This window comes from Sphingopyxis microcysteis, assembly GCF_012274265.1.
GTDB lineage: Bacteria > Pseudomonadota > Alphaproteobacteria > Sphingomonadales > Sphingomonadaceae > Sphingopyxis > Sphingopyxis microcysteis.
The window spans coordinates 282300-391001 of sequence record NZ_JAANYY010000003.1 but is presented as its reverse complement, the minus strand read 5'-3'; the positions used below and the strand labels follow the sequence as shown (position 1 = coordinate 391001).

General features: G+C 65.2%; 125 protein-coding genes (2 of these 125 running past the window's edge). 44 read left to right on the top strand and 81 right to left on the bottom strand.

The genetic code is table 11. From position 1 onward, the window contains the following. Positions 1-2965, bottom strand: partial view of a CHAT domain-containing protein gene (locus tag G9408_RS09695; protein WP_168453807.1) — the 5' portion only. Its footprint begins 578 nt before the window's first position; only the first 2965 of its 3543 coding nucleotides appear in the window; it begins with the start codon at positions 2963-2965; the stop codon falls past the left edge of the window. 397 nt (positions 2966-3362) lie between these two features. Here G9408_RS09695 and G9408_RS09690 point away from each other — a divergent pair, with 397 nt between their 5' ends. The 7 genes from G9408_RS09690 to G9408_RS09660 all read left to right on the top strand — a co-directional run bounded on the left by G9408_RS09690 (position 3363) and on the right by G9408_RS09660 (position 10795). Then, positions 3363-3740 (top strand): BlaI/MecI/CopY family transcriptional regulator, encoded by a 378-nt coding sequence (locus G9408_RS09690; RefSeq protein ID WP_120215267.1) that lies wholly within the window; start codon positions 3363-3365, stop codon positions 3738-3740. Further along, entirely contained in the window at positions 3737-5458 is a 1722-nt protein-coding gene (locus tag G9408_RS09685; RefSeq protein ID WP_168453806.1) for a M56 family metallopeptidase, read from the top strand. The genes G9408_RS09690 and G9408_RS09685 overlap by 4 nt, the downstream gene beginning before the upstream one ends. A 111-nt stretch (positions 5459-5569) precedes the next feature. Next, positions 5570-6301, top strand: a complete 732-nt coding sequence (locus tag G9408_RS09680) for a hypothetical protein (protein WP_168453805.1) — start codon at positions 5570-5572, stop codon at positions 6299-6301. Further along, entirely contained in the window at positions 6301-8394 is a 2094-nt protein-coding gene (locus tag G9408_RS09675; RefSeq protein WP_168453804.1) for a TonB-dependent receptor plug domain-containing protein, read from the top strand. Before G9408_RS09680 ends, G9408_RS09675 begins: the two co-directional genes overlap by 1 nt. Before the next feature lie 189 nt (positions 8395-8583). Then, entirely contained in the window at positions 8584-8958 is a 375-nt protein-coding gene (locus G9408_RS09670; protein ID WP_168453803.1) for a reverse transcriptase-like protein, read from the top strand. Between the two features lie 118 nt (positions 8959-9076). Further along, complete coding sequence (locus tag G9408_RS09665; RefSeq protein ID WP_328804430.1) at positions 9077-9529, top strand: SH3 domain-containing protein; 453 nt, start codon at positions 9077-9079, stop codon at positions 9527-9529. Positions 9530-9754: 225 nt separating this feature from the next. After that, positions 9755-10795 carry a rod shape-determining protein gene (locus G9408_RS09660; protein ID WP_168453801.1) on the top strand — a complete coding sequence of 347 codons (1041 nt, stop codon included), beginning with the start codon at positions 9755-9757 and terminating at the stop codon, positions 10793-10795. A 185-nt stretch (positions 10796-10980) separates the two neighbouring features. On the opposite strand, the gene G9408_RS09655 is transcribed toward G9408_RS09660, so the two are convergent. From G9408_RS09655 to G9408_RS09630, 6 genes are all read right to left on the bottom strand, one after another. Then, the gene (locus G9408_RS09655; RefSeq protein WP_168453800.1) at positions 10981-12006 is read right to left on the bottom strand and encodes an adenosine deaminase; all 1026 of its coding nucleotides are present in this window, start codon (positions 12004-12006) and stop codon (positions 10981-10983) included. After that, positions 11999-12574, bottom strand: coding sequence for a phosphoribosyltransferase (locus tag G9408_RS09650; protein ID WP_168453799.1), 576 nt, complete (start codon positions 12572-12574; stop codon positions 11999-12001). The genes G9408_RS09655 and G9408_RS09650 overlap by 8 nt, the downstream gene beginning before the upstream one ends. Positions 12575-12631: 57 nt before the next feature. Beyond that, complete coding sequence (locus G9408_RS09645; RefSeq protein ID WP_168453798.1) at positions 12632-13627, bottom strand: acyl-CoA thioester hydrolase/BAAT C-terminal domain-containing protein; 996 nt, start codon at positions 13625-13627, stop codon at positions 12632-12634. Positions 13628-13731: 104 nt separating this feature from the next. Continuing rightward, the gene (locus tag G9408_RS09640) at positions 13732-14265 is read right to left on the bottom strand and encodes an SRPBCC family protein (protein ID WP_168453797.1); all 534 of its coding nucleotides are present in this window, start codon (positions 14263-14265) and stop codon (positions 13732-13734) included. 2 nt (positions 14266-14267) lie between these two features. Next, positions 14268-14645, bottom strand: coding sequence for an ArsR/SmtB family transcription factor (locus G9408_RS09635; protein WP_168453796.1), 378 nt, complete (start codon positions 14643-14645; stop codon positions 14268-14270). A 48-nt stretch (positions 14646-14693) separates the two neighbouring features. Next, positions 14694-15368: a hypothetical protein gene (locus G9408_RS09630; RefSeq protein ID WP_168453795.1), complete on the bottom strand. Its 675-nt coding sequence runs from the start codon at positions 15366-15368 to the stop codon at positions 14694-14696. 181 nt (positions 15369-15549) lie between these two features. Between G9408_RS09630 and G9408_RS09625 the strand changes: the two genes are divergently transcribed. From G9408_RS09625 to G9408_RS09575, 11 genes are all read left to right on the top strand, one after another. Continuing rightward, the gene (locus G9408_RS09625) at positions 15550-16266 is read left to right on the top strand and encodes a peptidylprolyl isomerase (RefSeq protein ID WP_168453794.1); all 717 of its coding nucleotides are present in this window, start codon (positions 15550-15552) and stop codon (positions 16264-16266) included. Positions 16267-16328: 62 nt separating this feature from the next. Then, positions 16329-17120: an outer membrane protein assembly factor BamD gene (locus tag G9408_RS09620; RefSeq protein ID WP_168453793.1), complete on the top strand. Its 792-nt coding sequence runs from the start codon at positions 16329-16331 to the stop codon at positions 17118-17120. A 47-nt stretch (positions 17121-17167) separates the two neighbouring features. Beyond that, entirely contained in the window at positions 17168-18835 is a 1668-nt protein-coding gene (gene recN / locus G9408_RS09615) for a DNA repair protein RecN (protein WP_168453792.1), read from the top strand. After that, on the top strand, positions 18832-19491 hold the full coding sequence (locus G9408_RS09610) for a hypothetical protein (protein WP_168453791.1): 660 nt from the start codon (positions 18832-18834) through the stop codon (positions 19489-19491). The genes recN and G9408_RS09610 overlap by 4 nt, the downstream gene beginning before the upstream one ends. Then, positions 19484-20182 (top strand): GNAT family N-acetyltransferase, encoded by a 699-nt coding sequence (locus tag G9408_RS09605; RefSeq protein WP_328804428.1) that lies wholly within the window; start codon positions 19484-19486, stop codon positions 20180-20182. The genes G9408_RS09610 and G9408_RS09605 overlap by 8 nt, the downstream gene beginning before the upstream one ends. After that, entirely contained in the window at positions 20179-20574 is a 396-nt protein-coding gene (locus G9408_RS09600) for a putative quinol monooxygenase (RefSeq protein WP_168453790.1), read from the top strand. Before G9408_RS09605 ends, G9408_RS09600 begins: the two co-directional genes overlap by 4 nt. Beyond that, complete coding sequence (gene ligA / locus G9408_RS09595; protein WP_168453789.1) at positions 20571-22715, top strand: NAD-dependent DNA ligase LigA; 2145 nt, start codon at positions 20571-20573, stop codon at positions 22713-22715. The genes G9408_RS09600 and ligA overlap by 4 nt, the downstream gene beginning before the upstream one ends. A 197-nt stretch (positions 22716-22912) precedes the next feature. Beyond that, positions 22913-24082: a sterol desaturase family protein gene (locus G9408_RS09590; protein ID WP_168453788.1), complete on the top strand. Its 1170-nt coding sequence runs from the start codon at positions 22913-22915 to the stop codon at positions 24080-24082. A gap of 126 nt (positions 24083-24208) precedes the next feature. Further along, positions 24209-24601, top strand: coding sequence for a DUF2946 family protein (locus G9408_RS09585; protein WP_168453787.1), 393 nt, complete (start codon positions 24209-24211; stop codon positions 24599-24601). 145 nt (positions 24602-24746) lie between these two features. After that, positions 24747-26756 (top strand): TonB-dependent receptor family protein, encoded by a 2010-nt coding sequence (locus tag G9408_RS09580; RefSeq protein WP_168453786.1) that lies wholly within the window; start codon positions 24747-24749, stop codon positions 26754-26756. A 15-nt stretch (positions 26757-26771) separates the two neighbouring features. Then, positions 26772-28124 (top strand): PepSY-associated TM helix domain-containing protein, encoded by a 1353-nt coding sequence (locus tag G9408_RS09575; RefSeq protein WP_168453785.1) that lies wholly within the window; start codon positions 26772-26774, stop codon positions 28122-28124. On the opposite strand, the gene G9408_RS09570 is transcribed toward G9408_RS09575, so the two are convergent. After that, positions 28121-28996 carry a sterol desaturase family protein gene (locus G9408_RS09570; RefSeq protein ID WP_168453784.1) on the bottom strand — a complete coding sequence of 292 codons (876 nt, stop codon included), beginning with the start codon at positions 28994-28996 and terminating at the stop codon, positions 28121-28123. The genes G9408_RS09575 and G9408_RS09570 overlap by 4 nt on opposite strands. Before the next feature lie 100 nt (positions 28997-29096). Between G9408_RS09570 and G9408_RS09565 the strand changes: the two genes are divergently transcribed. Both G9408_RS09565 and phhA read left to right on the top strand, forming a co-directional pair. Then, a complete protein-coding gene (locus tag G9408_RS09565; protein WP_168453783.1) occupies positions 29097-29726 on the top strand; it encodes a Crp/Fnr family transcriptional regulator in 630 nt (209 codons plus the stop codon). Between the two features lie 25 nt (positions 29727-29751). Next, on the top strand, positions 29752-30627 hold the full coding sequence (phhA, locus tag G9408_RS09560) for a phenylalanine 4-monooxygenase (RefSeq protein WP_168454095.1): 876 nt from the start codon (positions 29752-29754) through the stop codon (positions 30625-30627). 98 nt (positions 30628-30725) lie between these two features. Here the strand turns inward: phhA and G9408_RS09555 are convergent, their stop codons facing one another. The 4 genes from G9408_RS09555 to G9408_RS09540 all read right to left on the bottom strand — a co-directional run bounded on the left by G9408_RS09555 (position 30726) and on the right by G9408_RS09540 (position 34515). Beyond that, positions 30726-31697: a 50S ribosomal protein L11 methyltransferase gene (locus G9408_RS09555; RefSeq protein WP_168453782.1), complete on the bottom strand. Its 972-nt coding sequence runs from the start codon at positions 31695-31697 to the stop codon at positions 30726-30728. A gap of 3 nt (positions 31698-31700) precedes the next feature. Then, positions 31701-32393, bottom strand: coding sequence for an SDR family NAD(P)-dependent oxidoreductase (locus G9408_RS09550; protein ID WP_168453781.1), 693 nt, complete (start codon positions 32391-32393; stop codon positions 31701-31703). A 169-nt stretch (positions 32394-32562) separates the two neighbouring features. After that, a complete protein-coding gene (locus G9408_RS09545) occupies positions 32563-33915 on the bottom strand; it encodes a methyl-accepting chemotaxis protein (RefSeq protein ID WP_168453780.1) in 1353 nt (450 codons plus the stop codon). Between the two features lie 126 nt (positions 33916-34041). Next, positions 34042-34515, bottom strand: a complete 474-nt coding sequence (locus tag G9408_RS09540) for an Lrp/AsnC family transcriptional regulator (RefSeq protein ID WP_210423305.1) — start codon at positions 34513-34515, stop codon at positions 34042-34044. Between the two features lie 159 nt (positions 34516-34674). Between G9408_RS09540 and ald the strand changes: the two genes are divergently transcribed. Then, positions 34675-35790, top strand: coding sequence for an alanine dehydrogenase (gene ald, locus G9408_RS09535; RefSeq protein WP_168453779.1), 1116 nt, complete (start codon positions 34675-34677; stop codon positions 35788-35790). Positions 35791-35812: 22 nt separating this feature from the next. Beyond that, on the top strand, positions 35813-36040 hold the full coding sequence (locus G9408_RS09530; RefSeq protein ID WP_137870819.1) for a hypothetical protein: 228 nt from the start codon (positions 35813-35815) through the stop codon (positions 36038-36040). 319 nt (positions 36041-36359) lie between these two features. On the opposite strand, the gene G9408_RS09525 is transcribed toward G9408_RS09530, so the two are convergent. Continuing rightward, positions 36360-36743 (bottom strand): hypothetical protein, encoded by a 384-nt coding sequence (locus G9408_RS09525; protein WP_168453778.1) that lies wholly within the window; start codon positions 36741-36743, stop codon positions 36360-36362. A gap of 206 nt (positions 36744-36949) precedes the next feature. Here G9408_RS09525 and sdhC point away from each other — a divergent pair, with 206 nt between their 5' ends. Genes sdhC through G9408_RS09505 form a run of 4 tightly spaced genes read left to right on the top strand, consistent with a single transcriptional unit; the run spans position 36950 to position 40236 of the window. Next, positions 36950-37393: a succinate dehydrogenase, cytochrome b556 subunit gene (gene sdhC / locus G9408_RS09520; protein ID WP_168453777.1), complete on the top strand. Its 444-nt coding sequence runs from the start codon at positions 36950-36952 to the stop codon at positions 37391-37393. Next, on the top strand, positions 37393-37794 hold the full coding sequence (sdhD, locus tag G9408_RS09515; protein WP_168453776.1) for a succinate dehydrogenase, hydrophobic membrane anchor protein: 402 nt from the start codon (positions 37393-37395) through the stop codon (positions 37792-37794). The genes sdhC and sdhD overlap by 1 nt, the downstream gene beginning before the upstream one ends. A 1-nt stretch (position 37795) precedes the next feature. Further along, positions 37796-39610, top strand: coding sequence for a succinate dehydrogenase flavoprotein subunit (gene sdhA, locus G9408_RS09510; protein ID WP_168453775.1), 1815 nt, complete (start codon positions 37796-37798; stop codon positions 39608-39610). Beyond that, a complete protein-coding gene (locus G9408_RS09505; RefSeq protein WP_168453774.1) occupies positions 39607-40236 on the top strand; it encodes a hypothetical protein in 630 nt (209 codons plus the stop codon). The genes sdhA and G9408_RS09505 overlap by 4 nt, the downstream gene beginning before the upstream one ends. Before the next feature lie 30 nt (positions 40237-40266). Here G9408_RS09505 and G9408_RS09500 read toward each other — a convergent pair whose 3' ends face one another. The 8 genes from G9408_RS09500 to leuC all read right to left on the bottom strand — a co-directional run bounded on the left by G9408_RS09500 (position 40267) and on the right by leuC (position 45389). After that, a complete protein-coding gene (locus G9408_RS09500) occupies positions 40267-40566 on the bottom strand; it encodes a type II toxin-antitoxin system RelE/ParE family toxin (RefSeq protein ID WP_168453773.1) in 300 nt (99 codons plus the stop codon). Then, positions 40559-40810 (bottom strand): type II toxin-antitoxin system ParD family antitoxin, encoded by a 252-nt coding sequence (locus G9408_RS09495; RefSeq protein WP_168453772.1) that lies wholly within the window; start codon positions 40808-40810, stop codon positions 40559-40561. The genes G9408_RS09500 and G9408_RS09495 overlap by 8 nt, the downstream gene beginning before the upstream one ends. A 32-nt stretch (positions 40811-40842) precedes the next feature. Further along, a complete protein-coding gene (locus G9408_RS09490; RefSeq protein ID WP_168453771.1) occupies positions 40843-41130 on the bottom strand; it encodes a hypothetical protein in 288 nt (95 codons plus the stop codon). A gap of 75 nt (positions 41131-41205) precedes the next feature. Continuing rightward, a complete protein-coding gene (locus G9408_RS09485) occupies positions 41206-41415 on the bottom strand; it encodes a DUF167 domain-containing protein (protein ID WP_328804426.1) in 210 nt (69 codons plus the stop codon). Between the two features lie 68 nt (positions 41416-41483). Beyond that, positions 41484-42479, bottom strand: coding sequence for an NADPH:quinone oxidoreductase family protein (locus G9408_RS09480; RefSeq protein ID WP_168453769.1), 996 nt, complete (start codon positions 42477-42479; stop codon positions 41484-41486). Positions 42480-42489: 10 nt separating this feature from the next. Continuing rightward, on the bottom strand, positions 42490-43083 hold the full coding sequence (gene leuD / locus G9408_RS09475; RefSeq protein ID WP_168453768.1) for a 3-isopropylmalate dehydratase small subunit: 594 nt from the start codon (positions 43081-43083) through the stop codon (positions 42490-42492). 1 nt (position 43084) lies between these two features. Beyond that, on the bottom strand, positions 43085-43933 hold the full coding sequence (locus tag G9408_RS09470) for an N-acyl homoserine lactonase family protein (protein WP_168453767.1): 849 nt from the start codon (positions 43931-43933) through the stop codon (positions 43085-43087). A gap of 25 nt (positions 43934-43958) precedes the next feature. Continuing rightward, positions 43959-45389, bottom strand: a complete 1431-nt coding sequence (gene leuC, locus G9408_RS09465; protein ID WP_168453766.1) for a 3-isopropylmalate dehydratase large subunit — start codon at positions 45387-45389, stop codon at positions 43959-43961. A 239-nt stretch (positions 45390-45628) separates the two neighbouring features. On the opposite strand from leuC, the gene G9408_RS09460 reads away from it, so the two are divergent. Further along, on the top strand, positions 45629-46147 hold the full coding sequence (locus tag G9408_RS09460) for a sterol desaturase family protein (RefSeq protein WP_168453765.1): 519 nt from the start codon (positions 45629-45631) through the stop codon (positions 46145-46147). A 99-nt stretch (positions 46148-46246) separates the two neighbouring features. Here the strand turns inward: G9408_RS09460 and G9408_RS09455 are convergent, their stop codons facing one another. The 10 genes from G9408_RS09455 to G9408_RS09410 all read right to left on the bottom strand — a co-directional run bounded on the left by G9408_RS09455 (position 46247) and on the right by G9408_RS09410 (position 53100). Further along, positions 46247-46927, bottom strand: coding sequence for a glutathione S-transferase family protein (locus G9408_RS09455; protein ID WP_168453764.1), 681 nt, complete (start codon positions 46925-46927; stop codon positions 46247-46249). Further along, on the bottom strand, positions 46915-47892 hold the full coding sequence (locus G9408_RS09450; RefSeq protein WP_168453763.1) for an NAD-dependent epimerase/dehydratase family protein: 978 nt from the start codon (positions 47890-47892) through the stop codon (positions 46915-46917). The genes G9408_RS09455 and G9408_RS09450 overlap by 13 nt, the downstream gene beginning before the upstream one ends. Before the next feature lie 74 nt (positions 47893-47966). Then, the gene (locus tag G9408_RS09445; RefSeq protein ID WP_168453762.1) at positions 47967-49247 is read right to left on the bottom strand and encodes a serine hydrolase domain-containing protein; all 1281 of its coding nucleotides are present in this window, start codon (positions 49245-49247) and stop codon (positions 47967-47969) included. Positions 49248-49325: 78 nt separating this feature from the next. Continuing rightward, positions 49326-49775, bottom strand: a complete 450-nt coding sequence (locus G9408_RS09440) for a hypothetical protein (protein ID WP_168453761.1) — start codon at positions 49773-49775, stop codon at positions 49326-49328. A 27-nt stretch (positions 49776-49802) separates the two neighbouring features. Then, on the bottom strand, positions 49803-50144 hold the full coding sequence (locus tag G9408_RS09435; protein WP_168453760.1) for a nucleotidyltransferase domain-containing protein: 342 nt from the start codon (positions 50142-50144) through the stop codon (positions 49803-49805). Beyond that, positions 50128-50547: an HI0074 family nucleotidyltransferase substrate-binding subunit gene (locus G9408_RS09430; RefSeq protein ID WP_168453759.1), complete on the bottom strand. Its 420-nt coding sequence runs from the start codon at positions 50545-50547 to the stop codon at positions 50128-50130. The genes G9408_RS09435 and G9408_RS09430 overlap by 17 nt, the downstream gene beginning before the upstream one ends. Then, complete coding sequence (locus G9408_RS09425) at positions 50548-51183, bottom strand: CoA transferase subunit B (protein WP_168453758.1); 636 nt, start codon at positions 51181-51183, stop codon at positions 50548-50550. Further along, on the bottom strand, positions 51183-52064 hold the full coding sequence (locus G9408_RS09420; RefSeq protein WP_168453757.1) for an HAD family acid phosphatase: 882 nt from the start codon (positions 52062-52064) through the stop codon (positions 51183-51185). Before G9408_RS09420 ends, G9408_RS09425 begins: the two co-directional genes overlap by 1 nt. Continuing rightward, on the bottom strand, positions 52064-52393 hold the full coding sequence (locus G9408_RS09415; RefSeq protein ID WP_287407920.1) for a DUF5076 domain-containing protein: 330 nt from the start codon (positions 52391-52393) through the stop codon (positions 52064-52066). The genes G9408_RS09420 and G9408_RS09415 overlap by 1 nt, the downstream gene beginning before the upstream one ends. Then, entirely contained in the window at positions 52390-53100 is a 711-nt protein-coding gene (locus G9408_RS09410; protein WP_137871629.1) for a CoA transferase subunit A, read from the bottom strand. Before G9408_RS09410 ends, G9408_RS09415 begins: the two co-directional genes overlap by 4 nt. An 89-nt stretch (positions 53101-53189) precedes the next feature. On the opposite strand from G9408_RS09410, the gene G9408_RS09405 reads away from it, so the two are divergent. Continuing rightward, positions 53190-54083, top strand: coding sequence for a LysR family transcriptional regulator (locus tag G9408_RS09405; protein ID WP_168453756.1), 894 nt, complete (start codon positions 53190-53192; stop codon positions 54081-54083). A gap of 188 nt (positions 54084-54271) precedes the next feature. On the opposite strand, the gene G9408_RS09400 is transcribed toward G9408_RS09405, so the two are convergent. Genes G9408_RS09400 through G9408_RS09390 form a run of 3 tightly spaced genes read right to left on the bottom strand, consistent with a single transcriptional unit; the run spans position 54272 to position 56502 of the window. Then, a complete protein-coding gene (locus G9408_RS09400; RefSeq protein WP_168453755.1) occupies positions 54272-54931 on the bottom strand; it encodes an HAD-IA family hydrolase in 660 nt (219 codons plus the stop codon). Positions 54932-54947: 16 nt separating this feature from the next. Further along, the gene (locus G9408_RS09395; protein ID WP_137871601.1) at positions 54948-55352 is read right to left on the bottom strand and encodes a hypothetical protein; all 405 of its coding nucleotides are present in this window, start codon (positions 55350-55352) and stop codon (positions 54948-54950) included. Between the two features lie 46 nt (positions 55353-55398). Continuing rightward, positions 55399-56502, bottom strand: a complete 1104-nt coding sequence (locus tag G9408_RS09390; RefSeq protein WP_168453754.1) for a DUF2855 family protein — start codon at positions 56500-56502, stop codon at positions 55399-55401. A gap of 57 nt (positions 56503-56559) precedes the next feature. Between G9408_RS09390 and G9408_RS09385 the strand changes: the two genes are divergently transcribed. Then, positions 56560-56943, top strand: coding sequence for a DUF488 domain-containing protein (locus tag G9408_RS09385; protein ID WP_168453753.1), 384 nt, complete (start codon positions 56560-56562; stop codon positions 56941-56943). Here the strand turns inward: G9408_RS09385 and G9408_RS09380 are convergent. From G9408_RS09380 to G9408_RS09365, 4 genes are read right to left on the bottom strand one after another with little or no spacing between them, the layout of a single operon-like run. Beyond that, entirely contained in the window at positions 56940-57629 is a 690-nt protein-coding gene (locus tag G9408_RS09380; RefSeq protein ID WP_168453752.1) for a VIT1/CCC1 transporter family protein, read from the bottom strand. The genes G9408_RS09385 and G9408_RS09380 overlap by 4 nt on opposite strands. Positions 57630-57640: 11 nt before the next feature. Beyond that, positions 57641-58027 carry a type II toxin-antitoxin system VapC family toxin gene (locus G9408_RS09375; RefSeq protein ID WP_168453751.1) on the bottom strand — a complete coding sequence of 129 codons (387 nt, stop codon included), beginning with the start codon at positions 58025-58027 and terminating at the stop codon, positions 57641-57643. Beyond that, entirely contained in the window at positions 58024-58281 is a 258-nt protein-coding gene (locus G9408_RS09370; protein ID WP_168453750.1) for a type II toxin-antitoxin system Phd/YefM family antitoxin, read from the bottom strand. The genes G9408_RS09375 and G9408_RS09370 overlap by 4 nt, the downstream gene beginning before the upstream one ends. A 32-nt stretch (positions 58282-58313) precedes the next feature. Continuing rightward, a complete protein-coding gene (locus G9408_RS09365; RefSeq protein ID WP_168453749.1) occupies positions 58314-59234 on the bottom strand; it encodes an SMP-30/gluconolactonase/LRE family protein in 921 nt (306 codons plus the stop codon). Between the two features lie 46 nt (positions 59235-59280). Between G9408_RS09365 and G9408_RS09360 the strand changes: the two genes are divergently transcribed. Both G9408_RS09360 and G9408_RS09355 read left to right on the top strand, forming a co-directional pair. Further along, positions 59281-59880 carry a TIGR02466 family protein gene (locus G9408_RS09360; protein WP_168453748.1) on the top strand — a complete coding sequence of 200 codons (600 nt, stop codon included), beginning with the start codon at positions 59281-59283 and terminating at the stop codon, positions 59878-59880. Between the two features lie 130 nt (positions 59881-60010). Next, positions 60011-61450, top strand: coding sequence for an NAD-dependent succinate-semialdehyde dehydrogenase (locus G9408_RS09355; RefSeq protein WP_168453747.1), 1440 nt, complete (start codon positions 60011-60013; stop codon positions 61448-61450). A 165-nt stretch (positions 61451-61615) separates the two neighbouring features. On the opposite strand, the gene G9408_RS09350 is transcribed toward G9408_RS09355, so the two are convergent. Together G9408_RS09350 and G9408_RS09345 are read right to left on the bottom strand one after the other, a co-directional pair. Continuing rightward, a complete protein-coding gene (locus G9408_RS09350) occupies positions 61616-62377 on the bottom strand; it encodes an SDR family oxidoreductase (protein WP_168453746.1) in 762 nt (253 codons plus the stop codon). Beyond that, positions 62374-62745 carry a dihydroneopterin aldolase gene (locus G9408_RS09345; protein ID WP_408021868.1) on the bottom strand — a complete coding sequence of 124 codons (372 nt, stop codon included), beginning with the start codon at positions 62743-62745 and terminating at the stop codon, positions 62374-62376. Before G9408_RS09345 ends, G9408_RS09350 begins: the two co-directional genes overlap by 4 nt. Positions 62746-62834: 89 nt before the next feature. Between G9408_RS09345 and G9408_RS09340 the strand changes: the two genes are divergently transcribed. The 4 genes from G9408_RS09340 to G9408_RS09325 all read left to right on the top strand — a co-directional run bounded on the left by G9408_RS09340 (position 62835) and on the right by G9408_RS09325 (position 65856). Beyond that, positions 62835-63338: a GNAT family N-acetyltransferase gene (locus G9408_RS09340; RefSeq protein ID WP_168453744.1), complete on the top strand. Its 504-nt coding sequence runs from the start codon at positions 62835-62837 to the stop codon at positions 63336-63338. A gap of 144 nt (positions 63339-63482) precedes the next feature. Next, a complete protein-coding gene (locus G9408_RS09335) occupies positions 63483-64067 on the top strand; it encodes a DUF1285 domain-containing protein (protein WP_168453743.1) in 585 nt (194 codons plus the stop codon). Continuing rightward, entirely contained in the window at positions 64067-64651 is a 585-nt protein-coding gene (locus G9408_RS09330) for a CoA pyrophosphatase (protein WP_137871613.1), read from the top strand. The genes G9408_RS09335 and G9408_RS09330 overlap by 1 nt, the downstream gene beginning before the upstream one ends. Beyond that, positions 64648-65856 carry a CCA tRNA nucleotidyltransferase gene (locus G9408_RS09325; protein ID WP_168453742.1) on the top strand — a complete coding sequence of 403 codons (1209 nt, stop codon included), beginning with the start codon at positions 64648-64650 and terminating at the stop codon, positions 65854-65856. Before G9408_RS09330 ends, G9408_RS09325 begins: the two co-directional genes overlap by 4 nt. On the opposite strand, the gene G9408_RS09320 is transcribed toward G9408_RS09325, so the two are convergent. From G9408_RS09320 to G9408_RS09300, 5 genes are all read right to left on the bottom strand, one after another. Continuing rightward, complete coding sequence (locus G9408_RS09320) at positions 65829-67511, bottom strand: putative bifunctional diguanylate cyclase/phosphodiesterase (protein WP_235957666.1); 1683 nt, start codon at positions 67509-67511, stop codon at positions 65829-65831. The two genes, G9408_RS09325 and G9408_RS09320, sit on opposite strands and share 28 nt — an antisense overlap. 89 nt (positions 67512-67600) lie before the next feature. After that, positions 67601-69904, bottom strand: a complete 2304-nt coding sequence (gene parC, locus G9408_RS09315; protein ID WP_210423304.1) for a DNA topoisomerase IV subunit A — start codon at positions 69902-69904, stop codon at positions 67601-67603. Between the two features lie 123 nt (positions 69905-70027). Beyond that, a complete protein-coding gene (locus G9408_RS09310; protein ID WP_168453740.1) occupies positions 70028-70339 on the bottom strand; it encodes a type II toxin-antitoxin system RelE/ParE family toxin in 312 nt (103 codons plus the stop codon). After that, complete coding sequence (locus G9408_RS09305; RefSeq protein WP_235957664.1) at positions 70336-70674, bottom strand: antitoxin; 339 nt, start codon at positions 70672-70674, stop codon at positions 70336-70338. The genes G9408_RS09310 and G9408_RS09305 overlap by 4 nt, the downstream gene beginning before the upstream one ends. After that, positions 70671-72077 (bottom strand): M20/M25/M40 family metallo-hydrolase, encoded by a 1407-nt coding sequence (locus tag G9408_RS09300; protein WP_168453739.1) that lies wholly within the window; start codon positions 72075-72077, stop codon positions 70671-70673. The genes G9408_RS09305 and G9408_RS09300 overlap by 4 nt, the downstream gene beginning before the upstream one ends. Before the next feature lie 126 nt (positions 72078-72203). Here G9408_RS09300 and G9408_RS09295 point away from each other — a divergent pair, with 126 nt between their 5' ends. From G9408_RS09295 to G9408_RS09285, 3 genes are read left to right on the top strand one after another with little or no spacing between them, the layout of a single operon-like run. Next, complete coding sequence (locus tag G9408_RS09295) at positions 72204-72839, top strand: lysophospholipid acyltransferase family protein (RefSeq protein WP_168453738.1); 636 nt, start codon at positions 72204-72206, stop codon at positions 72837-72839. Then, on the top strand, positions 72836-73654 hold the full coding sequence (locus G9408_RS09290) for a DUF1295 domain-containing protein (RefSeq protein ID WP_168453737.1): 819 nt from the start codon (positions 72836-72838) through the stop codon (positions 73652-73654). The genes G9408_RS09295 and G9408_RS09290 overlap by 4 nt, the downstream gene beginning before the upstream one ends. Then, positions 73630-74034: a ribose-phosphate pyrophosphokinase gene (locus tag G9408_RS09285; RefSeq protein WP_168453736.1), complete on the top strand. Its 405-nt coding sequence runs from the start codon at positions 73630-73632 to the stop codon at positions 74032-74034. The genes G9408_RS09290 and G9408_RS09285 overlap by 25 nt, the downstream gene beginning before the upstream one ends. Before the next feature lie 42 nt (positions 74035-74076). On the opposite strand, the gene G9408_RS09280 is transcribed toward G9408_RS09285, so the two are convergent. Further along, complete coding sequence (locus G9408_RS09280) at positions 74077-74343, bottom strand: hypothetical protein (RefSeq protein WP_168453735.1); 267 nt, start codon at positions 74341-74343, stop codon at positions 74077-74079. 233 nt (positions 74344-74576) lie between these two features. Next, positions 74577-75506 carry an isopenicillin N synthase family dioxygenase gene (locus G9408_RS09275; RefSeq protein WP_168453734.1) on the bottom strand — a complete coding sequence of 310 codons (930 nt, stop codon included), beginning with the start codon at positions 75504-75506 and terminating at the stop codon, positions 74577-74579. A gap of 153 nt (positions 75507-75659) precedes the next feature. Between G9408_RS09275 and G9408_RS09270 the strand changes: the two genes are divergently transcribed. After that, positions 75660-76085 (top strand): EVE domain-containing protein, encoded by a 426-nt coding sequence (locus G9408_RS09270; RefSeq protein ID WP_168453733.1) that lies wholly within the window; start codon positions 75660-75662, stop codon positions 76083-76085. A 162-nt stretch (positions 76086-76247) separates the two neighbouring features. On the opposite strand, the gene G9408_RS09265 is transcribed toward G9408_RS09270, so the two are convergent. The 7 genes from G9408_RS09265 to G9408_RS09235 all read right to left on the bottom strand — a co-directional run bounded on the left by G9408_RS09265 (position 76248) and on the right by G9408_RS09235 (position 80588). Next, positions 76248-76571: a PilZ domain-containing protein gene (locus tag G9408_RS09265; RefSeq protein ID WP_168453732.1), complete on the bottom strand. Its 324-nt coding sequence runs from the start codon at positions 76569-76571 to the stop codon at positions 76248-76250. Positions 76572-76659: 88 nt separating this feature from the next. Next, a complete protein-coding gene (locus tag G9408_RS09260; protein WP_168453731.1) occupies positions 76660-77250 on the bottom strand; it encodes an SOS response-associated peptidase family protein in 591 nt (196 codons plus the stop codon). Between the two features lie 50 nt (positions 77251-77300). Beyond that, a complete protein-coding gene (locus G9408_RS09255; RefSeq protein ID WP_168453730.1) occupies positions 77301-77474 on the bottom strand; it encodes a hypothetical protein in 174 nt (57 codons plus the stop codon). A 57-nt stretch (positions 77475-77531) separates the two neighbouring features. Continuing rightward, positions 77532-77933 (bottom strand): alternative ribosome rescue aminoacyl-tRNA hydrolase ArfB, encoded by a 402-nt coding sequence (gene arfB / locus G9408_RS09250; protein ID WP_168453729.1) that lies wholly within the window; start codon positions 77931-77933, stop codon positions 77532-77534. Continuing rightward, positions 77926-78609 (bottom strand): RluA family pseudouridine synthase, encoded by a 684-nt coding sequence (locus G9408_RS09245; protein ID WP_168453728.1) that lies wholly within the window; start codon positions 78607-78609, stop codon positions 77926-77928. Before G9408_RS09245 ends, arfB begins: the two co-directional genes overlap by 8 nt. Positions 78610-79161: 552 nt before the next feature. Then, complete coding sequence (locus tag G9408_RS09240; protein ID WP_168453727.1) at positions 79162-79758, bottom strand: FMN-dependent NADH-azoreductase; 597 nt, start codon at positions 79756-79758, stop codon at positions 79162-79164. Positions 79759-79889: 131 nt separating this feature from the next. Continuing rightward, positions 79890-80588, bottom strand: coding sequence for a pirin family protein (locus G9408_RS09235; protein ID WP_168453726.1), 699 nt, complete (start codon positions 80586-80588; stop codon positions 79890-79892). 235 nt (positions 80589-80823) lie between these two features. On the opposite strand from G9408_RS09235, the gene G9408_RS09230 reads away from it, so the two are divergent. Both G9408_RS09230 and ctrA read left to right on the top strand, forming a co-directional pair. Then, a complete protein-coding gene (locus G9408_RS09230) occupies positions 80824-81759 on the top strand; it encodes a LysR family transcriptional regulator (RefSeq protein ID WP_168453725.1) in 936 nt (311 codons plus the stop codon). Between the two features lie 197 nt (positions 81760-81956). Continuing rightward, complete coding sequence (ctrA, locus tag G9408_RS09225) at positions 81957-82664, top strand: response regulator transcription factor CtrA (protein ID WP_088443381.1); 708 nt, start codon at positions 81957-81959, stop codon at positions 82662-82664. Positions 82665-82882: 218 nt separating this feature from the next. Here the strand turns inward: ctrA and G9408_RS09220 are convergent, their stop codons facing one another. From G9408_RS09220 to G9408_RS09150, 15 genes are all read right to left on the bottom strand, one after another. Next, positions 82883-83335: a PilZ domain-containing protein gene (locus G9408_RS09220; RefSeq protein ID WP_168453724.1), complete on the bottom strand. Its 453-nt coding sequence runs from the start codon at positions 83333-83335 to the stop codon at positions 82883-82885. A gap of 104 nt (positions 83336-83439) precedes the next feature. Beyond that, positions 83440-84765: a M28 family peptidase gene (locus G9408_RS09215; protein WP_168453723.1), complete on the bottom strand. Its 1326-nt coding sequence runs from the start codon at positions 84763-84765 to the stop codon at positions 83440-83442. A 68-nt stretch (positions 84766-84833) separates the two neighbouring features. Continuing rightward, positions 84834-85358, bottom strand: coding sequence for a hypothetical protein (locus tag G9408_RS09210; protein ID WP_168453722.1), 525 nt, complete (start codon positions 85356-85358; stop codon positions 84834-84836). A 283-nt stretch (positions 85359-85641) separates the two neighbouring features. Beyond that, the gene (locus G9408_RS09205) at positions 85642-86187 is read right to left on the bottom strand and encodes a hypothetical protein (protein WP_168453721.1); all 546 of its coding nucleotides are present in this window, start codon (positions 86185-86187) and stop codon (positions 85642-85644) included. Between the two features lie 187 nt (positions 86188-86374). Beyond that, positions 86375-87217 (bottom strand): glycine zipper 2TM domain-containing protein, encoded by an 843-nt coding sequence (locus tag G9408_RS09200; protein ID WP_168453720.1) that lies wholly within the window; start codon positions 87215-87217, stop codon positions 86375-86377. A gap of 314 nt (positions 87218-87531) precedes the next feature. After that, entirely contained in the window at positions 87532-88020 is a 489-nt protein-coding gene (locus tag G9408_RS09195; protein ID WP_235957662.1) for a GAF domain-containing protein, read from the bottom strand. Continuing rightward, on the bottom strand, positions 88020-90182 hold the full coding sequence (locus tag G9408_RS09190) for a prolyl oligopeptidase family serine peptidase (protein WP_210423302.1): 2163 nt from the start codon (positions 90180-90182) through the stop codon (positions 88020-88022). Before G9408_RS09190 ends, G9408_RS09195 begins: the two co-directional genes overlap by 1 nt. Positions 90183-90300: 118 nt before the next feature. Beyond that, entirely contained in the window at positions 90301-90678 is a 378-nt protein-coding gene (locus G9408_RS09185) for a helix-turn-helix domain-containing protein (RefSeq protein WP_168453719.1), read from the bottom strand. A 154-nt stretch (positions 90679-90832) separates the two neighbouring features. Then, on the bottom strand, positions 90833-91255 hold the full coding sequence (gene rplQ / locus G9408_RS09180; RefSeq protein WP_120215358.1) for a 50S ribosomal protein L17: 423 nt from the start codon (positions 91253-91255) through the stop codon (positions 90833-90835). A 213-nt stretch (positions 91256-91468) separates the two neighbouring features. After that, the gene (locus tag G9408_RS09175) at positions 91469-92527 is read right to left on the bottom strand and encodes a DNA-directed RNA polymerase subunit alpha (RefSeq protein ID WP_120215359.1); all 1059 of its coding nucleotides are present in this window, start codon (positions 92525-92527) and stop codon (positions 91469-91471) included. A gap of 106 nt (positions 92528-92633) precedes the next feature. Further along, positions 92634-93023, bottom strand: coding sequence for a 30S ribosomal protein S11 (gene rpsK / locus G9408_RS09170; RefSeq protein ID WP_003040416.1), 390 nt, complete (start codon positions 93021-93023; stop codon positions 92634-92636). A 101-nt stretch (positions 93024-93124) separates the two neighbouring features. After that, positions 93125-93493, bottom strand: a complete 369-nt coding sequence (rpsM, locus tag G9408_RS09165; protein WP_120215360.1) for a 30S ribosomal protein S13 — start codon at positions 93491-93493, stop codon at positions 93125-93127. Positions 93494-93713: 220 nt separating this feature from the next. Then, positions 93714-94505 carry an inositol monophosphatase family protein gene (locus G9408_RS09160; protein WP_168453718.1) on the bottom strand — a complete coding sequence of 264 codons (792 nt, stop codon included), beginning with the start codon at positions 94503-94505 and terminating at the stop codon, positions 93714-93716. 13 nt (positions 94506-94518) lie between these two features. Next, positions 94519-95862, bottom strand: a complete 1344-nt coding sequence (locus G9408_RS09155) for a TldD/PmbA family protein (protein WP_168453717.1) — start codon at positions 95860-95862, stop codon at positions 94519-94521. A gap of 51 nt (positions 95863-95913) precedes the next feature. Further along, positions 95914-96234: a hypothetical protein gene (locus tag G9408_RS09150; protein WP_232014792.1), complete on the bottom strand. Its 321-nt coding sequence runs from the start codon at positions 96232-96234 to the stop codon at positions 95914-95916. 396 nt (positions 96235-96630) lie between these two features. Between G9408_RS09150 and G9408_RS09145 the strand changes: the two genes are divergently transcribed. Beyond that, complete coding sequence (locus tag G9408_RS09145) at positions 96631-98568, top strand: S9 family peptidase (protein WP_168453716.1); 1938 nt, start codon at positions 96631-96633, stop codon at positions 98566-98568. Between the two features lie 102 nt (positions 98569-98670). Here the strand turns inward: G9408_RS09145 and G9408_RS09140 are convergent, their stop codons facing one another. The 12 genes from G9408_RS09140 to G9408_RS09085 form a co-directional block, all read right to left on the bottom strand. After that, positions 98671-99273, bottom strand: a complete 603-nt coding sequence (locus G9408_RS09140; protein WP_120218042.1) for a hypothetical protein — start codon at positions 99271-99273, stop codon at positions 98671-98673. An 82-nt stretch (positions 99274-99355) separates the two neighbouring features. Further along, positions 99356-99871, bottom strand: a complete 516-nt coding sequence (locus G9408_RS09135) for a demethoxyubiquinone hydroxylase family protein (RefSeq protein ID WP_168453715.1) — start codon at positions 99869-99871, stop codon at positions 99356-99358. Further along, on the bottom strand, positions 99868-100350 hold the full coding sequence (locus tag G9408_RS09130) for a disulfide bond formation protein B (protein ID WP_168453714.1): 483 nt from the start codon (positions 100348-100350) through the stop codon (positions 99868-99870). Before G9408_RS09130 ends, G9408_RS09135 begins: the two co-directional genes overlap by 4 nt. A 118-nt stretch (positions 100351-100468) precedes the next feature. Further along, positions 100469-101866 (bottom strand): S41 family peptidase, encoded by a 1398-nt coding sequence (locus tag G9408_RS09125; protein ID WP_168453713.1) that lies wholly within the window; start codon positions 101864-101866, stop codon positions 100469-100471. Positions 101867-102014: 148 nt separating this feature from the next. Beyond that, the gene (locus G9408_RS09120; protein ID WP_168453712.1) at positions 102015-103229 is read right to left on the bottom strand and encodes a murein hydrolase activator EnvC family protein; all 1215 of its coding nucleotides are present in this window, start codon (positions 103227-103229) and stop codon (positions 102015-102017) included. Further along, complete coding sequence (locus G9408_RS09115; RefSeq protein ID WP_120215371.1) at positions 103226-103654, bottom strand: 23S rRNA (pseudouridine(1915)-N(3))-methyltransferase RlmH; 429 nt, start codon at positions 103652-103654, stop codon at positions 103226-103228. The genes G9408_RS09120 and G9408_RS09115 overlap by 4 nt, the downstream gene beginning before the upstream one ends. Positions 103655-103729: 75 nt before the next feature. Next, the gene (gene rsfS / locus G9408_RS09110; RefSeq protein WP_408021867.1) at positions 103730-104161 is read right to left on the bottom strand and encodes a ribosome silencing factor; all 432 of its coding nucleotides are present in this window, start codon (positions 104159-104161) and stop codon (positions 103730-103732) included. Continuing rightward, positions 104125-104778 (bottom strand): nicotinate-nucleotide adenylyltransferase, encoded by a 654-nt coding sequence (locus G9408_RS09105; RefSeq protein WP_168453710.1) that lies wholly within the window; start codon positions 104776-104778, stop codon positions 104125-104127. The genes rsfS and G9408_RS09105 overlap by 37 nt, the downstream gene beginning before the upstream one ends. Continuing rightward, positions 104775-105062: a type II toxin-antitoxin system RelE/ParE family toxin gene (locus G9408_RS09100; RefSeq protein WP_168453709.1), complete on the bottom strand. Its 288-nt coding sequence runs from the start codon at positions 105060-105062 to the stop codon at positions 104775-104777. The genes G9408_RS09105 and G9408_RS09100 overlap by 4 nt, the downstream gene beginning before the upstream one ends. Next, a complete protein-coding gene (locus tag G9408_RS09095) occupies positions 105059-105331 on the bottom strand; it encodes a CopG family ribbon-helix-helix protein (protein ID WP_168453708.1) in 273 nt (90 codons plus the stop codon). The genes G9408_RS09100 and G9408_RS09095 overlap by 4 nt, the downstream gene beginning before the upstream one ends. A gap of 30 nt (positions 105332-105361) precedes the next feature. Next, positions 105362-106042 carry a hypothetical protein gene (locus tag G9408_RS09090; RefSeq protein WP_168453707.1) on the bottom strand — a complete coding sequence of 227 codons (681 nt, stop codon included), beginning with the start codon at positions 106040-106042 and terminating at the stop codon, positions 105362-105364. Then, positions 106039-107325: a glutamate-5-semialdehyde dehydrogenase gene (locus G9408_RS09085; RefSeq protein WP_168453706.1), complete on the bottom strand. Its 1287-nt coding sequence runs from the start codon at positions 107323-107325 to the stop codon at positions 106039-106041. Before G9408_RS09085 ends, G9408_RS09090 begins: the two co-directional genes overlap by 4 nt. A gap of 79 nt (positions 107326-107404) precedes the next feature. On the opposite strand from G9408_RS09085, the gene G9408_RS09080 reads away from it, so the two are divergent. Both G9408_RS09080 and G9408_RS09075 read left to right on the top strand, forming a co-directional pair. Next, complete coding sequence (locus tag G9408_RS09080; RefSeq protein ID WP_168453705.1) at positions 107405-108556, top strand: DUF3667 domain-containing protein; 1152 nt, start codon at positions 107405-107407, stop codon at positions 108554-108556. Between the two features lie 72 nt (positions 108557-108628). Continuing rightward, on the top strand, positions 108629-108702 hold the start of the coding sequence (locus tag G9408_RS09075; RefSeq protein WP_168453704.1) for an alkaline phosphatase D family protein. 1558 nt of this gene lie beyond the right edge of the window; only the first 74 of its 1632 coding nucleotides appear in the window; it begins with the start codon at positions 108629-108631; its stop codon lies off the right edge, out of view.

The following is a 108702-nucleotide window of genomic DNA, read 5'->3' as shown; positions in this document are numbered from 1 at the left end:
CGAACAAACGTGCCATCGCCGCAAGTTCGACCTTGGTCCCGGGCAACGGCGCGAGGCGGCGTAGGACGTCGGGGTCGGCGAGCGGCGCGCCCGATAGCGACACGGCGTCGAATACCGCGATGCCGCGCGCGGCGCGCGATCCGGTGTCGCCCCCGGCCAATACCGGGGCGCCATAGCCGCGGAAACTGTTGCGGCGGCGATCGCGCGGCGGGTCGCGGTTCAGGGTCAGCGCCGCGACCGCGGGCAGGCTGGTAAAGGCATAGCGGTCGGACAGCCAGGCGGCGCGCGCCAGCGTGTCGGGATCGGCGATGTCGGCGCCCTCGGGCCGCGCGGTCGCCGACAGCATCGCCAGCGGCAGGTCGCCGAGCTTGCCCGAACTCGCGACATAGATGCGCTTGCTGTCCTTCAGCAGCGGTTCGACCGGTTCGATCAACAATTTGTAGAGCACGTTGGCGGTGTCGAGATCGAAGCGTCGATGGCCTTCGAGTTCGAGCGCCGACATCGGCAGCGCGTCGAGCTCGGCCTTGCGCGCCGCCGAACAGGTGGCGAAATCGACGTCGCAGCGCAGGTCCGAAATCTGTTTCAGGACGACCGCGACCTCTTTGCCCGGACGGCTCCACCCGACCGATGTCGGGGTGACGACGAACAGGTGCAGCGCGTTTGCCGCTTCGGTCATGAGCAGCAGCGCTTCGCCCGGCTTCAGCGCCTGCCGCGCTTCGGCCAGGCTGATTGGGCGCGGCGCGACGAGCTGGCGATAGGATGGATATTTGCTGTCGATCAGCGCGCTCACCTTGGCCAGCTCAGCCTGTACCGTGTCGAGTTCGCCGCGCAGCCGTGCCGCCTCGACCGGCTTGCGGTCGCCGAGCGCCCGCAGCAAATTCTTGTCGATGAGGTTCGACTTGGCGGCGAGATCCTGTTCCTGGCGTACCGTTTCGGCCATTTGCGGCGTCCTGGCGGCGCTGCGCGCGGCGGTTTGCAGCACCGCGCGGCCCGAAGCGGACGCGATCGCATCCTGGGCGGCGCGAAAGGCACGGTCCTGAATCTCCGCCTGCTGCGCGGCGTCGGGGGTGACCTCCATCAGGCCGAACGCGGTGTTCAGATAGGTGGTGAAAATGCCGCGGTCGGGGGCGGCCTGCTGCCGGTCGAGCGCCGCGAGCCCGACCGCGCCGCTGCCCGCCGCGCTTTGTTCGTTCAGTCGGCGCAGGATCGCGACCGCCTTGGCGGCCAGCGGTTCGGCCTCGGCGGCCTTGCCCTGGCGCAGCAGGGTCAGCGCCAGATTTTCATAGGCGCGCGCGGTGTCGATATGCGTCTCGCCAAGGTTGCGGCGCAGGATGGCGAGCGATTGGCGATAATAGGGTTCGGCGGCGCGGTCGCCGGGGCCGCTGCGGTCGCCGCGGACCAGCGCCGCGCCAACATTGTTGTAGGCGACAGCGGTCAGCGGGTGATCTTCGCCCAGCAGGCGGCGACGGATGGCGAGCGCCTTGCCACTCATCTCGGCCTCCTCGGCATGGCGTCCGAGCCCGCCGAGCGTCGTCCCGAGACTGAGATAGGCCCAGGCGGTTTCGGGATTATCCTCACCGAATTTGGCGCGATAGACGGCGAGCGCCTCGCGTATCAGCGGTTCGGCGCGCGCCGCGTCGCCACCGTCGCGCAAATTATAGGCAAGATTGATCTGGGTCGCGGCGTAAGAGGGATGGTCGCGGCCCGCGATGCCGCCCTGAATGTCCAGCGCGCGCCGATACATGGGCTCGGCCTCGGCATAGCGGCCCTGGCGGTTCAGATTATGCCCAACATTGGCGTACATCGTCGCGGTCCGCTCGCTGCTGTCGCCATAGGCGCGGCGCGTGCTGTCGAGTGCCTGGCGCAGCAGGGGTTCGATGGCGGTGGGCGGCATGCCGCGATTTTCCATGTTGAGCGCCAGATTGTTCGTCGCCTCCGCGGTCAGCGGATGCGCCGCGCCCAGCGATTTTGTCCGGATGTCGAGCGCCTTGCGATAGGCGGTTTCGGCCTCGCCAAAGCGTCCGGTCAGCCCGTAGCTATAGCCGAGCACGGTATAGCCGAGCGCCGCCTGAACGCTGTCGTCGCCCTTGGTCGCGCGCCAGATCGCGAGCGCGCGGTTCGCCGCGGTTTCGGCGTCGGCATAGCGCCCGAGTTCGGTAAAGTTCACCGCGCGGTTATAGTGATGCAGCGCGACGTCGGGGCCGTTCGGGCCGGTCATCGCCTCGTCGATCGCCAGCGCTTTGTCGAGCATCGTCGCGGCGTCTTCGAACTGGCCCAGACTGCGCAACGTGACCGCCAGATTGGCATATTGCGAAGCAGTTTCGCGGTGCTGTTCGCCGTGCAGCGCGATGTTGGCGGCGAGCGCCTGCCGGAACAGCTTTTCGGCGCCCTGCATGTCGCCGAGTTCGACCATAAGCCCGGCGAGATTGCCGGTCGCTGCAATCGTCTTGGCATGCTGCTGGCCAAATTGCGCGGTGCGCACAGCGAGCAGGTCGCGGCGCAGCGGCAAGGCTTCGGCCGGGCGGCCCTGTTTGGCAAGGTTGGTGGCCAGGAAGCCGGTGGCGGTGAGCGTCTGATCGTCCTGCGCCCCAAGGTATCGGCTATTGATCGCGAGGAGGCGGCGCCAATTGGCTTCGGCGTCCTTCAGCTGGTTTTGTTCCTCGAGGTTGAATGCCAGCGCGCGATAACCAAGGCTGGTGATCAGATTGTCGGCGCCATAGCGCTTCGTCGCTTCGTCGATCCAGCGCCGATAGACCTCGCCCGCCTCGCCAAGCTTGCCCGCCCGTTCAAGTTCCATGCCGCGGTTGATCAGGTCGAGCATCTTTTGCTGGTCGGCGTCGAGCGGCTTGGCCTCGGGGGCGGCGGCGCTGGCGGGGGCCGTGTCCTGCGCAAAGGCGGCGGGCGCGGCGGTCCACAAGGGGGCGGCGAGGAGCAGCGCGAGCAAGCGATGGCGTCGGTCGGTCATGGGACGGCGTATTCCCTGTCTTGTGTCAAGATAATGATAAATCTGGATATTGGCAGTGGTGGCCTTGCGCGATCGCGCGGCGGTCGGAAATCGTGGGTTATGGTCAGGCCTTAAAAGGCGCCGATTTGCGGGGGTGTGACGGGGATCACTGGCGCGCGGCGAGGTGATGACCCGGTACATTTGGATTTGAGCCAGCGCCATTTGGTTCGTCATCCCGGCGAAGGCCGGGATCTCGCCGCTGCGTAATCCCGCGAGGGTGAGATCCCGGCCTTCGCCGGGATGACGAAAATATGCTTAGTCGGCGCCTGCCCCCACCTGTGTTACCCAAATAAAACCCCTTGCCAAATGGGCGCTACAAATGTAGCACGCTACAAATGTAGCGCATGAGGTGAGTCGCATGTTGTCCAGTTTGCCGCCGCGGGAACGCGAAATTGTCGATATTCTGTACGAGCGCGGCGCGTCGACGGTGACCGAGATCGGCGAGGCGCTGAGCGACGAATTGTCGGGCTCGGCGATCCGCGCGATGCTGAAGCGGCTGGAGGCGAAGGGGTTCGTGGCGCGCGAAGCGTCGGACAACGGCTTTGTCTATGCGCCGAGCGTATCGGACAAGACCGCGCGCAAATCGGCGCTGAGCCAGGTGGTGCGGGTGTTTTTCAACGGATCGGCGACCAGTGCCGCTGCGGCCTTGCTGGGGATGCAGGAGGAAATGAGCGCGGATGAGCTCGACGAGCTGGAAAAGCTGATCGGGCAGGCGCGCGAAGGGAGAGCGAAATGATGATCACCGCTTCGATGTTGATCGGGCTCGCCTGGAAGTCGGTGCTGATCGCCGGGCTGACGCTGGCGTTGCTGCGGCTGGCGCGGACGCGTTCGGCGGGCGAGCGATCGCTGGTCGCGCATGTCGGCCTGCTGGCGCTGCTGGTGCTGCCGGTCGCCTCGCTGGCGCTGCCGATATGGCAGCCGCTGCCCGCGAGCTGGGTCGCCGAGGCGGCGCCGAGAGCCGTTTCGAGCGACGCGACGGGGGGATCGGCGGTCGATCCGGTGGCCGCGACGACATCCGTCCCGGTCGTGGCGGACACCGCCGGATGGCCGCCGATCAGCTGGTCGGTGGGGGCCGACCTCGCGCCCTTTCTCTACCTTGTCCCGCTCGCGCTGCTGTTTGGAGTGATGCTGCTGGCGGTGGTGCGGCTGTTCGCGATGCGCGGCCGCGCCGAGGTGCTGGTCGACGGGTCGTGGCTGTCGGCGCTCGCAGAGGCGCAGCGGCGGATGGGCTTCAAACATGGTACGGCCTTGCTGGTCAGCGACGAACTGCGCTCGCCGATCAGCTGGGGACTGCTGCGGTCGACGATCGTCTTGAGCCCGAAGGCGGCGCAGGCGGTCGGCGAGGCAGAGGCGATCATCGCGCACGAGCTGGCGCATATCGCGCGGCTCGATTGGGCCAAGCTGCTTGCCTCGCGCATCGCCTGCGCGATTTTCTGGTTCAATCCCCTGGTGTGGATGCTGGCGCGCGAAAGCCATCAGCTGCGCGAAGAGGCGGCCGATGACGCGGTGCTGATGGCCGACATCGACGGTCCCGACTATGCGACCTTGCTGGTCGGTGCGGCGCGGCATGACAATAGGGCGGCGCTGATGGCGGCGCATGGCGTCGCGCCGTCGAAGAGCAGCCTGAAACGCCGGATCACCCGCGTGCTCGACGCCAGTCTGAAGCGCGGGCCCGCAAGCGCGAGCTGGGTGTTGATGAGCCTGGTCGTGCTGGCCGGCGTCACCGCACCGCTGGCCGCCTTTTCGGCGACCGCAGCCGAAGAAAAGATCGCCGCAAAGGATAACCGGACCGCGGCGCTGGCCGAGCGGAAATCGGCGATCGCGTCGGCGCGCGTTGCCGGAGCGGCGCAAGGCGATGCCGAGGATCAGGCCGCCGCGGCGGCATCGACCGAGAAGCTGAGCGCCGAGCAGCTGATCAACCTGCGCGCCGTCGGGGTAACCGCCGACTATGCCGCCGAGATGCGCGCCGCAGGGGCGTCGATGGATGTTGATGAGCTGATCTCGGCCCGCGCGAGCGGGGTCGATCCCGCCTATATCCGGCAGATGCGCCACATCTTTCCGAACGTGGACGTCGACGAATTGGTCGGCGCGTCGGCGTTGCACATCGAGCCTGCCTTTGCCCGCGACATGAAATCGCATTTCCCCGACATCGGCATCGACGATGTGATCGCGCTGCGCGCGATGGGGGTCGATTGCGACTTCGTCACCGACATGCGGAAGGCCGGGGTGCGGATGCGCAGCGCCGACGACGCGATCGAATTGCGTGCGACGTCGAAAGTCCGAGCGACCGCCAGGTCAAAGTCGGCGACGGCGCGGTCGGCGAGCGGCCCCACGGTCCGCATGAGCGCGTACGGGATGACGATGGAAGCGCACAGCAGCGATGGCCGGGTCGCGCGGATCGAAATGGCCGAACCGTCGGCACCCCCCGAACCTCCGGTGCCGCCAACCAGCTGACGCCCGGACATTCGTCCAAGCCTGAATATCGTTGATCGAAGCCTTGTTTTGAAACGCCGCTGCGGGGGCGAGCGATGACGCTCGTCCAGCGTCGGCAACAGGAGTGCTGCCATGAAAACCCCCATGATCGCCGCAACCGCCGCGCTGATGACCGTCATCGCCTGCGCCGCGCCAAGCAACGCCGCCGACCCGCTGGTGATGACCGACATCGAATGGAAAGCGCAGCCCGGCAAAGGCCAGCCGCAGTTGCGCGTAAGCCACGGGCGGTCGAGCAGCGATCTGTCGCTGGGCAGCGCGCGCGCCGCCTTGGCGCCTGCCCGCGATGCGCTGCAGGGCGCGGCGGGGCCGGTGACCTTTACGGTGCAGCATGAGGCGGGAACGCTCGCCTGTACCGGCACGCTGACGCGCGCGTTCGAAGGGGCGGGCCGTTGCCGCTTTACGTCTGACCCCGCGTTCGAGGCGGCGCTGGCGTCGCGCGCGCTGGTCCCCGAGCGGCGCAGCGACATGCTGTCGATGCTGATGGTCGACGCGACGATCGCGCTGGCCGACGGGCTGACCGATGCCGGGGCGCGGCCGAAAGACGCCGACGAGCTGATCGCCGCGGCGGCGCTGGAGGTGACCCCCGCCTATCTTCAAGACCTGAAATCCGAAGCATTGGTGCTGACCGACGTCGACGATGCGATCGCGTGCAAGGCGCTGGGGGTCGACGGCGCCTATGTGCGCGGGCTGGCGGCGGCGGGGTATCGCAAGCTGAGCGCCCATGATGTCGTGGGGATGAAGGCGATGGGGGTCACCGGCGAATATGCCATGGCGATGAACCGCGCGACGCAGGGGATCAAGTGATGCGGCTCATCAGCCTTTGCGCATTGTCCGCCGCAATCGCATCGCCGGTGATGGCGCAGGAAACTGCAGCGACCGGTGAAGCACCGCCGCCCGCTGCCACAGCGACGGCGGCGACTGGCGTGGACGGCAGCGCGCGGCAGGTCTTCACCGCCGCCGATTTCGCCCGTTACGCACCGACGAACGCCTATGACATGCTCAACCAGGTTCCCGGTTTTTCGATCCGCGACAATGAAAATCTGCGCGGGCTGGGGCAGGCGACCGGCAATGTGCTGTTCAACGGCGAGCGACCGTCGAACAAGGGTGACGATATGTACACCCAGCTGTCGCGCATCCCGGCGGGCAATGTCGAACGGATCGAGATCGTCGACGGCGCGACGCTGGATATTCCGGGCTTGTCGGGCCAGGTCGCCAATATCGTGTATCGCGCCGACAGTTTTTCGGGCCAGTTTTCCTGGAAACCCGAATTTCGGGCGCATCATACCGACCCGTTGCTGACACGCGCCGACGTGTCGGTTCGCGGGCGGAGCGGTACGGTCGAATATGAGGTTGCGCTGAGCAACGACAGCGCCCGGCGCAGCGGCGCCGGTGGGCCGACGATCATCACCGACGGGGCGGGGCAGATCACCGAACGGCGCCATGACGTCTGGAACACGCATTTCGATGCACCGAAGCTGTCGGGGCGGCTGACCTGGGACCCGGCGGGCGACACGGTGGTGAACATCGGCGGACATTATCAGCGCGAATATGACCGCTATGACGAGGATGGCGTACGCGCGTCGCCGGGCCAACCCGACCGGGAGCGTATCGTCCGCCAGACCGACGATGCCTGGAATTACGAGGTCAACGGCGATTATCAGTTCGGGGTGGGGCCGGGCAGGCTGAAGCTGATCGGGCTGCGCCGCTTCAGTCACGAACCTTATGTGCAGGAGATCGTCACCACCCCCATCGGCGGCGCCGCGACGGGCGACCGCTTTGCGCAGACCGGCGACATCGGCGAAACCATCGGGCGCGGCGAATATCAGTGGAAGATGCTGGGCGGCGACTGGCAATTGTCGGGCGAGGCGGCGTTCAACAAACTCGACAATGTCGCATCGATCGCGGTGCTCGACGCGAACGGCGTGTTTATCGAACAACCATTTGTCGGCGGCACTGGCGGGGTGAAGGAAGATCGCTACGAAGGCTTGCTGAGCTTCGGTCGCAAGCTGACCGATACGCTCAATTTCCAGATTATCGGCGGCGCCGAACATTCGACGATCACCCAGACCGGAATGAACGGGCTGACGCGCAGCTTTTTCCGTCCCAAGGGCTCAATCTCGCTGGCGTGGACGCCGTCGTCCGATTTCGACGTGTCGGCGAAATTGCGTCGCCGGGTGCTGCAACTGTCCTTTTATGATTTTCTGGCGCGCGCGTTCCTGAACGACGGCAACCAGAATGAAAGCAACAACGACCTGCGCCCGCAGCAGGACTGGACCTATGAGGCCGAGATCAACAAGAAGTTCGGCGCGTGGGGATCGACCAAGCTGATCCTGATTTACCGCGATGTCGAGGACCGGGTCGATGTCGTCCCGGTCGGCGCGACCGGAGAGGCGGTCGGCAACATCGCCAAGGCAAAGGCAGGCGCGATCGACTGGACCGCGACGATCAACCTCGACCCCGCGGGGTTGAAGGGCGTCAAGCTCGACACGCGGCTGCTGCTCCAGAAATCGTCGCTCCGCGATCCCTTTACCGGCGAAAAGCGCCAGTGGAACGGTTTCACCGACACCGTCGCCTATGTCGGCCTCCGGCACGACGTCGCGGGCACCGATTGGGCATGGGGCGCTGACGCCGAATATACGCACAATCAGCCCAGTTACCGGCGCAACCAAAGCGACAAGATCTGGGAAGGGCCGGTGTGGGCGACGGTCTTTGTCGAGCACAAGAATGTGATGGGGCTGACCGTGCGCGCGCACATCCGCAACATCGCCAACGCCCGGTCGAAGCGCGACCGCACCGTTTACACGGGGGTGCGCGGTGCGAGTCCGATCGCCTTTGTCGAAGAACGCGACCGGCTGATCGGTCCGATCTTCTCCTTCTCGGCGCGCGGGACGTTTTGAGGGGGGACATGATCCTCCCCGTGGCGCAGCCATGGGGAGGTGGCAGCGCGAAGCGCTGACGGAGGGGCAATGACGCTGGCGTCGCGGCCCCTCCACCCCTCGCCTGCGGCGAGCGGTCCCCCTCCCCACGGCTTCGCCGCAGGGAGGATAGGATTTCCGCGCGCCGCTTGGCGCGCTATGCCGAGCGCGATGAAACCCCGCCGCACCAAAATCTATTTCGACGGCGGGTGCCGCCCCAATCCCGGCGCGATGGAGATTGCCGTCGTGATCGGCGGCGTCGCGGCGATCGACCGCGCGGCGGGGACGGGCAGCAGCATGGACGCCGAATGGCTGGCGCTGATCGCGGCGCTGCGGCTGGCGCAAGCGCGCGGCCTCAGCGACTTTGTCTTGCTGGGCGATGCGGCGGCGGTGGTCGCGCAGGCGAATGGCGCGGTTGCGGCGCGCCACGGGGCTGCGGCGCATCTGGCAATATTCCGGGGCTTGGTCGGGGACGGCCCGACCCCGCGCGTCCGTCATGTCAAGCGCAGCCAGAATCTGGCGGGCATTGCGCTGGCGCGGCGCTGACCCGCGATAGCATCCGATCTGGTTGCAAATCTGTACTAGTTCTTGCAAGGGGAAGCGTGGCTATCCCGATGCAATATAATGAAAGAACGGTGCGTTGAAGCCGACCCATCCCTTGCCCGTGCATCACAGCTGGCCGCTGTATGAACGCGAACGCTATTTCGAGCTGGGTCGGCTGCACGGCGCCGATACGCTCGACGCGGTGGCGAACAGCGGCGATATCGCCGCGGTGGAGCGGTTCGGACCGGGGCTGCCGGGCTGGTGGGAATGCGATCTGGCGGCGGGCAACCGGCTGAGCTGGTCGAACGAGGTCTTTGATATTTTCGGCCTGCCGCGCGGCGCCGCGGTGACGCGCGCCGAGGCCGCCGGGCTGTACGAGGAGGGGTCGCGCGCGGCGATGGAGAAATTGCGCGCTTATGCGATCAAGCATCGCCGCGGCTTTACGCTCGATGTCGAAATCCGGCCGACCGCGGCGCCGCCGCGCTGGATGCGTTTGATCGCCGCGCCGCTGTGCGTCGATGGCGCGATCGTCAAATTGCAGGGTTTGAAATTCATCGTTCCGGGCGGCGCCTAGCGCCGCGCGGCGATCGCCGACCAATGGCGGCTTTGGACGACGAAGCGTTGCTGGGCGGCGGCAAGTGGCGCCTCCGGCTCGACCGGGCCTGATAAACCAACGGTCTGCGCCAGCGGCGTTGACCTGATTTAACCATCGTCACAAGCCGAAATCCACGGGTGTTGCGGGCGTGACCGCGCGCGCGCCCGATTCTCCAATCCGCATCACCAGGGGCGTTCGGCGCATATGAAATTTTTTAATCGGTTCGGTTCGGCCGCGCATGACATGGCCATCGATCTGGGGACCGTGAATACCGTCGTCTATGTCCGCGATAAGGGCATCGTCCTCAACGAACCGTCGGTCGTCGCGCTGGAAACGCGCGACGGGGTGCGGCGGGTGAAGGTCGTCGGCAACGAAGCCAAGCTGATGATGGGCAAGACGCCGAGCAACATCCAGGCGATCCGGCCGCTGCGCGACGGGGTGATCGCCGACATCGACGTCGCCGAACAGATGATCAAGCATTTCATCGAAAAGGCAAAGGGGGGCGTGGGCGTGCTGCGTCAGCGCAGCAATGTCGTGATCTGTGTGCCGTCGGGATCGACGATGGTCGAACGCCGCGCAATCCGCGACGCCGCATCGAACGCCGGTGCGGTGTCGGTACAGCTGATCGAGGAATCGCTGGCGGCGGCGATCGGCGCCGGGCTGGACGTCACCGCGCCGCTGGGGGCGATGGTCGTCGACATCGGCGGCGGCACGACCGAGGTCGCGATCCTGTCGCTGGGCGGCATCGCGTACAGCAATTCGGTGCGCGTCGGCGGCGACAAGATGGACGACATGATCTCCTCGTACATCCGCCGCAAACATAATCTGATGATCGGCGAAATGACCGCCGAACGGGTCAAGCTGGCCGTCGGCTGTGCCGTGGCGCCCGAGGGCGAGGGTATGATCATCGCGGTGAAGGGCCGCGACCTGGTCAACGGCCGACCGGCGGAAGTGCAGGTCAGCGAGGCCGAGATCGCCGAAGCGCTCGCCGAACCGGTCGGGCAGATCGTCGCCGCGGTGCGCGCCGCGCTGGAACAGACGCCGCCCGAATTGTCCGCCGACATCATCGACGAAGGCATCACGCTGACCGGCGGCGGCGCGCTGCTGCGGCGGATGGACGTCGCGATCGCCGAAGCGACGGGATTGTCGGTGCGGGTGGCGGACAATGCGCTGATCTGCGTCGCGATGGGCGCGGGGCAGGCGTTCGAGGACCGGTCGTACCATGGGGTGCTGATCGCGGCTTGATTTTGGCTGGACGCCGATGGGCCGATAGGGGGAGGTTTCCAGGCTGCCCTCTATTCCCGTTCGTGTCGAGCGAAGTCGAGACACGCGAGGTCATGCACGATGTCAGCGCGTCTCGACTTCGCTCGACACGAACGGATTTCAAACGACAGCTTGCCCGCAAACAATCAGTATCTGACCTTCTTCAGTCAGGCGTAAGCGTCGATCGCGGCGAGGTGCGCCGCCTTTGCGGCGTCATCCAGAAATGACCCGGTGAAGCTGTTCCGCGCGAGGGTCAGCAGGTCGCCTCTCGACAGGTCGAGCGCGTCGGCGACGGCCTGATAGTTGGCGTTGACATAGCCGCCGAAATAGCTGGGATCGTCGCTGTTCACCGTGGCGTGCAGTCCCGCGTCCAGCATGGTTTTCAGCGGGTGCGCGGCGATGTCGTCGACGACGCAGAGCTTCAGGTTCGACAGCGGGCAGACGGTGAGCGTGATGCCCCGGGCGGCGAGGCGTGCGACGAGGGCGGGGTCTTCGAGGCTGCGGTTGCCATGATCGATGCGGTCGACCTGGAGCAGGTCGAGTGCTTCATACACATAGGCGGGCGGGCCTTCCTCGCCCGCATGCGCGACAATCTTCAGGTCGAGGGTGCGGGCGCGCGCGAAGACGCGTTCGAACTTGGCGGGCGGGTGGCCGACCTCGGAGCTGTCGAGACCGACGCCGTCGATGCGGCCCAGATATGGCACTGCTTCGTCGAGGGTCGCCTCGGCGTCGGCTTCGCTGAGGTGGCGGAGGAAGCACATGATCAGTTTCGAGGTGATGCCGAAACGCGCCTGCGCATCGTCGAGCGCGCGAGTGATGCCGGTGATCACAGTGCCGAACGCAACGCCGCGCGCGGTATGCCCTTGCGGGTCGAAGAAGATTTCGACGTGGCGCACCGCATCGGCATGCGCGCGAGCGAGGTAAGCGGCGGTGAGGTCGTAGAAGTCTTGCTCGGTGATCAGGACGCCCATCCCCTGATAATAGATGTCGAGAAAATCCTGGAGGTTCGAGAAGGCGTAGGCGGCGCGGACCTCTTCGACATTGGCGAAGGGGATGGCGACGCCATTGCGCTGCGCGAGCGCGAACATCAGCTCGGGCTCCAGCGAGCCTTCGATGTGCAGGTGCAGTTCGGCCTTGGGCAGCGCGGCGATGAAGGTGGCGCGGTCGGCGGCGGAGGCGAAACCGTCAGGCACCGGCGTGTCCTTCCTCGCGCAGGATGATCGCCGCTTCGGGCTTGTGCTGGCGGATTTCGTCGATCGTCAGCCCGTCGATTTCGTGCGGAAAGATCAGCCACTGGTCGGTTTCGTGAACGAAGAAATCGGGACGGAGGTCGGTGACGTTGCGTCCGGGTTTGAACCAGACGGTCGCGATGCGGATGTCGCGCGGCATGTTGTGGCGGCAGCGCGCCTTGAGCTCGGCGATGAAGGCGCGGATGCTGCGGCCGCTATCGAACACATCGTCGATGATCAGCAGCCGGTCGTCGGGATCGAGCGTGTCGATCAGATAGCCCAAGGCGAACACCTTCACCTCGGGATCCTGCCGGTCGATGCCGTGGTAGGATGAGGTTCGGATCGCGATATGGTCGCAATGCTGGCCGTGATAGTCGAGCAGCTCCTGCACCGCGATGCCGACCGGCGCGCCGCCGCGCCAAATGCCGACGAGGTGGGTCGGTTTGAACCCGCTATCGATGACCTGCATCCCCAGCCGCAGCGAATCGGCGAGGAGGTCGTTGGCGCTGATGAAGATCTTGTCGGCGGTCATGGCCGAGGGGTAATCGGGCGGGGCGGCGTCCGCAAGGCGGGTTAGCGGTAACTCCCGTCAGTCGGGTGCGGCTTGTGGTCCCAGCTCGGTGCGCAGGAAGGCGCGGATCTTGGCCCAGCTGTCGGCGCGCGCCGCGGCATTGCCGGCTTCGGTGCCGCCGAGCTGTGCCCAGTTTCGGCGCGTCTTGGCGTCGGTAAAGGGCGCCCCCATCACGCCATGTCCGGCATCCTGGTATCGCAGCACGATCGGCTCGGGCGCTGCATTCTTGGCGGCGCGCGCTACGATCTGGTCGGTCATCGGGCAGCTGGGCCATAGTTTTTCGGCCTCGCCGCAAACGAGCATCAGCTTGCCCTGAAATTTCTCGACCGGGATGACGGCGGCGGGATTGGCGTTCACTTCCTTGAGGCCGTTGACGAATACCGGCATCAGCCCGTCGGCACCGGGTCGGCCCTTATAGGCGAGATGCGGCAGCGGTTCGCCCTTTTCGCTCCACGACGAGCTGAACGATCCGAACATGTAATTTTCGCCCGACATGCCGTCCCACACGACGCTCGACGGCATACCGAGCACCGCGGCGCGAACCCCCGGATAGCGCGTCGCGACGACCAAGCCTGCCTCGGCGCCCTTCGAATAGCCGATGATGCCGATCCGGCCGGGATCGACCCCGGGCTGCTGCTTGAGCCAGTCGAGTCCTTTGTAGAAATCCTCCAGCGGAATATTCTTGAGCTTGGCCGATTTTCCCGGTGCGTTGTGATACGCCAGTTGCAGTATGTTATAGCCCTGCGCCTGCAGCAACAGCGCCAGCGCGTGCATGTCCTTGCCCAGGCCGCCTTCGGAGCCGCCCAGCAGCAATATAGCGGGCGAGGGACCGGACCCCTGAGCGGGGAAATAATTGGCAAGAATGCCGTTGTTCGCCACGCGCTGGCCGGTGGGCCCCGCATCGACGATCCGCGCCGGTTTCGGCGGCTGGACGATCATCCACGCCGCGCCGCCCGCGCCGACAACAACGAGCGCGCCCAGCAGTCCAAGCGTGATTTTCCATTTGCGTTTCATCGTCGCCCTTCCCGTCCAACTGTATTATCCATATAGAACAGTTTCCGGGTTGGCGACAAAAAAGGGGCCGCTCGCACGGCCCCATTTGTACTAGTGCATGGCGATCAGCCTACCAGCCGCGCCGCATATACCTCGCGCAGGCGCACGAAATTGTCCCAGTGCGGGGTGGCTTGCGTGCCGCGGAGCTTTGCCTCCAGCACATCGACATGCGCGTGCCAGCCGGCGATGACGTTGAGCAGGACGGCGGGGTCGGTCACGCGGTGGTGGGTGATCGTCAGCAGCACCTCGTCGCCCCGCGGTTGCAGGGTGAAGGTTACCCCGCCGGTGCTGCCCCAGCTGATCGCCAGCCGGTGCGGGGCGTCGCATTCGAGCACTTCGCACGTCATGCGATGCTCGTCGCCCATGGCTTCGGGGCGGGTGCCGGGGGGATCGGTCAGCTCGTCGTTGCGCCACACGAGATCGACCGCGGCGCCGACCTTTTCCTCCATCGCGCCCGCGGCGAGCCACTGGCGGCGCAGGTCGCTGTCGACGAGATAGGACCAGATGCGCTCGATCGGGCCGGGGAGCAGGCGCTCCAAGGTGAGGGTCGCATCCTCGCGGACCACGCCATAATCTTGGGCTGTCGTCATGATAGTCATTGTCATTCTCCTTCTTTCCCGGGGAGGGTTGGTTTGACGGGAGGCGTCCCCGAATTGGGCGCGCGCAGCAGCGCTTCGAGCGTGTCGAGGCGGTCGGTCCAGAAGCGGCGGTAGATGCCGAGCCACTGGTCGGCCGACATCAGCGGCGCCGGATCGAGGCTACAGATATGGGTGCGCCCGCGGACGTCGCGGCGGATCAGCCCCGCGCCCTCGAGTACCTTGATATGCTTCGACGCCGCGGCGAGCGACATGGCGAAGGGCGCGGCGAGGTCGCCGACGCTGCGCTCGCCGGTGGCAAGCTCGCCGAGCATGGCGCGCCGCGTTGCGTCGCCGAGCGCGTGGAAGATCGTATCGAGAGCGAGCGAATCATGTTCAACCATGTGGTTTAATATGACGTGGCCAATTTTATTGTCAACCGTTTGGTTGAATTATTTGACGTCGATCCCGGCAATCCGGTTTCCGGCGTCTTCGCGGTAGGGCGTCCAGTCGGCGGGGCATGTTTTCACCGCCCTTGGCAATCCCTGCATGCCCTCGGTCACCCAGCAATCGTTGAAGATCGAGCAATAGCAGGAACGGACCTTGAGCTTCCACCGTTCGCGGTTGAACTTCTGCCACACCTGTTCGGATGCCGGGCTGCGCGGAAAGCTGATGAATTCGAGCGTCTCGCCCGGGCGTACCGCCACCCCGCTGGACGGCGAGGTGGAAAAACGCAGCGCCTGCGCCGGGGTGTTGGTGCAGCACGCCCGCAGCAGTTCGAGCGGCGTGGCGATCGGCTTGCCTTCATATCGGATTTCGATGGGGCCGAGGATCGCGGGGCCGACACCATTGTTCGTCAGTGACAGCGCAATATCCTGATTGCCGTCCGCGTCGCCGTTGCTTGTGCCAAAGGTGACGAAGGGCATCACCCCGCCGGTCTGCATCTTTTGCGTCGCATCGGCCTGGACAAAGGCAAACCAAGCGAGCGCGAGCGACGCGATCAGCGCGGGCAGGCCGATCAGGAAATGCGCGATCGTGATCAGCGGCAGATAGCGGAGCAGGCGCGATGCGGTCTCGGTCGCGGCGGCGGCGCTGGGGGCTGGATCATGGTCGGGCGTATCGGGCATGCTTTTCCCCTGTGTGGTCCATGTGGCGCAGTTGGCGTGTGACCTAGCCGGATTTCGGTTCCTTTCCAACGACCCCTGAGATCAGAAACGGCGCGGCGTCGGCGCGCAGGGGGCGATACCCCCGCCGGGGCGCGGCAAATTTCGGCTTTCGTGCCATGGGCGATCGGATCATAAGCGGGGGATGTTGACGATCCTTCTTTCGCTCGCCCTGACGGCGCAGGCTGGTCCCGCCGTCGTGACCACGCCGCCGGGTACCGGCCCGACCGTCCGGCCGATGATGGCGCCTCCGCCCCCGCCGCCGCCCTTGCCGGTGCCGGTCGTCGCGCCCGACACGCGGCCCTATGTTGCGCTGGTCACCGACCTTGGCACGATCACCGTGCGGCTCGAAAACAAGCGGGCGCCGGTGACCAGCGCCAATTTCCTCCGCTATGTCGATGCCAAGCGGATGGACGGGTTCAAATTCTATCGTTCGACCAAAAGCTGGGGGCCGGCGAACCAGCTGGTGCAGGCGGGAAATCGCGGCGATGCGCGCAAGAATTTCCCGCCGATCGCGCACGAGCCGACCAAGACCAGCGGGCTGACCAACTGCAGGGGCGCGCTGTCGATGGCGCGGCTGAACCCCGGCGATGCCACGACCGATTTTTTCCTGCTGCTGTCGGACATCAAGGGGTTCGACAGCGACGCACCGGGCGGCGACGGGGCGGGCTTTGCGGTGTTCGGCGAAATCGTCAGCGGCGCCGATGTCGCGGCGGCTATCTTCAACGCGCCCATCTCGCCCACGGCCGGTGAGGGGGTGATGAAGGGCCAGATGCTGGAGCCGCAGGTCACGATCAAGACCGCGCGCCGCGTTGCCGCGCCCGCCGATGCGCCGAAAGGGTGCGTGGTAAAGGCGCCGTAAATCTGCGGCGAACCACCCATCATTTATTTTGCGTTCATCGGCGCTGTGGCTATACCGCGCGCATGACTCATCGCACCCCTTCGCGCGCCGCCGTGCGCCTGCTCGCTGCCGCTCTGGTTATTACCCCCATGCTGGCGGCCTGTGGCGGCGCCGGGGTCAAGAAAGACACGCGCTATGTCGCGCGCGACGTCAACACGCTGTACCGCGCCGCGCAGGATCGCCTCGATCGCCAGCAATATGGCGTTGCCGCGGCGCTGTTCGACGAGGTCGAGCGTCAGCACCCCTATTCGCCCTGGGCACGCCGCGCGCAGCTGATGAGCAGCTTCAGTTACTATATGGACCGCGAATATACGCCCGCGATCGAGGCGGCGCAGCGTTTCCTGGCGATCCATCCGGGCAACAAGGACGCGCCCTACGCTTATTATCTCATCGGGCTCAGCTATTATGAGCAGATCAGCGATGTGACGCGCGACCAAAAGATCACCCAGCAGGCGTCGAACGCGCTGGGCGAGGTGATCCGCCGCTATCCCGACAGCCGCTATGCCGCCGACGCGCGATTGAAGATCGACCTGGTGCAGGACCATCTGGCGGGCAAGGAAATGGAAATCGGCCGTTTCTATCAGCGCAGCTCGAACTGGCTCGCGGCGTCGATCCGCTTCCGCGAAGTCGTCGACAAATATCAGACGACCAGCCACGCGCCCGAGGCGCTGTACCGCCTGACCGAATGCTATCTGTCGCTCGGCATTCCCGCCGAGGCGAAGAAGTCGGCGGCGGTGCTGGGCGCCAACTATCCGGGCAACGAATGGTATGAGCGCGCGTACAAGCTGATGCAGAAGCACGCGCCGAGCGCCTGATTGCGCCGGGAATAGATTCTGCCTTTGTTCTGCGGTAAGGACGGCCTGTGCTGACCGCTTTGTCCATCGCCAACATCGTTCTGATCGAACGGCTCGACCTCGATTTCGCGGGCGGGCTGGGGGTGCTCACGGGCGAGACCGGGGCGGGCAAGTCGATCCTGCTCGACGCGCTGGGACTTGCGCTCGGCGCGCGCGCCGACAGCGCGCTGGTGCGGCAGGGAAGCGGGCAGGCGCAGGTCACCGCCAGTTTTGTTGCCCCCGCGGCGGGAACCCCGCTTGCCGTGCTGCTCGCCGAAAATGAGATTGCGCCCGAGCCGGGCGAGCCGCTCTTGATCCGCCGCACGCTGAAAGCCGACGGTGGCAGCCGCGCCTTTTTGAACGACCAGCCCTGTTCGGCGGCGCTGCTGCGCGAAGTGGGCGGGCATCTGGTCGAAATCCACGGCCAGCATGACGATCGCGGCCTGCTCGCGCCCGCCGGACACCGCGTGCTGCTCGATAGCTATGCGCGCGCGAACACAGGTGCGGTCGCCGCGGCGCATGTTGCATGGCGCGCTGCCGAGGCACGGCTTGCCGCCGCGCGCGCCGCGATTTCGGAGGCCGAACGCGACCGCGAGTGGCTCGAACATTGTGTCGCCGAACTGCAGGCGCTGGGCCCCCAGCCCGGCGAGGACGCCGAACTTTCGGAAGCGCGCGCAGCGATGCAGAAGGGCGAGCGGCTCGCGGGCGACCTGGGCGCGATCATGGAAGCGTTCGAGGGCAGCGAGAGCGGTCCCGCGCAGCTCCGCGGCGCGGCGCGGCGGCTCGACCGGCTGGCGGGCGACCACCCGCTGCTCGCCGAAGCGCTGGCGGCGCTTGACCGCGCGATCATCGAGGCCGACGAGGCCGAGGGCAAGCTCCACGAAGCGGCGCGCGCGATGGAATATGATCCCGAACGGCTCGAGGCGACCGAGACGCGTTTGTTCGAACTGCGCGCCATGGCGCGCAAACATGGCGTCCAGCCCGACGAGCTCACCGAACTCACCGGGACGCTCGCGGCGCGGCTCGATGCGATCGAGGGCGGCAGCGCGGGGCTGGCAAAGCTCGAAGCGGCGGTGGCCGAAACCGCTGCCGCCTATACCCATGCGGCAAGCGCGCTCTCCGACCAGCGCAGCAAGGCCGCGGTCCGCCTCGATGCGGCGGTGGCGAGCGAGCTGGTGCCGCTGAAGCTCGACGCGGCGCGGTTTCAGACGCTGGTCGAACGGCTGCCCGCCGAGCGGTGGGGACCGGACGGCATGGACCGCGTCGAATTCCTCATCTCGACCAACCCCGGCGCGCCCTTCGCGCCGCTCGCCAAGATCGCATCGGGCGGCGAATTGTCGCGCTTCATCCTCGCGCTGAAGGTCGCGCTCGCCGAAGAGGGCGGCGCCGACACGATTATCTTCGACGAAATCGACCGCGGCGTCGGCGGCGCGGTGGCGAGCGCGATCGGCGAACGGCTGGCGCGGCTGGCAGGCGCCGGAAAACAGCTTCTTGCGGTGACGCACAGCCCGCAGGTGGCGGCAAAGGGCGCGGCGCATTTCATCATCGCCAAATCGAGCGAGGGCGTTGTCACGCGCACCAGCGTCCACGCGCTCGACGAAGCCGGACGCCGCGAAGAAATCGCCCGTATGCTGTCGGGGGCCGAGGTGACCGAGGAAGCGCGGGCGCAGGCGGAAAGGCTGTTGGAGGTGATATGACCGGCGGGGCGGAGCAATATCGACGCGAGGGCTATTTGGGCCTCCCGAGCTTCTGCTCGACCGAAGTGACGCACGCGTTGCTCAGCACCCTAAAGACCGATCTTGTCCGGGGCGGGGTGTCGTTCGACCAGCTGAAGCGCAAACATGACCTGCTCACCGCCGAAGCGGTCGAGGTCTATGGCATGCAATATATGCCGCTATCGACCTTTCTCTGGGGTATGACCCCGGCGATCAGCGCGCTCGTCGAGCACGATCTCCGACCGACCTATTGCTATTTCCGCATGTACCGCCAAGGCGACGTTTGCCGTATTCATTCGGACCGCTATGCCTGCGAACATAGTCTCTCGCTGATGCTCGCGGCGAGCGACAACAAACCTTGGCCGCTCGAGGTCGGGGCGCAGCATATTGAGACGCCGCGCCAGCGCGCCGATCCCGATTTTGGTGACGAGGCTTATGGCGCGGTGCCGATGCTGCCCGGCGATGCGGTGCTTTATCAGGGGGTCCATCGCCTGCACGGACGGATGACGCCCAACCCCAACCGCTGGTCGGCGCATCTGTTCCTCCACTGGGTCGATCCGGAAGGACCTTATGCCAACAATGCGTTCGAGGGTGTCAATATCCTGCCGACCGCAGCACTGGCGATGGAACGTGCCTGACACGATGCCCGCGCACCCGCTCGATCGCCCGGTCTGGAGCATGCTCACCGGGCGGCAGGCGCATCTCGCCACCGGCGACGCGCGCGCGCTGCGCCTCGACCGCGGCTATGGCGTGTTCGGCGTCGCTGCCGACACTGGCGCCGCGGCGCAGGAGGCGTTGGCGGCGCTCATTCCTCTCGGTGAGGATCTATGGATCGTCGAGGGCGACCCATGGCCGCTGCCGCCCGGGGCGCGCGAAGTGAAGCGCGCCGCGCTGACCCAGATGGTCGCCGAGGGGCGGCCGCCAGAGCCGCGGCCGGGCGAGCCTGCAATCGTCGCGCTGGGCGATGCCGACGCCGCCGAAATGGCGGCGCTGGCTGCCCACGCCCAGCCCGGCCCATGGGGGCCTAAAACGCACCTGTACGGGCCGTTTTACGGCGTTCGCGAGGAGGGCCGTCTGCTCGCGATGGCCGGGCAAAGGATGCTGATGCCCGGCATGGCCGAGGTCAGCGGCGTCGCCACCTGGGAAGATTGCCGTGGCCGCGGGCTCGCGCGGACGCTGATCGGTCATGTCATGCGTCAGATGGTGGCGCGCGGCGAACAGCCCTTCCTGCACAGCTACGCCGACAATGCGGGGGCGATCGGCCTCTATGAATCACTCGGCTTTCGAATCCGGCGCGAGGTGCACGTGCTGGCGATCGTCCGCGCATGAACCGCCGCGAACATCTGGCGGCGTTACTGGCGATGGCGGCGATGGTGCTGCCGCACCGAAAACTGCAGGCGCTGGAGGCGCAAATGGAAGAAGTGATTCCCGAATATGGGCTGATCGGCCAGATGCTGGCGCAGCCCGGCCAGCGCGCGGCGCTGGTCGCGATCCTGTCCGAAGCGACCGACGCGATGCCCGGCAACATGGGCTATCTGATCGGCGAGGACAGCGCGAATGCGGACGCGATCTGGATCGTCGAGCTGTGGGACACCAAGGCGTCGCACGCTGCCTCGCTCGAGCTACCCGCGGTGCAGGCCGCCATCAACAAAGCGCGCCCGCTGATCGCCGGATTTGGCACTCGCGCCGAGTTCAAGCCGGTGGCAAAAGCGCGCGCATGATCGAGATTGAATCGCTGACCGAAGCCGACGCCGCCAACGAATTGATGCGCCTTGCCAAAGCGATCGCGCGTCATAACAAGCTCTACCACGCCGAGGACAGTCCGGAGATTTCGGACGCCGACTATGACGCGCTGGTGCGCCGCAACAATGCGCTGGAGGCGGCCTTCCCGCACCTGATCCGCGCCGACAGCCCGAACCGGCTGGTCGGCGCGGCGGTCGAGGCGTCGCCGCTCGCGAAAATCACCCATGCGCAGCGCATGATGAGCCTCGACAATGCGTTCGCCGACGAAGATGTCGCCGAATTTGTCGCGCGGGTGCGGCGGTTCCTCAATCTGCCCGAGGACGCGGAGGTCGCGCTGACCGCCGAGGACAAGATCGACGGATTGTCCTGTTCGCTGCGCTATGAACGCGGCAAACTGGTGCAGGCCGCGACGCGCGGCGACGGCAGCGTCGGCGAGGACGTCACGGCCAATGTCCGCACCATCGCCGATATTCCGCAGGAGCTGGACGGCGCGGTTCCCGACGTGTTCGAGATCCGCGGCGAGGTCTATATGGCGAAGGCCGACTTCGCCGCGCTCAATGCCCGGCTGCTCGCCGAGGCCGACGATCCCGAAAAGGCGCGCCAGTTCGCCAATCCGCGCAACGCCGCGGCGGGGTCGCTACGCCAGAAGGACGCGAGCGTCACCGCGTCGCGTCCGCTGCGTTTCCTGGCGCACGGCTGGGGCGAGGTGAGCGACCTGCCCGAGACGACGCAGTTCGCCATGATGCAGCGCATCGCGGCGTGGGGCGTGCCGGTGTCGCCGCTGTTGACGCGGCTGGAGAATGTTGCCGAGGTCCTCGCGCATTACCGGATGATCGAGGCCGAGCGCGCCGAGCTGCCCTATGACATCGACGGCGTCGTCTATAAGGTCGACCGGCTCGACTGGCAGACGCGGCTGGGTTTTGTGGCCAAGGCGCCGCGCTGGGCGATCGCGCATAAATTCCCCGCCGAACGCGCGCAGACCACCCTCGAGGCCATCGACATCCAGGTCGGGCGCACCGGCAAGCTGACTCCGGTCGGGCGACTGACCCCGGTGACGGTCGGCGGTGTTGTCGTGTCGAACGTCACCTTGCATAACCGCGACGAGATCGGGCGACTGGGCGTGCGTCCGGGCGACCGGGTGGTCGTGCAGCGCGCAGGGGACGTGATCCCGCAGGTGGTCGAAAATCTGACCCGCGATGAGGCGCGCGATCCCTATGTCTTTCCCGACCATTGCCCGGTGTGCGGCAGCGAGGCGGTCGCCGAGGAGGGCGAGGTCGATGTCCGCTGCACCGGCGGGCTGATCTGCGCGGCGCAGAAGTTCGAGCGGCTGCGCCACTTCGTCAGCCGCGGCGCGCTCGACATTGACGGGCTGGGCGAAAAGAGCATTGCCGAGTTTCTCGAGCTCGGCTGGCTCGACAAGGGACCCGCCGATATTTTCCGGCTGCACCGGCACCGCGACGAGTTGCTCATGCGCGAGGGGTGGAAGGAAAAGTCGGTCGACAATCTGCTCGCCGCGATCGAGGCGAAGCGGGCGCCCGACGCCGCGCGGCTGCTGTTCGGGCTGGGCATCCGCCATATCGGCGCGGTGACCGCGCGTGACCTGCTGAAGGGCATCGGCGACATAGCGCTGCTGCCCGCCAAGGCCGCCGAGATCAACGCCTATGTCGCGGCCAACCCGCGCGGCGAGGGCGAGTCCGAGGGCAAATATGCAGCGCGGAAGCTGGAGGCGATCAAGGCGATCCTCGAGGTGCGCGCTGACGGCATCGGCCCCGCAGTCGCCGAGGCGCTGGGCGATTTTTTCCACGAACCGCATAATCGCGCGCTGTGGGATGATCTGTTGTCCGAAGTGTCGCCACCGCCGTTCGTGGTCGAAACGCGCGACAGCGAGGTGTCGGGGATGACGGTGGTGTTCACCGGCAAGCTGGAGACGATGAGCCGCGACGAAGCGAAGGCGCAGGCCGAAGCGCTGGGCGCCAAGGCGGCGGGATCGGTGAGCGCGAAGACCGACCTGGTGGTGGCGGGGCCGGGCGCGGGATCGAAGCTCAAGCAGGCGGCGGCGCTCGGGATCAGGGTGATCGACGAGGCCGAGTGGGCGGCGATCGTAGCGGCGGCGGGGTGATGATCCTCCCTGTCGCGGAGCGATGGGGAGGGGGACCGCCGCGAAGCGGTGGTGGAGGGGCGTTGCGACGGGGGCGCCATAGCCCCTCCGTCAGTCCTTCGGACTGCCACCTCCCCATGGCTTCGCCACAGGGAGGATTGTAAGCACGGTGCGCGTGGTCATAGACGAGGCCGCGCAAATGGGGTTGGGGGGGCCAAATGGCGAAACGCGACTATCTGAACCACCTGATGCGCGACCTGGAATCGCATACCGAGGTGCGACGCTTTGGCAGCGGGTGGCTGTCGGGCTTTTTCGCGCTGCTGTTCGCGATCGTCGGCTTCGGCATGGTCGTCGCGCTGCGCTTTCCCGACTGGTTCGCGACGCCGGAACTCGCGATCATCAAGGATTGGGGCGGGTTTCGCGGACTCGTCCACCTGATGCTGTTGGTGAGCTACGGGCTCGCATTGCTCAGCTTGCTGCTGCGTCCGCGCAAGGTGCTGGGTGCGACCGCGCTGATGATTGCGCTCGCCGCGACGCTGATCGGCGGCGCGAATGTCCAGCCCGAGGAGACGCGAAGCTGGGGGATTTTCTTCGGGCTCGACTTTTTCGTCGTCAACCTGCTGATCACCGGCTTTATGTTCGCGCCGCTCGAACGCCTGTTCCCGCACCGCCGCGCGCAGCGCCTGTTCCGCACCGAATGGCGCGAGGATCTGTTCTATTATCTGGTCAGCACGATGTTCGTGCAGGTGCTGGGTTTCCTCGCGCTCGCGCCGTCGACGATCATCAACGAAAATACGTCAAGCTGGCAGGCGTTTCGCGCCGGGGTCGCGTCGCTGCCGTGGCTGGTGCAGTTCGTCATCGTGCTGGTCGCGTCGGACCTCGCGCAATATTGGTACCACCGGCTGTTCCACAAAATACCGTTCCTGTGGGGTTTCCACGCGATCCACCACAGCGCGAAGTCGATGGACTGGCTCGCGGGGTCGCGGATGCACTTTGTCGAGATCATCCTGCTGCGCTCGATCACTTCGCTGCCGCTGTTCACCTTGGGGTTCAGCCCGTCGGTGATGCAGGCGTATATCGGCTTCGTCTATGTCTGGTCGTCGCTGCTCCACGCCAATGTCGGGGGCAATTTCAACCGGCTGGGCCACTGGATCGCGACGCCGCGCTTTCATCACTGGCACCATGGGCTGGAACGCGAGGCGTTCGACGTCAATTTTGCGATCCATTTCCCGTGGCTCGACAAGATTTTCGGAACTTTTCACCTGCCCAAGGACCGCTGGCCGGAGAATTATGGCATCCCGGAGGACGTGCCGAAAAACTATTGGGGGCAGTTCCTCTATCCGTGGACGCGGACGGGGAAAAAGATCGACGAGACGCCGGCGGCGTAGTTTCGGTTTTGATCACCGTAGCCCTGAGCCTGTCGAAGGGCGCTTCTCGGTGAGGCGCCCTTCGACAGGCTCAGGGCTGCGGTTCCATACTTGCCACGCCCGCCCAGTGGCCATAAAGGCCGCCGCGTGAGCCTGCTCGCCGCCTTTCGCCGTCCCGGCATCCTGTTGCTGTTGCCGCTGCTGCTCGCAATCGCGGCGCGGGTGCTGGTGGCGCCGGGGTGGATGATCGAGAGCGATGCCGGCGGGTCGATTACCGTGCGCATCTGTTCGGACCCCGCCAACCCCGGTGGGACGATCGAAATCCCGATCGAAAAGGCGGGCACCCACGATGCGGGCGAGACGCAGCAGCATTGCCCGTGGGGCGCGCTGGCCAATGCGCCGATCGTTCCGGATGAACCGATTTTGGCCGCCGCGCCGATGGTGGCGGCGCCGATTCCCGCTGCGGTGCGGGCGTTAGGCTTTGCTCCCGGCATAGCCTCACCGCTGCCGCCGAGTACCGGACCCCCTTCCCAGGCCTGATATGTCGCTCCGGCGGAAGCCGGAGCCTCGCCGCTGCGCATTGATGCGACGGTGAGATCCCGGCGTTCGCCGGGATGACGTTTTGAGACGTCGCGTTGGCCATGCCGCGCGACCCCAAAATCTGCTTATCGGGAAGAAATTACCCATGACAAAAACTGCCTATCGGGCGGCGCCTTTGCTGGCGCTCGTCCTCTCGTTTGTCCCCACCGCGGCGCACGCCGCCGAGGCCGAAGCCGACGCCACCATCATCGTTACCGCCCCCGAACTGACCAATGAAGCCGAAGCCCGCGTCCAGAAGACCGCGGGCGGGGCCGATGTTGTCAGCCATCAGGATTATGCCGACAAGTCGATCGTCTCGCTGCGCGACACGCTCGCCTTTTCGCCCGGGGTCTATCTCCAGCCGCGCTATGGGCAGGAGGTGCGCATCTCGATCCGCGGATCGGGGCTGTCGCGCGGTTTCCATATGCGCGGGCTGACGTTGCTGCAGGACGGGGTGCCGATCAACCTTGCCGACGACAATGGCGATTTCCAGGAGCTTGAGCCGATCTTTTTCGACCATCTTGAGGTCTATCGCGGCGCCAATGCGCTGCGTTTCGGGTCGGGTACCTTGGGCGGCGCGGTCAATGGCGTGACGCCGACCGGGCGCACCGCCGAAGGCTTTTACCTGCGCGGCGATGTCGGCAGTTTCGACAGCTATCGCGGGCTGGTGTCGGCGGGCGTGGCGGGCGACCGCGTCGATGCCTGGGCGGCGGTTAGCGCCGACACGTCGAGCGGCGACCGCGACCATGTCAACCGGCGCAGTTTCCGCTTTCACGGCAATGTCGGGCTGAAGCTGAGCGACATTGTTTCGACGCGCTTCTATGCCAGCTACAACGACATCAAGCAGGAAATCCCGGGCGCGCTGACCTTCGATCAGGCGCTGATCACGCCGCGCGTCGCGAGCGCCGCGGCGGTGGCGGGCGATCAGGCGCGCGACATCGTGTCGCTGCGATTGCAGAACCGCACGTCTTTCGATTGGGGCGCGTTCCGGGTCGACCTCGGCGGGTTCGTCAACGCCAAGTCGCTGTATCACCCGATCTTTCAGGTGATCGATCAGGACTCGCTCGACCTCGGCGGCTTCTTCCGCGCCGACTATGCGAGCGGGCCGATCGAGGTGACGCTGGGCGGCGAACTGCGGCGCGGCAGCACCGACGCGCGCCAGTTCGTCAATATCGCCGGGCGGCGCGGCGCGCTGGTGTTCGATGCCGACCAGACCGCGCGCACCGCCAACATCTACGGCGAGGTGCGGGTGCGGCCGGTGGAGCAGCTGACCTTGATCGCGGGCGGCGTCTATGCCGACGGCTTCCGCAAGCGGCGGGTCAATGTCTCAACGTCGCGTGACGGGCGGATCGATTTCGACGCCTTTTCGCCCAAGTTCGGCGTGCTGTTTGAACCGAGCGAAGATGTACAATTCTTCGCCAACTACAGCCGCTCGGCCGAATTTCCGGGCTTTGGCGAAGTGTTCCAGACGATCGGTACCCCGCCGGTCAGCCAGGTCGTCTCGACGATCCGCCCGCAGCGGGCGTGGACGGTCGAGGTCGGGACGCGCGGCAAGGCCGGGATCGTCCGCTGGGATCTGGCGCTCTACCGTTCGACGCTGAAGGGCGAATTGCTGCAATTCACGACCAATGTCAGCATCCCTGCGGCGACCTTCAACGCCGACCGGACGCTGCACCAAGGGGTCGAAGCGGCGTTGGAAATTGCGCCGACCGACTGGCTGCGGCTGCGGCAGGTTTATACCTACAGCGACTTCCGGTTCCGGGGTGACGCTGCCTATGGCAACAACCGGCTGCCGGTGGTGCCGAAGCATGTTTATCGGGCCGAGGCGCGGATCGGTAGCGACGCGCTGCATATCGCGCCGAATGTCGAGTGGGTGCCCGATGGTCCGTTCGCGGATTATCGCAACCTCGTCCAGACACCTGGCTATGCCCTACTGGGCGTGACCGGTGGGGCGCGGATCGCCGAAGGGATCGACGCGTTCGTCGATGTCCGCAACATCACCGGCAAGAAGGCGATCGGCGATATCAGCGCGGCGATCACGGTGACCGCGGCATCGGCGGTCTACTATCCGGTCGAGCGCCGCGCGGTGTCCGCCGGCATTCGCGCGCGCTTCTAAAGGGAGGGACAGGGGATGACCGACATCAACCGGATTCCGCTCTATCGCACGATCTGGCGCTGGCATTTTTATGCCGGGCTGTTGGTCATCCCCTTCATCCTGCTGCTGTCGGTGACGGGGGCGGCCTATTTGTTCAAGCCTGAGCTCGACCGGTGGCAGGAGCGAGAATGGCGCGGCCTGCCGGTCGCCGAGCGGATCGATGCCGATGCGCAGGTGGCGGCGGCGCTCGCCGCCTTTCCGGGCGCGAGCTTTCACTATTACCGCGTGCCAGAGGCGCCGGGCGATGCAGCGATCGTCCATGTCGGGCTGCCAAGCGGCACGATGCGCGATGTGGCGGTGGCGCCGCGGGGAGAGGTGATCGGATCGGCCAATCCCGACGACCGGATTTCGGCGTGGCTGGCGAAAATCCACGGCAGCCTGCTGATCGGGCGCGCGGGCGGGATCATCGTCGAGCTGGCGGCGAGCTGGGCGATCGTGATGATCCTGACCGGCCTGTACCTGTGGTGGCCGCGCGGGCGCGGGGGGGCAGGGGTCGTGTGGCCGCGCCTGTCGCTCGGCGGCCGCACCGCGCTGCGCGACCTGCACGCCGTGACCGGGTTCTGGGTGTCGGGGCTGGCGCTGGTGTTGCTACTCACCGCCTTGCCGTGGACCGATGTCTGGGCGCAGGGCTTTCGCGCCGTGCGTGCCGAAATGGGGTGGGTGCAGGGCGCGCAGGACTGGAAAAGCGGCGGTGACGCCAGTCATCATGCCGCGCATGACCACAGTGCGATGGCAAAAGCGATGCCCGCGCCAGCCGCGGTCGGCGATGCGCCGCGCGTCCCGCTCGACCGCATCGTCCTGCGCGCGCAAAACGAAAATCTGCCCGCGCCGGTGATTATCCAGCCGCCGGGCGCGCCGAACATGTTCGGGCCGCCCAATGGCGATACATGGACGCTGACCACCCAGACGCAGAACCGCCCGCAGGTGCGCAAGGTGAGCTATGACGTCGTCACCGGGATCGAGGTGTCGCGCAGCGGCTTTGCCGACAAACATGTCATCGACCGCATCGTCGGCATCGGCATCGCCTGGCATGAAGGCGCGTTGTTCGGGATCGTCAGCGAGCTGATCGGCGTCCTCACCGCGCTGATGCTGATGACGCTAGCGGTGTCGGGTTTCCTGATGTGGCGCCGCCGCAAGCCCAACGACGCGCTGGGCGCCCCGCCGCTGCCACGCGACCCGGCGAAGCTCAAAGGCGTGGCTGCGATCATCCTGTTGCTCGCCGCGCTGCTGCCGTTGCTCGCCGCGTCGCTAATCTTGCTATGGGTCGTCGATCGGCTGTTGCTCCCGCGCCTGCCGCGCGCCGCGCGCTGGCTCGGAGTCGCGGTCTAGGTTGTTGCCGCCGCCGTCCCCGGCGCCGACGGCACGGCGCCGGGGATGTGTGCGTTCATGTCCTTATTCTCGGGAAAGATCGGCCACAGGAGCTGCTGCCCCAGCGTCGCTGGCGGCAGATTTTCGACGCCATAGCTCGCCGGATAGTGCCGCGTGATCTTCGCGGTGCCGAACAGCACATCCCAGAAGAATAGCAGGTTTCCGAAATTGCCCTTGTAGTTCACCGCCGGATCATCGGCGTGGCGGCCGTGGTGCGCGTGGTGCGTCGCGGGGGTGCTGATCGTGCGTTCGACCACCCACATCAGCGGCGACAGCGCCTTGATCCGGTAGAGCGGCGCATCCCACGCGACATCGCTGTGCGCGCCGATGATCACCGCCATCTTGACCACCAGATAACCCGCATAGAACCAGCCGAGCCCGAGATAGACGAGCACGCCCGCAAACCAGATGCTCGGCATCATCGCGTAATAGATGATGTTGTTCCGATAGACGAGCCGTACGCTCATATAGCGCGCATTATGGTGCGCGCGGTGGAGGTTGTAGAGCCACGCAAAGCTGTGGCTCGCGCGGTGCCACCAATATTGCATCATATCCTCGAACACGAGGAAGAGCGCGAGCGCGGCGAGGAAGGGCGCGTTCGCAAGCGCCCCCTCATATTGCGGAAAGAAACGGTGGCCGAGCGCGCCGACCACCAGCAGGATCGTCGGCTGGGTAACGATCAGCAGCATGAAGGTGCTGATGATTTCGATGATCCCGTCGTGGCGCGCCTGCTCGTCCTTCGCGAACAGGCGGGTGCGGATCAGCTCGATGAGGCAGAAGCCGAGAAAGATCGCCGCGACGATCGCGCTCGACTGGGCGGTGGTCAGATACATGTCGCGGCACTCCCATGGCCAGTGACAAGTCGTTGCTTGCCATGCCCCGCTGTTTGCCACAGTGTCGCGCCTCGAAATGCAAAGAACTTATCAATTTGCGATGGCCGAACGCTCGACGCTGTCGCCGCGCGAACTGGCGCAGCTGACGGCGCGCGCGCGGGTGCGCGATTTCGCCGACGGCCAGTTTATCCAGTATCAGGGCGATCCGGGTCAGGAATTCTGGGCAGTGGTCGAGGGCCATGTCACCGTCGGGCGCTTTGCAGCTGACGGCGGATTTACGCATTTCGGCGTGCTCGGCGCGGGCGACCTGTTCGGCGAGCTAGCCTTTTTCACGGGAGTGCCGCGTCAAGTCGATGCGCTCGCCAGCGGTCCGGCGCGGCTGGTGGCGATCGACCGCTCCTTGCTGCGCCAGCTGATGGCCGCCGACGTTGGCTGGGCCGAGCTGTTGCTGCGGAGCCTGTCGCGTCAGCTTGCGGCGACGCTCGACACGATCGACGCCGAGCGGCGGCTGTCGACCCCCGACCGCCTGCTCGGCCTGCTGCGCACGATGGCGCGCGAAAGCGCCGGGGGCGAGCGGGTGACCGCGACGCAGCAGCAGCTTGCGGATCTGCTCGGCGTTTCGCGGGTGACGCTGGGTGCGGCGCTACGTATATTGGCCGGGGCCGGGGAGGTCGAACGCGGCTATGGCCAGATCCGGCTGCTGCGGCCCGGTCGAGACGGTTTCATTTGAAACTTTTTCATGCTAGATGATTCCCATGAAAGACGGCTTTACCCATGTCCACGAAACGCCGCCGCCGGGTGCCGCGGCCGACTGGACAATTTCGCAAAATTGGGACGCCTTTACCGCCGACGAACATGCGATGTGGGACAAGCTGTTCGCACGCCAGTCGGCGATGCTGCCGGGGCGCGCGTCGGAGGCGTTTCTGCGCGGGATCGACGTGCTGCGGCTCGAAAAGCCGGGGATTCCCGATTATCGCGAGCTCAACGCGCGGTTGATGGATGCGACGGGGTGGCAGGTGGTCGCGGTGCCGGGGCTGGTTCCCGACGACGTCTTTTTCGACCATCTGGCCAACCGGCGTTTCCCGGCGGGCAATTTCATCCGCACGCCCGAGCAGCTCGATTACCTTCAGGAACCCGACGTGTTCCACGACGTGTTCGGCCATGTCCCGATGCTCGCCGACCCGGTGTTCGCCGATTATATGGTCGCTTATGGCGAGGGTGGGCTGCGCAGCCTGAAGTTCGATGCGCTGAAACAGTTGGCGCGGCTTTACTGGTACACGGTCGAGTTCGGGCTGATCCGCGAGGCGGGCGGTCTGCGCATCTATGGCGCCGGGATCGTCTCCTCCTATGCCGAAAGCGTGTTCGCGCTCGACAGCGACAGCCCCAATCGCATCGGTTTCGACCTCGCGCGCGTGATGCTCACGGACTATCGGATCGACGATTTCCAGCAGAATTATTTCGTCATCGACAGCCTCGATCAGCTGCTTGATACGACGGTGAACACCGATTTTGCGCCGCTCTACGCCGCGAATGACGCGCTGCCGCCGATCGCGATTGCCGACATCCTGCCGGGTGATGCGGTGATCACGCGCGGTACGCAGGAATATGCTTTAGGCAAGCAAATCGCCTGAACCCGTTTGTGTCGAGCGAAGTCGAGACACTCCGAAGTCTTGCGCCACTCATGCGTGTCTCGACTTCGCTCGACACGAACGGAAAATTCGCGATCTGCTCACCAGCTGCCGAAACTCGCGTCCGCCGGGTCGGCGCGGTGGAAGGCGCGTTCCTTGCGGCGCCAGCCGTAGCGGCGGCGCTTGACGAGGAGCAGGCACGGCCATTCGGCGCTGCCGCCGCGCGCGGCGAGGCGGAAACCCTGCGCGCGATAGGCAGCCAGCACCGGTTCCATCTGGCGCGCGATCAGCCCGGCGAGGATCGCATGACCGCCGGGGGCGGTGGCGACGCCGATGTCGGGGGCGAGGGTGATCAGCGGCCCCGCGAGGATGTTGGCGATCACGAGATCATAAGGCCCGCGGTGACGGATCGCTGGATGGTCGGTTCCCGGCGCGACCGCGAGCGCCAGCCTCCCGCCACCGCGTCCCAAGGGGACGCCGTTGATGCCGGCATTGTCGCGGGTCACAAAGATGCTCGCCGGATCGATATCCGAAGCGATCGCCCGCGCGCGCGGCCACAGCGCCATCGCCGCAAAGGCCAGCAGCCCGGTGCCGGTGCCGATGTCGGCGATATTGCGCGGGCTGGCGCCCTGCCGCGCGAGATGGTCGAGCATGGCGAGGCAGCCCGCGGTCGTGTCGTGGCCGCCGGTGCCGAACGCTTGGCTCGCGTCGATCAGAAAGGGCGTGGTGCCGGGCGGAATGCGGTCGGCGTAGCTGCTCGTATGGACGAAAAAGCGCCCCGCCTGCACCGGTTCGAGCCCCTGCTGCGACAGTGTGACCCAATCCTCCTCGGGCAATTGTTCGGCGGTGGGCTTCACTCCCTTAGCGCTTGGCACGAGCGACTGGAGCAGTCTCAGCAACGCCGCGTCGGGCTTGTCATCGACATAGGCGTCGAGCTGCCACAGCCCCTTATCCTCGTCGATTTCGCGCGTGACGACGACGGGCGCCTCGGGCAGCGCATCGAGTTCAGGAATTTCGCCCGACAGCGCCTCGGCCTCGGCGCGGGTGCAGGGGAGGGAGACGATCCAGCTCATCGCTCAGCGCACATAGCTGGCGCCGTTGACGTCGAGCACGGCGCCGGTCATCGACGCGGGGGCATCGAGCGCGCACCAGCGCGCCATTTCGGCGACCTCCTCCGGCATTGCGACGCGGCCGAGCGGAATGTCGGCGAGCAGCGCGTCACCGTCGCGGCTGGCGAGATAATCGTCCGCCATGCCGGTCATGGTGAAGCCCGGGCAAATCGCAAAGGCGAGGATGCCCTCTGCGGCATAGGCGCGCGCGATCGTCTTGGTCATCGCGACCATTCCGGCCTTCGACGCGGCATAATGCCAGTGCGCGGGGCTGTCGCCGCGGTGCGCGGCGCGGCTGGCGATATTGACGATGCGGCCTGTCGCCTGGCGCGCCTGCCAGTGGAGGACAGCGCGGCGGCAGAGGTCTGCACTGGCCGTCAGATTGACCTGGAGCGTGCGGTTCCAGCTGGCGAGCCAGACGGCATCGTCGTCATCGAGCGGGCTGGCCTCAAAGATTCCGGCGTTGTTGACCAGCACATCGATGCGGCCATCGAGTTGGTCGATACTTTGTTGCCACAGACGGGCCGGGACTGCCGGGTCCCCAATGTCGCCATCGGCGCTCGACAGCGCGACCGTCCTGGTGGCGTCCGAGGTCAGCGCGGCGGCGATCGCGGCGCCGATGCCGCGGCTGGCGCCGGTGATCAGGATGTGGGTTTGCATGGAGCGGCTTTAGCGATGCAATGGCGGCAGTCCAACCGCCAAACCGCGACCAATAGCGTCAGGACTTTCCTCGTTCCGTTCGTGTCGAGCGAAGTCGGGACACGTTGCGTTTGTGCATGGCCTCGCGTGTCTCGACTTCGCTCGACACGAACGGATCAAATTTGTGCCCTTACGCCACCCGGCGGCTGAACTCGCTCGCGGCCTGTTCCAACTGCTGCAACCGCCCGCCCATCTTGCCAAATTCCTGGCTGAGCACGCTGATTTCGTTCGCGACCATCCCCGAATCGTTGCGGATGCTGGCGATCGTCGACGACATGCTGTCGGCGGCAAGCGCGGTTTCATCGACCGCGGCGGTGATCGAGGTGACGGTCTGCGCCTGCGCGTCCATCGCGTCGCGGATGCGCTGCGCCGAGCGCTGGACCTCGACGATCGTCTGCTGGATCGACTGGTTGGCGCTCACCGATCCGCGCGTCGCCTGCTGGATCGCGGTGATCTTGCCCGCGATATCGTCGGTCGCGCGTGCGGTTTCATTGGCGAGGCTTTTGACTTCCTGCGCGACGACGGCAAAGCCGCGGCCCGATTCGCCGGCGCGCGCCGCCTCGATCGTGGCGTTGAGCGCGAGCAAATTGGTCTGGCCCGCGATCTCGCGGATCAGTCCCAAGATGGACTCGATCGATTCGGCGTGGTGCGACAGCGTTTCGGACATCGCGACGGCTTCGCCCGCCTGTTCCGAAGCGCGCGTGGCGACGCTGGCCGATGCCTCGACCTCGCTGCGCGCATCTTCGATAGCACGGATCAGGCCCGCGGCGGTCGAAGCGGCTTCGCGCATCGCCATCGCCGATTGTTCGGACGCGGCGGCGACTTCGCTGGTCTTGGCGATCATGCCCTTGGCGGCCTGATCGGCGGAAGCGGCCTGCTTGGCCAATTGCTCGCGCACCCCGTCGGTGTCCTGCACCAGCGAGGCGATCGAGCGGTCAAAATCGCCCGCGAGCGTCTGGCGTTCGCTGGAAATCACCGCGCGGTCGAGCTTTTCGGCATAGCGCTGCATGATGTCGAATTCGAGCAGCGCCAGCCGGTTGATCGCGCTCGTCAGCCGCACGAGTCGCGGCGCATCGTCGATGCAGGCAGCGACAACATATTCGATCGTCAGCCGCTGGCTTTCGGCGATGCACGACATCACCGACGCGAGCGGCAGTTTGACCCGGCGCGCCATATGCGCGTTCTGGCAGGCGATCGTCGCCACTTCCTGTCCGGCGGCATCGGCATATTTGGTCTCGGTGTGGCGCGCGCTGCCGCGCACATAGGATTCGAGCAATTCGCCTTCGACCGCGCGTTCAACGCTGGGTAGCGCGTTGAACGCATCCCAATAGGCGCGCGCAATGGCGTCCTCGCGGCCGGTGATGATCGAATGAATCTCGGTGGCGTGCGCGGCAAGTTGACCGTCGAGGTCGTAATAGGGGAAGCGGTCGGCCATCGAAATCGGGTCGATTTGCTGCTTATGAATCGGATTATCCTTCACCATGATCCTGCTTCCCTGATCGATCCCGACGCGCGAGTCTGCCGCCCGCCTGTCGTCCGCAAAACATAGGACCGGGCTATGCGGTGCTTTTGGTAAATTGCGCGTTAACCAGCGCTGCGATTTTCGCGGCTAGTACGCTTCGCTGGCAGGGACGGGATATCCCTCGAACGCCTTGATCGTGCGGAGTGCGAAGGCGCTGTGCATCGCGGCGACCCCGGGCAGGCGCGACAGACAGTGGCGGTGAAGCCGGTCGAAATCGGCGACGTTGCGCGCCGCGACGCGCAGTCGGTAGTCGGAGGCACCCGAAAGCAGCTGGCATTCGAGGATCTCGTCGAAGCTTTTGACCGCGCTTTCGAACGCGGTCAGCGCCTCTTCGCTTTGCGAGGTCAGGCTGATGTCGACGAACACGTCAAGCCCCAGGCCGATGCGATCGGGGGCGAGGCGCGCGGTATAGCCGGTGATGATGCCCGCCGCCTCCAGCGCGCGGATGCGGCGGTGGCACGCCGACGCCGACAGTCCGACCGCTTCGCCCAGTTCGGCGGCGGGGCGCGGCCCCCCGCGTTGCAGCATGTCGAGAAGCTTGCGGTCGATTCGATCAATCATTGTGCGTCCTTGATCAGTTTGGCGCGTGATTTGTGCGCGTTTGTCGCGAAACCAGCGACGATATGCAAGCACCTCGCGCCCCAAAACTGCTATTAGGCAGGCCATGAACGACGCGGCGCCGGACCAGCGCGACCGGCGGCGAACCAATGGAGAGCGACAATGATCATCGGCACCCCCAAGGAAATCAAGAATCACGAATATCGCGTCGGGCTGACTCCCGAAAGCGCCCGCGAACTCAGCGCGCACGGCCACCGCGTGCTGGTGCAGACCGGCGCCGGCGAAGGCATCGGGGCGCACGACCGTTTCTATGTCGAAGCGGGCGCCGAAATCGTCCGGACCGCCGAGGAAATTTTCGCGACCGCCGACATGGTGGTGAAGGTCAAGGAACCGCAGTCCGGCGAGCGCGCGATGCTGCGCGAAGGGCAGATCCTGTACACCTATCTCCACCTCGCGCCAGATCCCGACCAGACGCGCGATCTGATGAAATCGGGTGCGGTGTGCATCGCTTATGAAACCGTGACCAGCCCGCACGGCGGCCTGCCGCTGCTGAAGCCGATGAGCCAGGTTGCAGGGCGCATGTCGATTCAGGCCGGCGCGACCGCACTGGAAAAGGCGCATGGCGGCCGCGGCGTGCTTTTGGGCGGCGTTCCCGGCGTTGCGCCGGGCAAGGTGTGCGTGATCGGCGGCGGCGTCGTCGGTTTCAACGCGGCGCAGATGGCGGCGGGCCTCGGCGCCGACGTCACCATCCTCGACCGCGACCCCGAAGTGCTCGAACGCGTCGGCACCTTCTTTGAATCGCGTGCCAAGACGCGCTTTTCGAACCGCGCCAACCTCGCCGAATGCGTCGCCGAGGCCGACCTGGTCATCGGTGCGGTGCTGATCCCGGGCGCCGAAGCGCCCAAGCTCGTCACCCGCGACATGCTGGCGACGATGCAGGCAGGCTCGGTGCTCGTCGACGTCGCGATCGACCAGGGCGGCTGCTTCGAAACGAGCCACGCGACGACGCACGCCGAACCGACCTATGTCGTCGATGGCATCGTCCACTATGCGGTCGCCAACATGCCGGGTGCGGTCGCACGCACCAGCACCTATGCGCTGAATAACGTGACACTGCCGCACGCGCTGCGCATCGCCGACCTGGGGTGGAAGGAAGCACTGAAGCGCGACGTGCATCTTGCGCAGGGTCTGAACGTCTGGAATGGTAAGGTGACGTTCGAAGCCGTAGCGGAAGCGATCGGAACCGATTATGTGCCTGTTGAGCAGGCACTCGCCTGATAACAAGGACATAGGTGCAAGAATGACCGACCAGACTCCCCCGCCGCCGCACGACGACGCACCCGAGGAAAATGAAGTGCTGCGCGCCGCGCGCGAACAGCGCCAGCAGAAAGAAGCCGCCGACGCCGCCGAAGCCGCGGCAAAGGGCGGCAAGCGCGGCTGGAAAACGGCCGCGGCGGCGGGGCTGGGGATCGGGTCGGCGGCGGTGATCGCGGCGCTGCTTTACGCGAACCGCGACAAGATCAAGTAAGGCGGCGAAACCACCGATTGGGGGTGGGGAGGTGCCACCACGGCAACGTCGCCCCCGCGCAGGCGGGGGCCGCTAGCTGTCCATTCCTGCGCTGCTGAGTAAACCGACAGCGGCCCCCGCCAGCGTGGGGGCGACCGCTAGGGTCTGTCCTGCTCAGGCTGAATCAAGTCACCGTATCCCTGAGCTTGTCGAAGGGCGCTTCTCGCCGAGAAGCGCCCTTCGACAAGCTCAGGGCTACAGATCAGTTTGAACAGGACAGAATCTAGCACCGGTCGTTTCGGTCTAATGCGCGCTCAATTTCACGCGCCGCTATCTTGCCCTATTCCCGCGCGGCATCGCGGCGCGCGTCGAGCTCGGCGACCGCCGCGTCATAATCTTTCTGGAAACAGTCGCCCGCCTCCTTGCTGAAGGCCCGATTGATCGCGGCGCGTTCGCTTCGCGGAGGCTTGCTGGCGGCGGTGGCGTCCATCCGGGGCTTGAGGCTCGTCATGCACCGCGCCATCGCGCGGCAGGCGATGGCGTCGATCTCGGGATCGCCGCTGCTCTTGCGGGTCCGGCAGCCATATCCTTTGCCGCTCATCCGCATCGTTCCGCGCCATTCCTTTAACCGCTTGCGCGCGGTCACGACGATTTCGCCAGCGTCGACTTGCGCCGGAGCGGCGGAGAATGCGGCCAGCCAAGCAGCCGCCAGCGTGGCGATCACGATCGGACTCCCTTAGCTTCTGGTGCGCGACCCGGCGCTCATCCGCTACCTTATCGCCTAAGGGTTTCAGGGCAAGCGTGGGGCCGCGACGGCGCCGTCAAACGCGCGCGGGAATTTGACGGGTACCGACCCTAAGCAATTGCATATCGCGCGCGCCGCGCTAAACCGGCGCGCATCGACCGAACAGAGTCAGGAACGGGGCTGATATGGCTGGAAACGAACCGAACGCGCGCCCGCGCGCACCGCATTTGCAGGTGTATAAATGGGGGCCGCATATGGCGGTGTCGATCCTGCACCGCGCGAGCGGTGACGGGCTGGCTATCGTCGGCGCGGGGCTGTTCCTGTGGTGGCTGGGCGCGATCGCGGCGGGGCCGGAGGCTTATGCGGCGTTCGTTGCGTGCATCTGGCATGATCCCAGCCCCGAAATCAGCCTGTTTCACCAGATCACCAATATTCTGGGCAAGATCGTCCTTGTCGGGTTGACCTGGGCATTTTTCCAGCACCTGTTTTCGGGGCTGCGCCACTTCGTTCTGGACACTGGCGCGGGCTATGAACTCAAATCGAACAAGCTGTGGTCGACCGTCGTGATCGCCGCGGGCGTATTCGCGACCGCCGCGACCTGGCTCTATATCATGGCGGAGGCACTCTGATGGGCGACGGCACGCATCTCGGAAAGGTCCGCGGGCTTGGCTCGTCGGGGCACGGGTCGCAGCACTGGCTGCAACAGCGGCTGACCGCACTCGGTAACATCCTGCTCGTCAGCTTCCTGTTCGTGTCGCTGATCCGCCTGCCGCTCGGCGATCATGCCGCGGTGCTGCGCTGGGCGTCGGACCCGATGGTCGCGCTGGCGCTGATCCTGATGGTCGTCAGCGTATTCTGGCATCTGCGGCTGGGGCTGCAGGTGCTGATCGAGGATTATGTCCACGGGCCGATGCTGCTGCTGGCGCTCGTCCTGCTCAATTTCTACGCCATCGGCGGCGGCGCCTACGGGATCTTCACGATCGCCCGGATCGCGCTTGCGCCCGTGACGGCCGGCCCGGGGGGCATGTGAGATGACCGACGCTTACAAGATTATCGACCATATCTATGACACCGTCGTCGTCGGCGCCGGGGGTTCGGGCCTGCGCGCCACGATGGGCTCGGCGGAAGCGGGGCTGAAGACTGCGTGCATCACCAAGGTGTTCCCGACGCGCAGCCACACGGTGGCGGCGCAGGGCGGCATCGCGGCCAGTCTGGGCAATAATTCGCCCGACCACTGGACCTGGCACATGTACGACACGGTCAAGGGGTCGGACTGGCTCGGCGATCAGGATGCGATCGAATATATGGTCCGCGAGGCACCCGCCGCGGTGTACGAGCTGGAACATGCCGGCGTGCCGTTCAGCCGCAATGCCGATGGCACCATCTATCAGCGTCCGTTCGGTGGCCATATGCAGAATATGGGCGAAGGCCCGCCGGTGCAGCGCACTGCCGCGGCTGCTGACCGTACGGGCCATGCGATGCTGCACGCGTTGTATCAGCAGTCGCTGAAATATGACGCCGACTTCTTTATCGAATATTTCGCGCTCGACCTGATCATGGAAGACGGCCCCGACGGCAAGGTTTGCCGCGGCGTCATCGCCTTGTGTATGGACGACGGCAGCATCCACCGCTTCCGCAGCCAGGCCGTCGTGCTCGCAACCGGTGGTTATGGCCGCAGCTATTTCACCGCGACCTCGGCGCATACCTGCACCGGCGACGGCGGCGGCATGGTGCTGCGCGCCGGGCTGCCGCTGCAGGACATGGAATTCGTCCAGTTCCACCCGACCGGCATTTATGGTGCCGGCGTGCTGATCACCGAAGGCGCGCGCGGCGAGGGTGGGTATCTCACCAATTCCGAAGGCGAGCGGTTCATGGAACGCTATGCCCCGTCGGCGAAGGATCTGGCGTCGCGTGACGTCGTGTCGCGTTCGATGGCGCTCGAAATCCGCGAAGGCCGCGGCGTCGGGCCGCACGCCGACCATATCTTCCTGCACCTCGATCATATCGATCCCGCGGTGCTGGCCGAGCGGCTGCCCGGGATTACCGAAAGCGGCAAGGTGTTCGCGGGCGTCGACCTGACTCGCCAGCCGCTGCCGGTCGTGCCGACGGTCCATTACAATATGGGCGGCATCCCCTGTAACTATCATGGCGAAGTCGTCACGCTCGGCAAGGACGGCCCCGACACCGTCGTCCCCGGCCTGTTCGCGGTCGGCGAGGCGGCGTGCGTGTCGGTGCATGGCGCGAACCGCCTCGGGTCGAACAGCCTGATCGACCTCGTCGTCTTTGGCCGCGCCACCGGGCATCGCCTCCGCGACATCATCAAGCCCGGCGCGGCGCAGCAGCCGCTACCCGCCGACAGCGCCGACCTGGCACTCGGCCGCCTCGACCATTTCCGCTATGCCAAGGGTGGGTCGCCGACCGCCGAAATCCGCACCGAAATGCAGCGCGCCATGTCGGCGCACGCCGCGGTGTTCCGTACCGACGAGCTGATGGCCGAGGGCAAGGAAAAGCTGACCAAAACCTATCAGCGGATGAACGACATCGGCGTCACCGACCGCAGCCTGATCTGGAACACCGACCTTGTCGAAACGCTCGAGCTCGATAATCTGATCAGCCAGGCGACGGTGACGATGCACTCGGCGCACAACCGCAAGGAAAGCCGCGGCGCCCATGCGCACGAAGATTTCCCGAACCGCGACGACGCGAACTGGATGAAGCACACCGTGGCGTGGTTCGACGGTTGGGGCGGCAAGGGCGGCGGCGTCCGCCTCGATTACCGCCCGGTCCACGAATATACGCTGTCGGACGACGTCGAGTATATCAAGCCGAAGGCGCGGGTTTATTGAGGCAACCGGAAACTGCCGACGAAGAATGGCGACGTCTTCTAAAGGGAGGCTTCGCTTTCGAGACTGCGCCATTTGCCGTTCATCCGAAAGACAGTCGCCGTGCAGAGCGTATGTTTTTTGTCGCTGCCAGAGCAGGGGCTGATAAGTCAGATATTCTATGCGCGGCCGCTGATCATTTGCGCGATCATGGGGTCAATGAGAACGGTTTGACGATACAGCTCGCTGGCGTTGAACGGTTTCTCGACCGCTACAAGATTATTGGGAAAGCGCGCAGTTCCTGGTTGGTTTTTTGGAACGGAACCGATTGTCCTGTCGCAGATTTTACCAACAATCTTGTTGTGGCATTAGACCCTAGGACATCGGAACAGAAGATTCTTGATTTTTTGGAGCTTCACTATCGGGCTGTTGAGTATAGCTCGCGGGAATTATTATACTATTCAACAAGAAAGAAGAAGAGTCCCTATAGGGCATCTGCTGTGTTGACCTCCGATCACCGTCTAATCGCCTACACTTGTGGTCATAATCCTTGGTTGGAAGCAAGGTTTTGTAAAAACATCGTTGTTTTCGACGTTGAGGGCGAAAAACAGAAAGTGACGTGGTCCACCGACTCTCGATCGCCCGGGTAGTCAACGCGCCCCAGCTGCTGGATCTGCAATTCATTGATCTGTCAAATGCCTGACGGCATCGCGGCGCTCGTGCATCACGCGAACGACGTCGACTTTGTCGTCGTCGATCAGGAAGAAGATGAGGTGATGCCCGCTGCGCATTCGTCGTAAACCCGGATAGGCTGCTGTTTCTTCCGGATAGCGCAGGCCGTCGATGGTGAGACGTTCGATCGCCTTGCGAATATCGCCAATATAGCGACGGGCCTGATCGCGGCCCCATTGTTCGGTAGTGTAATCGGCGGCGTCTTCGATATCTGCCGCGGCCTCGGGGCGGATGACGATGCTACGCATCGTTTTCGGGGCCGAACTTTCGCTCCATGAATTCATCCCAGTCGAATGGCTGCGGAGGGCCGCTATCGATGCCTTTTTGAATTTCGCGCCGAAGCGCCTCTACCCGATCATCATAGGCAATATAACGCCGCATCGCTTCGCGGACGACTTCGCTCGTCGTCGCGAACTCGCCCGATTCGACCTTACGCTTGGCGAATTGGATGAAGGGTTCGCCCAAGGCGACCGAGGTGTTCTTGATTGCCATGGCCTGAGGTTACCAAAATTTGGTAACGCAGTCTAGAACCAGCTATCGAACAGGTTGACGTCCGAGAAGGGCCGGTCGACGTCCTGACCCATGATCCACAGTTTCTGGCACGCGATGCTGAAAAAGATCAGCGCGATCGTCCAGACGATGAAGGTCTTGCGGGCTTGCCAGCGGCGTTCGGCCTCGGCCGCCTTGGCGCGGGCCTTGTAATCGATGCCCAGTTCGCCCTCGAACTCGGCGACCAGCTGCGCGCGGCGGGTGCGCGAAATATTCGCGATGCTCGCGTTACTTTCGTCAGCCTTTACGCGGCGAGTCGCCATGGTTGTACCCTGACCAAGATAGTCCTGTGGTCAGTCATAGGGCACAGCCCCTGCGAAACCGTTAATTCGCCCCGATCAATCAGGCGCGATAGCGATCAGTTTGATCCGTGCCGTCGCCCCGCGCAGCAGGGTCAGGTCGCGGCGCGGGCGGCCGAGCGCCGCAGCGAGCAGGCCGATGACCGCCTCGTTCGCGGCACCGTCGGCAGGGGGTGCCGTGACGCGCAGGCGAACGGTGGGTCCGTCGATCGTCACGTCGTCGCGTCCGGCGCCCGGCGTCACTCGCACCTCCAGCCGTCCCGTCGGCGCCGCGAGAGCGCGCAGCGCCGCCGTCAGCGCGGGATCGGGCCGATATTTCAGATCGTGATGACCAGCTTGCCGACCGCGCTGCGGTCGCCGAGCTTGGCAATCGCCTGGCCGCCGTCGGCGAGGGGATAGGTGCCGGTCACGCGCGGCTTGATCTTGCCCTGTTCCCACAGCTGGAACAGGCGCGCGACATGCGCGCGGTTGCGTTCGGGCTCGCGCGCGACAAAGGCGCCCCAGAACACCCCGGCGACGTCGCAGCTTTTGAGCAGCGTCAGGTTGAGCGGCAGGCGCGGAATGCCGGCGGGGAAGCCGACGACAAGATAACGGCCTTCCCACGCGATCGAACGCAGCGCGGGTTCGGCATAGTCGCCGCCGACGGCATCATAGATGACATTGGCGCCGCCCGGTCCGACGGCTTCCTTGAACTTGTTCGCGAGCTCCTTCGACTGGTCCTTGTCGAACGGCTGACGGCCGTAGATGACGACCTCATCGGCGCCCGCCTGCCGCGCGATTTCGGCCTTTTCTTCGCTCGACACGCCCGCGACGACGCGCGCGCCGAACGCCTTGCCCAGCTCGACTGCCGCGATGCCGACGCCGCCCGATGCGCCAAGCACGAGCAAAGTGTCGCCTTCCTGGATGTGGCCGCGATCGACCAGCGCGTGGATGCTGGTGCCATAGGTCATCAGCAGCGAGGCGCCCTCGGCGAAGTCATGGCCTTCGGGCAGGTGATAGACATTGTGGACACCGACCGCGACGGCTTCGGCCATGCCGCCATTGCCGCAGCCCGCGATGACGCGGTCGCCGACCTTGAACCCGGTCACGCCTTCGCCGATTTCGGCCACCAGGCCCGCAACCTCACCGCCGGGCGCGAAGGGGCGCGCAGGTTTGAACTGATATTTATCCTCGATGATCAAAGTGTCGGGGAAATTGACCGCGCAGGCCTTGACGTCGATGACGATCTGGCCGGCGCCTGCGGTCGGCCGCGGCAGTTCGCCGAGCGCCAGCGTTTCGGGGCCGCCGGTGGCGGTCGACAAGAGAGCCTTCATCATCTTCTCCTCATGGTGTCGCGGGGATCAGCCAGGGCTGGTCCGTCGCCATTTTTTTCTCATGTGCGGCGATCGCCGTTTCGCTTTTTTCGGTCAGTGAAATCTCATCGAGCCCATTCAGCAGGCACATCTTGCGGAACGGGTCGATGTCGAAGCGGAAGCGGTCCTGAAACGGCGTCGTCACCGTCTGGGTGTCGAGATCGACATGGATCGGATCGGTCGCCGCTACCTCCATCAACCGGTCGATCGCCGTTTGCGGCAGCACCACGGGCAGGATGCCGTTCTTGACCGCATTGCCCGAAAAAATGTCCGAATAGCTCGGCGCGATCACAACGCGGATGCCAAGGTCGCCGAGCGCCCAGGCGGCATGTTCGCGGCTCGACCCGCAACCGAAATTGTCGCCCGCGATCAGGATCGGCGCGCCCGCAAATTCGGGGTTGTCGAACAGATTGTCGGGGTCGGCGCGCAGCGTCTCGAACGCGCCCCGGCCCAGCCCTTCGCGGCTGATCGTTTTCAGCCATTTGGCCGGAATGATGACGTCGGTATCGACATTCTTCAGCCCGAACGGGATCGCGCGGCCCTCGACTTTTTCGATCGGGGCCATGCTATTCGGCGGCCTTGGGGAAAACGGGCAGCTTGCCGACATCGCGCGGTTCGTGCTGGATGATCACCGTTGCCTTCAGATTTTTGGCAAGCGCCTTGAAGCGGTCGAACGACGCCAACGTGTCGGCGCGGTTGGTGTTAAAGGTCGGCACGCCTTCGCTGTCGTAATTTTCCTGAAAATGCGCCTGATCGCCCGTGAGCAGCACCGGCCCCATTCCCGCCAGTTTTACCAGCAAGCTGTGGTGACCCGGAGTATGGCCGGGCATGTCGAGCATCACGACGCTGCCGTCACCAAAAATGTCCTGATCGCGCGCCACCGGCTCGACCTTGCCGCCACCGCTGATCCAGTGCGTGAAAGGGGTCGGATTGACAAATGCGGGTGGTGGGTTCTGGGTAAGCAAATCCCAATCGTGCTTGCCGATGTATAGCTTTGCGCCGGGGAAATCGGGAAGCTGGGCGATATGGTCGAAATGGAAATGGCTGATACCGACGACGTCGATGTCGCCCGGCGTGATGCCAAGTTCGGCCAGCTGTTCGACGAGGGTGTGGTTAACTGACGCCGACATGTCGCCCGTCGCGGTGAACGCCGCGCCCTTCAGCGCCGAAGGCAGGCCCAGATCCCATAGCATCAGCTGATCGCCGTGGCGGATCAGGTAGCAGCCGACGGTCAGGTCGCGGCTTTGCCCTGGATAGGCTTGGGTGTCCGAGAAGGCATTGAGCCGGTTGACGCGCACCGTGCCGCAATCGAGCCGGGTCAGGCTCACCTTCGCAGCGGCGGGCTTGTCCTGCGCCAGGGCGGGCGTCGCCAGCGCCAATGCCGCTGCGGCCGATGCAATCGCTTTCCAGATCATGCCAATCCGCTCCTTCTTTTCACGTTCAGTCGATCAGTTCGCGCACGTCGGTGAGCCGCCCGGTGACCGCCGCCGCCGCCGCCATTGCGGGCGATACCAGATGGGTGCGGCTGCCCGGACCCTGGCGACCAACGAAATTTCGGTTGCTGGTGCTGGCGCAGCGTTCGCCCGCGGGCACCTTGTCGGGGTTCATGCCGAGACAGGCAGAACAGCCGGGCTCGCGCCACTCCAGCCCCGCGTCGGTGAAGATGCGATCGAGCCCCTCGGCCTCGGCCTGCGCCTTCACCAGCCCCGATCCGGGGACGACGATCGCCCATTTGACCCCCGCCGCCTTGTGGCGCCCTTTCAGCACGGCGGCGGCGGCGCGCAGATCCTCGATGCGGCTGTTGGTGCAGCTGCCGATAAAGATATTCTCGATCGCGACATCCTGCATCCGGGTGCCGGGCTCGAGGCCCATATAGGCGAGCGATTTCGCCGCCGCCGCCTGCTTCGACGGATCGGCGAAGCTGTCGGGCGCGGGAACGGTGCCGGTGATCGGCACCACGTCTTCGGGGCTGGTACCCCAAGTGACGCTGGGCGCGATGTCGGCGGCATCGATGACGACGGTCTTGTCATAGGTTGCGCCCAGATCGGTCGCGAGGCTGGTCCAATAGGCGACCGCCGCGTCCCAATCGGCGCCCTTCGGTGCATAGGGCCGGCCCTTCAGATAGGCGAAGGTCACGTCGTCGGGCGCGATCAGCCCGGCGCGCGCGCCGCCCTCGATCGCCATATTGCTGACCGTCAGGCGGCCCTCGACGCTGAGCGCGCGGATCGCACTGCCGGTATATTCGATGACATGACCGGTGCCGCCTGCAGCGCCGATGACCCCGGTGATGTGGAGGATGATGTCCTTGGCGGTCACGCCCGGGCCGACTTCGCCCTCGACGCGCACTTCCATGGTTTTCGCGGGCTGGAGCAGCAGGGTTTGCGTCGCCAGCACATGCTCGACCTCGCTGGTGCCGATGCCGAAGGCGAGCGCCCCGATGCCGCCGTGGCACGCGGTGTGACTATCACCGCAGACGATCGTTGTGCCGGGCAGCGAGAACCCCTGTTCGGGGCCGACGACATGGACGATCCCCTGTTCGGGCGCAACCGCGTCGATGTAGCGGATGCCGAATGCGGGGGCGTTGGTTTCCAGCGCCGCAAGCTGCGCCGCGCTTTCGGCGTCAGCGATGGGCAGGCGCTGGCCCGCGGCATCTTTGCGCGGGGTGGTCGGCAGATTGTGGTCCGGCACCGCCAGCGTCAGGTCGGGGCGGCGCACCGTGCGCCCGCTGGCGCGTAGCCCGGCAAACGCCTGCGGGCTGGTGACTTCATGGACGAGATGGCGGTCGATGAAGATCAGGCAGGTACCGTCGGGGCGCTGTTCGACAACATGAGCGTCCCAGATTTTCTCATACAGGGTGCGGGGCCGAGTCATGCGGTTGCCTTAGATCAGCGGCACAACTTTGCAAGCTGGTGGCGATAAGAAACGCAATTTTCGGTCGTCCCTCGTCGCCCCGACCGACACTCTTTTGTCGTCATCCCGGCGAAGGCCGGGATCTCTCCCTCACGGATAGACGGGGGGGCGAGATCCCGGCCTTCGCCGGGATGACAGGCAGAGGCGAGAGAACAGGGAACGGAGTAGCGTGACCGGCTGGGCATGCCTATATTCATCCCATGTTGCTCCCAGCCATCCTCGCACTCATCCTCGCCACCGTCGTCGCCATGGAATTCATCGCGTGGGCATCCCACAAATATATCATGCACGGTTTTGGCTGGGCCTGGCACCGCGACCATCACGAACCGCATGACAAGATCTTCGAGAAAAACGATCTTTTTGGACTGTTCGGTGCAGCACTGAGCATTTCGATGTTCGCGGTGGGCAGCCCGATGATCATGGGCGCCGATGCTTGGGAACCGGGGACGTGGATCGGGCTGGGGGTGCTGATTTACGGCATCATCTATACCGTCGTCCACGACGGGCTGGTCCATCAGCGCTATTTCCGCTGGGTGCCGCGGCGCGGCTATGCCAAGCGGCTGGTGCAGGCGCACAAGCTGCACCATGCGACGATCGGTAAGGAGGGCGGGGTCAGCTTTGGTTTCGTCTTTGCGCGCGATCCGGCGAAGTTGAAGGCGGAGCTGAAGGTGCAGCGCGAAGCCGGGATTGCGGTCGTGCGCGAGGCGCTGGTGGATTGACCGTCGCCCCCCGCGAAGGCGGGGGCCGCTGGCCGCCTGATACCTCTTCGCCGCGTAAACCGCTGGCGGCCCCCGCCTTCGCGGGGGGCGACGGGGCTTCTAACCCGTCCGGTAATCCGCGGTAATCGCGCCGCACGCGCGCAATTCTTCCTCATGCCCCACCTCGCGCCAGCTTTCGGCGAGCGCTTGCCTTTCCCATTCCAGCATCGCGGGGTGCGCCAGAATCTGATCGACCCACGCCTGCCCGGCGCCGACGTCGAGGCCATAGGTGCGGATACGGAACGCGACCGGCGCAAAAAAGGCGTCGGCCGCGGTGAAATCCGGCCCGGCGAGCCAGGGACCGCCAAACTTCGTCAGCCCCTCCTCGAACAGCTCGCGGATCCGCGCGACATTGGCCTGAAGCGCCTCGGACATCGGCTTGGGCGTCACGCGGACCCCTACGTTCATCGTGCAATCGTTACGCAGCGCCGCAAAGCCGCTGTGCATTTCGGCCGTGGCGCATTGTGCCCAGGCGCGCGCGTCGGGGTCGGTCGGCCACACCCCCGCGTGCCGGTCGGCGAGATAGAGGGTGATGCCGAGCGAGTCATATACGGTGCGCCCTTCGTGGAGCAGCGCAGGCACTTGTCCGGTCGGCGAGAAGCTGCGGAAATCCTCGTAATTGGCAGGCTTTGTGAACGGCTCCACCCGGTCGCGAAACGCGATGCCGAGCGCGGTCATCAGCACCCACGGACGCAGCGACCAGCTGGAATAATTGCGGTTCGCGGTGATCAACTCGTACATGCTTCGCGCTCCTGACGGACGATGGGGGAGGTGTAGGCCGGGTCGTGTGCGATGGGCAGCGGTCCCCCCTTGGCGAGTGCCGTCAGCACGCTGCCAAAATCGGTCCGCGCCCGCCAGCCGAACCGACGTTCGGCGCGCGACGGGTCGTAAACGCGCTCGATCCGGTCGGGGAGCACCCAGCCCGCGTGCGCATAAAGCCGGGGGGCGTCGGGATAATAGCGCGCGATGACCGCGGGCGCGTCGCGGGCGAGTTCGGCGGCGTCCTCGCGCCCGAACGGCGGCGGCGCAGAGAGGATGAAGGTGTCGCAGCCGATCGTTGGCGCGGCTTCCAGTGCGGCAAGATGCGCGGCCGCCGCATCTTGCACCGTCAGGCGGCGGTGGAGCAATTCGTTCGCCTTGAGGTTAGGTCCGCTCGGCACTGCATGGGTGTCGTCATCCTCGGGAAAGAAGCGGCCGGTGCGCAGGATCGCGACATTGATACCATGCTCCCGGTGGACAAGGCGGCAGGCCTGCTCGGCGGCGAGCTTGGTGATGCCATAGATATTGCGCGGCTCCAGCGGACCGAAATCCTCGTCCATCCACCACGCGCCCGCGTCGCCCGCACGCGCGCGGACGTCGGCGCGTACCATCAGCGAGGTGGTCGAGGTGAACAGGAAGCGATCATTGCCCGCTGCGACCGCGGCTTCGATCAGGTTCAGCGTACCGGTCACATTGACGTCGATAAAGGCTTGCCGCGGATAGCGGACGATGTCGGGTTTGTGCAGCGCACCGCCGTGGATGATCGCTTCGATGCCATGCTCGCCCATCGTCCGGTCGATCAGCGCGCGGTCGGCGACGGTGCCGATTACCTGCGTGTGGGCGCCGGGAACGACATCGATGCCAGTAACTTCATACCCACTCTGGCTGAGCAACGGAGCAAGATAGCGCCCGAGCCAGCCTGATGATCCGGTCAGCAGCAGGCGCATCGATGATTCTCCTCTGGCTCCTGGACGCGCGCTTTACTCAAGCAGCGGTCCGGAACGCAACCAAGTCGCGCGCTTCAGCCTTTCACAGCCGCGACAGCCGGGGTCCGGGCCGCGGCGATGCCCGGCGCGGGCGGTAGCTCGCTGAGATCCAGCCACCCCGCGTCGCCGCGCTTGTGATAGCTGTCGATCACCGTGAACGGGATGCGGAAGGGAAAGCCCCAGTCGCTGTTCCACATCGCGACGACGCCGGTCCGCGTCGCAGGTTCGAAAATCATCGTCGCGCGGTAACCCGCAACGGCGCCCGAATGGCCTTCGAGCCGGTGGCCGCCATAGCTGAAGCTGCGCCAGCCGAGCCCATAGGCGGCATCGCCCATCGCTTGGCGCAAATTACCCCCATAGAGTTTCGCGGTGCCGATGCGGGGGCGGTGGGCGAGCTGCAACACCGATTGCGGCAGCACGTCGGGGCGCGCGCCCATCATCGCCTGCATCCACTTGGCGAAATCGACGATGTCGCTTTCGACCCCGGCGGCGGCGGGAACGCGCCAATAGGCCTCCTTGACGGGGAGCACGCGATGGCCGCGATGCGGCTTGGCCCAGTCGGCAGCGCCGGTCAGTCGCTCCATTCCGAAACCCGCGCTGATCATGCCAAGCGGCAGGAAAAAGCGGTCCTCGACAGCATTGGTGAAGGGCTTGTCCGCCGCCGCGGTCAAAATCTCGGTCGCCGCGTCGAAAGCGATATTCTGATAGGTATGGCACGTGCCGGGGTCGCATTGCAGCGGCGCCGCAGCGAGGTCGGTGCGGATCTGCGCCGGGTTCTGCCCTTCCTCCAGCTTCTCGTCATAGGCATTTTTGGTGAGCCCGGTGCGCTGGGCGAGCAGGTCGTCCAAGGTTACCTGTGCCTCGGCGCCGCGGGGCAGGCGCAGCGACGTGCGCCAGTCCGCGATCGGGCGGTCGAGATCGAGGGTGCCGTCTTTCGCGAGCGCCGCCGCCATCACCCCGGTCGTGGTTTTCGAAACCGAAGCCCAGCGGAACAGCGTTTGCGCAGTCACCGGCGCCCCCGTTGATACGTCCGATACACCATAGGCGCGGACAAAGCGCAGCTCGCCGTCTTCGACGACTGCCACCGCCAGCCCTGCCATTTCGGGCCGCTGCGCAAGGTCGGTGAGCTGCCGGTCGAGCGCGCGATAGTCGATCCGCCCGCGCCACTGTGCGGGAGTTTGTGGCAGGTTTTCCGGCGCGGTCATCGGGATGGGAACGCTGGCGAGCGGCTGCTTCCCGCCGATCGCATGAATCCCGAACCAGCCCGAAAATCCCAATGCGGTCACCGCAATCAGGATCAGGATGACGCGCGACATGGAAACGGGTTTGAGCTGCGACCTCATAGTTGCCGCCGACTTAGCCGCTGCTGCCCCCGTCGTCACCCCCGGAGGGGCTCAGGCCGTCAGATAACGCCAGGCTTTGACCGTACCGATAGCATAGACTGTCCCATAGAGGAGAACGATCGCCGACGACCAGATCGCGAAAGCGTCGCTGTGTTGCGGCCGCCACAGATGGAGCGGCACAAAGACCAGACCGCGGATCAGGTAGATGGCGGTGATCGTCACCAGCCCGGTGCGCAGCAGCGGCAGGCGCGGGAGTGAGCCAGCGCCCGAAAAGGCGTAGGCAGCCCAGATCAGCAGCACTGCGCCGATCGCCAGGGTGATCAGCGTCGGGGTCCAGTCACCCCGCGCCGCCGCGCGCGCCATGCCCTCGCCCGCGCCAAAGAAACGATACCAGTCGGGGCCGCCAAAAATGCAGGCGATATGGAGCAGCGCCGCCACAACCGACAGCCCGCCCCCGATCAGCAGCCACGTCGAACCGGGGTTGGCGGCGACGTCAGACATGCGCGTTTACCTCTGTTCGCGGGGCGTTCATTGTTCGAGGTTCAACAAGTCGTCGCGGGTAAAGAGCAGCTGGCATTGCTTCAAAATCTCGTCGCGAACGCGCGGGTCGATCAGATCCCGCTCATGTTTCAGATCGACCGCTACCGAGAGGTCGCTTTCTTCAAACGCAACGCCGAGATTCAGCATGGCGCGCAAATCGATCGGCCCGCTCAAAAGAAGGTCGAGGTCGGAACCGGGCCGCGACGTCCGCGCCGCGCGCGAGCCATAGAGGCTCACCCGGTCGATCTGATCGGCGTAGGGCGAGAGAACCCCGGCGACGATGCGTATATCATCGACCGACAGGCCGATGGCGTCATGCTCGACGCGCATCGGCATCCCGTTCCAGCGCGACCAATGTCGCAAGAAATTGAACGGCGATCAGTTCCAAGCCGTGATCGCGGATTGACTCGCTGTAGGTATGCGACAGTTGGTTGCGCAGCTTGCCCATCGCCAACCATTCGTCGGCGGCCGCAATCATGCCAGCGGCGTGTGCGGCGCGAATGGTCGATGCCGGGGTCAGCGCTTCCGGGGGGGCCAGCTCTTCGGCAAGCCGATCGGCCAGCAGTTTCCAGCCCAATTCCCACGCGATTTCGAACCGCTGGACCATCCCCGCCTTTTCCAGTTCGCTCAGCGGACGGCTCTGGCGCAATTCGACTGCCTCGCGGAGACCCACCAAGGCGCGCGAAAAATTGTCCAGACGGAGCCGGGAACGCGGCGGTGGCTTGTCATCCATTCAGGATAAGTAGCTCGCCGTCGTTTTGGCAGCAACCTCTTCCGCCGTGACTCCTGGCGCGAGCTCGATCAGCTTGAAAGGGCTGCTGTGGTCGTCGCGCTTGAACACCGCGAGGTCGGTGATGATCATGTCGACGACATTCTGGCCGGTGAGCGGCAGCGTGCATTCGGGGATGAATTTGGGGCTGCCGTCCTTGGCAACATGCTCCATCACGACGATGATCTTCTTAACCCCGGCGACCAGGTCCATCGCGCCGCCCATGCCCTTGATCATCTTGCCGGGGATCATCCAGTTGGCGATGTCGCCATTTTCGGCGATCTCCATCGCGCCCAAGACGGTGAGGTCGATGTGGCCGCCGCGGATCATCGCAAAGCTGTCTGCCGAGCTGAAATAAGCCGATTGCGGCAGCTCGCTGATCGTCTGCTTGCCCGCATTGATCAGGTCGGCGTCTTCTTCACCCTCATAGGGAAAGGGGCCGATGCCGAGCATGCCGTTTTCCGACTGGAGCGTCACCGTCATCCCTTCCGGGATATGATTTGCGACCAGGGTCGGGATGCCGATCCCCAGATTGACGTAATAGCCGTCCTGCAGTTCCTTTGCGGCGCGCGCCGCCATGTCATCGCGGGTCCAGGGCATTATTTCGGCTCCCAATTTTTGTCGGAGGGGAAGATGTCGTCCCAGCCCAGTTTTTCCCATGGGCCGTAGACGGAGTTGGGGAACAGGAACCAGCCCTTGTCCCAACGCGCGGTCGCGCCCGCGCTCGTGGCGAGCGCCGTGCGCTGCGCGGCGGGCAGGTCCTTGACGTTGAACTGCTGGCTAAAATCGCCGAGCTGGTCGCCCGCGAGGATGATGACGCAGTAACGCGATGCGATCGTTGCGCGGCGTGCGTCCTTGCTCGACCCGCTGGCGTCGTCGCCCATCAGGAACAGGGTCTCGCCATGCTTGAAATCACCCAGCCCGGCGGCGCGCAGCGTATCCTCGCTGCCCCTGGCATTGGCGGCGCTGCGGTTGGTGTTGGCGACGACGGTGATGCCCGCCGCGCGCAGCCTCGCCAGCATCTCCACCGTGCCGGGCATGGCGACCGCCTTGCCGGCGCCGGTTTTTTCCCACTGGTCCCAGATTTTCGGGTCGAAGGCGGTGCCCTTCTCCGCGAAATAGCGCATCGGGCCAAGGTTCCAGATCAGCGTCTCGTCGGCGTCGAACACCGCCGCGAAGGGCTTGTTGCCGCACGGTTCAAAGCGCGGCGCGTCCATTGTCGCTCCGGCGGCAAGGATGACGCTGTCGGTCGGGCGCTGCTTGATCCGCGCTGCGGCATAATCGGCGATCCGGGCATTGGTCGCGCGAACGGCAATCGCCGCCTCGGCCGAACCATAGAGATATTGCAGCGCGACCGGCGGCTTGGCCGCTTCGGCGGGAGTGACGGCGGGTGGCGGGGTGGGGGCAGTCGTAACCTTCGCGGCATTGCCCGCACAGCCTGCCAGCAGCAGCGCGGCAATCGGGATCAACTGGGCTTTCATCAATGCGTTCCTTGTGGGCCGAGCGGTCGGGGGAGGTCGGTCGGATTCGCCAGTTCGGCGTTCACGCCTTCCATGATTCGATCAAAGGCGTGCGCTTCGTCAATCTCGACCGCTGCCGCATAGGCCTTGGCGCCATGGCGCGCGGCGTCGACTATCGCGAGGCCAAAGAGCATCGGGTCGGCGCCCAAGGCAGCAGGGTCGATAACGCACAAGATGTTGCCGTTCGATTGCTTCCACATCCGCAGAAATTCCTCGCCACCTGCCAGCGCCGGGATGCCGCTGACGTCGATCGACCCCTTATGGCCGATACCCTTGCGCCCGAAGCTCACGCGGCCTCGCGCGGGCGCACCGTGCGGAACTCGATCTTCTTGTCATAGGGCGCGCCGACGATCATACGTTTCACATAGATACCGGGCAGGTGGATCGCGTCGGGGTCGAGACTGCCGACGGGCACGATTTCCTCGACCTCGGCGACGCAGATTTTCGCGGCGGTCGCCATCGGCGCATTGAAATTGCGCGCGGTCTTGCGGAAGATCAGGTTGCCGCTTTCGTCGGCCTTCCACCCCTTGATGATCGCGAGATCGGCAAAGATACCGCGCTCCAGGATATAATCCTGCCCATCGAAATTCTTGACCTCCTTGCCCTCGGCCACCGCCGTGCCGACCCCGGTCTTGGTGTAAAAACCGGGGATGCCCGCGCCGCCGGCGCGGCAGCGTTCGGCGAGCGTCCCCTGCGGGCAGAATTCGACCTCGAGCTCGCCCGCAAGATATTGCCGCTCGAATTCCTTGTTCTCGCCGACATAGGAGCTGATCATCTTTTTGACCTGCCGGGTGCGCAGCAGCTTGCCGAGCCCTTCGCCGTCGATCCCGGCGTTGTTGCTGGCGATGGTCAGGTTCTTGGTTCCGGCATCCCGGATGGCGTCGATCAGGCGTTCGGGAATGCCGCACAGGCCAAAGCCCCCGGCGCAAATGTGCATGCCGTCAAAGAGCAGCCCTTCGAGTGCGGCTGCGGCGTCAGAATATTGCTTGCTCGCCATGTCAGGCTCCCTTGTCCAATTTTCGGCGCGACCTTGGCGTATTTGATCCATCAATTCTAATTGTTCAAATTTTGGATTATACATAGGCGATGTCTATCAATCGCGTTGCGCTCTATCATCTCGAAACGCTGCTGTGGATCGACCGGCTGGGAACCTTTTCCGCCGCCGCCGAGCGGCTCAACACGACCCAGCCCGCGGTATCGGCGCGAATGCGCGAATTGGAGCAACGGCTGGGGACGGCGCTGTTCCGGCGCGATGGCCGCACGATGTCGTTGACCGCGGCGGGACGCAAGCTGGTGCGCGACTGCGATCCGCTGCTTCGCGACATGCAATATGCGCTGCTCGGCAGCGGCGGCTATGGCGAGGCGAGCGGCGTGGTGCGGATCGGCGCGGGCGAGATCGCCGCCGCGAGCTGCCTGCCGGGCTTTGTGGCCGGGCTGAAAGCCGACATGCCGCAGGTCGGGTTGGAGATCGAAATCGACCTGACCGCGAACCTGATCCAGCAATTGCTGACCGGGCGGACCGACATCGCCTTTGCCGCCGGACCGATCGCGCATCCGGCACTGAAGACCAGCCCGATCGGTGATGTCCAACTGGTGTGGCTGGCCAGCCCGGGCGTCGCTGCGGCGTTTGCGGGCGGCGATACTGGCTTGCCCGTCTGGTCGCTCGCCAGCCATTCGCCGATCCATGGCCGGATGCGCGAGGCGATCGCGGCATCGCGCATCGCGCAGAAGTCGCTGAACCTGTGCAACAACGCGCGCACGATGATCGACATCGCCAAGGCGGGCGGAGGGATCGGGATTTTCCCGCAGCCGATGGTGCGCGGCGAGGTCGCGAGCGGCGCGCTCGCGCTGCTCGATGGCATGCCGTCGCTGGCGCCGGTGGAGTTTCAGGTGGCGATGCGCGTCGCCGATACCGAACCGGTGCTGACGCAAATCTTTGCCCGCGCGGCGAAGCTCGATCTGGCCGAGGTGGGTGTTTGAACAGGGCGGCGGGTTGGGGCCGGAAGCAGCCGTTCAATCCAGTCCCCGTTCGTATCGAGCGAAGTCGAGATACGCGTGGCTTCGCGTAAGTCTTCGGCGTGTCTCGACTTCGCTCGACACGAACGGAGGTAAGAAGCGATAGGGACTCCCCCAAAGCCGTTATTCAGGGCGAGATCGCACGGCCAATGTCAGGCCAGTGAGATCCCCAGCACCGCCGACAGATCGGCCAGCGCCTGCTCGCCGCTCGTCACCTTGATGGCGTGCATACCCAGCTGCGCCGCCGGTTTGCAGTTGATGCCGAGGTCGTCGAGATAGATGCACTCGCCGGGCTCGACCTCCAGCCTCTCGCACATCATCTGGTAAATCCGCGGATCGGGCTTTCGCACGCCCGCCTTGCTCGATTCGATGACATGTTCAAAACGCGCCATGATCGCGGCAACCTCGCTCGCGGTTTCTTCGCTGCGCGTCATCCCGGCGCCGCGAATCCCCATCTTGCCGCCGGGGACGTTGTTCGTGATGCACGCGATGGTGAAGCCGCGATCCTTCAGCGTGTCGAGCGCGGCGACCATCGCCGGACGGACCGCACCGGCGATCACCGCCAGCACGGCTTCGCCTTCCAGCGCATGCCCCAGTGCGCGCGCCTCCTCGGCGAACAGCGTGTCGAACGCTGCCGCATCGATCTCGGCGCGTTCAAACTTTGCCCAGGCATTGCCGTCGGGATTGATGGCGTTGACCCGCCGCACAAAATCGCGCGGCAGCCCGCGTTCTTCTTCGAGGCGATTGAAGGCTTCAAACGGCGACGCGGTGATGACGCCGCCGAAGTCGAAAATAACGGTCGTGTAAGTCATGCGGGAGCGTGAGTTCCTACTTCTTTGCGGGCGTCGCGACGCGATTGCCCGACCAGCTGGCATCGTCGATCGTCAGGTCGAGCCGGTCCGGCGAACGCACCGTGTCGAGCAGGAAGACATAGGGTCCGCTCGCGGCGAGGATCGCGTCCATCGCCTTTTCGAGCGGGATGGTGACGGTCGGGATGCGCGTGTGGCTCGACTTGATCTCGACCTTGTTTGGTCCGGTGCGCGTGACGGTGATCGTGATGCCGCTTTTCGACGAGCCGCGCGCGTCCGAGATGATGTCACCCCGATAAGTCCCCGCGACGCGGTCCGCGAGGTCGGGCTTGTGCGCGGGTGCGGACTTGGGCGTTTCGGCAAGCGCCGCGCCCGCCGGAAGCAGGATCGCGAGCGAGGTGGCGAAAACCAGGGTGCGAAGCATGGCTTATCCTTTCGTGCGGCGGAGAAAGGGACTGCTCATGCGACCCTCATGGGACGACGACGATCCCCTTTTGGGGGTCGGCCTGTCCCGAGAGCATTTCCCGATAGGCAGCGAGCGCCGCATCGCCGCCGCCGCGCTTATCGACCGAAGCGAGGCGCGGCGCAATGTCCATGAACGCCAGCCAGGCTTCGGCGATCTTCTGCCCGAATATCGCGCCGCCCCAGTCGGCGATGCGTTTCTGGCTGCGCCCCGGGGCAAAGAAACCCTGCCGTTCCGGGCCGGGCAGGCCGTCGGCATCGGCCTGCGCATCCCAATGCGATTTGCCGACGATGATCGACGCCTTCAGATTATTCCCGAAATAGCTGTGGACGACGCGCGTCACCGCGCCATTGCCCGCCATGTCGACCAGCGCCGCGGGGGTCGATGCATTGAGCGTCATGATCTGGTCATAGCTGATCACGCGGTCATAGACGCCCTGCGACGCGAGGGCTTCGACATTGGCGGCGCTGGTCAGCCCGATCGTCTCGGGTCGCGCGGCGCGCTGCTTGATGGCAAAACCGAGCCCGATCGCGGTCTTGCTCGATGCGCTGGCGATCAGAATCTGGGCGGCGCCATAATCGCCCTCATCCTCGAACTGGTCGGCGATCAGCCAGCCGGTCAGGAACAGCGGGCGGAACACCGGCCAATAATCATGGTCGGCGGCGCGATAATCCGCGAGCGCCTCGACCCGCTGATATTGGTTGTAGATCGGCGGCAGCGTGGTGCGGCGCGGCGTGATGTCGGTGAAGCCGCCGGGACCGGGCTTGCCGACGGTCAAAACCGCATGTTCGGCCATGGGATAATAGCCGTAGAAGCGGTCCCCGACCGCAACCCCGTCGGCGGCGCTTTCGGTCACCGTGGCGAAACCCCAGACCGGCAGGCGACCGGGGCCGCCGGAATCCGAAAAGAAATCCCAATAGCCCTGGTCATTGCCGAACAGGCCGGCGGGATTGCCGAACACGGCATAAGTGATGTTGTTCGCGGTCATCGCATAGCTGTCGACATGCACCCGCACCTGGCCGGGGGCGAGCGGCGCTTCGGGGTCGGCGACCAGCCGGGCTTGTGCAATATCGTCGCGATCGATGTCGATCGCCCAGCTTGTTCCACGCATGTCCGGACCCCTCCGATTGGCTTGCCCGCGACCGCGGGATGGCCGATAGTCATACAGATGGGAACGCCCCTGACAATCGCGGTCAAACGCATTCATGCACCGGTCGGTCCCGGCGACGGTGCGCGCTTTCTGGTCGACCGGCTGTGGCCGCGCGGAGTGTCAAAGGACAAGGCAGCGCTGGCGGCGTGGCTGAAACCGCTGTCGCCGAGCGACGCCTTGCGCAAACGCTATCATGGCGAAACCGCCGCATCGGACGCGGCGTGGGACGCCTTCCGGCTCGACTATTTCGCCGAGCTGGATGCGAGTGGTGAGGCGATGCGCGCGGCGCTGTTCGTGCTCGATGCCGCGGTGGCGGCGGGACCGGTAACCTTGCTGTACGCCGCGAAAAGTGTGGAGCGAAACAATGCCGTCGCACTGCGTGATTGGTTGCGCCAGCGTTAGCCGACCGTCGTCCCGAACAGCGATCCGATTGCTATCGTCACGCCCATCGCGACCGCCCCCCAGAAGCCGACGCGCAGGACGGCGCGGGCAATCGGCGCTCGCCCGACCCAGGCGCCCAAGGCGCCGAGGAGAGCGAGGAAGAGCAGCGATGCCGCCGAAACAATCCACGGGAGCGACGGGCCGGAGTCCAGCAGCACGATCGCGAGCGGCAGCGCGGCACCGACGGTGAAGCTCGCCGCCGACGCGGCTGCCGCCTGAATCGGACGCGCCGCCAGTTCGCTGGTGAGGCCCAGCTCGTCGCGCAAATGGCTGTCGAGGGCGTTATGCGCGGTCAGCTGGGCCGCCACCTGTTCGGCGAGCGGGCGGTCGAGCCCGCGCTGCTGATAGATTTGCGTCAGTTCCTCAAGCTCCAGTTCGGGAACGGTGGCGAGCTCGCGCTTTTCCTTGGCGATGTCGGCGTTTTCGGCGTCGCCCTGCGAGCTGACCGAGACATACTCCCCCGCCGCCATCGACATCGCCCCGGCGACGAGCCCCGCGGTACCGGTGATCAGGATCGACGACGATGAAGCCCCCGCCGCTGCAACGCCCGCGATCAGGCTGGCGGTCGACACGATCCCGTCGTTGGCGCCCAGGATCGCGGCGCGCAGCCAGCCGATGCGGCTTGCGGCATGGGTTTCGCGGTGCATGGGGCGTGCTCCTACCAGAAACGGATGACGCCAAGCTGGTCGAACAGCTTTTCGTTTGAAACCAGTGCATATTGCTCAATCTGCGATTGGGCGATCAAAATGCGGTCAAACGGGTCGCGATGGTCGAACGGCAGCAAGCCCGCCAGACTGGCATGCGCAACCGAAATGGGGAGTTGGTCGAAACCGAAACCCGCGATGACGGTTTCAAAGCGTTCGGCGAGCTCGTCGGCGCCTTCCAGCTTACCGATCCGGAATTTTATCGCGACCTCGATCGCGGAAACGGAACTGATCCAGATATGGTTGTCGGGGTATTCGATGGCGGACCTCACCGCGCTGGGCAATTTCTCCGGGTCGTTGGCAGCCCAGATCAGTGCGTGCGTATCGAGGAGCAGGTTCATTGCGCCTCTGGACTGTCTTCGCCGTTCCACAGCGCCAAATCTTCTTCGGGCAAAGGATCCCAAAAGCCGGCGTCGAGATCGATCTTGCCTTTCAATGTGCCTAAGACGCGCTTGGTCTTTGGTGGCGCATTCACCGGCATCAGCTTCACCACCGGTTCCTTGCCACGCGCGATCGTCACCTCTTCGCCCGCGAGGACGCGGGCGATCAGGCGCGACAGGTTTGTCTTGGCCTCATGGATGGTGACAACGGTCATGCTGACTTAATTAGCTAATTCGGTTAGCTAAGTCAATATTGCAGTTGCAGCCCCGGTCTGGCCCAGCGCGTCTTCACGAGCCGCCCGGTGCCCGACAGGGTGATATAGGCATCCTGTCGGTCCGGGCCGCCGAACGCGATGTTGGTGGTGAAAATATCGTCTGTCGCGACAAATTCGACGAGCTGCCCGTCCGGGCCGACGACCGAAATCCCGCATTCGCCGATCGTCGCGACGCAAATGTTGCCATTTGCCTCCATCGCCAGGCTGTCGAAGAATTTATAGCCCGCCGGGCGGTAGAGCGGGATGCCGGGACCGCCCGGCCCTGCGGCGTCATCGACCTTGCCGGGCGCGACGATGTTGAACTGGGTCAGGCGACATGTATAGGTTTCGGCGGCGTAGAGCTTGCTGCCGTCGGGCGAGAGGCCGATGCCGTTCGGGTTATAGCTCGGGAAGATCACCTCCTCGATAAAGCTGCCATCGGCCTTGGCATAGAAAATGCCGACGATGTCGTGGCAGCGCGCGGCGTAATCGACCTTGCCATGGTCGGTGAACCAGAAACCACCGTGCGCGTCGAACATCAGGTCGTTCGGGCCGCGCAGCGTCACGCCGTGATCGCCGCTCTGGTACAGCGTTTCGACTTCGCCGGTGTCGATGTCGATCCGCTCGATGCGCCCGCCCGAATAATCGTCGGCAATGCCGTGCGGCGCCAGATAGCCGTTCGATTCGACATAGTTGAAGCCGCCATTGTTGCAGCAATAGAGCTTGCCGTCGGGTCCGATCGCGAGGCCGTTGGGACCGCCGCCGGGGGTCGCGATGACACGTTTCCTGCCGCCCGGCCAGCAGCGGGTGATGCGGCCCTCCGCGATCTCGGTGACGATGACGCTGCCGTCTTCCATCACCACCGGCGCTTCCGGAAAGCGCAACCCGTCGGCGATCAGTTCGAACTCGGCCATCCTCGTCTCCCTTGCTCTTGTTTGCGTCCTATGCTTTGCGGCCATCATGCCCGTTCGCACGCTCTTCGCCACAAATTTTTACGAGGCCGATATCGGTACTCCTGACCTGCTCGACGCGCTGGAGGAGAGTTGCCGCCTGTTCGCTGAGGAGGACGGCGCGGGGCGCGCGTGGAGCCGCGAGCATGGCTATAAGGGATATACCAGCTATGCGAGCCTCGGCGACCTCCCCGAGCGCGACCCCGCTTTTTACGACCTCAAGAAGCTGCTCGACAAAGAGGTCAAGGCCTTTGCCAAGGCGTGCCATTTCGATCTCGCCAAGCCGCTGAAACTCGACAGCCTGTGGGTCAATATATTGAAGCCGGGCGGCACGCACAGCGGCCATATCCATCCGCACAGCATCGTGTCGGGCACCTTCTATGTCGCCGTCCCCCCGGGATCGGGGGCGCTGAAGCTCGAAGACCCGCGTCTGCCCATGTTGATGGCCGCGCCGGGCCGCACCGACGATGCCCCCGAGCATCTGCTGCCCTTCGTCTATGCGCAGCCCGCGGCGGGGCGGGTGTTCCTGTGGGAAAGCTGGCTCCGCCACGAAGTGATGCCGCATTTGGGCAAGGGCGAGCGGATCAGCATCAGCTTTAACTATCGCTGATCGCGACTATATGGACGCTGTCTGACCAACCCCATTCCCGTTCGTGTCGAGCGAAGTCGAGACACGCCAGCGCATCGCGAGACGCATCTCGACTGCGCTCGATGCGAACGGAACAGTTAGAAAGCTCCCCATGACCGACAGCGCCACCTACGACGCCGACCTCCAGCTCTTCATCAACGGCGCCTGGCGGAGCGGTGAGGGGCGCGATGCGCGGCCGGTGTATAACCCTGCCACCGCGGACATCATCGCCGATCTACCCATCGCGACTGCCGCCGATCTCGACGAGGCGCTCGCTGCGGCGGCACGCGGCTGGCCGGTGTGGCGGGCGAAGACCCCCGACGAGCGCGCGGCGCTGATGCGCAAGGCGGCGGGGCTGATCCGCGAGCGCGCTGACCATATCGCGACGCTGCTGACGCTCGAACAGGGCAAGCCGATCGCCGAGGCGCGCGGCGAAGTATTGTCGGCGTCGTCGCTGCTCGAATATTTTGCCGAGGAAGGAAAGCGCATCGAAGGCCGCGTGGCACAGCGCCCCGCGGGCCAGCGCGCGATGGTGTTGCGCCAGCCGGTGGGGCCGGTCGCGGCGTTCAGCCCGTGGAATTTTCCCGTCAATCTGATGGTCAAGAAAATCGCCCCCGCGCTCGCCGCGGGCTGCGTCGTGATCGCGAAAGCGCCCGAGGAAACCCCCGGCTGCACCAGCGCGATCATGCGCTGTCTAGCCGACGCGGGGATCCCCGGTGATGTCGTTCAGCTCGTTTACGGCAATCCTGACATGATCAGCCGTCATCTGCTGGGTAGCGAGGTGATCCGCAAAGTCAGCTTCACCGGCTCGACCGCGGTCGGCAAGCATCTGATGAAGCTCGCCGCCGATCGCGTGCAGCGGATCACGATGGAGCTGGGCGGCCATGCCCCGGTGCTGATCTTTGACGATTGCGATCTAGAGAGCACGCTGGACCGCGTGGTGATGCAGAAGTTCCGCAACGCGGGGCAGGTCTGCGTCTCGCCGACGCGCTTTTATGTGCAGGAGGGGATTTACGACGCCTTCGTCGCGGGATTCGCCGAGCGCACCCAGAAGGTGAAGATCGGCAGAGGGCTCGACGCCGATACCCAGATGGGGCCGCTCGCCAACGCGCGACGGATTCCCGCGTTGGAAGCGCTGGTTGCTGACGCCAAGGCGAAGGGCGCGCGCGTGATCGCGGGCGGCGCTGCGACCGGCGACGGCTATTTCTTCCAGCCGACCGCGATCGCCGATGTGCCGCTTGATGCCGATGCGATGAACCACGAACCGTTCGGCCCGATGGCGCTGATCCGCCCCTTCGGCAGCGAGGACGAGGCGCTCGAACAGGCGAACCGGCTGCCCTATGGCCTCGCCGCTTTTGCGTTCACCGAGAATGGCCGCCGCATCAACCGCATCGCCGACGGCATCGAAAGCGGCATGGTCGGGATCAACAGCTTCGTCATCTCGGCGAACGACATGCCGTTCGGCGGGATCAAGGAATCGGGTTTCGGCAGCGAGAGCGGACCCGAGGGGCTGGACGGGTATCTGGTCACCAAGGCGGTGCATATTTATTGATGCCCGTCGTCCCCGCGCAGGCGAGGGCCGCTAGTAACCGCGCGCAACCTATCTCCCCGTTTGTGCTGAGCTTGTCGAAGCACCGTCCTTCTTTCTTCGACGTCGCCAAGAAAGAACGGCCCTTCGACAAGCTCAGGGCAAACGGGTTTGGGGTAGGCGACGGCGCTAATCCCGCTCCAGCGCCACAAAATCCCTGCCCATTGGCGCCAGATGCGCGCCGCCGTCGACGAAGATCGTCTGCCCGGTTACCGCCTCGGCGCGCGCCAGATAGACGACTGCGTCGGCAATCTGCGCCGGGGTCGGCAGTGCGCCGAGCGGCATGCGCGCTGCAAGCCGTTCGACCTGCGCCGCCGAATAATCGTCGGTGGCCATGGTCAGTCCGGGCGCCACCGCGTTGACCCGCGCGCGGTTGCCGAACGCGACGGCGAGGGTCGCCGTCGCCTGCCACAGCGCCGATTTCGACAGGCTGTAGGCGAGCTGATCGGGCACCGGCTGCACAACGCGCTGGTCGACGATGTTGACGATCGCCGGGCGTTTCTCGTCGCTGGCGGCGATCAGCGCCTTTGCCAGCATCACCGGTGCGTGGTGATTGATCTGCATCATCTCGGTCAGCGCATCGGCGGACAGGTCGGTCCACTCACCCTCGGCGAACAAAGCGGCATTGTTCACGAGCAGGTCGGGGGCACGGCCGAATTTTTCGATCACCGCGGGGATCAGCGCATCGACCGCGGCGGGGTCGGACAGGTCGGCGGCGAAGCGGTGGCTGATCGCGCCGGTTTCGGCGAGCGCATCGGCCAGCACCGCATCGGCATCGCCAGGGCTGCGCTTGTGGATCGCCAGCGCATAGCCTTCGCGTGCCAGCCGCGCCGAAATTGCCGCGCCGACGCGGTGGAGCCCGCCCGTAACGAGAGCGAGCTTATGCGTCATTTGCGCGCGCGCCGCATCGTGATGCCGATTTCTTCGCCTTCCTCGGCGATCGCCAGCTTGACGATCTTCACCTCGACCTCTTCGACCTTGTCGTCCTGCAGGAACAACGTGTCTATGATATGGTCGGCGACGCTCTCGATCAGCACGAAATGGACATCCTTGGGAATGCCCTCGGTCGCGGCGAATTTCAGGTGCATGTAATTTTTCGACGCGCTGAGTGGCGTGGTCGGGTCATAACGATCCGCCATCGCCAGCCGCGCGCGCACCCCGATGCGCAGCGGCTGCGGCAGGTGGGTTTCTTCGGAATAAATGCCGGTCAGCACCTGGGCGATCAGCCCGTCCACCTCCAGCCACAATGTATCGGTCACAAGAAATCCTGTCGATCGCGTGCGACATTCGGCTTTGCATCGCCGCGCAGCACCCCTAAAGCGCCGCCGCATTAGCGAAAGGGCGCGCGTTGGTCGAGTTACTTCCATTGTCGGATATTGCACCGCAGACGGTCGAGGCTCTCCTCGACGACGCTTTCGGGGCTGACCGTTTTGGACGAACCGCCTATCGCATCCGCAAAGGCACGGATGCGATCCCGGCGCTAAGCTTTGCGCTGGTCGAGGCGGGCGCGCTCGTTGGCACGATCCAATGCTGGCCCGTCGCGCACCGCGCCGCCGACGGTGCCGAAACGCCGCTGGTGATGGTCGGCCCGGTCGCGGTGCGCCCGGACGTCCAGCGCGGCGGGTATGGCCGCACATTGATGGCGCATATGCTGGCGGCGGCCGAGACCAAGGCGGACGGCGCGCTGATGATGATTGGTGACCCTGAATATTATGGCCGCTTCTTCGGCTTCGATGCCGATGCGACGGGCGCGTGGGATTTGCCGGGGCCGTTTGAAAAGCGCCGCCTGCTGGTGCGCGCGATCAATGGGCATGGACTGCCGATTGCGGCAGGGATGATCGGGCCGCGATAGCCCAACAATCGTCATCCCGGCGAAGGCCGGGATCTCGCCGTCTCTGCCTGACGCAGCGGCGAGACCCCGGCCTTCGCCGGGGTGACGGCTCGGTTGGTGGGACAGTGGGGTTGCACCCACCGCCCTGCCCCCTATGTCGGAACCATGGTCACTCCCGCGCCTTCGCTGCCCAAGGACTTCGCGCAGCTCTCGCTCGCCGAAGCCGTCGCACTGCTCGCGGCGCGCCAATTGCCGCCGGTCGAGCAATGGCACCCTGAGCGCGAGGGCGACAGCTTCATGGAAATCCGCGCCGACGGCAGCTGGTTTCATGAAGGGGGGCGGATCAACCGCCCCGCGATGGTGAAGCTGTTCTCGACCATCCTGCGCCGTGAAGCCGATGGCAGTCACGTCCTCGTCACCCCTGCCGAGAAACTCACGATCGCCATCGAAGACACCCCCTTCCGTGCGGTCGAGATGAAAAGCGAAGGAGAAGGCGAGGCTCGCAAGCTCGTCTTTCGCCTCGATACCGACGATCTGGTTGTGGCTGGGCCCAATCATCCGCTGCGCTTCGGCGACGACCCCGACGAGCCCGACCCGCGGCTGCATGTCCGCGGTACCATCGACAACGGGCTCGAGGCGCGGATCGAGCGCGCGCTTTATTACGAGATCGTCGAAATGGCGCTTGCCGAGGCTGGCGATCCGCCCGCGATCTGGTCGAACGGCGCGCAATTTCCTTTGGTTGATCGCTGATGCTGTCGGCAAAGCTGCGCGCCGCGCTCGACAATCTGCTGCCCGATGCGGGGGAGGATGAGGCGTATCTGGGGACACCGACGCTGCGCGATGCCGCCGTCCTGATCGCCTTTACCGACCGCCCCGACCCCGGCGTCATCCTGACCCAGCGCCCGCAGTGGCTGCGCAGCCATGCGGGGCAGGTCGCCTTCCCGGGTGGCAAGATCGATCCCGACGATCGCGACGCGATCGACGCCGCGCTGCGCGAGGCCGAGGAAGAGATCGGCCTCAGCCCGCGCGACGTGATGGTCGCCGGAGTGACCGAGCCCTATCGGTCGGGCAGCGGTTACATCATCACCCCGGTGCTCGGCGTCATTCCGCCCGACCTGCCGCTCGATCCCAATCCCGACGAGGTCGAGGATTGGTTCGAAGTCCCGCTCGACATTTTGTTCGATCCCGCCAATTACCAGCGCCAGCAAGCGCATTGGCAGGGTCAGGATCGACATTATTATGACATGGACTGGCAAGGTCGGCGGATTTGGGGCGTGACCGCGGGGATCATCATCAATCTGGCGCGGCGGATGCCGACGGGCTGGCACCGGTGAGCGTGCTTCCCGAGGCCGATTGGCGCACAAGACCGGGGCTGCGCCGGATCGTCGCGGCGCTGACCGACGCCGGCGGATCGGTCCGGATCGTCGGCGGCGCGGTGCGCGACACGCTGCTGGGGCTGCCGGTCACCGATGTCGACCTCGCGACACCGCTGGTGCCGGAGGAGGTGACGCGGCGGCTGGAGGCAGCCGACATCAAGGTGATCCCAACGGGTATCGCACATGGCACTGTGACCGCGATTGCCAGCGGCGACCATCACGAAATCACGACGCTGCGCCGCGACGTCGAAACTGACGGACGCCGGGCCACGGTCGCCTTTGCCGAGGATTGGCGCGACGATGCGGCGCGGCGCGATTTCACGATCAATGCGCTTTATGCCGATCCCGATACCGGGGCGGTCGATGATTATTTCGGCGGGGTTGACGATCTTCGCGCGGGCTGTGTGCGGTTCATCGGCGATGCGGCGACGCGGATTGCCGAGGATCATCTGCGCATCCTGCGCTTCTATCGCTTTGCGGCGCGTTTCGGGCGGGGCGAACTGGATGCGGACAGCCATGCCGCGGTCATCGCCGCACGCCAGTCGCTCAAGAGCCTGTCGCGCGAGCGCATCGCCGACGAACTGACCAAGATATTGGCGCTGCCCGACCCGCGCGCCATTGTCGCGCAGATGGCGGCCGACGGCATTTTTGCGGTGATGCTGCCCGAACTCGATCGCGATTTCTCGGCCACGCTCGACCGGTTGATCGCCAATGAAGTGGAGGCGGGCGTACCCGTCGCGGCGCATCGTCGGCTCGCCGCGCTGTTGCCCGCCGACCCGGGCGCCGCCGAACAGGTCGCGAGCCGCCTGCGGCTATCGACGCGGCAACGCAAATATCTGGCCGTGATTGCCGGACATCGCGGCGATACCGCGCGTCCGGTGCGCCAGCTGGCGTACAGCATCGGCGTCGAGGCCGCGCGCGATGCCCATCTGATTGCGGGAGACGCTGCCGGCGCGCGGGATCTGGCAGGCTGGGAGGTGCCGGTGCTGCCGATCCGGGGCGGCGATATCGTCGCGCGCGGGATTGCGGTCGGGCCAGAGGTTGCGCGGATCCTGAAGGCGGTCGAGGCGGCTTGGGTGGCGGAGAATTTTCCGGGTTCGGTCAGAATCGCCGAGCTCCTCGCCGAGCTTGTCGATCAGAAGATCGGGCGAACCAGCGACTGACGCCAATAGGCGAGCGCGTCGCCGCTGTGCATCGGGCGCGCAAAGAGATAGCCTTGGCCGAAATCGCACCCCAGTGCCGACAGTAGTCGTGCCTGGTCGGCGGTTTCGACGCCTTCCGCCGTGGTCTTCATCCCCAGCACTTCGGCGAGGCTCTGGATCGTGCGGACGATCGCCACCTTGTCGCGGTCGTCGACCATATGTTCGACGAAGCTGCGGTCGATCTTGAGCACGTCGAGCGGCAACCGCTGGAGATAGGCGAGGTTCGAATAGCCGGTGCCGAAATCGTCCATCGCGACGCGCGCGTCGAGCGACTTCAGTTCGCTGAGCACCGACAGCGCCAGATCGGGGTCGCCGATGATTGCGCTTTCGGTGAGCTCGATCATCAGCCGTTCGCCGCCGATCTTGTGCGTGTCGAGCGCCTGGCGCACGACCGCGGCAACATCGTCGCGCAGCAGCTGGATCGCCGAGACGTTGACCGAGAAATAACAGTCGACGACCTTGCCGCCATTCTGCTGGTCCCAGTCCGCCAATACGGCCGCCGCCTTGCCGATCGCCCATTGTCCGAGTGGGACGATCAGGCCCGAATCTTCGGCGATGGGGATGAATTCGCTGGGCGAGATCGAATGGCCGTCCTGCTTGTCCCAACGGGCGAGCGCCTCGAACCCGGCGACCTTGCCGGTTGCAAGCTCGATCAGCGGTTGAAAGGCGAGGTGCAGCCGGTCTTCCTCGATCGCATTGCGCAGTTCGGTTTCCAGCCCGAACCGATTGTCCGACAGCATCGCCGATTCGGGTTCGTAGATTTCGATGCGATCGGTCTGCTTGGCGCGTTTCAGCGCGATCTGGGCGTGGCGGATCTGGTCGGCGACGTCGGTTTCGCCTGTCGGCTGGATCGCGCAGCCGAGCGCGCAGTCGACGCTGACCTTCAGCTCGCCGATCCGAAAGGGGTGGTCGAAACAGCCGCGGATCCGCCGCGCCATTTCGCGCACATCGGCGCGGCCACCCGCGACGCGGGTCGAAATGGCAAATTCGTCGCCGCCGGTGCGCGCCAATATGTCGCCGCTGCGCAGCGACGATTTCAGTCGCCGCGCGACGGTGATGATCAACTCGTCGCCCGCCATCGGCCCGATATGTTCGTTGATGCGGCTGAAACGGGCGAGGTCGAGCAGCAGGATCGCATGGTCGGCGCCGACACCGTCGGTCACGCCGCGCTGTTCGACCATTTCTTCGAACCCGGCGCGATTGGGCAGGCCGGTCAGGCTGTCCGACACCAGTTCGCGCCGCAAATTGCGCTCGGTCATCATTTCCTGCGTGCGGTCGATCAGCGTCAGCAGGAACAGGCTTTCGTCGCCCGATTCGGTGGGCAGCGGCCCAATCGAACCGCGTAGGTCGCGCGCCGCGACGCCGTCGCCCAACTGGCACGAAAATTCCTGGGTATCGTCGGGGTTCTGCGCCGCGCGTTCGATCGCACGCAGCAAGGCGATCGGGGCGTCGGCGCCCGCGGGCGACAGGCGCAGGCGGTCGAATGCGACATTGCTGGCGTGCAGGCGAAAATTGCCGCGCGCCAGCGGGCGGATCAACGCTGCTGGCACGGGAAGGGCGTCGATCCAGCCGACGAACAGCAAGGGCCGGTCTTCGCCGGTTCTATCGATAGGCATAACAGCGGGTTTTGTGCGACCTTTCCCCATTGGTCATGACCTAGAGGAGGGAGAGTAAAGAAGCGATTTACGGCGACGCGAAATTAGGTTCAGCCGAAACGATTGTTCCGCGGAAAGCCGGTCGGCGGCATGCGCCCCGCGGCGCCGCGCGCGACGCGCCAGGGGACAAGGTCGGTTTCGGTTCGGGTGCGCCCGGTATCGCCGCCCATCGCCCAGCTCAATCCTTCGGCAAAGGCGAAGCTCACCGCGTCGGACAGCCCGCCGTCGCGGTATCGTTGCAGCATGACGCCCTGACCGCGGGCCATAACCGGCACTTCGCTGATCGGGAACACGACAAGTTTACGGTTTTCGCCCACCGCGGCGACGCTGTCGTCGCTGGCGCTGATCGGCCGCACGACCGCAAGCTGGGCGCCGGTCTTGAGGTTGACGACGTTCCGGCCTTTGCGCGTTTCGGCCACCACCTCGGCCATTTGCGCGATAAAGCCGTGGCCGCTCGTCGAGGCGAGGAGCAGGCGACCATCGGCGCTCGCCGGGATCATCGCGACAATCCTGGCTTCGGGATCGATGTCGACCATCAGCCGCAGCGGTTCGCCAAAGCCGCGTCCGCCGGGCAGTTTGTCGGCGCCGACGGTGAAGAACCGCCCGTCGCTCGCCGCAATCAACAGCTTGTCGGTCGTCTGCGCGTGTGCGGCGAACAACAGCTCGTCGCCTTCCTTGAACTTGAACTCGCTCCACTGGTCGGCGGCGACATGGCCGCGCTGGGCGCGGATCCAGCCACGTTTCGACAGGATTACCGTGACCGGTTCCTTCTCGATCATCGCATCGAGCGGGATTTCGCGCGCCGGGGCGGCTTCGGCGATCGTCGTGCGCCGCGCGCCGAGCAAGGTTTCGAGGCCATAAACCGCGCGCAGCTTTTCCAGATCCTTGCGCAGCCGGGTTTTCTGCCGCGCCGGGCTTTCGACGAGCTTCGCCAGTTCCTCGCGTTCGGCGTTGAGGTCGGCCTGCTCGCGCTTCAGCTCCATTTCCTCCAGCTTGCGCAGGGAGCGCAGCCGCATGTTCAGGATTGCCTCGGCCTGCCGGTCGGTCAGGATGAATTCGGCGATCATCACTGGCTTCGGCTCGTCCTCGGTGCGGATGATCTCGATGATCCGGTCGAGGTTGAGGAAAGCGATGATATAGCCCGCGACCAGCTCCAGCCGGTCGTCGATCTTGGCGATCCGGTGCTGCGCGCGGCGGACGAGCACGACGATCTGGTGCTGGAGCCATTCGGTGAGCAGCTGGTGCAGCCCCATAACCTTCGGCGTGCGCGTCGCGTCGAGGACGTTGAGGTTGAGCGCGAAGCGGCTTTCGAGGTCGGTCAGCCGGTACAGGCTTTCCTTCAATATGTCGGGATCGACATTGCGGCTCTTGGGCTCCAGCACGATGCGCAGATCCTCGGCGCTTTCGTCGCGGACATCTTCCAGGATCGGCAATTTCTTGTCGGCGATCAGCTGCGCGATCTGTTCGATCAACTTGCCCTTGGCGACCCCGTAGGGAATTTCGCTGATCACGAGCTGCCAGGTGCCGCCCGACTGCTTCTCGATCCCGCTTTCTTCCCACCCGCCGCTTTCCAGCTTGCCGGTCGAAAAGCGCGCGCGGACGCGAAAACCGCCGCGTCCCGTTTCATAGGCTTGCCGGATCGTCTCGGCGCCGTCGACGACGATGCCGCCGGTCGGGAAGTCGGGCCCCTTCACATGCTCGAGCAGCTCGGCAAGCTCGGCGCGCGGATTTTCGATCAGCACCAGCGCTGCGTCGATCACCTCGGCGGCGTTGTGCGGCGGAATGTTCGTCGCCATGCCGACCGCGATCCCGCTCGCGCCATTGGCGAGCAGGTTGGGGAACAGCCCCGGCATAATCTCGGGTTCTTCGTCCTCGCCATTATAGGTCGGCCTGAAATCGACCGTCCCCTCGTCGAGCCCCTGCATCAGGTCGATTGCGACGCGGGTCAGCCGCGCTTCGGTGTAACGATAGGCAGCGGCATTATCGCCGTCGATGTTGCCGAAATTGCCCTGGCCGTCGACCAGCGGGTAACGGAGCGAAAAATCCTGCGCGAGGCGGACCATCGCGTCGTAAACCGCGGTGTCGCCGTGCGGGTGGAATTTGCCGATGACGTCGCCGACGACGCGTGCCGATTTTTTGTACCCTTGCGACGGGTCGAGCCGCATCGCGCGCATCGCCCACAGCAAGCGGCGGTGCACGGGCTTCAATCCATCGCGGAGATCAGGAAGCGACCGCGCGGTGATCGTCGACAGCGCATAGACCAGATAGCGTTCGGACAGCGCGCTGCCGAAGGGCGTGTCGGTCATGCCGGGAACGGGTTCAGGATTGTCGGGATCGTCGGTGGTGGTCGCCATGGTCGCGGCGCGATAGCAAGGCTAGCGCGTCAAGGCAAAGGGCGATCGGGGGCGTGGGTTCCGCTTCGCGCCCACGTCGCCGTGACGACGTCGTCAATGCCCGCTGTGCTTGTACCAGAGCGACTAGTTCAATCGGTCGGCCAATCGCGTCATCAAATCCATCCGTTCGTGCAGAATCGCAACCACCAGCGCGGCGGCATTTTCGCGCGGCAGGCAGAAAATATAATGGTGCTGGCAATGAACCACCCGCAATCCGGGATGGATATCGCTCAAATCCTTTCCGGTCCGCCCGCTTCCTGCGATATTCTCGATGCATCGGGTCAGTTTCGCGACATAGTTCCGCGTTTGCGCATCGCCCCATTCGGCGCGCGTATAGCGAATAATCGCCCGAAGGTCGGCCTCCGCTTCCGGAAGCAAGACATAGCGAGGCGTCAAGCGTCGCGGTCCGTCGCCAGTTCCTCTGCGACGATCGCGTCGATACTTTTGCCCGAAAAGTCACCGGCCAGTCCGTTGCCAATGCGCTGCTGCAACAGGATCTTCAGCTCTTGCCACGCTTCATCGTCGCCGGTTGGTTCGGGAAACAGACGTTCGAGCGCATATTGCCGGATCGTCTTCCCTTGCAGCGCAGCCAGCGCCTTCAAATTCTGGTGCTGCTGATCCGAAATATCGATCGTCAGGCGGCTCATATCAAAACTCCAGACATCAGCTTCGCACTTTATCACAAATGTGGGTTTGTGCATAGCGTCGAGACTGCCGTTTGATGTGCTCAATCGGCATAAGCCTTGACCAGATCGAACATATAGTCGCGCCCGACATACACCGATTTCACTTCCATCCGCTCGTTCAGCCCGTGCGCGCCATTGCCGTCGGGGTCGCCCCACATGCCGGGGATGCCATAGGTCGGGATGCCGACGGCGCCGAGGAACGTCGCGTCGGTATAGCCGTTCGCCATCGACGGGATGACCTTCAGCCCCGGCCAATATTTGTCGACCAGCTTTTGCATCGGGCCGATGATCTTGGGGTCGAGCGGCGGCGCGGGCGGGGCGGGGCGCTTGGGGGCCAGCTGGGTGACCGTGACGCCGGGGTCGCCGATCACTTTCACCAGTTCGTCCCTGATCGATTCGATACTGTGGCCGGGAAAGATGCGGCAATTGATGTTGGCACCGGCACGCTGCGGCAGCGCGTTGGCGGCGTGGCCGCCGTCGAGCAGCGTCGCGACGCAGGTGGTGCGCAAATTGCTGTGCAGGAACGGATCCTTGTTGACGATCGCCTCGGCGTCCTTGTCGCCGATATTCTTCGCCAGCGCGACCATCGCGGCGCCGGTGGCATCGGCGCGCAACGCGCCCGCCTCGGCAAAATAGCGCCGCGTGGTATCGGTCATTTCGGCGGGGAAGCGATGTTCCTCGATCTTCGTCACTGCGCGCGCGAGCTGGTAGATCGCATTGTCGGGGACCGGCGCCGAGCTATGGCCGCCGGGATTGCGCGTTTCGAGGCGGAAATTGGCAAACGTCTTTTCGCCGACCTGCACCGACTGGCCGATCACCTTGCCTTTGCCGTCGCTGTCGCCGCCGCCGCCTTCGTTCAGCGCAAATTCGGCGTCGATCAGGTCACGCTTGTTCGCTGCCAGCCATTCGATGCCGTTGAACGCGCCATTGGTTTCCTCGCCGCAGGTCAGCGCCATCTTGACGGTGCGTTTGGGCTTATGGCCCGCCTGCTGGAAGCGGATCAACGTGTCGACCCACACCGCCGCCTGCGATTTGATGTCGGCGGTGCCGCGGCCGTAGAAATAGCCATTCTCTTCGACCATGATGAAGGGGTCGCGCTCCCAATCCTCGCGCTTCGCCTCGACGACGTCGATATGCGCGATCAGCAGGATCGGCTTGGCGGTCTTTGAGGTGCCGGGATAGACCGCGACCAGCCCTCCTTCCTTGGGCTTGTCGGGCGTCGCGAACAGGGTCAGCTGGCTGTCGGGAATGCCCGCCGCCTTCAGCCGCGCCGCCATGCGTTCGGCGGCGAGCGTGCAGCTCCCCGACGACAGCGTCGTGTTGGTTTCAACCAGTTCCTTGTAAATTTCGCGAAACGCCAGCTGGTCGGGGCGCGGTGCCGGATCGGCGGCGAACGCGGGCGTCACCACCGCCAGCGCGGACAACAGTAAAACAGCCAGCTTTTTCATCGAATTTCTCTCCCCGTTCCGGCTGATGAAGGGAGCAGAAAGAGCAAGAGGCCGCAACCCGTCATCGCGCCCTCTTGCGAAGCCCCGATCTTTCGCGCAAGCCGTGCGCCGGGTAGAGGAGAGTGCGTGACAGCCATCATCGATGAACCGCCGGGTCCGGTGGCACGCTTTGTGCGGCGCTTGCTGCTGGCGATGTACCGCATCCGCGGCTGGAAGGCCGTCGGCGTCGTCCCCGAACCGCGCCGCTTCATCCTGATCGCGGCGCCGCACACCAGCAATTGGGACTTCGTCAATTTTCTGGGACTGACCGCCGATCTGAAAATCCGGCCGCATTTCATGGCGAAACTGTCGCTGTTCCGCTGGCCGCTCGGCGGCTTCATCCGCCAGATGGGCGGCGTCGCGGTTGACCGACGCGGCGGCGGCAATGTCGTCCAGCAGATGGTCGACGAATTTGCGCGCCGCGCCGAATTCATGCTGACCGTCGCGCCCGAGGGTACGCGCGGCAAGACAGCGAAATGGCGTACCGGCTTTTACCAGATCGCCATGGCGGCGAAGGTGCCGATGGTCGTCGGCATGATGGACTATGGAACCAAGACCGGCGGGCTCGGCCCCCTGATCTGGCCGAGCGGCGATTTTCGCGCCGACATGCTGAAGGTGCTCGAGGTCTATCGCACCTGCATCCCGAAATTTCCCGAGCGCGCGGTGCGCTCGATCGACGATATTGTCGGCGACGACGGCCCCGAATTGGAGATGCGCGCATGACCGACCTGCTGTTGCTGCTGGCGATCAATTTTGCCGGACTGCTGGGGGTGATCCTGATCCTGTGGGCAATTTCGGTCGTCATCCGCGACGTGTCGTTCATCGACGCCTTCTGGGCGTTCGGCATGGTGCTGTTGGCGTGGGGTGCGGCGTGGCAAGCGGGGTTCGACGCGCTGCACGCCCAGCTATTGCTGGGGCTGACCAGCTTGTGGGGGCTGCGGCTCGCGATCCATTTGACCGTCCGCTGGGTGAAACATGGCGAGGATCCTCGCTATGCCAGGATCCTGGCGCGGACCGTGGAAACGAAGCGCTGGAGCTGGGCCAAGACGGCGCTGCTCACCGTGTTCCTCACGCAGGCGCCCTTGTTGTTCATCACCTGCCTGCCGGCGCAGATCGGCATCTGGGCGAGCGGCGACGCGGCGGCAGACGGCGTCGGCATCCTCGCCGTGATCGGCGTGATCGCCGCGCTGATCGGCATCGCGTTCGAGACGATCGGCGATGCGCAGCTCGATGCGTTTCGCAAGAATCCCGCGAACAAGGGGCAGGTGCTCGACACCGGGCTCTGGCGCTACACGCGCCATCCCAATTATTTCGGCGACGCGCTGACCTGGTGGGGATTGTGGCTGATCGCCGCCGACATCGGGCCGTGGGTCGCGCTGGCGAGCGTCATCGGGCCGCTGTTCCTGACCTTCACCCTCACCAAATGGTCGGGCAAGGCGCTGCTTGAAAAGGGGCTGCACAAGACGCGGCCCGACTATGCCGCCTATGTCGCGCGCACCTCAGGGTTCATCCCATGGCCGCCAAAGACGAAGGGTTAGGGGCCGATACGGTTGCCGCCGACGCCAGCGCGCTCGGCGACGCCCCGCGTATCCGCGCGATCCTGACCGAAGCCGCGCGCGACGGCCGCAGCGTCAGCTATTCCGAACTGCTCGGCGACCTCGGCTTCCGCTTCACCCGGCCCAAGATGCGGGCGGTATGCAAGACCCTGGCCGAGGTCGATCGGCTGTGCGCGCTCGACGGCGAACCCGACCTCGCGGTGCTGGTGGTGCGCGAAAGCGACCGCCTGCCCGGGCAGGGATGGTGGGTCGGTGGGACGGCCCTGCTGCTGGGGTACGATGGCCCGTGGGAGGGCGCGGCGGCGGCGCGGTTTATCCGCGAGCAGCAACAGGCGGTGTTTGATTATTGGGCGGGGCGGTAGGGCGGCAGCTAATCCAAGCTGGGGACGTTTCAAACCCACTGATCACTGTGGGGATAGCCGCCGGTCAAGCTCTTTCAGGTGCTGCTTGTAACGATCGAATGCACCACGGTAGTGTCGGCAGCCAAGGTGAATCGGTATGATCTCGTCATTGTCGCCCGGCATCGGCTTTCGAAAGACCCAGAGCTTTTGTTCAAGGTCGTGGTAAGGCTGTAGAATAGTCCAGACCGCATCCGGGTTTAGTCCCTGACATCGTAAATCGACAAATGCGTCACCTTTATTAGTGGATTTCCAAAGTGCTTCGATGCTCATCGTCCTTATGCTTTCGCGTCGTGAAGCACACGCGTTCAGCGTGAGTGCGACTGTCAAAGCGAGAAGAAGAAGCTGGCGTTTCACGAGGGGCATTTTCTCACGATTGAGTTAACGGCCGCTTGCCACTCCAAAGCCGACTTTCTTTCCTCGTCATCCCGGACTTGATCCGGGATCCATTCCTGCGCCGTGGTCTGGACCCCGGATCAAGTCCGGGGTGACGAACAAGGGGTTCGTTACTTCTTCAACCCAATCTCGCGCAGCCGCTCCTGCAGATACTCATCCGCCGTGATCGGCGTCGGATACAGGTTCGGATGCGCGTCATCGATGCAGCTCTCGAGCGTCTCGATCGGATAGTCCGAGCGGAAGTGGAGGAAAAACGGCATCGAATAACGCGCGACGCTCGCCCGCCCTTCGTCGGGGTTGCGCACGCGGTGGGTGGTCGACGGCAGCTTGTTGTTGGTCAGCCGTTGCAGCATGTCGCCGACATTCACCGCCATTGCGCCCGGCGGCGGGCTGACCGGCAGCCAGCTGCCGTCCTTGTCGAGGATTTCGAGCCCCGCTTCCTCGGCACCCAGCAGCAAGGTGATCGTGTTGATATCCTCATGCGCCTCGGCGCGGATGCCCTTGGCGGGGGCTTCGACGGGGGGATAGTGGAGCAGCCGCATCACGCTGTTGCCGTCGAGCACCGTGTCGTCGAAGAAATCGGGAGCGAGGCCCAGGTAGCGGGCGATGCCCGACAGCAACTGGCCGCCGACGCGATCGAATTCGGCGAATAATTTGTCATAAACGGCGCGAAAACCGTCGACCTCGGCGGGCCAGACATTGTTCGGCTGTTGCGCGGCCAGCCGGTGCCCGGCGGGGAGGTCGCGACCGACGTGCCAGAATTCCTTGAGGTCTACTTCCTTGGCGCCCTTGGCGATCTCGGTGCCGAACGGCGTATAGCCCCGCGCGCCACCGCCGCCGGGGATATGATAGGTGCGCTTGACCTCTTCGGGCAGTGCAAAGAAATCCTTCGCTTTTGCCCAGGCGTCGTCGATCAGCGCGGCGTCGATGCCATGGTCGGTGATCATCGCAAAGCCGAAGCGTTCGAATGAGGCGCCGAAATCTTCGGCGAATTTTTCGGCGGGCAGCGACATGGAAATGACGGGAACGGCGGCGGTCATGCTGTAAGGTCCAATATGTTGGTGCTGTGGCACGCCATGGCGAAGGGCCGCCGGCGCGTCTTTGACATGAATCAGATTTAGGCGCTGCCGCGCCGCAGCGAAAGCAAAAAAGGCGCCTTCCGCCGCGCCTGCGGCTCGGCTAAGCCGCTCGCCATGAGCAAGCAATATTGGCTGATGAAATCCGAACCCGACGCCTATCCGTGGGAGCAGCTGGTGCGCGAAGGCACCGGCATCTGGGATGGGGTGCGCAATCACACCGCCAAGCTGAACCTGAAAGCGATGCAGGTTGGCGACGAAGCGCTGTTTTACCACAGCAATATCGGCAAGGAATGCGTCGGGATCATGCGCATCACCGAAACGGCGTTCCCCGATCCGACCGCCGAAGAAGGCTCGCCGTGGGTGGTGGTGCGCGTCGAACCGGTACGCGCGCTCACCCATCCGGTGACGTTGGCGGCGATCAAGGCCGATCCCAAGCTTGCCGATATGGACCTGATCCGCCAGTCACGGCTGTCGGTCGGACGTGTGACCGCCGGCGAGTGGAAGCATATTTTGCAGAAGTCAGAGACGGCAGACGGCTGATCGCCGTGGTTGCCAAGGTTTCCTCCCCATCGATGGGGGAGGCAGCGAGCCCCGGATCAAGTCCGGGGCGCAGCGGTGGGGGTGCGCTCTCGGCCCGCAACGGCGGTGCAAGGACGCACCGTCACCCCCATCCAACTTCCCCCACCAAGGGGGAAGGGAATATCAGCGCAGCTTGACCTGCAAATGCTTCGCTACCGACGGGTGCAGCGGGTGGATGAATTCGCACCCATAGCTGTTGCCGTCGGCGCGGCGGACGATGGCTTCGATCGGTTGCAGTCCCGGCAGGTTCACCCAGATATGCTTGCCAATCTGCGGCCGGAAAAAGGTCACCATGCGAAACCCGGTCGACGACAGATCGAACAGTTCGACGTCGAACGGATTCAACCCGGCCTCGCGGTAGCGCGCTCGCGCCTGCACCGGTGCGCGCTCGGCGCGGCGACCGGTGACGGCGGGTCGTTTGGTTTCGATAATGCGATTGCCCAACACTGCTTTGGTCCCAGTTCTTATGTGTTCATTCCGGAGCTTTTAGCGCGTCGGTGGTTACCTCGAAGTGAAGAGATATGGTGAATTTCGCCTACATTGGCGGGCTATCGGTCACCGTCATCAGCTGCGCCGGAAATGGCGCCGCGAGCGCGACCGCATCGCGCCATTCGCCGCTCAGCCAGGTCGCATGCTGGTCGGGGTGCAGGATCACCGGCATCGCGTGCGGCTGATACCGATCGATCAGCCGATTGGGGTCGGTCGTAAGCATCGCAAAACAGGGCCAATCTTCGCCATCGCGGTGGACCCCGGCAAAGGCGAAAATGGGCTGCGACGGGATTGAAAACCAATGCTGGCGGCGTGCACCCGCTGGCCCCGACCATTCGGCAAAGGCGGTCGCAGGGATCAGGCAGCGCAGTTCGGCATGGCGCAATGTCCCGATCCAGAACGGACTGGCGAGGTTGCGGACGTGCGTCACAGGCCGGTCGCCGCGCGGCGGAGGCGGGACGCCCCACAATTTCGGGCGCAGAAAGCGGCGCGCGCCGCCGCGACCGTCGCTGACGATGACCGGCGCGGGCCGCGCGGGCGCGACATAATCGCCGGTCCATGGATCGTCGCCCGCCTCGGCAGCAAAGGCCGCGGCAATCGCAGCCGCGGGGGCGTCGAGGCGGTAGAGGCTGGTCACCGCCTGGCGATCGCGCTGGACAAGGTGGCTGTCAATCGGTCGCTTGTCGATTACTTATCCCAAGGGGATTTCTGTCCGGTTTCAGAGCGTTGCTCGTCGCGCGCCGCGTCGGCGGCGCGGTCTGCCGCAACCATCACCCCGGCGCCCATCATGCTGCAACCGACAAAGCTCATGATGCTGAGGCAGCCGAGCCCCATCAATACCGATTTCACGATCTCGCCCATGTACCGCTCCGCTCGCTTGGTCCGGAGCCATTTAGCGCAGGATCGTAAACATGCCGTTTACTCTGGGCTGCGCACCCGTCCGCGCCCGGCCTTGATGTTGCTTCGGGCTTTTTTGCTGTCGACGCGGCGCGCTTTGGCGGCCTTGCTCGGTTTGGTCTTGATCCGGCGTTCGGGGCGGACCAGCGCGGCGTCGATCAGCTCGGAAAGGCGCGCGCGCGCGTCGGTGCGGTTGGCTTCCTGCGTACGATAGCGGCGCGCGAGGATGATCAGCTCGCCCTCGCTCGTCATCCGGCTACCAGCTAGCGTTTTCAATCGCTTATAGGCATCGAGGGGCAGGCCGAGGGCATAGACGTTGACGCGCAGCTGGCACGCGGTCGCGACCTTGTTGACATTCTGCCCGCCCGGCCCCGTCCCGGCGAGAAACTTCTCCGAAATGGCGCTTTCGGGGATGTCAGCCACGGGTCGGCGACGCCCCCTCCGGCGCCGCAAAGCCCAACGTAGCGAAGGCGTCGGGGAAGGGCGCTTCGGCAATTATGGACGGCTTGACGTCACGTTTTACCACCAGCCGTTCGGCGTGGAGCAGCGTGCGCGTCTTGGTGCCGCCGCGCCCGTAAACCGGATCGCCGACCAGTGCGAAGCCGAGCCCTTCGCGCGCATGGACGCGGATCTGGTGGGTGCGGCCGGTTTCGGGGCGAAAGCGCAGCAGGCTGCGGCCATCCATCACGGCCAGCTTTTCCCAATGCGAAATAGACGGCTTGCCTTTCGGGTCGCCGACCATCCGCCAGCCCGCCTCGGCGGTCGACACCTTGCCGAGCGGCAGGTTGATCGTGCCGCTGTCCGCGTCAGGTATGCCATCGACGATTGCCAGATATTGTTTCTCGACCGCGCGGTCCTCGAACGCGCGGGTGAAACGCCCATGCGCTTTCGGATTGCGCGCAAGGAGCAGGCAGCCCGAGGTGTCGCGGTCGAGCCGGTGGACCGCGAGCGGCCAGCGCTTGAAACCGAAGCGCAGCGAATCGAGATGATTTTCAAGGCTGAGGCTGCCGTCGCGCGGCGCGTCGACGGGCAGGCCCGCGGGCTTGTCGATCACGAGGGCTTCGCCGTCGAGGAACAGGACACGGTCTGAAAGGAGCATGGCGCGCTATAGGCGGAGCGAGGGGCAGCCGAAAGCGGAAAGGTTGGTGGGGCTGCTGGGAGAGTCTGCCTTGGGGTGGGGAGCGGACAGTTCTGATCCTCCCCGGAACGGGGAGGGGGACCAGCGAAGCTGGTGGAGGGGCACCATCGGCTTGCCTTGCCGCCGAAGTCGTGCTCCACCGCTACGGTCCCGGGAAGCTTGGTTCTTCCAGCCCAGAGCAGCGTAAACCTCCTGTCCCCCTCCACCACCCTTCCTGTGGTCCCCCTCCCCCGTTGGGGGAGGATCGGCTATGTCCGCAATCGGTCGTAAGCAGCCATTTCCAATTTTCGTCATCCCGGGCTTGATCCGGGATCCATGACGACGGCGCAGCCATGGATCCCGGATCAGGTCCGGGATGACGATGAGGAAAAATCCTCCCTGTGGCGAAGCCATGGGGAGGGGAACCGTCGCGGCAGGCGATGGTGGAGGGGCCGCTACGGTAGTGCCAATGCCCCTCCGTCAGCGCTACGCGCTGCCACCTCCCCATCGCTACGCGACAGGGAGGATTCTCGATCAGGCGGCCTGCTTCAGTTCTTCGATGGCGGCGGTCGCGCGGTTCACTGCTTCGCTGTCCATCATCTGCTGGCCCGCCTCGATGATGGTGACGTCGGTGATGCCGACAAAGCCGAGGACGTGGCGCAGATAGCCGGTCGCGAAATCATAGTCGCTGCCGACCGGCACGCCGCCCGATGCGACGACCAGATAGGCCTTCTTGCCCTTGAGCAGCCCTTCGGGGCCGGTTTCGGTATAGCGGAAGGTGCGGCGGGCGCGGGCGATCTGGTCGATCCACGCCTTCAGTGCGGCGGGGACGGCGAAGTTATAGACCGGCACGCCGATGACGATCGTGTCGGCGGCTTCGAGTTCGGCGATCAACTCGTCCGAGCTGGCGAGCACCGCGCGCTGATCGTCGCTGCGATCGGCATCTTCGGTGAAATTGGCGCCGACCCAGGCTTCGGTGAGCAGCGCGGGCGGGGTGAGCGCGAGGTCGCGGCGGGTGACGGCGCTGCCATAACCCTGTTCGACCAGGCGGGCGACGAGCTGGTCGGCGAGCTGGCGGGTGGTCGATCCGCTGTGGCGGGCCGAGGCGTCGATGCGAAGAATATGCGACATTTAAAGACTCCTTTGATGGACGTTGAACTTGGAGGGGAGGGGGTGCCGCGAGCCGCCCCTATTCTTGGGGAAAGCTCGTGGCACGGGTTGAGCCGCCGTCGGGGAGGGACATCGGCGGCCCGGGGGGTGCTTTAGAGGCTGTCGACGAGCACCAGCTCGGCGTCGTCGAGCGCCTCGACCGTGATCGTCCCGACATCGCGGAGCGCAATGCCGTCGCGGGGATCGGCGTCGGTGCCGTTGACACGGATGCGGCCCTTGGCAGCCACCAGATAGGCGTGGCGACCGGCGTCGAGAACGTAGGATACGCTCTCACCCGCGTTTACCGTCGCCGCCGCCACCCGGGCATTGGCGCGGATCGGCAACGCGTCGGTGTCGCCTTCGATGCCGCTCGCCAGCGTGACGAACTGGCCCGAACGATCGTTCTGCGGGAACTGGCGCGCCCCCCAGCCGGGGTTTCCGCCAGCCTGATCGGGCATGATCCAGATCTGGAACAGCGTGGTTTCCTCATCCTCCAGGTTGAACTCGCTGTGCGTCACCCCGGTGCCGGCGCTCATCACCTGGACATCGCCCGCCGCGGTGCGGCCCTGATTGCCCATGCTGTCGCGGTGGGTGATCGCGCCGGTGCGGACATAGGTGATGATTTCCATGTCGCGGTGCGGATGCGGCGGGAAACCCGACTGCGCCGCAATGGCGTCGTCGTTCCACACACGCAGCGCGCCCCAGCCCATCCGGCCTTCGTCATAATAGTTGGCGAAGGAAAAATGATGGCGGGCGTCGAGCCAGCCGTGGTTGGCGTGGCCCAGCGTGTCGAATTTGCGAATGTCGATCATGGCCTTGTCCTTTCTGTCGCGTTGCGCCTCGGCGGGATGCCCGGCGGCGCTGCGGTGTTGAGGACAAGATAGTCGTTGGGATTGTTTCTAAAATAGCGTAGATGGAAATCTATCGTTTCCATAATCGTGATAATTGTTGCAGCAAGCACCGTAGCCCTGAGCTTGTCGAAGGGCGCCTATCCGAGAAGCGCCCTTCGACAAGCTCAGGGCTACGGTGAAGTTCGAGGAGCCATCCGTGTCCTTACCCGATTACGAAGGCTGGGCCTGTTTCGCCGCGGTCGCCGACAGTGGCAGCTTCACGGCCGCGGCCGCATCGCTGGGGATGTCGAAGGCCAGCGTATCAAAGGCGGTGACCCGCCTCGAAACATCGCTCGGCATTGCGCTGCTCCATCGCAGCTCGCGCACTGTCACCGTCTCGACCGCCGGCGCAGGGTTGCTCGGCGAGGCGCAGGCGATGGTCGCGGCGGCGACCGCGGCGACCGAGGCGGCGCGCGGCGACCGCGTCGACCTGGCAGGCCCGATCCGCCTCGCCGCGCCGATGAGTTTCGGGATCAAGGTGCTCGGCGGGCCGATTGCCGCCTTTCTGGCGATGCACCCGGCGGTCGAGATCGACGTGATGCTGAGCGACGCGCGCCACGATCTGGTCGCCGAGGGCATCGACCTGGGGCTGCGCATCGCGACGATGGAGGACAGCAGCCTGCTCGCGCGCACCATTTCGCCGGTCGCGGCGTCCCTGATTGCCAGTCCCGCCTATCTGGCGCAGCACGGCACCCCGCGTCATCCGCTCGACCTCGCCGGTCATCGGCTGATCGGCTACGGCCACCGTGAGCGCACGTCGCCGCTGCGTTTTCATCGCGGCGGGGAGGATGCGACGGTGATCCCGACCGGGCCGTTGTTCACCAACAATGGCGACATCATGATCCCGCTGCTGATCGCGGACGGCGGTATCGCGGCGCTGCCCGACTTCATTGCAGAGGAAGCGCTGGCGTCGGGCGCGCTCGTCCGCATCCTGACCGACTGGTCGCTGCCGCAGGCGTATCTGCACCTGCTGTCGCCGCCGTCACGGCTGCGTCCGGCGCGAGTGCGGGCGCTCGCCGACCATCTTGTCGATACGTTGAAGCGGTCGTGCACCGGCGCGCATACCGATCATCTCGCGCTCGGGACGTCGTAGAAAGACACAAATCGGGCGGTACGGATTCGCCGCGACTCGCGGAGTTCTGCGGGTTAAATCAAAATTAACCTTTTCCCTTCATTAGTTTCGTGGTTAATGTTCCGGCAGTCCGCAGATGGGGTCGGTCGGTGGCATCGCATGATGGCCAGGCGATCGGAAAAGCAGGGCTGTCGTGGGAAACAATCAAGGGGTGCCCAATGCGCGTATTGCTGATCGAGGACGAGCCGACGACCGCCAAGGCGATCGACACGATGCTCACGACCGAAGGCTTCAACGTCTACACCACCGATCTGGGTGAAGAAGGCTTGGACCTGGGTAAGCTCTATGATTACGACATCATCCTGCTCGACCTGAACCTGCCCGACATGCACGGCTATGACGTGCTGAAAAAGCTGCGCACCGCCAAGGTGCAGACGCCGGTGCTGATCCTGTCGGGCATTTCCGAAATGGATTCGAAGGTGCGCTCGTTCGGCTTCGGTGCCGACGATTATGTCACCAAGCCCTTCCACCGCGACGAGCTGGTTGCCCGCATCCATGCCGTCGTCCGCCGTTCGAAGGGCCACAGCCAGAGCGTGATCAAGACCGGCAAGCTGGCGGTCAATCTGGACACCAAGACGGTCGAGGTCGACACGACCCGCGTGCATCTGACCGGCAAGGAATATCAGATGCTCGAGCTGCTTTCGCTGCGCAAGGGCACGACGCTGACCAAGGAAATGTTCCTGAACCATCTGTATGGCGGCATGGACGAACCCGAACTCAAAATCATCGACGTCTTCATCTGCAAGCTGCGCAAGAAACTGGCGCTGGCGTGCGAGGGCGAAAATTACATCGAGACGGTCTGGGGCCGCGGTTATGTCCTTCGCGACATCGACGATGAGGGCAATGAGGTGCGCCGGGTCGCCTGACGCACGACACCTCGCCAAGAGTTAACCGAGGGAACCCGGCGCGGAGAAATCCGCGCCGGTTTTCTTTTGGGGGTGGAGTTGCGGGGTGGCGGTCACCTTGTCTCACCTCCCTTTTAGGGAGGGGTCGGGGGTTGGGTAAGCCGCCGAAGGCGGCTCGCTGCCTCGGTTCGCTGCGCTTGTACCCACCCCTAACCCCTCCCCAAGAGGGAGGGGCAATCCTACGACCGCTTGTCCTGCCACAGGCTGCGCCCGAACTGCGCTGGCTGTGCACTCCCCAGCACCAGCCCCGGGCGGCGCACTGGGGCCATCGGCGGCGGGATAATCTCGAACCCCGCGATATTTTCGGCAGGTGCCGCGCCGCTGCCGTGTGCGGCGCGCAGGCGCGCGGCCTCGACCGGGTGGTCGGTCTGGATCCCGAAACGTGTACCCGCGACCCAGCGCACCGTGCCCAGCATCGGTTCGTGACCGGGCAGGAAAACCGTGATTCGTTCACCGATATGCAGCGCACCCGGCGCCTGCCCGCCAATGCCCGTTTCGGACACGTTGCGGATGGTGACGTCGAATTTGCCCAGGCGCGCGCAGGCAAGCGCCGCCTTGACCAGGCGCGATTGCCGCGGCTGGCGCTTTTCGTCTGGGGGCGGTGAGGCTGGGGGAGCCTCGGGAATTGACATGGCGCGACCCATTGCTGTCGCCCGACCCCCACGTCGACCGATGATGATGGTCCCGTTCTCGCGGTAACAGCGGAAGGTAAATATTCGTATAGCGTGTTCGGTAATTATTGCGCAGGCGGCAAGCCGCCAAAGGTGACGATGCTTTCGCTGCCATCGGCCGAAAGTGCTGAAACGCCAAAGAAATGATCGTCGATGATCACGCCGGGCAACGTCCTTCCTGCGGCGGCGGCATTCGCCGGGACGAGCTGGCTGTCGGTCCAGTCGTTGCGGTCGGCACGGCGCCAGTACAAACGGTAGGCGGCGGCATCCTTGACCGGTGTCCACGACACTTTGGTATCCGAACTCACCGCGCCGTCGATGCTGACGCTGGCGGGTGCGGGCGGCGCGGCGGCGAGCTCGCGCGCCAGCACGACGTTCAGCGCGGTGACGCGGGCCAGATAGGCAAAGTCCATCTCGTCGACGGTGTCGCCATATTTGCGGCCGTTTTCGGTCCGCAAATCCTGATGCTGATGGTCGTAATCCTCGATCCCGACGCTGAACCGGATCGCCGGATAACCAAGCTCGAGCGACGGCAGATGGTCGCCGCCGCGGCGGAAACGGTCGGGACGCCGCACCGCGAGCACGTCTAGGCCAATCGTGGGACTTTGTTTTCCCGCTCGAATCGCCGCTTTTGCCAGCGCGCGCGACGGGCCGTCATCCTCGCCGCCGATGCCGCGCCGCGCGAGCTGTGCCGCCAGATCTTCCGACGCGCGAATGCCCTCGCTGAACACTCGCACCCGGTTGTCGACGATGGTACCGTCGGTCCCCTTGATGCCGCCGACGATGTCGTTGTTCAGCATCGCGGCGACCGGCCAGTTTTGTTCCTTGGCGTGCCGCGCAAGCAGGCGCCCGCCCCACAATCCCTGTTCCTCGCCCGACAGCAGCGCATAGACGATCGTCGCGCGATGCTTTTGCTTCGATAACAGCCGCGCCGCCTCGATCACCAGCGCCGTTCCCGATGCATCGTCGTTGGCGCCCGGCGCGTCGGCGGTGAAGTTCATCGGGTCGCTGACGCGGCTGTCGATATGACCTGCGATGATGATGACATGCGCGGGGTCGCCGCTACCCTTCTGGATCGCGAGGACATTCTCGACGATGACGCCGTCCGGCGCGCGCGGCCCGTCGAACCGGTCGGCGATCCGCTCGACGGTCAGACAGCCGCCACAGGCCTTTGAAATACGGGTAAACTCGGCCGCACCCCAATTGCGCGCCGCGCCGATGCCGCGTTTCGGATCGGTCGCCGACGACAGCGTGTGGCGGGTACCGAACGACACCAGCTTTTCGACATCGGCCTTCAGGCGCACGGGATCGGCGGCGGGGGTCTGGTCCTGTCCATGCGCAGCGGTCGGCGCAATGAGCAGGAGGGCGGCGAGCAGGCTCTGTTTGATCATGCCGCATCATGCGGCGCCCCGCCGACAAAGAAAAGCCCCTCCCGGTGAGGGGAGGGGCTTGCCGGTTCTTAACGCAGGCCCGAGAAACGGATGTCCTGCACGCGGCCATAGCGGATGTCGCAGGTGAATTTGCCCTGGTCGTAATAGCCGCCACGGCCCCAGCGACCGCCATAACCGTCGCGGACGACGACGCGGCCCTTCACCTTATAGCCGTCGCGCTTGCGATCGATGCTCGTCACCTGGGTGACGTCGGTGTTGCCATAACGACGGCTGCCGCGTTCGACCGCGTTCACGCACTGGTTCACAGCGCTGCGGCTGTTGCCATAGCGGTTATAGTCATAGCCATAACCGTAGCGCGGATCGTCGTAGCGGCCGCGATAGCGATCGTCGTAACGATCATAGCGGTCGTTGTTGCCGCTCGACAGGATCGCGGCGAGGCCGCCGAGCACGACGGCACCGGCGATCACTTCGCCCGCGCTGATGCCGTCGCGGTCGTAGCGATCGCGGGCAGCGGCGGGGGCGGCGCTCATCAGCATCGCGCCAGCGGTGGCCGCACCAATTGCGGCCTTGGTCAGGTTGGTCTTGATAGCCATGGTTCGGTCTCCTTCAGGCGCAGGCGGCAGCGTTGCAGCCTGTTGAAGATGTTCTACCGATTCGCGGGTGACACGGTGCTGAACCCGCCGCTTATCTGGCGTTCAGCCTTGGTTTTGCTGGCGTTCATAAAAATCCTCCCCGTCGCGCAGCGATGGGGAGGGGGACCGTCCCCGCGAAAGCGGGAATGGTGGAGGGGCTTTGCGACGGTGGTGCTAAAGCCCCTCCGTCAGCGTTTCGCGCTGCCACCTCCCCATCGCTACGCGACAGGGAGGATTGATTGGCTCAACCAAAACTGACGTCGACGACGCGGCCGTTGCGGTAACTGCAACCGAAACTGCGAACTTCGCCGCCCAGCCGCGACGCGGTGCCGGTGACGTACCAGCCGCCGTTATTCGCTTCGGTGCCGTCGATCCGGTCGACGCGGGCGTCGTCGCCCATCTCGGCCTCGACCGCCCAGCTGCAAGCGTCGGCGGCGCGGCGCTGGACATCGCCATTGCCATAGGCGGCCGCGCCATCTTCGCCGCGGCGGTCGTCGACCGGCGGCACATAATCGCTGTCGCGCTGCTCGTAACGCTGATCGTCGCGATACGGCGGATCGTAACGATAGTCGGGTGCGCGTTCGCGCTTGTCCTTGCTTGCGGCGCTGGCGATCGCGGCGATGGTGCCGATGATCAGCAGGCCGCCGAGCACGTCACCCGCGCTGACCCGGTCGTGATGGCGATGGCCCCAGCCGCCATGGCGCGACCGCGCTTCGGCGGGGACGGCGCTGAACCCGACCGAGGTGATGACGACGGCGGCCGCAGCGGCAAGGCTGGTGAATTTACGCATCGCGGGAACCTCCCCAAGGACGGGCAAAGGATGGTCCGGCCCGCAATGCCGCCTTGCTACGCCCCCGATGCTTTCGCGCGGCTGAACCGTGGTGCTAATACGACAGCCCGAGCGCCGGAATGGAAAAGGCCCGCCATCGCTTGGATGGCGGGCCTTCTGACCCCAGGTGACCAGACCTGTCGGGTAATCAGCAGACGCAGCGCGGCTTGGGCCGCGGCTTCCACTTTTTCTTGGCCACATAGCGTTTCCGCACGGGCGCCTTTTCATAATAGGTCTTGGTGGTCGTCTCGACCGTTTCGGTCACCACCGGCGCGCCGCCGGTGATGATCGTGGTGACCACCACACCGGGGGTGTAATAGCCGTAACCATAGCCATAGCCGCCATGATGATAGGTCGTGCTGCTGTGATGCGATCCGCGGCTCGACCACCAGGCTTCGCATTTCTTCTTGTCCGCGGCATCGCCGATCGCGCCGCCCGCGACTGCGCCCAGCGCGCCGCCGATGATCGTGCCTTCGGTACGGTTGCCCCTGCCGGCGATGCGGTTGCCGACGACGCCCCCCACGACTCCGCCGACAACCGCGCCGCCCACTGTGCCCCCCCGGCCACAGCGGCGTTCCATTTCTGCGTCGTGGCGCGGGTCGTACGCGCCGCCATAATAGTGATGCGGCGGGGGCGGGTAGCCCGCGCCATGCCCCTCGACCGTGCCTTCATAGCTGCCGTCGTAACGGCGTCCGTCGGGCGCTTCGTAGGTGCCGTTCCACGTCCCTGTCCAGCGCCCCTCGGCGTCGTAGCCCGACACGCGGCGATATTCGACTTCGCTCGGGATCCGGTCGGCGTGGCCGGTGTAAACGCGCACGTCAGCGTCGGCGGGCGCGCCATAATCGAGCGCCGGGCGCGGATCGTGATTATAGGATACGCCGCTTACCAGGTCGGTCGCAGCGGTCGCATCGATCGCCGGGGCTTCGGCATGGGCCCGGCCCGCCAGCAACAACGACCCTGCGGCCACCCCCAACAAGACGAACGTACGCATGACTAACTCCCTGTTCCCTCGGCCCGAACCGATTGGTTAACAGCTTGTTAGCAAAATCAGCGACTTTTCGCGAATCCGTTAACCCTGACGATTGCGTCCCGATTTGGGTCAGATGAGGAATGGTGGGGAGATGGCCGGAAACGACGGGAAGCAGCCGCTCGATCCAGTCCCCGTTCGTATCGAGCGAAGTCAGATACGCGTGGCTTGGCGTGAGCGGTCGGCGTGTCTCGACTTCGCTCGACACGAACGGAAATACGAAACGTCTGGAATCCACCCCAAAGCAGCCAGTCGCAGTTACAACAATATGCGCCTTTTCAGGAAGCCAGCGCCCCGGCAATCCGCGCCACCAGTGCTTCGGCCCCGGCCTGATCCGCCGCTGCAAACCGCCCCGGCACCGGGCTGTCGAGATCGAGTACCCCGACCAGCCGATCATTTGCGATCACGGGTACCACCAGCTCGCTGCGGCTGTCGGCGTCGCACGCGATATGGCCCGGAAAGGCGTGCACATCGTCGACGCGCTGCGTCGCGCGCAGCCGCGCGGCGGCGCCGCACACGCCCTTGTCGAGCGGGATGCGAATGCACGCCGCCTTGCCCTGAAACGGGCCGAGGACCAGCTCCTCTCCGTCGAAGCGGTAGAAGCCGGCCCAGTTGAGGTCAGGGATCGCCTGCCAGATCAACGCCGCGACATTGGCCATATTGGCGATACCATCGGGTTCGCCCGCGACCAGCGCCGCCGCGGCGTCGCCCGCCTCCGCCCAGCGTTCGGCGGGGTCGGTGGCGGAAAAAGCGAGCGCATAGGACATTACTCGACGGCCAGCCCGGTCCATTTTGCCGCGAACGCATATTTGTCGGCGGCCTCGGCGATGATCTTGTCGGTCGGCTTGCCGCTGCCGTGTCCGGCGCGGGTTTCGACGCGGATCAGGTGCGGCTTGTCGCCCGCCTTCGCATGCTGGAGCTGCGCGGTATATTTGAAGCTGTGCCCCGGCACGACGCGGTCGTCGGTGTCGGCGGTGGTCACCAGCACCGCGGGATAGGCGGCGCCCGCCTTGATATTGTGATAGGGCGAATAGCTCAGCAGATTGCGGAAATCGGCTTCCTTCGACGGATAGCCATAATCGTCGACCCAATAACGCCCGGCGGTGAAGCGGTCGAAACGCAGCATGTCCATCACTCCGACCGCGGGCAGCGCCGCGGCGAACAGGTCGGGGCGCTGGTTGGTGACCGTGCCGACGAGCAGCCCGCCGTTCGACCCGCCTTCGATCGCGACCTGGCCCTTTCCGGCGATCCCTTCGGCGATCAGATATTCGCCCGCCGCAATGAAGTCGTCGAACACATTCTGCTTGTTGGCGAGCCGACCGGCGTCGTGCCACGCTTTGCCATATTCGCCGCCGCCGCGCAGGTTGGCGATCGCCAGCACCCCGCCCTTGTCGACCCAGGCGAGGCGGGTTGGCGAAAAGCCGGGGGTCATCGATACGTTGAAGCCGCCATAACCGTAAAGCAGGGTCGGCGACCCCTTGCTGCGGTCGAGCCCCTTTTTCATCACGACGAACATCGGCACTTCGGTGCCGTCCTTCGACTTGTAGAAACGCTGTTCGACGGTAAAATCATCGGGTTTGAAGGTCAGCTTGGGCTCGGCGAAAATCTCGCTTTTGCCGGTCGCGGTGTCGAGCCGGTAGATGGTCGTCGGGCGTGCATAGCTCGAGAAAGAATAAAAGGTCTCGGGATCGCTCGACTTGCCGCCAAAGCCCGACGCCGATCCGATGTCGGCCAGCTTGATCGCCGCGATCCTTTTGCCGTCGAGCGCGATCATCTCGGCCTGCGATTTCGCATCGCCCAGATAGGACAGGATGATGCGATCGCCGACGCGCGACGCACCGACCAGCGTATTCTCGCTTTCGGCGACCAGTTCGGTCAGCTTGCCGGGCCGCCGGATGTCCATCGACACCAACCGCTCGCGCGGCGCGCCCTTGTTGGTGACGAATGTGAACAGCGGCCCTTCGTTGGTCACATATTCCCAGTTGTTCGCGAAATCATCGACCAGCGTAATCGGCTTGCCCGCTCCCTTTGTGCCGACCGGATAAAGCGTCAGCCCCAGCCGTGCGTCGGTCCCTTCGGACCCGAACACCAGCAGATATTTGCCGTCGTCGGTGACGATCGCGCTGTTGTTGAGCTTGGGTTTGGCGGGCGTAGCATGGATCAGCACATCGGCGCTCTGCGGGGTGCCGAGCTTGTGGAAATAGACCGCGTGATTCTCGTTGAGCGACTGAAACGCTTCGCCCTCTTTGGGTTCGGGGAAGCGTGAATAATAGAATCCGCTGCCGTCCTTGGCCCAATCGAGCGCCGAAAATTTCACCCAGCGGACCTCGTCCGACAGATCCTGACCGGTCGCGACGTCCTTGACCCGAACGATCCGCCAATCGGTGCCGCCGTCCTGCACCGAATAGAGCAGATACTTGCCATCCTCCGACGGATTCCACTCGGCGAGCGCGGTCGCGCCGTCCTTGGCCCACAGGTTCGGGTCGATCAGCACCCGGCCTTCGCCCCTCAACCCTTCGCGGACATACAGCACCGACTGCGGCTGCAAACCGTCGTTGCGCGTGTAGAAATAGCGGCCTCCGGCCTTGGTCGGCAGACCGAAGCGCTCGTAATTATACAGCTCGGTCATGCGTTTCTTGAACGCATCGCGGCCGGGCAGCGTGGCGAGATAGGCGTCGGTGACCTTGTTCTGCGCCGCGACCCAGTCGGCGACCTTTGGGTTGACGCGGACATCATCCTCCAGCCAGCGATAGGGATCGGCGACATCGACCCCGAACTGCGGATCGACGGTGTCGCCGCGGGCTGTGTCCGGATAGGTCAGCGCGGGCACCGTGGCCGATGCCGCGGCGGCTTCGGCCGCGTGAAGTGCTGCGGGGGTCATCGACAGGGCAACCAGCGCCAGCGGCGCGAACAGGCTTTTACGGGACATGGCAAGGCGATCCTCATGATCCGGGGGAAATTATCGTGCGCCGATATGTAAGGATGCGAAACCCGGGGGCAAGCGGATTCCGGACCTATTTTAGCCACCAGCCGTTGCCGCGGCGGATTCAGAATTCGATCAGGATGCGGACCTTGTCGGGGGTGGTGCCGACGACGCGCGCAATATGGGCGCGGCTTTCGGCGAGCATGTCGAGCGAAAATTCGCCGCCGTCGGTGCCCAGCAGCTCGGCGGTCGACACATCGAGCAGTGCGCCCAGCGCCTCGATGCGACCATGCCGCGGCCGGGTGCGGTCCTTTTCCCACGCCGATATGGCGGGAACGCTGACGCCGAGATGGGCGGCGAGCTGCTGTTGGCTGAGACGGCGGGTGACGCGCAGGCGGCGCAGGCGGGCGCCAAAGCTTTCGCTGCCCGGGCGCCTATCCTGCTGAACGTCGGTTGCCGACCGAGCACCGGGCGCCGGACGGACGTCATTTTCCCTGGCCATCTGGCGGACGATACACCAGCGACTAGCCGATGGGCGGCGCAAAAATGTGCGAGTACACCGGCCGCCGCGCCGACGGCAAGGCGGACGGTGCGCGCAAAAAGGGCGGCAATCCTTGCGGACGCCGCCCTTGATCTTGTGTCGCTCGGATCGAGGCTCAGGCTTCCGCCATATCCTCGTCATACTGATCGACCGGGCCCGAATCCTGGCCCTTGGCGTCGACGTCGCGATCGACGAGTTCGATGACGGCCATCGGGGCGGCGTCGCTGGCGCGGATACCGGCCTTGATGATGCGCGCATAGCCGCCGTTGCGGTCCTTGTAACGCTCGGCCAGCACGTCGAACAGCTTGACCAGCTGGGTATCGTCCATCAGGCGGCTCATCGCGAGGCGACGATTGGCCAAACCGCCACGCTTTGCCAGCGTGATCAGCTTTTCGACATAGGGACGCAGTTCCTTCGCCTTGGCGACGGTCGTCGTGATCTGCTCATGCTTGATGAGCGAGGCCGACATGTTGCGGAACATTGCGGTACGATGCGCGCTGGTGCGCTGCAGCTTCCGGCCACCTGATTTATGACGCATGATTTCTTCCTTCGTTTGTCAGAGGGGCCGTTTTAGGTACCCCAAGCCAGGTCGATTGCGGGCCGACCCATTCCCGTTTGATCCTCCCCGGAACGGGGAGGGGGACCGCCGCGAAGCGGTGGTGGAGGGGGCTCTCGTTCGAGCGCGGCGCTATGCCGACACCCCCCTCCGTCAGCACTGCGGGCTGCCACCTCCCCGCAAGCGGGGAGGATTTTAACCCAGCAGCTCCTGTTCGAGCTTCTTGGCCATTTCCTCGATATTCTCCGGCGGCCAGCCGGGGATGTCCATGCCGAGGCGCAGACCCATCGACGACAGCACTTCCTTGATTTCGTTCAAGGATTTGCGGCCGAAGTTCGGCGTGCGAAGCATTTCGGCTTCGGTCTTCTGAACCAGGTCGCCGATATAGATGATGTTGTCGTTCTTCAGGCAGTTGGCCGAACGGACCGACAGTTCCAGCTCGTCGACCTTCTTCAGCAGGAAGCGGTTGAGCTGGTTGACGTCCGATTCATCGGCGGTGGTCGACGGTGCCGCCATGCCGATCATGCCGCTGTCGTTCATCGCTTCTTCGAAGTGGACGAAGACCTGCAGCTGGTCCTGAAGGATGCGCGCGGCGTAGGCGACGGCGTCTTCGGGGGTGACCGTGCCGTCGGTTTCGACGGTCAGGTTCAGCTTGTCATAGTCCAGTTCCTGACCGATGCGGGCATTGTCGACCTTATAGGCGACCTGGCGCACGGGCGAGTAGAGCGAGTCGACCGGAATGAGGCCGATCGGCGCGTCGACCGGACGGTTGGCGGTCGCGGGAACATAGCCCTTGCCGGTGTCGGCAACGAGTTCCATGTTCAGCGTCGCGCCATCGTCGAGGTGGCAGATGACGTGGTTCGGGTTCATCACCTTGATGTCGCCCGACACCATGATGTCGCCGGCCTTGACGGTCGCGGGACCGGTCGCCGACAGCTGGAGCCGCTTCGGGCCTTCGCCTTCCATCTTGAGCGCGATCTGCTTGACGTTCAGCACGATGTCGGTGACGTCTTCGCGCACGCCGGCCAGGCTCGAGAATTCGTGGAGCACATTCTCGATCTTGATCGACGTGATAGCCGCACCCTGAAGCGACGAGAGCAGCACGCGGCGCAGCGCGTTGCCGAGCGTCAGGCCGAAACCGCGCTCGAGCGGTTCGGCGACGAAGGTCGCCTTACGCTTGCCGTCGCTGCCAGCCTTGATTTCCAGGTTGCTGGGCTTCTTCAATTCCTGCCAGTTCCGGATATTGACAGTCATGGTCTTCCCTTTGCTTTTGGCGGGACGAATTGGGGGTCGACCAATTTGTCCGGCGTTAGGAGTTTAGCGGATGCCGCCCCGGAATGGGGCGCATCCGAAGCAGGCATCAGACGCGGCGGCGCTTGGCCGGGCGGACGCCATTGTGCGGGATCGGGGTCACGTCGCGGATCGAGGTGATGTGGAAACCGACCGCCTGCAGCGCGCGCAGCGCCGACTCACGACCGGCGCCCGGACCCTTGACTTCGACTTCCAGCGTGCGGACGCCATGTTCGGCGGCCTTCTTGCCGGCGTCTTCGGCGCACACCTGCGCGGCGTAAGGGGTCGACTTGCGGCTGCCCTTGAAGCCCATCATACCGGCGCTCGACCAGGCAATCGCATTGCCCTGGGCGTCGGTGATGGTGATCATCGTGTTGTTGAAGGTCGCGTTGACGTGGGCCACACCCGACGAGATGTTCTTGCGTTCGCGCCGACGAAGGCGCTGCGGTTCACGAGCCATGATATATTCCTAACCTAATCCTGAATGGCCGGTGGCGGGCGATGCGCCGCTGCCCCGGCAGGGGAAATAAGGAAGCGCGCCCGGTGGGACGCGCTCGAACCTTATTTCTTCTTACCGGCGATCGCCTTGGCCTTGCCCTTGCGGGTGCGCGCATTGGTGTGCGTGCGCTGGCCGCGGACCGGCAGGCCCTTGCGATGACGCAGGCCGCGGTAGCAGGCGAGGTCCATCAGGCGCTTGATGTTCATCGCCGTGTTGCGGCGAAGGTCACCCTCGACCGTGTGGTCGGCGTCGAGCGTTTCGCGGATCTGGAGCACTTCGGCGTCCGACAAATCCTGAACGCGGCGGCTGTGGTCGATGCCAAGCTTGTTGGCGATGTCGACGGCGGTCTTGCGGCCGATGCCGTGGATGTAGGTGAGCGCGATGATCACGCGCTTGTTGGTGGGCAGGTTGACGCCCGCGATACGTGCCATTGGTAACTTTCTCCTGCTCCACAGGGCCGCAGGCAAACGGCCCCATCTCAAAGCGTCTGATTTCCAACACAAAAAACGGACCACGAATACGCAGCCGCGCTTCGCCGTCCGGTTATGTTGTCGGAATGCAGGCGCAGTTAGGGTGAGTCGTGCCGAAAGTCAAGCGAACTGCGGCGGGTTGCGCTTGATCCGCTGCATCGCTGCGCGGCGGGGAGCATCGCTATGGCGACGATGTAAGGGCCACCGCGCGATCGTGCAACCGGTCGACGACAGCGGCGTGAATTCCCGGCGCGCAAGCGATGACACCAAAGGCCTGCGCGCGCGGCGTGTTGAAGATCAGGGGCGCGCCGAACGCGTCGGTCACCGTCGCCCCGGCTTCGGCCGCAATCAGCGCGGCGGCGGCGACGTCCCATTCGAAGCCCCAGCGCAAGGTGGCGACCAGATCGGCGCGGTCGTCCGCGACCAGCGCCATGCGCAGCGCGATGCTGTTCGGCTTGGTCACGATCACCAGATCGCTGTCGACCTTGGGCAGCGCATCGGCGGGAACCCGCGATCCGGCGAAGGCCGTGCGCTGACTGGCGGACAGTGGCTCGCCATTGAGCTGCGCGCCCTGGCCACGCTGCGCCACCCATAATTCGTCGAGCGCCGGGGCATAGAGGATGCCGAACTCCGGTGTCCCGTCGAGCACCAGCGCGACCGACACGCACCAGCCGGGACGACCGCGGATGAAATCGCGGGTGCCGTCGATCGGGTCGACGCACCACATTGCGCGGCGCGCCAGCCGGTCGGCATTGTCGGCGGTTTCTTCGGACAGCCATCCGGCTTCGGGCACCATGGCGCCGAGCACGGCTTTCAGCCGCGCATCGACCGCCAGATCGACGTCGCTGACCGGATTGTCGTGCGATTTGTGCCAGACATTGACCGCTTTGCCTTCGCCGCGCCACCGCGCCATCGCCATGTCGCCGACCTCGCGTGTCGCGGCGATCGCGGCTTCAAGGTTGCGGCCCGGCATCGGCTGCGGAACCTCAGCTCGACGCGACGGTCATGCCGTCGATGCGCAGCGTCGGCGCGTTGATGCCATGGCGGAACTCGAGGTCGTTAGCGGGCACCAGCGCCGCGAACATATCGATCAGATTCCCCGCGATGGTGAATTCGGCGATCGGTCCGGCGATGACGCCGTCCTTGATCAGGAAACCTGACGCGCCGCGGCTGTAGTCGCCCGTCACCGGATTGACGCCATGTCCGATCAATTCGGTAATATAGACGCCGTCGGCGATCCCTTCCATCAGCGCGGCGGGCGTCACGCTGCCGGCGGCGAGATGCAGGTTGCTCGCGCCCACGCCCGACGCGCCGCCGCCGCGGCTGGCGTGGCCGGTCGGGGTCAGCCCGAGCTGCTTGGCCGATGCGGTATCGAGCAGCCAGCCGGTGATCTTGCCGTCGGCCACCAGATTGCGCGCCGCGGTCGGTAGGCCTTCGCCGTCAAAGGCGCGGCTGCGCAGCCCGCGCAGGCGGTGCGGTTCGTCGCGGATCACGATGCTGCGATCGAACAGCGCGCGATCTTCCTTGCCGAGCAGGAAACTCGTGCCGCGCGCGATCGCGGGACCGGCGATTGCGCCGAGCAAATGGCCGACGATGCCGCCGCTGACGCGCGGATCGAGGATGACGGGCAGTTTTCCGGTGGGCGCCTTGCCGGGGTTCAGCCGGGCGACGGCGCGTGTTCCGGCGCGCGCGCCGATCTCGGCGGCGCTTTCAAGGTCGGACAGATGATGCGCGCTGTGCCAGCCATAATCGCGCTGCATCGCGGCGCCTTCGCCCGCGATGACGCTCGCCGACAGGCTGTGGCCGCTCGACCCGTAACCCCCGGCAAAGCCGTGGCTCGTCGCGAGCGCGAAGCGGGTGCGGCTGTGGCTCGCGCTGCCGCCTTCGCTGTTGGTCACCCCCGCGACCGCGCGCGCGGCTTCCTCGGCCGCGAGCGCGGCTTCGCGCAGCGCAGCGGGATCGGCTTCGCTGCCGTCGTCCAGGTCGAGGTCGGGAACCGGGCCTTTGAACAACAATTCTTCGGGTGCGAGCCCCGCATAGGGATCTTCGGGCGCCTCGCGCGCCATCGCGACGCAGCGTTCGACCAATTTGGTCAGCTCGCCCGCATCCATGTCGGCGGTCGACACGCTGGCGCTGCGCTGGCCGACGAAGACGCGCAGCGAAATATCCTGCCCCTCCGACCGCTCGACATCCTCGAGCGCGCCCAGCCGCATCGACACCGAGGTGGCTGCGTTGCAATAATAAAGTGCGTCGGCGGCATCGGCGCCCGCCTTGGCGGCGGCGTCGCAGAGCATCTGCGCGCGGTCGAGGGCTTCGGAAACGGTCAGCATTGCCGCGCCCTATACGGCGGGCGGCAGGGCGTCAAACCTGGCTGCCGGTGTTTACTTGATGATCGCGGCGATTGCGTCGGTGGCGGCCATCGCGCCGCTGACCCACAAAAAGGGCAGCGTCAGCGCCGCAACCCACAGGCGGCGGACGTCGCGGCGAAAGCGCGCGTGCAGCCCCCAGCTGGCGAGCGCCTGGCGGCTGAGGTGATACCAGCGGCGTTCGGTCGAACGCGCGACGGGAACGGCAAGCGCCAGCAAAATGATCAGCGCCGCAAAAATCAGCATCGATGAGGCGCCCGCGGCGATCGCACTCGACACCAGCCAGATCTGCAATGCGGCGAATGCGACCAGCGCGGTCGCGGCGTGCCAGGTCATTCGGCGACCGAGACTTCGCGCTGCCGGCACACTATGTGTCGAGCGCCGCCACAGGCGCGGTCCGAATGCTGATGCCATTTTTCAGCCCCCTTAGGCTGGCGATTCCCAGAAACGCCACGATTTCAGCCCAATATTCCCGAGTCAAGACAGGTTGGCACCGATTCGTTAACAATTCCGCTCGCTTCACCCCGGATTCGCAACCAAATCGCGCCGGATCGCCCAAAATATTGCAATTTTCGTGCGATGGGCCGTGTCGACACCGATGAGCCGACCGCGAAATACGACTGGCGGTGGTCGAAGGCGGCGGGCGGTTGGTCGAAGCCTTGCATCCGCCCGCGACGTTGATAGCGTCTAGTTCCAGTCGTTCTGCTGTACTGCAACACGGGGAAAATCATCATGCGTTATCTGGCCTTACTCGCCGCCCTGACCCTGCCGGTCGCGTCCGCTGCGGCGGCCGAGGGCGACAAGCCCGCAGTCGAACCCAAGCCTGCGGCGCTGATCGCCGACGGGGTGCCCGAAGTCCCTGCCGAACTGGCGGCGGCGACGCGGCCGTACATGGAAAATCGCGGCGCGGGCTTCGCCGGCTGGAACCCCGTCGACAAATCGATGCTGATCGCCACCCGCTTTGGCAACACCGCGCAGCTCCACCGCGTCGCGATGCCGATGGGGGCGCGCAAACAGATCACTTTCGAGGCCGAGCCGGTCGGGTCGGGCAGCTGGGCGCCGCAAAAGGCCGATGTGATGCTGGTGCAAAAGGACATCGGCGGCAATGAATTCTATCAGATCTATGCGATGAAGGACGGGCGGCTCGAGCTGCTGACCGACGGCAAGAGCCGCAACGGGCTTAACGCGTGGAGCAAGGACGGCCAGCTCGTCGCCTTTACCTCGACGTTGCGCAACGGCCGCGACAGCGACATTTATGTCATGGATCCGCGCGATCCCAAATCGCGGCGGATGGTGGCGCAGGTTGAAGGCGGCGGCTGGCGGCTGGTCGATTTCGCCCCCGACAAAAGCTGGGCCTTGGTCGGCAAATACACCTCGGTCCAGAAATCGGACCTGTTCCGGCTCGACCTCGCCAGCGGCGCGATGACCGCGATCGGTGACCATGGCAAGACGGTGGCGCTTGGCGGCGCGAGTTTTGCGCCGGACGGCACGATCTGGATGACCAGCGACGAGGGCAGCGATTTCCAGCGGCTCGGCACGCTCGATCCCGCGACGGGCAAATTTACCCCGAAAGGACCCGCCGAGAAATGGGATGTCGACACGTTCGACATCGCCGAAGACGGCAGCTTTATCGCCTATGTCGTGAACGAAGCCGGTACGTCGAAACTGCGGCTGCTCGATCCCGGGACCGGCGCGGTGCGCACCGTCGATGGCCTGCCCGCGGGGATCATCGGCGGCCTCAGGATTGCGCCGTGGGGCGAGATCGGCATCACCTTCACCTCGGCGCGCAGCGCCGCCGATGCGTTCAGCGTCGATCCCAAAACGCTGGCGGTAACGCGCTGGACCGAAAGCGAGACGGGCGGGCTTGACGTGACGAAGAATGTCGAGCCCGAATTGGTGAAGGTCAAAAGCTTCGACGGGCTCGAGGTATCGGGCTTCCTCTATCGCCCCGACCCGGCGAAATTCCCCGGCAAGCGGCCGCTGATCATGAACGTCCACGGTGGGCCCGAGGGCCAGTCGCGCCCGGGGTTCATGGGGCGCAGCAATTATCTGCTCAATGAAATGGGTATCGCGCTTTTCTATCCCAACGTCCGCGGCTCGACCGGCTATGGCAAGACCTTCGTCAGCCTCGACAACGGCCCCTTCAAGCGCGAGGACAGCGTCAAGGACATGGGCGCGTTCCTCGATGCGCTGGCGAAAGACAAGACGCTCGACGGGGCGCGCTTCGGCCTGACCGGCGGCAGCTATGGCGGCTATATGTGCTATGCGGCCGCGACCCAATATGCCGCCAAGCTGCGCGCCAACCTCTGTGTCGTCGCGATTTCGAACTTTGTCACCTTCCTGGAAAACACCCAGGATTACCGCCGCGACCTCCGCCGCGTCGAATATGGCGACGAACGCGATCCGGTGCAGCGCAAGAAGCTGATGGAAATCTCCCCGCTGACGCGCGTTGCCGATATCAAGAAGCCGCTGTTCGTCGTCACCGGCGCCAACGACCCGCGCGTCCCGGCGTCAGAGGCCGACCAGATCGTCGCGGCGGTGCGCAAGAACGGCGGCACGGCTTGGCATCTCGTCGGGACCAACGAAGGCCATGGCTTCGCCAAGAAGGAAAATGCCGACTATAATTTCTGGACGTCGCTGCTGTTCTGGAAGCAATATTTGCTGAACTGAGTTGGTCCGTCGCCCCCGCGAAGGCGGGGGCCGCTGACGGTCCTGCGGTTGGTCGCGGTGCAAACCGACTGCGGCCCCAGCCTTCGCGGGGGCGACGTTTAATCAACCCTGCGGCGGAACCGGCAGCGGCTCGGCGTCGGCTTCATCGGGCGCCGTCGGCATCGGCGCCTGACCGCTGGCCTGCCGTTCCAGCTCCTCGGCGGCCTTCTGGCGCTCGGCGAGCGCGCGTTCCTCGGCGACCACCGCGGCCTCGACGTCGGCGGCTGCCGAATCGATCCCCGCCAGACGCTTGGCGCGTTCGTCGGCGATCATCGCCTGCCAGTCGGTCTTGTCGGCGGCCTGGCGCTCGGCCTTGGCACCCGCGACCAGCGCCTGCGTACAGCCGGTGAAGCCGCCCAGCCCGGTCGGCGAGCAGCTGTCGGTGCCGAAGCGACCGATGCGCTCGACCGCGACGACCTTGTTCGCCCACGCCTCGTTGCGCACGTCGAGCGGGTTGCCGCGCAGCATCTCGGGAACGCGGTAGCGCTCGCCTTCGGGCAATTTTGCGCAGACCAGGATTTCGTCGGGTGCGCCCTTGGGGCATTGATCGTCGCCATAGACGACAACCTGATTGACCTTCTCACCGTCGACCGTCTGCTGCGCTGCGACGGGTACCGACAGCGCGCTACCGGCGATGACCAGGGCGAAAAGGGGGAGGCGGCTCATCGGATTTTCCTTCGTCTGCTCGGGCGTGGCTTGGCACTGCGACCCTGCATCCGCCATGAACGAATGCCGAGCCGCCAATCTATCAGATACGCTTCGACAGCGCGATGGCTGCGCGGCATCCGGCGCGGATCGCGAGGCTCAGCACCGGATAACCCGGCGCGCTTTCGGCGCCCGCGGCCAGCGCGGCCTCCTTATGCTCGAGTTCCTCGGCGCGGAAATCGGCCACCGCAGCGCTGAGTTCGGGGTCGCTGTCGTCCAGTTCATCCAGCTGGTCGCGGTAATGGCGATCGATTTCGGTCTCGACCGCGGCAGTGCAGGCCATCGCGGCGCGCGGACCCATCGCGGCGGTGACCGCGCCGAGTGCGAACCCCGCGACGTTCCAGAAGGGCTGGAGCGCGGTCGGGCGCACGCCGCGCCGCGCGATCATGGCATCAAAAAATTTGCGATGCCGCTCTTCCTGTTCGGCCATATGCGCGATTTCGCGCGCCATCGGGTGGCGGTCGCCCATCACCGCAAGCTGTCCGGCATAGATGCGCGTTGCGCCATATTCGCCGGCCTGATCGACGCGGATCATCGATGCGGTGCGCTTGCTCGTCATACGGCCGATGTGATCCCTCGGCGCAGCAAGGTCAAGACGAGCGCTGCCGCGCCGAGCGAAAAGATCGCGTTGAACCCCGCGAGCGAAATCCCGAACAGCGTCCATTGTGCGGTGTCGCAGCGGATCAGCGGCGCGTTCATGATCGCATCGAGCGACACCGGGCCGCCGCCGCCGGTCGCGCAGGTGGTCAGCCCCTCCCAAAAGCCATATTCGACCCCCGCGTGGTAGATGCCGATGACGCCGCTGATCGCGATCGCAAGCGCGGCGAGCAGCGTCAGGCTACGCATCGCCTTGTCATTGGCGCGCAGCAACAGCGCGAGCAGCGCGAGCACGATCGCCGCCTGATGCGGCCAACGCTGCCAGTAACACATTTCGCACGGGTGCAGGCCAAAGCCGAACTGCGACACCAGCGCGCCGCCATAGAGCAGGAGCGGCGCGAGAAATGCGACGAGGGGAGCAGAAATCCGCGATTGAAGCATCAAAAACTATCCTGCAATTTAACCGTCATCCCGGCGAAGGCCGGGATCTCGCCGTTGCGATGGGACGCGAGGGTAAGATCCCGGCCTTCGCCGGGATGACGGAGAGAAAAACCGTGGCTCAGTTGCGCGCGGTGGGCTTGGCGGGCTTGACCGGTGGCTTGCTGCTCTGCGCCATGCGCGGCGCGGCCGGGCTGATCCGCCCGATCGTCTGCAACGCATAGTGCAGCTGGAAATCCTCGATCCCCTTGGCCTTCAACTCGGCGGCGGTCGCCGTGAACCGCGGATCGGCCTTTTCGTCCTTTTCGATCAGCCCGTCGTCGACCTTTTTCTCGTTGATCAGGTGGCGGCGCAGATCGCTTTCGCGGAACTTCGGCCGCGACGCATAATCGGGGTCAGAAATCTGCGGCACCCGGATGTCGGGTTCGATGCCGCCCTCCTGCACGCTGCGCCCCGATGGGGTGTAATAGCGCGCGGTGGTCAGCCGCAGTGCGGTCGTGTCGCTCAGCGGCAGCACCGTCTGCACCGACCCCTTGCCAAAGCTGCGTTCGCCCATGACGATCGCGCGGTGCTGATCCTGCAGCGCCCCGGCAACGATTTCAGAGGCCGAGGCCGAGCCCGAGTCGATCAGCACAACCACCGGCGCGCCGCCCGCCAGGTCGCCGGGTTCGGCGAAGAAGCGTTCGATGTCGCCCTTGCGCCGGCCGCGCTGCGACACGATTTCGCCGCGTTCGAGGAACAGGTCGCTGATGCCGACCGCCTCATCGAGCAGCCCGCCGGGGTTCGAGCGCAGGTCGACGATCCAGCCGCGCGGTTTCTTGCCCAGCGATTTTTCGACCGCCATCATCGCCGCGCGCATGTCGGTGGTCGCGTCGGCGGAGAAGCTGGTTACGGTCAGCACGCCAACGTCGCCGCTGACTTCCCATTTGACGGGTTTCAGGTCGATGATCTCGCGCGTCAGCGACATTTCGATCGGCTTGTCCTGGCCCTCGCGAACGATCGTGACGTCGATCTTGGTTCCCGGACGTCCGCGCATCTGATCGACCGCCTCGTCGAGCGTCAGGCCAAAGATCAGTTCCTTGTTGATGTGGGTGATATAGTCGCCCGACTTGATCCCTGCCTTGTCGGCGGGCGTGTCGGCGGTCGGCGCGATGACCTTCACGACGCCGTCTTCCATCGTCACCGACAGGCCCAGCCCGCCATATTCGCCATCGGTCTGGGTGCGCAGGTTCGAAAAGCCGCGCGCGTCGAGATAGCCCGAATGCGGATCCAGGCTCGCGAGCATACCGTTGATCGCGCCCTCGATCAGTTTTGAATCGTCGACCGGTTCGACATAGTTGGATTTGACTTCCAGATAGACGTCCATGAAGCGCGAGATTTCTTCCTGCGTCTTGCTGTCGACGCTCGCCATCGCGCCGGTCGCGAGCGGTACCAGCGCCAGCGTCGAGAGCGCGGCGGCGCCCTGCCACAAGGCGAAGCGGCGCTTCGAGGATGCGGGCTTCTTGGTCGAGTCGGTCATGTGCGTCTTTCACTCAGGCGGGATCTTCCGCCATATATACCCCGGCTCGCCATCCTCCTACGCATTTGCGCAGGCGTCAAGCGGTGCATCCCGATAGGGGACAGCGCCCGAACGGGGGATTAATCAGCCCAAATCCGGGCAAGCGACGTCACCCGATCATCGCCACAATATCCACCGGGCGCCCGCCGCGGCGCAGTTCGACGGTGATGCGGCTGTCGTCCGACCCGGCGCGGCCGATCGGGGCGCCGCTGTCCAGCGTGTCGCCGACCCCAACCGATAATCCGATCATGCCGGTCAGCAGCGAGACCCAGCCGCCGCCATGGTCGATGATCACGATCTTGCCATAGCCGCGATAATCGCCGGCAAAACTGACCCGGCCGGGGGCAGGGGCAACGACTTGTCCGCCGGGCCGCGCCGCAATCGTCACGCCGCGCGAGCGGACCCCGCTGTCGTTGACCTCGCCCAGCCCGGCGACGATGCGACCGACGACGGGCAGCCGATAGGCGCCTCGCGTGAGCTCGGCTTCGGCCGGAGTGGGCGGCGCGGCGTTGGCCAGGCTGCTGGCGGGGTTACGCGGACGCGGCAGCGGACCGGCAAGCTGCGCCAGTTCGGCGCGCACCGCGCTGTCGGCCTCCAGCGAATCCATGAGTTCGACGATATCGCGCGCCTTTTCGCCCAGCCCGAGAGCGCGATCGGCTTCAAGTTGGGCGCTGCTCATCAACTCGCGCGAGCGCAGCCGCCCTTCATTCTCCAGCCGGGTCAAGGCGCTGCGCCGCTCGGACAGCTGGACCTTGCTGGCCGCCAGCGCCCTCAGCGCGACCGCCTGCTGACGGCGGGTGATCTGCAGCTGCGCCAGTTCCTGCCGTACCCCGGCGGTGCGTTGTTCGATCACCGGCATCGCGGCGTCGATCACGGCGCGCGCGTGGACCATGTCGGTGAGCGATCCCGGCTGCGCCAGCACGCTGACCGGGGGCTGGCGGGAGAGCTGCTGGAGCGATGCGGCGAGTTCGAGCAGCGGCTGTTGCTGCTCTGCCAGCGCCGCGCGCTGGGCTGCCAGGCGGCGACTGACCAGCGCGACGCGCGCTTCGCCGGCGCTGATGTCGGCCTCGGCCGACTGGATGCGCGCGGCCAGCGCGGCGCTGCGTTTCTTCAGCCGGTCGGCCTCGTTGCTGGCCGCCGCCGCCTGCGCTTCCAGCCGCGTGCTGCGCGCCATGGCCTCGGCGGACTGCTGCTTGGCGCCCAGCAATTGTTCACGCTCGCGTGCGGCAATCGCGGCGGGATCGAAGATGTCGCTTTGCGCCAGCGCCAGCGCGCCGCCCGCCACGATGGCGAACAGCGCCAGCGCGGTGAACATGCGCCTCATTGGCGCCCCTCGCGGTGATAGGGATGGTTCGCGATGATGCTGGTCGCGCGCCACAATTGCTCCGCAAGCATCGCGCGCGCCATCAGATGCGGCCAGGTCGCGCGGCCAAAGGCGATGACCTTGTCGGCGCCCTCGCGCTCGTCGGGTGTAAACCCATCGGCGGCGCCTAGGCAGAAGCGCGCCTCGCGCACCCCGCCGTCGCGCCATTTTTCCAGCAGTTTCGCAAATTCGAGCGACGACATCTGGTCGCCGCCCTCGTCCAGCAGCACGGTGCGGCTGTTGTCTGCCGCGACAGGCATCCGCCCGCCGGTATCGGGAAGCTCGGAAATCTTCTGAGCCCAGGTCACGCGCTTCATATAGCGCTCGACCAGCTCGGCCTCGGGAGAGCGCCCGATGCGCCCGCGCGCGATGATGTGCAGCAGCATGGGTTTTTGTTCACCTTCGGTGAAGGCGGGCTGGTGCCGCCTCTGTCGGCCTTTAGGCCGAACAGATCAAAAACGTCAATTTGCCAGCGTGACGGGCGGCGCGTCGCCGAACGACCACATGCGCTCGAGGTTGTAGAAGCTACGGACCTCGGGACGAAACAGGTGGACGATGACGTCGCCCGCATCGAGCAGCACCCAATCGGCATTGGGCAGTCCTTCGACACGAACGCTGCGGCCCGCTTCCTGCTTGATCCGCTGCGCCAGTTTCTCGGCGATCGCCGAGACATGGCGCGTCGACCGGCCGCTCGCGATCACCATATGATCGGCGATGCTGCTCTTGCCGGCAAGCGGGATGGAAATGGTTTCCTGGGCCTGGTCCTCGTCCAGCTGGTGGAGGATCAGCGCGTGGAGCGCTTCCACGCTGTCATTGGCGGGTGCGGCGCCGGAGGCGGCCCCCTGGGTGGCGGAGATCAAATGCGTCCTTTCTTGGTCGGTTCCACCAGCCATGAACGCGTGATCGGGTCGCGCAGCGCGCGGCCTTCATAGCGTTCGAACCAGCGGGGGTTGGCCTGCCGTATCGCAGTTGCGGATCGCACATCGGGCGAAAATCGCAGGAACACGAGGGCGGGCGGTCTCCAGTCTGTCCAATGCTTTTTCTGGTCTGCGGGCCGGACAAAGCGCCGCAGCCATCCCATCGCACGTCTTGCATGGGCGCGGTCGTTATAACCCGGACGCGCGATTACCGCAATCGGCATCAAACGGGCTATTTCCCGCCAGTCGCGCCATTGGGGCAGCTGGACCAGATTGTCGGCGCCCATGATCCAGATGAACTGCCGGTTCGGGTAACGCCGCACGAGCTTTTTCAGCGTATCGATCGTGTAACGGGTGCCAAGTTCGGCCTCGATCGAGGTCGCGCGGATCGGCGATCGGCGCGCCATTTTCTGTGCCGATGCGAGCCGCGCCGGAAGCGAGGCCATGCCCGCCTTGGGCTTCAGCGGATTGCCCGGCGACACCAGCCACCACAATTCATCGAGCCCGAGCGCGTCGATCGCATTCAAACTGATCGCGCGATGCCCGCCATGCGCGGGATTGAAGCTGCCGCCGAGGAGGCCGGTGGGGATCACAGCAGGGTTTGCCAGTCGCTGCGGAGATGGATCACGCGCAAAACCACCAGACGTTCGGCATTAAGGCTATAGAGCAGGGCGAAGGGAAGCTGGCCGAGGCGCCATTTGCGGAGGCCTGTCGCATCGACAAGCGATCCGGCATGAGGCGTCAAAGCGAGAAAGTCGCTCGCGCGATCAGCTGCCGTCAGCAATTGGTCGGCCAAATCAAAATCGACGAGAAAAAGGCTGTCCGCATTGTTCAGCAGGTCGTCGTTCGCCGCCTGCGACCATTGGACCTTGATCACGCCGCGGCTTTGTCATGCTTTGCGTGGAGTTCGCCCCGCTTCGCGGCGATGAACTGCTTCATCTCTTCATGCGAGATCAGCGGTTCCTCGCGCGCCGACCGTTCGCCTTCTTCTATAATTGCAAGCATCTCCGCTTCGCGTTCGACGAACTGCCTGACCGCTTGCGCGACCAACCAGGATCGCGACCGGTCATAGCGCTCCGCGAGCCTGTCGAGCGTTTCCAACGTCGCCATGTCAAGGCGAGTGGTGATGGGAGTCGTCGGTTCCATAGTCCATTGTATCATTTGTATACAAGTGATTCAAGGTTCCTCGATATCATTGACCCCTAACGCAGTCGACAGGGCTCGTCGAGCAGGCGGGTCGATCACTTCAGGCATCGTATAACAATATTGCCCCGGTTCGCCGGCTCGCTGGGCTTTGATTCCGAGGTTACGGGTAACGTCGGCAAAGGCTTTGTCATATCCCGCATCGCGTCGTTTGGCGACACGGGCTGCACAGGCGGCCGAAAACGGCGTGGCGGCGATGCAGGCGTTGAACAAAATCAATTCGGAAGTAGAAAAGCTGTCGCTGACCGCTTTGCTTTCGGCCATGTCCTTGATCGCGCGATCGGCGAGAAAACGGTGTTCGGCCAAAATTTCTTTCAGCGATGGCGATCTCCGATCGCGGAAGCCGGATTGTGCGGCGGGCGTCTCGCTAGGCCGTAGCTCGCCACCTTCCAGCAAGAAGCAGCTGGGATCGAAGAACATGGTCAGCTTCATAGGCTCCCGCGAATTCACCGAGATTTTGGAATCCCTGATGGTCTGGACCAGACGATCAACCAGATTGCCCCGCGCCAACTGTTCGCCCCATCCATCGCTTGCGCGCCAAATCAGGACCGTATCGCGCGCCACCAGCCAGCCAAAGGGCGTCGCGGCGATCAATAGAACAAGCGCCGCCCAGCGAAGCCACTTCGCCCTGCTGCGGCGCTCCCCGTTTTTCAAGGACGGACCTGCCCCGTTCCGCGCACCAGCCATTTGTACGTCGTCAGCCCTTCGAGCGCGACCGGGCCACGCGCGTGGAGCCGCCCCGTCGCGATGCCGATTTCGGCGCCGAGGCCGAATTCGCCGCCGTCGGCGAATTGCGTCGAGGCATTGTGCATCACGATCGCGCTGTCGACGCCGGTTAGGAAACGCTCGGCGTTCGCGGCATGCTCGGTGACGATCGCGTCGGTATGCTTGCTCGAATGCGCATCGATATGCGCGAGCGCGCCGTCGATCCCGTCGACCAGTGCGACCGAGACGATCGCGTCGAGATATTCGGTGTCCCAGTCGCCGGTCGATGCGGGCTCGACATGCGGGCTCAGCGCCGCGATTCCCTTGTCGCCGCGCACTTCGCAGCCCGCCTCGACCAGCGCATCGACGATGGCGAGTGGCGCTACATAGGCGCGGTCGATCAGGATCGTCTCGGTCGCGCCGCAGACGCCGGTGCGGCGCATCTTGGCGTTGACGGCAAGCTCCACCGCCTTCGCCGGATCGGCGGCGCCGTCGATATAGAGATGGTTGATCCCGTCGAGATGCGCGAGCACGGGCACGCGCGCCTCATCCTGCACCCGTGCAACCAGCCCCTTGCCGCCGCGCGGGATGATGATGTCGATCAGCCCCTGCGCCCGCAGCATCGCGCCCACCGCGGCGCGGTCCTGCGTCGGCACGAGCTGTACAGCATCGGCAGGCAGTCGCGCCGCAACCAGCCCCGCGGCGAAGGCCGCGTGAATCGCGCGGTTCGAATGCACCGCCTCGCTGCCGCCGCGCAGGATGACCGCGTTGCCCGACATCAGCCCGAGTGCCGCGGCGTCGGCGGTCACATTGGGGCGGCTTTCGTAGATGATGCCGACGACGCCCAGCGGCACTCGCACGCGGCTGAGCACCAGCCCGTTGGGGCGCGTCACGCGGTCGATCTCGGCGCCCGCAGGATCGGGCAGCGCCGCGACGGCGTCGATCGCGTCGGCGATCCCGGCGAGCCTTGCTTCGTCGAGGCGCAGCCGGTCGAGCATCGCGCCCGACAGGCCATTGGCCTGTCCCGCGGCCATATCTTCGGCGTTGGCGGCGAGTATCTCGGGCGAACGGGCGCGGATCGCCGCCGCTGCGGCGACCAGCGCCGCGGCTTTTTCCGCGGTCGGAGTCAGCGCCAGCCGTTTCGCCGCGACGCGCGCGCGCGCGCCCATGTCGGCGATCAGGGCGGCGGCGTCGCTGGGCAGGGGCGGGGCAGAGAGAGCTTCGGCGTTCATCGCGCTGCCACTATCATGTTTTGCGTGGCGCCCGAAAGTCCCGTTGCGCCCAGCCTCGCCCACCTTTAGTCAAGACGGCATGAGCGGGGATATCGAAGGCATCGGGGCGGCGGTAACCGCGGGGCTGGCGGGCCGCGCGGTCGAACCGCAGCATGGCGGCACGGGCGAATCGCCGGGCAGCCTGCGCTGCCTGAATTGCGGCACCAGCCTGACGGGTTCGCATTGCCATCATTGCGGCCAGCGCGCCGACGTTCACCGCAGCTTCGGCGCGATCGGGCATGATCTGGTCCATGCGATCTTCCATTTCGAGGGCAAGATCTGGAACACGCTGCCGCTCCTCGCCTGGCGTCCCGGCGACCTGACGCGCCGCTATATCCATGGCGAGCGCGCGCGCTTCATCTCGCCGCTCGCGCTGTTCCTGTTCGCGGTGTTCCTGACCTATGCGGTGCTTGCGATGGTCGGCAGCGGCGATTTCGGAAGGGGCTTGAACGACGGCATGGGCTTTGACGAGGCCGTCGCCGAACAGACGCGGACGACCGCGATCAAGGACAGCATTCAGCGCGAGGTCGACCGGATCGACACCGAGCTGGCGAAAAAGGACATTGCGGCCGCCAGCCGTCAGGAGCTGGAGAGCGAACGCGACATATTGCAGAAGAGCGCCGAATATCTCGGCGTCGCGCGGGCGCGCAGCAAGAGCGAGCGGTCCGCCGATCGCGCCGCGGGACCCCCGGTGCTCGACGATCCGGGGAAGCAGGTGATGACAAGCGTCGATTTCATCTCGCGCAACAAGGTCGACACGGGCGTGCCCTTCATCGATCGCGGGCTGGAAAAGGCGCTCGCGAACCCGGCGCTCGTGCTCTACAAGGTGCAGGCAAACGCCTATAAATTCGCCTGGGCGCTGATCCCGCTGTCCCTGCCTTTCATGTGGCTGCTCTATCCGTTCAGCCGACGCTTCCACACTTACGACCATTTCGTCTTCGTCACCTATTCGATCTCGTCCATATTGCTGCTGTTCGTCGTGGTGCGGCTGCTCAACCTGACGATCTTCGGCGAACTCGCGACTTTCTTTGCGCTGCTCTACGTGCCGTTCCACATGTATCGCCAGCTGCGCGGCGCCTATCGTTCGTCGCGGTTCGGGGCGTTCGTTCGCACAAATTTGCTGCTGTTTTTCAGCCTGTTCTCGGTGATGATGTTCATGTTCCTGCTGCTCGCGCTCGGCGTGATGGGGTAACCCCAAAGCTGGCGGCGCCGAATCGTAACAAAGGCCGGGCAAAGAACCCGCCGATCGAGGAGGAGATTTGCGATGCATCATCAATGGGGCGAAATGGATCGGCGCCAGCTGATCGCGCTCGGCACCGCGGGGCTCGCGGCATTGTC

What these genes read in the sequence shown, in the direction of transcription:
- G9408_RS09690 (WP_120215267.1), top strand. Translation starts at nt 3,363, where the DNA reads ATGTTGTCCAGTTTGCCGCCGCGGGAACGCGAAATTGTCGATATTCTG.
- G9408_RS09685 (WP_168453806.1), top strand. Translation starts at nt 3,737, where the DNA reads ATGATGATCACCGCTTCGATGTTGATCGGGCTCGCCTGGAAGTCGGTG.
- G9408_RS09680 (WP_168453805.1), top strand. Translation starts at nt 5,570, where the DNA reads ATGAAAACCCCCATGATCGCCGCAACCGCCGCGCTGATGACCGTCATC.
- G9408_RS09675 (WP_168453804.1), top strand. Translation starts at nt 6,301, where the DNA reads ATGCGGCTCATCAGCCTTTGCGCATTGTCCGCCGCAATCGCATCGCCG.
- G9408_RS09670 (WP_168453803.1), top strand. Translation starts at nt 8,584, where the DNA reads ATGAAACCCCGCCGCACCAAAATCTATTTCGACGGCGGGTGCCGCCCC.
- G9408_RS09660 (WP_168453801.1), top strand. Translation starts at nt 9,755, where the DNA reads ATGAAATTTTTTAATCGGTTCGGTTCGGCCGCGCATGACATGGCCATC.
- G9408_RS09650 (WP_168453799.1), bottom strand. Translation starts at nt 12,574, where the DNA reads ATGACCGCCGACAAGATCTTCATCAGCGCCAACGACCTCCTCGCCGAT.
- G9408_RS09645 (WP_168453798.1), bottom strand. Translation starts at nt 13,627, where the DNA reads ATGAAACGCAAATGGAAAATCACGCTTGGACTGCTGGGCGCGCTCGTT.
- G9408_RS09640 (WP_168453797.1), bottom strand. Translation starts at nt 14,265, where the DNA reads ATGACTATCATGACGACAGCCCAAGATTATGGCGTGGTCCGCGAGGAT.
- G9408_RS09635 (WP_168453796.1), bottom strand. Translation starts at nt 14,645, where the DNA reads ATGGTTGAACATGATTCGCTCGCTCTCGATACGATCTTCCACGCGCTC.
- G9408_RS09630 (WP_168453795.1), bottom strand. Translation starts at nt 15,368, where the DNA reads ATGCCCGATACGCCCGACCATGATCCAGCCCCCAGCGCCGCCGCCGCG.
- G9408_RS09625 (WP_168453794.1), top strand. Translation starts at nt 15,550, where the DNA reads ATGTTGACGATCCTTCTTTCGCTCGCCCTGACGGCGCAGGCTGGTCCC.
- G9408_RS09620 (WP_168453793.1), top strand. Translation starts at nt 16,329, where the DNA reads ATGACTCATCGCACCCCTTCGCGCGCCGCCGTGCGCCTGCTCGCTGCC.
- G9408_RS09610 (WP_168453791.1), top strand. Translation starts at nt 18,832, where the DNA reads ATGACCGGCGGGGCGGAGCAATATCGACGCGAGGGCTATTTGGGCCTC.
- G9408_RS09600 (WP_168453790.1), top strand. Translation starts at nt 20,179, where the DNA reads ATGAACCGCCGCGAACATCTGGCGGCGTTACTGGCGATGGCGGCGATG.
- ligA (WP_168453789.1), top strand. Translation starts at nt 20,571, where the DNA reads ATGATCGAGATTGAATCGCTGACCGAAGCCGACGCCGCCAACGAATTG.
- G9408_RS09590 (WP_168453788.1), top strand. Translation starts at nt 22,913, where the DNA reads ATGGCGAAACGCGACTATCTGAACCACCTGATGCGCGACCTGGAATCG.
- G9408_RS09580 (WP_168453786.1), top strand. Translation starts at nt 24,747, where the DNA reads ATGACAAAAACTGCCTATCGGGCGGCGCCTTTGCTGGCGCTCGTCCTC.
- G9408_RS09575 (WP_168453785.1), top strand. Translation starts at nt 26,772, where the DNA reads ATGACCGACATCAACCGGATTCCGCTCTATCGCACGATCTGGCGCTGG.
- G9408_RS09570 (WP_168453784.1), bottom strand. Translation starts at nt 28,996, where the DNA reads ATGTATCTGACCACCGCCCAGTCGAGCGCGATCGTCGCGGCGATCTTT.
- G9408_RS09565 (WP_168453783.1), top strand. Translation starts at nt 29,097, where the DNA reads ATGGCCGAACGCTCGACGCTGTCGCCGCGCGAACTGGCGCAGCTGACG.
- phhA (WP_168454095.1), top strand. Translation starts at nt 29,752, where the DNA reads ATGAAAGACGGCTTTACCCATGTCCACGAAACGCCGCCGCCGGGTGCC.
- G9408_RS09555 (WP_168453782.1), bottom strand. Translation starts at nt 31,697, where the DNA reads ATGAGCTGGATCGTCTCCCTCCCCTGCACCCGCGCCGAGGCCGAGGCG.
- G9408_RS09550 (WP_168453781.1), bottom strand. Translation starts at nt 32,393, where the DNA reads ATGCAAACCCACATCCTGATCACCGGCGCCAGCCGCGGCATCGGCGCC.
- G9408_RS09545 (WP_168453780.1), bottom strand. Translation starts at nt 33,915, where the DNA reads ATGGTGAAGGATAATCCGATTCATAAGCAGCAAATCGACCCGATTTCG.
- G9408_RS09540 (WP_210423305.1), bottom strand. Translation starts at nt 34,515, where the DNA reads ATGATTGATCGAATCGACCGCAAGCTTCTCGACATGCTGCAACGCGGG.
- ald (WP_168453779.1), top strand. Translation starts at nt 34,675, where the DNA reads ATGATCATCGGCACCCCCAAGGAAATCAAGAATCACGAATATCGCGTC.
- G9408_RS09530 (WP_137870819.1), top strand. Translation starts at nt 35,813, where the DNA reads ATGACCGACCAGACTCCCCCGCCGCCGCACGACGACGCACCCGAGGAA.
- sdhC (WP_168453777.1), top strand. Translation starts at nt 36,950, where the DNA reads ATGGCTGGAAACGAACCGAACGCGCGCCCGCGCGCACCGCATTTGCAG.
- sdhD (WP_168453776.1), top strand. Translation starts at nt 37,393, where the DNA reads ATGGGCGACGGCACGCATCTCGGAAAGGTCCGCGGGCTTGGCTCGTCG.
- sdhA (WP_168453775.1), top strand. Translation starts at nt 37,796, where the DNA reads ATGACCGACGCTTACAAGATTATCGACCATATCTATGACACCGTCGTC.
- G9408_RS09500 (WP_168453773.1), bottom strand. Translation starts at nt 40,566, where the DNA reads ATGCGTAGCATCGTCATCCGCCCCGAGGCCGCGGCAGATATCGAAGAC.
- G9408_RS09495 (WP_168453772.1), bottom strand. Translation starts at nt 40,810, where the DNA reads ATGGCAATCAAGAACACCTCGGTCGCCTTGGGCGAACCCTTCATCCAA.
- G9408_RS09490 (WP_168453771.1), bottom strand. Translation starts at nt 41,130, where the DNA reads ATGGCGACTCGCCGCGTAAAGGCTGACGAAAGTAACGCGAGCATCGCG.
- G9408_RS09480 (WP_168453769.1), bottom strand. Translation starts at nt 42,479, where the DNA reads ATGAAGGCTCTCTTGTCGACCGCCACCGGCGGCCCCGAAACGCTGGCG.
- leuD (WP_168453768.1), bottom strand. Translation starts at nt 43,083, where the DNA reads ATGGCCCCGATCGAAAAAGTCGAGGGCCGCGCGATCCCGTTCGGGCTG.
- G9408_RS09470 (WP_168453767.1), bottom strand. Translation starts at nt 43,933, where the DNA reads ATGATCTGGAAAGCGATTGCATCGGCCGCAGCGGCATTGGCGCTGGCG.
- leuC (WP_168453766.1), bottom strand. Translation starts at nt 45,389, where the DNA reads ATGACTCGGCCCCGCACCCTGTATGAGAAAATCTGGGACGCTCATGTT.
- G9408_RS09460 (WP_168453765.1), top strand. Translation starts at nt 45,629, where the DNA reads ATGTTGCTCCCAGCCATCCTCGCACTCATCCTCGCCACCGTCGTCGCC.
- G9408_RS09455 (WP_168453764.1), bottom strand. Translation starts at nt 46,927, where the DNA reads ATGTACGAGTTGATCACCGCGAACCGCAATTATTCCAGCTGGTCGCTG.
- G9408_RS09450 (WP_168453763.1), bottom strand. Translation starts at nt 47,892, where the DNA reads ATGCGCCTGCTGCTGACCGGATCATCAGGCTGGCTCGGGCGCTATCTT.
- G9408_RS09445 (WP_168453762.1), bottom strand. Translation starts at nt 49,247, where the DNA reads ATGTCGCGCGTCATCCTGATCCTGATTGCGGTGACCGCATTGGGATTT.
- G9408_RS09440 (WP_168453761.1), bottom strand. Translation starts at nt 49,775, where the DNA reads ATGTCTGACGTCGCCGCCAACCCCGGTTCGACGTGGCTGCTGATCGGG.
- G9408_RS09435 (WP_168453760.1), bottom strand. Translation starts at nt 50,144, where the DNA reads ATGCGCGTCGAGCATGACGCCATCGGCCTGTCGGTCGATGATATACGC.
- G9408_RS09430 (WP_168453759.1), bottom strand. Translation starts at nt 50,547, where the DNA reads ATGGATGACAAGCCACCGCCGCGTTCCCGGCTCCGTCTGGACAATTTT.
- G9408_RS09425 (WP_168453758.1), bottom strand. Translation starts at nt 51,183, where the DNA reads ATGCCCTGGACCCGCGATGACATGGCGGCGCGCGCCGCAAAGGAACTG.
- G9408_RS09420 (WP_168453757.1), bottom strand. Translation starts at nt 52,064, where the DNA reads ATGAAAGCCCAGTTGATCCCGATTGCCGCGCTGCTGCTGGCAGGCTGT.
- G9408_RS09410 (WP_137871629.1), bottom strand. Translation starts at nt 53,100, where the DNA reads ATGGCGAGCAAGCAATATTCTGACGCCGCAGCCGCACTCGAAGGGCTG.
- G9408_RS09405 (WP_168453756.1), top strand. Translation starts at nt 53,190, where the DNA reads ATGTCTATCAATCGCGTTGCGCTCTATCATCTCGAAACGCTGCTGTGG.
- G9408_RS09400 (WP_168453755.1), bottom strand. Translation starts at nt 54,931, where the DNA reads ATGACTTACACGACCGTTATTTTCGACTTCGGCGGCGTCATCACCGCG.
- G9408_RS09395 (WP_137871601.1), bottom strand. Translation starts at nt 55,352, where the DNA reads ATGCTTCGCACCCTGGTTTTCGCCACCTCGCTCGCGATCCTGCTTCCG.
- G9408_RS09390 (WP_168453754.1), bottom strand. Translation starts at nt 56,502, where the DNA reads ATGCGTGGAACAAGCTGGGCGATCGACATCGATCGCGACGATATTGCA.
- G9408_RS09385 (WP_168453753.1), top strand. Translation starts at nt 56,560, where the DNA reads ATGGGAACGCCCCTGACAATCGCGGTCAAACGCATTCATGCACCGGTC.
- G9408_RS09380 (WP_168453752.1), bottom strand. Translation starts at nt 57,629, where the DNA reads ATGCACCGCGAAACCCATGCCGCAAGCCGCATCGGCTGGCTGCGCGCC.
- G9408_RS09375 (WP_168453751.1), bottom strand. Translation starts at nt 58,027, where the DNA reads ATGAACCTGCTCCTCGATACGCACGCACTGATCTGGGCTGCCAACGAC.
- G9408_RS09370 (WP_168453750.1), bottom strand. Translation starts at nt 58,281, where the DNA reads ATGACCGTTGTCACCATCCATGAGGCCAAGACAAACCTGTCGCGCCTG.
- G9408_RS09365 (WP_168453749.1), bottom strand. Translation starts at nt 59,234, where the DNA reads ATGGCCGAGTTCGAACTGATCGCCGACGGGTTGCGCTTTCCGGAAGCG.
- G9408_RS09360 (WP_168453748.1), top strand. Translation starts at nt 59,281, where the DNA reads ATGCCCGTTCGCACGCTCTTCGCCACAAATTTTTACGAGGCCGATATC.
- G9408_RS09355 (WP_168453747.1), top strand. Translation starts at nt 60,011, where the DNA reads ATGACCGACAGCGCCACCTACGACGCCGACCTCCAGCTCTTCATCAAC.
- G9408_RS09350 (WP_168453746.1), bottom strand. Translation starts at nt 62,377, where the DNA reads ATGACGCATAAGCTCGCTCTCGTTACGGGCGGGCTCCACCGCGTCGGC.
- G9408_RS09335 (WP_168453743.1), top strand. Translation starts at nt 63,483, where the DNA reads ATGGTCACTCCCGCGCCTTCGCTGCCCAAGGACTTCGCGCAGCTCTCG.
- G9408_RS09330 (WP_137871613.1), top strand. Translation starts at nt 64,067, where the DNA reads ATGCTGTCGGCAAAGCTGCGCGCCGCGCTCGACAATCTGCTGCCCGAT.
- G9408_RS09320 (WP_235957666.1), bottom strand. Translation starts at nt 67,511, where the DNA reads ATGCCTATCGATAGAACCGGCGAAGACCGGCCCTTGCTGTTCGTCGGC.
- parC (WP_210423304.1), bottom strand. Translation starts at nt 69,904, where the DNA reads ATGGCGACCACCACCGACGATCCCGACAATCCTGAACCCGTTCCCGGC.
- G9408_RS09300 (WP_168453739.1), bottom strand. Translation starts at nt 72,077, where the DNA reads ATGAAAAAGCTGGCTGTTTTACTGTTGTCCGCGCTGGCGGTGGTGACG.
- G9408_RS09290 (WP_168453737.1), top strand. Translation starts at nt 72,836, where the DNA reads ATGACCGACCTGCTGTTGCTGCTGGCGATCAATTTTGCCGGACTGCTG.
- G9408_RS09285 (WP_168453736.1), top strand. Translation starts at nt 73,630, where the DNA reads ATGGCCGCCAAAGACGAAGGGTTAGGGGCCGATACGGTTGCCGCCGAC.
- G9408_RS09280 (WP_168453735.1), bottom strand. Translation starts at nt 74,343, where the DNA reads ATGAGCATCGAAGCACTTTGGAAATCCACTAATAAAGGTGACGCATTT.
- G9408_RS09275 (WP_168453734.1), bottom strand. Translation starts at nt 75,506, where the DNA reads ATGACCGCCGCCGTTCCCGTCATTTCCATGTCGCTGCCCGCCGAAAAA.
- G9408_RS09270 (WP_168453733.1), top strand. Translation starts at nt 75,660, where the DNA reads ATGAGCAAGCAATATTGGCTGATGAAATCCGAACCCGACGCCTATCCG.
- G9408_RS09255 (WP_168453730.1), bottom strand. Translation starts at nt 77,474, where the DNA reads ATGGGCGAGATCGTGAAATCGGTATTGATGGGGCTCGGCTGCCTCAGC.
- G9408_RS09245 (WP_168453728.1), bottom strand. Translation starts at nt 78,609, where the DNA reads ATGCTCCTTTCAGACCGTGTCCTGTTCCTCGACGGCGAAGCCCTCGTG.
- G9408_RS09240 (WP_168453727.1), bottom strand. Translation starts at nt 79,758, where the DNA reads ATGTCGCATATTCTTCGCATCGACGCCTCGGCCCGCCACAGCGGATCG.
- G9408_RS09235 (WP_168453726.1), bottom strand. Translation starts at nt 80,588, where the DNA reads ATGATCGACATTCGCAAATTCGACACGCTGGGCCACGCCAACCACGGC.
- ctrA (WP_088443381.1), top strand. Translation starts at nt 81,957, where the DNA reads ATGCGCGTATTGCTGATCGAGGACGAGCCGACGACCGCCAAGGCGATC.
- G9408_RS09220 (WP_168453724.1), bottom strand. Translation starts at nt 83,335, where the DNA reads ATGTCAATTCCCGAGGCTCCCCCAGCCTCACCGCCCCCAGACGAAAAG.
- G9408_RS09215 (WP_168453723.1), bottom strand. Translation starts at nt 84,765, where the DNA reads ATGATCAAACAGAGCCTGCTCGCCGCCCTCCTGCTCATTGCGCCGACC.
- G9408_RS09210 (WP_168453722.1), bottom strand. Translation starts at nt 85,358, where the DNA reads ATGGCTATCAAGACCAACCTGACCAAGGCCGCAATTGGTGCGGCCACC.
- G9408_RS09205 (WP_168453721.1), bottom strand. Translation starts at nt 86,187, where the DNA reads ATGCGTAAATTCACCAGCCTTGCCGCTGCGGCCGCCGTCGTCATCACC.
- G9408_RS09200 (WP_168453720.1), bottom strand. Translation starts at nt 87,217, where the DNA reads ATGCGTACGTTCGTCTTGTTGGGGGTGGCCGCAGGGTCGTTGTTGCTG.
- G9408_RS09195 (WP_235957662.1), bottom strand. Translation starts at nt 88,020, where the DNA reads ATGTCCTATGCGCTCGCTTTTTCCGCCACCGACCCCGCCGAACGCTGG.
- G9408_RS09190 (WP_210423302.1), bottom strand. Translation starts at nt 90,182, where the DNA reads ATGTCCCGTAAAAGCCTGTTCGCGCCGCTGGCGCTGGTTGCCCTGTCG.
- G9408_RS09185 (WP_168453719.1), bottom strand. Translation starts at nt 90,678, where the DNA reads ATGGCCAGGGAAAATGACGTCCGTCCGGCGCCCGGTGCTCGGTCGGCA.
- rplQ (WP_120215358.1), bottom strand. Translation starts at nt 91,255, where the DNA reads ATGCGTCATAAATCAGGTGGCCGGAAGCTGCAGCGCACCAGCGCGCAT.
- G9408_RS09175 (WP_120215359.1), bottom strand. Translation starts at nt 92,527, where the DNA reads ATGACTGTCAATATCCGGAACTGGCAGGAATTGAAGAAGCCCAGCAAC.
- rpsK (WP_003040416.1), bottom strand. Translation starts at nt 93,023, where the DNA reads ATGGCTCGTGAACCGCAGCGCCTTCGTCGGCGCGAACGCAAGAACATC.
- rpsM (WP_120215360.1), bottom strand. Translation starts at nt 93,493, where the DNA reads ATGGCACGTATCGCGGGCGTCAACCTGCCCACCAACAAGCGCGTGATC.
- G9408_RS09160 (WP_168453718.1), bottom strand. Translation starts at nt 94,505, where the DNA reads ATGCCGGGCCGCAACCTTGAAGCCGCGATCGCCGCGACACGCGAGGTC.
- G9408_RS09155 (WP_168453717.1), bottom strand. Translation starts at nt 95,862, where the DNA reads ATGCTGACCGTTTCCGAAGCCCTCGACCGCGCGCAGATGCTCTGCGAC.
- G9408_RS09150 (WP_232014792.1), bottom strand. Translation starts at nt 96,234, where the DNA reads ATGACCTGGCACGCCGCGACCGCGCTGGTCGCATTCGCCGCATTGCAG.
- G9408_RS09145 (WP_168453716.1), top strand. Translation starts at nt 96,631, where the DNA reads ATGCGTTATCTGGCCTTACTCGCCGCCCTGACCCTGCCGGTCGCGTCC.
- G9408_RS09140 (WP_120218042.1), bottom strand. Translation starts at nt 99,273, where the DNA reads ATGAGCCGCCTCCCCCTTTTCGCCCTGGTCATCGCCGGTAGCGCGCTG.
- G9408_RS09135 (WP_168453715.1), bottom strand. Translation starts at nt 99,871, where the DNA reads ATGACGAGCAAGCGCACCGCATCGATGATCCGCGTCGATCAGGCCGGC.
- G9408_RS09130 (WP_168453714.1), bottom strand. Translation starts at nt 100,350, where the DNA reads ATGCTTCAATCGCGGATTTCTGCTCCCCTCGTCGCATTTCTCGCGCCG.
- G9408_RS09125 (WP_168453713.1), bottom strand. Translation starts at nt 101,866, where the DNA reads ATGACCGACTCGACCAAGAAGCCCGCATCCTCGAAGCGCCGCTTCGCC.
- G9408_RS09120 (WP_168453712.1), bottom strand. Translation starts at nt 103,229, where the DNA reads ATGAGGCGCATGTTCACCGCGCTGGCGCTGTTCGCCATCGTGGCGGGC.
- G9408_RS09115 (WP_120215371.1), bottom strand. Translation starts at nt 103,654, where the DNA reads ATGCTGCTGCACATCATCGCGCGCGGGCGCATCGGGCGCTCTCCCGAG.
- rsfS (WP_408021867.1), bottom strand. Translation starts at nt 104,161, where the DNA reads ATGGCTGGTGGAACCGACCAAGAAAGGACGCATTTGATCTCCGCCACC.
- G9408_RS09095 (WP_168453708.1), bottom strand. Translation starts at nt 105,331, where the DNA reads ATGGAACCGACGACTCCCATCACCACTCGCCTTGACATGGCGACGTTG.
- G9408_RS09085 (WP_168453706.1), bottom strand. Translation starts at nt 107,325, where the DNA reads ATGAACGCCGAAGCTCTCTCTGCCCCGCCCCTGCCCAGCGACGCCGCC.
- G9408_RS09080 (WP_168453705.1), top strand. Translation starts at nt 107,405, where the DNA reads ATGAGCGGGGATATCGAAGGCATCGGGGCGGCGGTAACCGCGGGGCTG.